This is a genomic window from Acidovorax sp. sic0104, assembly GCF_019219095.1.
Lineage (GTDB): Bacteria > Pseudomonadota > Gammaproteobacteria > Burkholderiales > Burkholderiaceae_C > Acidovorax.
This window is the reverse complement of record NZ_JAHUWH010000002.1, coordinates 1-115343: the sequence shown is the minus strand read 5'-3', so window position 1 is coordinate 115343 and position 115343 is coordinate 1. Positions and strand designations below refer to the sequence as shown.

The 115343-nt window shown below is 65.0% G+C and carries 87 protein-coding genes and 2 pseudogenes (1 of these 89 running past the window's edge); 43 read left to right on the top strand and 46 right to left on the bottom strand.

Features of this window, described 5'->3' with window-relative positions; all coding sequences use genetic code 11:
• From KW835_RS04680 to KW835_RS04640, 9 genes are all read left to right on the top strand, one after another.
• Positions 1-1244, top strand: the 3' portion of a protein-coding gene (locus tag KW835_RS04680; protein WP_218381146.1) for a hypothetical protein. 148 nt of this gene lie to the left of the window's left edge; 1244 of the gene's 1392 nt are visible here — the last part of the coding sequence; the start codon falls outside the window, past its left edge; its stop codon occupies positions 1242-1244.
• Positions 1245-1337: 93 nt separating this feature from the next.
• Positions 1338-2186, top strand: coding sequence for a class I SAM-dependent methyltransferase (locus tag KW835_RS04675; RefSeq protein ID WP_218381145.1), 849 nt, complete (start codon positions 1338-1340; stop codon positions 2184-2186).
• Positions 2187-2228: 42 nt separating this feature from the next.
• On the top strand, positions 2229-5048 hold the full coding sequence (locus KW835_RS04670; RefSeq protein ID WP_218381144.1) for a glycosyltransferase: 2820 nt from the start codon (positions 2229-2231) through the stop codon (positions 5046-5048).
• 9 nt (positions 5049-5057) lie between these two features.
• Positions 5058-6068 (top strand): class I SAM-dependent methyltransferase, encoded by a 1011-nt coding sequence (locus KW835_RS04665; RefSeq protein WP_218381143.1) that lies wholly within the window; start codon positions 5058-5060, stop codon positions 6066-6068.
• A gap of 171 nt (positions 6069-6239) precedes the next feature.
• Positions 6240-7616, top strand: coding sequence for a tetratricopeptide repeat protein (locus KW835_RS04660; RefSeq protein ID WP_218381142.1), 1377 nt, complete (start codon positions 6240-6242; stop codon positions 7614-7616).
• A gap of 10 nt (positions 7617-7626) precedes the next feature.
• The gene (locus tag KW835_RS04655; protein ID WP_218381141.1) at positions 7627-8493 is read left to right on the top strand and encodes a FecR domain-containing protein; all 867 of its coding nucleotides are present in this window, start codon (positions 7627-7629) and stop codon (positions 8491-8493) included.
• A 24-nt stretch (positions 8494-8517) separates the two neighbouring features.
• A complete protein-coding gene (locus tag KW835_RS04650) occupies positions 8518-9543 on the top strand; it encodes a glycosyltransferase (RefSeq protein WP_218381140.1) in 1026 nt (341 codons plus the stop codon).
• A gap of 5 nt (positions 9544-9548) precedes the next feature.
• Positions 9549-14726, top strand: a complete 5178-nt coding sequence (locus KW835_RS04645) for a glycosyltransferase (RefSeq protein WP_218381139.1) — start codon at positions 9549-9551, stop codon at positions 14724-14726.
• Positions 14723-15568, top strand: a complete 846-nt coding sequence (locus tag KW835_RS04640; protein WP_218381138.1) for a class I SAM-dependent methyltransferase — start codon at positions 14723-14725, stop codon at positions 15566-15568. The genes KW835_RS04645 and KW835_RS04640 overlap by 4 nt, the downstream gene beginning before the upstream one ends.
• Here the strand turns inward: KW835_RS04640 and KW835_RS04635 are convergent.
• Genes KW835_RS04635 through KW835_RS04625 form a run of 3 tightly spaced genes read right to left on the bottom strand, consistent with a single transcriptional unit; the run spans position 15516 to position 18527 of the window.
• The gene (locus tag KW835_RS04635) at positions 15516-16469 is read right to left on the bottom strand and encodes a class I SAM-dependent methyltransferase (RefSeq protein ID WP_218381137.1); all 954 of its coding nucleotides are present in this window, start codon (positions 16467-16469) and stop codon (positions 15516-15518) included. The genes KW835_RS04640 and KW835_RS04635 overlap by 53 nt on opposite strands.
• On the bottom strand, positions 16466-18304 hold the full coding sequence (locus tag KW835_RS04630; protein WP_218381136.1) for an HAD family hydrolase: 1839 nt from the start codon (positions 18302-18304) through the stop codon (positions 16466-16468). The genes KW835_RS04635 and KW835_RS04630 overlap by 4 nt, the downstream gene beginning before the upstream one ends.
• Positions 18291-18527: an acyl carrier protein gene (locus KW835_RS04625; protein WP_218381135.1), complete on the bottom strand. Its 237-nt coding sequence runs from the start codon at positions 18525-18527 to the stop codon at positions 18291-18293. The genes KW835_RS04630 and KW835_RS04625 overlap by 14 nt, the downstream gene beginning before the upstream one ends.
• A 109-nt stretch (positions 18528-18636) precedes the next feature.
• Between KW835_RS04625 and KW835_RS04620 the strand changes: the two genes are divergently transcribed.
• Positions 18637-19395, top strand: a complete 759-nt coding sequence (locus KW835_RS04620) for a TylF/MycF/NovP-related O-methyltransferase (RefSeq protein ID WP_218381134.1) — start codon at positions 18637-18639, stop codon at positions 19393-19395.
• Between the two features lie 25 nt (positions 19396-19420).
• On the opposite strand, the gene KW835_RS04615 is transcribed toward KW835_RS04620, so the two are convergent.
• The 3 genes from KW835_RS04615 to KW835_RS04605 all read right to left on the bottom strand — a co-directional run bounded on the left by KW835_RS04615 (position 19421) and on the right by KW835_RS04605 (position 22784).
• Positions 19421-20326 (bottom strand): WcbI family polysaccharide biosynthesis putative acetyltransferase, encoded by a 906-nt coding sequence (locus KW835_RS04615; protein WP_218381133.1) that lies wholly within the window; start codon positions 20324-20326, stop codon positions 19421-19423.
• A gap of 11 nt (positions 20327-20337) precedes the next feature.
• Positions 20338-21762 (bottom strand): mannose-1-phosphate guanylyltransferase/mannose-6-phosphate isomerase, encoded by a 1425-nt coding sequence (locus KW835_RS04610; RefSeq protein WP_218381132.1) that lies wholly within the window; start codon positions 21760-21762, stop codon positions 20338-20340.
• 287 nt (positions 21763-22049) lie between these two features.
• Positions 22050-22784 (bottom strand): LuxR family transcriptional regulator, encoded by a 735-nt coding sequence (locus tag KW835_RS04605; protein WP_218381131.1) that lies wholly within the window; start codon positions 22782-22784, stop codon positions 22050-22052.
• Positions 22785-22826: 42 nt separating this feature from the next.
• On the opposite strand from KW835_RS04605, the gene KW835_RS04600 reads away from it, so the two are divergent.
• The gene (locus KW835_RS04600) at positions 22827-23204 is read left to right on the top strand and encodes a DUF4902 domain-containing protein (protein ID WP_218381130.1); all 378 of its coding nucleotides are present in this window, start codon (positions 22827-22829) and stop codon (positions 23202-23204) included.
• On the opposite strand, the gene KW835_RS04595 is transcribed toward KW835_RS04600, so the two are convergent.
• A complete protein-coding gene (locus tag KW835_RS04595) occupies positions 23182-23775 on the bottom strand; it encodes an acyl-homoserine-lactone synthase (protein ID WP_218381129.1) in 594 nt (197 codons plus the stop codon). The two genes, KW835_RS04600 and KW835_RS04595, sit on opposite strands and share 23 nt — an antisense overlap.
• A 308-nt stretch (positions 23776-24083) precedes the next feature.
• Here KW835_RS04595 and KW835_RS04590 point away from each other — a divergent pair, with 308 nt between their 5' ends.
• The gene (locus KW835_RS04590) at positions 24084-24695 is read left to right on the top strand and encodes a hypothetical protein (protein WP_218381128.1); all 612 of its coding nucleotides are present in this window, start codon (positions 24084-24086) and stop codon (positions 24693-24695) included.
• Between the two features lie 149 nt (positions 24696-24844).
• On the opposite strand, the gene KW835_RS04585 is transcribed toward KW835_RS04590, so the two are convergent.
• Positions 24845-25717: an MBL fold metallo-hydrolase gene (locus KW835_RS04585; protein WP_218381127.1), complete on the bottom strand. Its 873-nt coding sequence runs from the start codon at positions 25715-25717 to the stop codon at positions 24845-24847.
• Positions 25718-25845: 128 nt separating this feature from the next.
• Between KW835_RS04585 and KW835_RS04580 the strand changes: the two genes are divergently transcribed.
• From KW835_RS04580 to KW835_RS04565, 4 genes are all read left to right on the top strand, one after another.
• Positions 25846-26187, top strand: coding sequence for a helix-turn-helix transcriptional regulator (locus tag KW835_RS04580; RefSeq protein ID WP_218381126.1), 342 nt, complete (start codon positions 25846-25848; stop codon positions 26185-26187).
• Positions 26177-26608, top strand: a complete 432-nt coding sequence (locus KW835_RS04575; RefSeq protein WP_218381125.1) for a YeeE/YedE family protein — start codon at positions 26177-26179, stop codon at positions 26606-26608. Before KW835_RS04580 ends, KW835_RS04575 begins: the two co-directional genes overlap by 11 nt.
• Before the next feature lie 18 nt (positions 26609-26626).
• A complete protein-coding gene (locus KW835_RS04570) occupies positions 26627-27088 on the top strand; it encodes a YeeE/YedE family protein (protein WP_218381124.1) in 462 nt (153 codons plus the stop codon).
• 414 nt (positions 27089-27502) lie between these two features.
• Positions 27503-29095 carry a histidine kinase famiy protein gene (locus KW835_RS04565; RefSeq protein ID WP_370633579.1) on the top strand — a complete coding sequence of 531 codons (1593 nt, stop codon included), beginning with the start codon at positions 27503-27505 and terminating at the stop codon, positions 29093-29095.
• A 345-nt stretch (positions 29096-29440) separates the two neighbouring features.
• On the opposite strand, the gene bioB is transcribed toward KW835_RS04565, so the two are convergent.
• The 10 genes and pseudogenes from bioB to scpA all read right to left on the bottom strand — a co-directional run bounded on the left by bioB (position 29441) and on the right by scpA (position 40920).
• Positions 29441-30523: a biotin synthase BioB gene (bioB, locus tag KW835_RS04560; protein ID WP_218381122.1), complete on the bottom strand. Its 1083-nt coding sequence runs from the start codon at positions 30521-30523 to the stop codon at positions 29441-29443.
• Positions 30524-30956: 433 nt separating this feature from the next.
• Complete coding sequence (locus KW835_RS04555; RefSeq protein ID WP_218381121.1) at positions 30957-31328, bottom strand: hypothetical protein; 372 nt, start codon at positions 31326-31328, stop codon at positions 30957-30959.
• Between the two features lie 44 nt (positions 31329-31372).
• The gene (locus KW835_RS04550; RefSeq protein WP_218381120.1) at positions 31373-31846 is read right to left on the bottom strand and encodes a VOC family protein; all 474 of its coding nucleotides are present in this window, start codon (positions 31844-31846) and stop codon (positions 31373-31375) included.
• Positions 31847-31924: 78 nt separating this feature from the next.
• Positions 31925-32704, bottom strand: a complete 780-nt coding sequence (locus tag KW835_RS04545) for a YdcF family protein (protein ID WP_255593281.1) — start codon at positions 32702-32704, stop codon at positions 31925-31927.
• Positions 32705-32789: 85 nt separating this feature from the next.
• On the bottom strand, positions 32790-34838 hold the full coding sequence (locus tag KW835_RS04540; RefSeq protein ID WP_218381119.1) for an acetyl/propionyl/methylcrotonyl-CoA carboxylase subunit alpha: 2049 nt from the start codon (positions 34836-34838) through the stop codon (positions 32790-32792).
• A gap of 21 nt (positions 34839-34859) precedes the next feature.
• Positions 34860-35321, bottom strand: a complete 462-nt coding sequence (locus KW835_RS04535) for a PH domain-containing protein (protein WP_218381118.1) — start codon at positions 35319-35321, stop codon at positions 34860-34862.
• A gap of 22 nt (positions 35322-35343) precedes the next feature.
• Positions 35344-36876, bottom strand: coding sequence for an acyl-CoA carboxylase subunit beta (locus tag KW835_RS04530; protein ID WP_218381117.1), 1533 nt, complete (start codon positions 36874-36876; stop codon positions 35344-35346).
• 52 nt (positions 36877-36928) lie between these two features.
• Positions 36929-38020 carry a methylmalonyl Co-A mutase-associated GTPase MeaB gene (meaB, locus tag KW835_RS04525; RefSeq protein WP_218381520.1) on the bottom strand — a complete coding sequence of 364 codons (1092 nt, stop codon included), beginning with the start codon at positions 38018-38020 and terminating at the stop codon, positions 36929-36931.
• A gap of 174 nt (positions 38021-38194) precedes the next feature.
• Positions 38195-38356, bottom strand: a pseudogene (locus KW835_RS26770) (GIY-YIG nuclease family protein); the annotation flags it as partial.
• 377 nt (positions 38357-38733) lie between these two features.
• Positions 38734-40920: a methylmalonyl-CoA mutase gene (gene scpA, locus KW835_RS04515; protein ID WP_218381116.1), complete on the bottom strand. Its 2187-nt coding sequence runs from the start codon at positions 40918-40920 to the stop codon at positions 38734-38736.
• Positions 40921-41062: 142 nt separating this feature from the next.
• Here scpA and KW835_RS04510 point away from each other — a divergent pair, with 142 nt between their 5' ends.
• Entirely contained in the window at positions 41063-41698 is a 636-nt protein-coding gene (locus tag KW835_RS04510; RefSeq protein ID WP_218381115.1) for a GntR family transcriptional regulator, read from the top strand.
• 73 nt (positions 41699-41771) lie between these two features.
• On the opposite strand, the gene KW835_RS04505 is transcribed toward KW835_RS04510, so the two are convergent.
• Positions 41772-42935, bottom strand: a complete 1164-nt coding sequence (locus KW835_RS04505; RefSeq protein ID WP_218381114.1) for a GGDEF domain-containing protein — start codon at positions 42933-42935, stop codon at positions 41772-41774.
• Between the two features lie 379 nt (positions 42936-43314).
• Here KW835_RS04505 and KW835_RS04500 point away from each other — a divergent pair, with 379 nt between their 5' ends.
• On the top strand, positions 43315-45174 hold the full coding sequence (locus tag KW835_RS04500; protein WP_218381113.1) for a long-chain fatty acid--CoA ligase: 1860 nt from the start codon (positions 43315-43317) through the stop codon (positions 45172-45174).
• On the opposite strand, the gene KW835_RS04495 is transcribed toward KW835_RS04500, so the two are convergent.
• Positions 45171-46130: a GSU2403 family nucleotidyltransferase fold protein gene (locus KW835_RS04495; RefSeq protein ID WP_056412230.1), complete on the bottom strand. Its 960-nt coding sequence runs from the start codon at positions 46128-46130 to the stop codon at positions 45171-45173. The two genes, KW835_RS04500 and KW835_RS04495, sit on opposite strands and share 4 nt — an antisense overlap.
• 56 nt (positions 46131-46186) lie before the next feature.
• The gene (locus tag KW835_RS04490; protein WP_218381112.1) at positions 46187-47323 is read right to left on the bottom strand and encodes a saccharopine dehydrogenase family protein; all 1137 of its coding nucleotides are present in this window, start codon (positions 47321-47323) and stop codon (positions 46187-46189) included.
• A 138-nt stretch (positions 47324-47461) separates the two neighbouring features.
• Here KW835_RS04490 and KW835_RS04485 point away from each other — a divergent pair, with 138 nt between their 5' ends.
• A complete protein-coding gene (locus KW835_RS04485; RefSeq protein ID WP_255593280.1) occupies positions 47462-47950 on the top strand; it encodes an Lrp/AsnC family transcriptional regulator in 489 nt (162 codons plus the stop codon).
• 70 nt (positions 47951-48020) lie between these two features.
• On the opposite strand, the gene KW835_RS04480 is transcribed toward KW835_RS04485, so the two are convergent.
• Positions 48021-48608 carry a lysophospholipid acyltransferase family protein gene (locus KW835_RS04480; protein WP_218381111.1) on the bottom strand — a complete coding sequence of 196 codons (588 nt, stop codon included), beginning with the start codon at positions 48606-48608 and terminating at the stop codon, positions 48021-48023.
• 413 nt (positions 48609-49021) lie between these two features.
• On the opposite strand from KW835_RS04480, the gene dusA reads away from it, so the two are divergent.
• The 7 genes from dusA to rsxB all read left to right on the top strand — a co-directional run bounded on the left by dusA (position 49022) and on the right by rsxB (position 57819).
• A complete protein-coding gene (gene dusA / locus KW835_RS04475) occupies positions 49022-50005 on the top strand; it encodes a tRNA dihydrouridine(20/20a) synthase DusA (protein WP_370633589.1) in 984 nt (327 codons plus the stop codon).
• A 194-nt stretch (positions 50006-50199) separates the two neighbouring features.
• Entirely contained in the window at positions 50200-50580 is a 381-nt protein-coding gene (locus KW835_RS04470) for a GNAT family N-acetyltransferase (RefSeq protein ID WP_218381110.1), read from the top strand.
• A gap of 340 nt (positions 50581-50920) precedes the next feature.
• Complete coding sequence (locus tag KW835_RS04465; protein WP_218381109.1) at positions 50921-52543, top strand: methyl-accepting chemotaxis protein; 1623 nt, start codon at positions 50921-50923, stop codon at positions 52541-52543.
• 206 nt (positions 52544-52749) lie between these two features.
• Positions 52750-54066 (top strand): ABC transporter substrate-binding protein, encoded by a 1317-nt coding sequence (locus KW835_RS04460; RefSeq protein WP_218381108.1) that lies wholly within the window; start codon positions 52750-52752, stop codon positions 54064-54066.
• Between the two features lie 133 nt (positions 54067-54199).
• On the top strand, positions 54200-55303 hold the full coding sequence (locus tag KW835_RS04455) for a GTP pyrophosphokinase family protein (protein WP_218381107.1): 1104 nt from the start codon (positions 54200-54202) through the stop codon (positions 55301-55303).
• 207 nt (positions 55304-55510) lie between these two features.
• Positions 55511-57121, top strand: a complete 1611-nt coding sequence (locus KW835_RS04450; protein ID WP_218381106.1) for a polyhydroxyalkanoate depolymerase — start codon at positions 55511-55513, stop codon at positions 57119-57121.
• Entirely contained in the window at positions 57118-57819 is a 702-nt protein-coding gene (gene rsxB / locus KW835_RS04445; protein WP_218381105.1) for an electron transport complex subunit RsxB, read from the top strand. Before KW835_RS04450 ends, rsxB begins: the two co-directional genes overlap by 4 nt.
• A 71-nt stretch (positions 57820-57890) precedes the next feature.
• Here rsxB and KW835_RS04440 read toward each other — a convergent pair whose 3' ends face one another.
• Entirely contained in the window at positions 57891-59381 is a 1491-nt protein-coding gene (locus KW835_RS04440) for a methyl-accepting chemotaxis protein (RefSeq protein WP_218381104.1), read from the bottom strand.
• Between the two features lie 151 nt (positions 59382-59532).
• On the opposite strand from KW835_RS04440, the gene dapC reads away from it, so the two are divergent.
• From dapC to KW835_RS04395, 9 genes are all read left to right on the top strand, one after another.
• Positions 59533-60738, top strand: a complete 1206-nt coding sequence (gene dapC / locus KW835_RS04435) for a succinyldiaminopimelate transaminase (RefSeq protein ID WP_218381103.1) — start codon at positions 59533-59535, stop codon at positions 60736-60738.
• A gap of 54 nt (positions 60739-60792) precedes the next feature.
• Positions 60793-61626, top strand: a complete 834-nt coding sequence (dapD, locus tag KW835_RS04430; protein ID WP_218381102.1) for a 2,3,4,5-tetrahydropyridine-2,6-dicarboxylate N-succinyltransferase — start codon at positions 60793-60795, stop codon at positions 61624-61626.
• An 83-nt stretch (positions 61627-61709) separates the two neighbouring features.
• A complete protein-coding gene (locus tag KW835_RS04425) occupies positions 61710-62873 on the top strand; it encodes a PilT/PilU family type 4a pilus ATPase (RefSeq protein WP_218381101.1) in 1164 nt (387 codons plus the stop codon).
• A gap of 21 nt (positions 62874-62894) precedes the next feature.
• Positions 62895-64103 carry a succinyl-diaminopimelate desuccinylase gene (dapE, locus tag KW835_RS04420; RefSeq protein WP_218381100.1) on the top strand — a complete coding sequence of 403 codons (1209 nt, stop codon included), beginning with the start codon at positions 62895-62897 and terminating at the stop codon, positions 64101-64103.
• The gene (prmB, locus tag KW835_RS04415) at positions 64100-65056 is read left to right on the top strand and encodes a 50S ribosomal protein L3 N(5)-glutamine methyltransferase (protein WP_218381099.1); all 957 of its coding nucleotides are present in this window, start codon (positions 64100-64102) and stop codon (positions 65054-65056) included. The genes dapE and prmB overlap by 4 nt, the downstream gene beginning before the upstream one ends.
• Positions 65053-66054 carry a glycosyltransferase gene (locus KW835_RS04410; RefSeq protein ID WP_218381098.1) on the top strand — a complete coding sequence of 334 codons (1002 nt, stop codon included), beginning with the start codon at positions 65053-65055 and terminating at the stop codon, positions 66052-66054. The genes prmB and KW835_RS04410 overlap by 4 nt, the downstream gene beginning before the upstream one ends.
• Positions 66055-66056: 2 nt before the next feature.
• The gene (locus tag KW835_RS04405; protein WP_218381097.1) at positions 66057-66413 is read left to right on the top strand and encodes a 4-amino-4-deoxy-L-arabinose-phospho-UDP flippase; all 357 of its coding nucleotides are present in this window, start codon (positions 66057-66059) and stop codon (positions 66411-66413) included.
• Positions 66414-66476: 63 nt separating this feature from the next.
• On the top strand, positions 66477-67871 hold the full coding sequence (locus KW835_RS04400) for a DUF2142 domain-containing protein (RefSeq protein ID WP_218381096.1): 1395 nt from the start codon (positions 66477-66479) through the stop codon (positions 67869-67871).
• Positions 67872-68015: 144 nt separating this feature from the next.
• Positions 68016-70085: an ABC-F family ATP-binding cassette domain-containing protein gene (locus KW835_RS04395; protein ID WP_218381095.1), complete on the top strand. Its 2070-nt coding sequence runs from the start codon at positions 68016-68018 to the stop codon at positions 70083-70085.
• 535 nt (positions 70086-70620) lie between these two features.
• On the opposite strand, the gene phbB is transcribed toward KW835_RS04395, so the two are convergent.
• The 3 genes from phbB to KW835_RS04380 form a co-directional block, all read right to left on the bottom strand.
• Positions 70621-71358 carry an acetoacetyl-CoA reductase gene (gene phbB / locus KW835_RS04390; protein ID WP_218381094.1) on the bottom strand — a complete coding sequence of 246 codons (738 nt, stop codon included), beginning with the start codon at positions 71356-71358 and terminating at the stop codon, positions 70621-70623.
• Positions 71359-71604: 246 nt separating this feature from the next.
• Entirely contained in the window at positions 71605-72783 is a 1179-nt protein-coding gene (locus KW835_RS04385) for an acetyl-CoA C-acetyltransferase (protein ID WP_218381093.1), read from the bottom strand.
• A 109-nt stretch (positions 72784-72892) separates the two neighbouring features.
• Positions 72893-74593 carry an alpha/beta hydrolase gene (locus tag KW835_RS04380; RefSeq protein WP_218381092.1) on the bottom strand — a complete coding sequence of 567 codons (1701 nt, stop codon included), beginning with the start codon at positions 74591-74593 and terminating at the stop codon, positions 72893-72895.
• Between the two features lie 145 nt (positions 74594-74738).
• On the opposite strand from KW835_RS04380, the gene KW835_RS04375 reads away from it, so the two are divergent.
• On the top strand, positions 74739-75107 hold the full coding sequence (locus KW835_RS04375) for a hypothetical protein (RefSeq protein ID WP_218381091.1): 369 nt from the start codon (positions 74739-74741) through the stop codon (positions 75105-75107).
• Here KW835_RS04375 and pgeF read toward each other — a convergent pair.
• From pgeF to KW835_RS04360, 3 genes are all read right to left on the bottom strand, one after another.
• On the bottom strand, positions 75027-75887 hold the full coding sequence (gene pgeF, locus KW835_RS04370) for a peptidoglycan editing factor PgeF (RefSeq protein WP_218381090.1): 861 nt from the start codon (positions 75885-75887) through the stop codon (positions 75027-75029). The genes KW835_RS04375 and pgeF overlap by 81 nt on opposite strands.
• A complete protein-coding gene (gene maiA, locus KW835_RS04365) occupies positions 75884-76552 on the bottom strand; it encodes a maleylacetoacetate isomerase (RefSeq protein WP_218381089.1) in 669 nt (222 codons plus the stop codon). The genes pgeF and maiA overlap by 4 nt, the downstream gene beginning before the upstream one ends.
• Before the next feature lie 72 nt (positions 76553-76624).
• Positions 76625-77080: a MarR family winged helix-turn-helix transcriptional regulator gene (locus KW835_RS04360; protein WP_218381088.1), complete on the bottom strand. Its 456-nt coding sequence runs from the start codon at positions 77078-77080 to the stop codon at positions 76625-76627.
• A 109-nt stretch (positions 77081-77189) separates the two neighbouring features.
• Here KW835_RS04360 and KW835_RS04355 point away from each other — a divergent pair, with 109 nt between their 5' ends.
• Positions 77190-77885 (top strand): fumarylacetoacetate hydrolase family protein, encoded by a 696-nt coding sequence (locus KW835_RS04355; RefSeq protein ID WP_218381087.1) that lies wholly within the window; start codon positions 77190-77192, stop codon positions 77883-77885.
• Between the two features lie 143 nt (positions 77886-78028).
• On the top strand, positions 78029-78580 hold the full coding sequence (locus tag KW835_RS04350) for an NUDIX hydrolase (RefSeq protein WP_218381086.1): 552 nt from the start codon (positions 78029-78031) through the stop codon (positions 78578-78580).
• 32 nt (positions 78581-78612) lie between these two features.
• Here the strand turns inward: KW835_RS04350 and KW835_RS04345 are convergent, their stop codons facing one another.
• The 10 genes from KW835_RS04345 to KW835_RS04300 all read right to left on the bottom strand — a co-directional run bounded on the left by KW835_RS04345 (position 78613) and on the right by KW835_RS04300 (position 98859).
• Complete coding sequence (locus KW835_RS04345) at positions 78613-79746, bottom strand: two-component system response regulator (RefSeq protein ID WP_218381085.1); 1134 nt, start codon at positions 79744-79746, stop codon at positions 78613-78615.
• Positions 79743-82868 carry a response regulator gene (locus KW835_RS04340; RefSeq protein ID WP_218381084.1) on the bottom strand — a complete coding sequence of 1042 codons (3126 nt, stop codon included), beginning with the start codon at positions 82866-82868 and terminating at the stop codon, positions 79743-79745. Before KW835_RS04340 ends, KW835_RS04345 begins: the two co-directional genes overlap by 4 nt.
• Positions 82869-82922: 54 nt before the next feature.
• Positions 82923-83633 (bottom strand): ABC transporter substrate-binding protein, encoded by a 711-nt coding sequence (locus KW835_RS04335; protein ID WP_218381083.1) that lies wholly within the window; start codon positions 83631-83633, stop codon positions 82923-82925.
• A 237-nt stretch (positions 83634-83870) separates the two neighbouring features.
• Positions 83871-86144, bottom strand: coding sequence for a transglycosylase domain-containing protein (locus KW835_RS04330; RefSeq protein ID WP_218381082.1), 2274 nt, complete (start codon positions 86142-86144; stop codon positions 83871-83873).
• Between the two features lie 27 nt (positions 86145-86171).
• Positions 86172-88277 (bottom strand): NAD-dependent DNA ligase LigA, encoded by a 2106-nt coding sequence (ligA, locus tag KW835_RS04325; RefSeq protein WP_218381081.1) that lies wholly within the window; start codon positions 88275-88277, stop codon positions 86172-86174.
• The gene (locus KW835_RS04320; RefSeq protein WP_218381080.1) at positions 88270-88824 is read right to left on the bottom strand and encodes a hypothetical protein; all 555 of its coding nucleotides are present in this window, start codon (positions 88822-88824) and stop codon (positions 88270-88272) included. The genes ligA and KW835_RS04320 overlap by 8 nt, the downstream gene beginning before the upstream one ends.
• Before the next feature lie 10 nt (positions 88825-88834).
• On the bottom strand, positions 88835-89980 hold the full coding sequence (locus KW835_RS04315) for a cell division protein FtsZ (RefSeq protein WP_218381079.1): 1146 nt from the start codon (positions 89978-89980) through the stop codon (positions 88835-88837).
• A 138-nt stretch (positions 89981-90118) separates the two neighbouring features.
• A complete protein-coding gene (smc, locus tag KW835_RS04310; protein ID WP_218381078.1) occupies positions 90119-93643 on the bottom strand; it encodes a chromosome segregation protein SMC in 3525 nt (1174 codons plus the stop codon).
• Between the two features lie 326 nt (positions 93644-93969).
• Complete coding sequence (locus KW835_RS04305) at positions 93970-97125, bottom strand: EAL domain-containing protein (protein ID WP_218381077.1); 3156 nt, start codon at positions 97123-97125, stop codon at positions 93970-93972.
• A gap of 246 nt (positions 97126-97371) precedes the next feature.
• Complete coding sequence (locus KW835_RS04300; RefSeq protein ID WP_218381076.1) at positions 97372-98859, bottom strand: short-chain fatty acyl-CoA regulator family protein; 1488 nt, start codon at positions 98857-98859, stop codon at positions 97372-97374.
• 112 nt (positions 98860-98971) lie between these two features.
• Here KW835_RS04300 and KW835_RS04295 point away from each other — a divergent pair, with 112 nt between their 5' ends.
• Together KW835_RS04295 and prpC are read left to right on the top strand one after the other, a co-directional pair.
• On the top strand, positions 98972-99367 hold the full coding sequence (locus tag KW835_RS04295; protein WP_218381075.1) for an acyl-CoA thioesterase: 396 nt from the start codon (positions 98972-98974) through the stop codon (positions 99365-99367).
• Positions 99364-100527: a 2-methylcitrate synthase gene (gene prpC, locus KW835_RS04290; protein WP_218381074.1), complete on the top strand. Its 1164-nt coding sequence runs from the start codon at positions 99364-99366 to the stop codon at positions 100525-100527. Before KW835_RS04295 ends, prpC begins: the two co-directional genes overlap by 4 nt.
• Positions 100528-100556: 29 nt before the next feature.
• Here prpC and KW835_RS04285 read toward each other — a convergent pair whose 3' ends face one another.
• Positions 100557-100997, bottom strand: a complete 441-nt coding sequence (locus tag KW835_RS04285) for an acetyltransferase (RefSeq protein ID WP_218381073.1) — start codon at positions 100995-100997, stop codon at positions 100557-100559.
• A 65-nt stretch (positions 100998-101062) separates the two neighbouring features.
• Here KW835_RS04285 and acnD point away from each other — a divergent pair, with 65 nt between their 5' ends.
• The 3 genes from acnD to KW835_RS04270 all read left to right on the top strand — a co-directional run bounded on the left by acnD (position 101063) and on the right by KW835_RS04270 (position 106019).
• A complete protein-coding gene (gene acnD / locus KW835_RS04280) occupies positions 101063-103750 on the top strand; it encodes a Fe/S-dependent 2-methylisocitrate dehydratase AcnD (RefSeq protein ID WP_218381072.1) in 2688 nt (895 codons plus the stop codon).
• Between the two features lie 184 nt (positions 103751-103934).
• On the top strand, positions 103935-105146 hold the full coding sequence (gene prpF, locus KW835_RS04275) for a 2-methylaconitate cis-trans isomerase PrpF (protein ID WP_218381071.1): 1212 nt from the start codon (positions 103935-103937) through the stop codon (positions 105144-105146).
• Between the two features lie 9 nt (positions 105147-105155).
• Positions 105156-106019 carry an oxaloacetate decarboxylase gene (locus KW835_RS04270; protein ID WP_218381070.1) on the top strand — a complete coding sequence of 288 codons (864 nt, stop codon included), beginning with the start codon at positions 105156-105158 and terminating at the stop codon, positions 106017-106019.
• Between the two features lie 147 nt (positions 106020-106166).
• Here KW835_RS04270 and KW835_RS04265 read toward each other — a convergent pair whose 3' ends face one another.
• The 6 genes and pseudogenes from KW835_RS04265 to KW835_RS04240 all read right to left on the bottom strand — a co-directional run.
• Complete coding sequence (locus tag KW835_RS04265) at positions 106167-107381, bottom strand: HlyD family type I secretion periplasmic adaptor subunit (protein WP_218381069.1); 1215 nt, start codon at positions 107379-107381, stop codon at positions 106167-106169.
• A gap of 14 nt (positions 107382-107395) precedes the next feature.
• Complete coding sequence (locus KW835_RS04260) at positions 107396-109174, bottom strand: ATP-binding cassette domain-containing protein (RefSeq protein ID WP_370633577.1); 1779 nt, start codon at positions 109172-109174, stop codon at positions 107396-107398.
• 471 nt (positions 109175-109645) lie between these two features.
• On the bottom strand, positions 109646-110881 hold the full coding sequence (locus KW835_RS04255; RefSeq protein ID WP_218381067.1) for a TolC family protein: 1236 nt from the start codon (positions 110879-110881) through the stop codon (positions 109646-109648).
• Positions 110882-111062: 181 nt separating this feature from the next.
• Positions 111063-114362 carry an Ig-like domain-containing protein gene (locus KW835_RS04250; protein WP_218381066.1) on the bottom strand — a complete coding sequence of 1100 codons (3300 nt, stop codon included), beginning with the start codon at positions 114360-114362 and terminating at the stop codon, positions 111063-111065.
• A 153-nt stretch (positions 114363-114515) separates the two neighbouring features.
• Positions 114516-114749: a hypothetical protein gene (locus KW835_RS04245; protein WP_218381065.1), complete on the bottom strand. Its 234-nt coding sequence runs from the start codon at positions 114747-114749 to the stop codon at positions 114516-114518.
• 462 nt (positions 114750-115211) lie between these two features.
• Positions 115212-115343, bottom strand: a pseudogene (locus KW835_RS04240) (IS481 family transposase); the annotation flags it as partial.

Genomic DNA, 115343 nt, shown 5'->3' with positions numbered 1-115343 from the left:
TCCAGCTCATCGTGCAGTACGCGCACGCCCTGCAGCCGCAGCAACTGCTGGACTTCGCCAGCTTTGGCCGGTTCCTGAGCCGCAACGTCTACTGGCACTACGGCATCAAGTTCTTTGCCCTGCACGCGCCGCTGTTCTTCCTGCTGAACCTGTTCTTCATCTGCGCCACCAGCCTGCTGGTCTACCGGGTAATGTTGCGCCAGTACGGCACATTCCCCGCCGTCGTGGCGGGGTTGGTGTATTTCTGCCTTCCCGGCACGGTCGAAGCCTACGCCTGGCTGTCGAACTCGCAGCACCTGCTGGGGCACTTGTTCGTCCTGGTTTTCGTGTATCTGTTCACCGCCCGCGAAGAAGACCGCCATGGCCGCCGGTGGGTTCCTGCGTTGCTGTTGCTGCTGGTCCTGTTGCTAGGGCTGCTGTCCAACGTGCTGGTGGGCATGGTGCTCAGCCTGCCGCTGTGGATGCTGGTTGCCGACCGGCGCTACCGAAGGAACCCGTGGAACCTCGGGGTGGCTGCGGCGGGCATGGCCCTGTTTCTGTACTTCTACGTGAACCTGGCGCAGCACCAGACCGGCGCCTACGCGACCTCGTTCTCCTTTGGCACGTTCTGGCAGAACGCCACGTTCTACTTCAAGGGCGATGTGGGTGCGGCGCTGTGGATGGGGGTGGTGGCGCTGGGCGCCGCGTGGTCGTGGTTCAGGGGCAGGCTGCTCACGGCCTGGTTCTTCCTCGCGTCCGCCGCGTTCATGCTGCCCTTTGCCTTTCTGGTGCACCAGCGCTACGGGAGCTACTCGGTGCTGTCTCACCTGTTCGTGGTGCTGGCGTGCTGGTGCCTGGTCTGCGATGGCTGCGATGTGCCGGGTGGTGCGCGGCCAAAGTGGGTGTCGTACGTGGGAGCGGCTGTCCTGTTGCTGGTGCTGGGCCAGTCGCTGGGGCTGCCATTGCGGCATTTTGGTCAGTATCCGCATGGCAGGACAGTGCGGGAACAGGTGGAGCAACTGCGCCTGTTCGATGCAAGGAATCCGGCGGTCAAGAGCTATTGCTTTCGCAGCGACAAGCCCGCCGTCAACACCACGGGGGTCAAGGTGTGGGATATCCCGGCCGAATGGTGGCAGGTCGGCTTCGGCGCTGCCTTCTCGCTGTTCGTGAATGGGCAGAAGACCTACGAGCTGGTGTCGGCGACCTCCCGCTGCGACGCTACTTTCACTTTCATCGATCAGAGGCTCGAACGTGTGGCTGAATGAAGAGCCTTCCAGGCCAAGCACCTGCGTGCAACCGCTCGCGCACCTGGGCAGCCAACTGCGCCTGCTGCGGCCGTGGTGCCCACGAAAGCAAGCATGAGAGTGTGGCGTTTGCGATCCCTGCAGGAGTACCTGGCCCATGCAGCCCGGACCCATGCCGATGCCGAGCGCGATGCGCAGGCCCTCGCGCGCCTGGTGCCACCGGGCGATCCACGGCCGTTCACCGTGCCCGGGTATTCCTATCCCGCAGGTGCGATGGTGGAGTTTCTGGTGGACTACCAGTACAGCGCCACACCGGGCCAGATCAACTGGCGCGAACGCCTGGTGTGTCCGGTGACGGGGCTGAACAACCGCATGCGGGCCTGCATCCACCTGTTCGACATGGAGATGGGGGTCTATGCTGACAGCCGTATCTACCTCACGGAGCAGGTCACCCCGACGTACCAGATGTTCCGGCAGCGCCATTGCGGTGTCGTTGGCAGCGAATATCTGGGGCCCGGTGCGGAGCGGGGGGGCACGCGCGCAGACGGTGTCCGCCACGAAGACCTGCGCCAGTTGAGCTTTGCCGACGCCAGCCTGGACGCCATCGTGTCCCTGGATGTGCTGGAGCACATACCCGACTACCTGCAGGCCTTGCGCGAGTGCCGCCGTTGCCTTTGCGACGGTGGAAAGCTCATGTGGTCCGTGCCGTTCCTGCCCCATGAGCAGGCGAGCCTGCACCGCGCCACGGTGGATGCTGCGGGCACCATCACCCATCATCTGGCACCCGAGTACCACGGCGACCCTCTGGGCGGCGACGGGGTGCTGTGCTACACCCATTTCGGCTGGGACATGCTGGAGCAGGCGAGGGCGGCAGGATTCCAGGATGCCTACGCCTTGGCCTACAGGGCGCCTGCGTTCGGTTACCTGGGAGATGCTGCCCTGGTTTTCTTTGCCGTGGCCTGAGCCTGCAGCCCTGAGCACCGATCCCATATATCTTTGGCAACCATGACCTCAACGACTTCTACCGACACACACAACCTGCAGGCGGCAGCGGCATACGAAGGTTTTATCGACACTGTCGGCCCCTCCACGATCACAGGCTGGGCTTTGGATGCCTGCGCTCCCGCGCGTCGTCTGGTGGTGGAGGTGTTGTGCGACGGCGCACCGGTGGCGCAGGCCAGGGCCGACCAGTTCCGAGCCGATCTGGCGCAGGCCGGCAAGTCGGACGGCGGCTGTGCGTTCAGCCTGCCTGTGCCGCTGGCCTTGCTGGACGGCCGTGTGCACGAGGTGGCGGTGCGTATCCACGGCGGCGGCCCGGTACTGCCTGCGAAGATCTCCACCTTCAGTGCCGAGCCCTTGATGGCGGAAGGCGCGGTGCAGCTCGATGGCGGCGCCCTGGTGGGCGCGGTACGTTTTGCTGGGTCGCCGTCAGGGGAGGACGCCACCCTGTGGGTGCGGGATGTGGCCACGCAGACCGTGGTCGCACAGGGGCAGGGGCAGGCCGATGCGGGTGATGCCGCATTGCTGCGCTTTCGCATCGCGTTGCCTGCGCCGCTGTTCGATGGCCGGCCCCATGCCTTCACGGTGCATCGCGCGAGAGACGGGGCGCTGGTGCAGTGCGCCGCCGTCGTCATGCCCCATGTCGCCACGCCCGAGCATGCGCTGCTCGCGAATGTCCGCCACACCGACGCTCCGCGCCTGGCGGCATTGGCAGGTTACCGGTACGACGCGCTGGCCCGCCAGGTGGCGCGGATCGGCCGGGATCCGCAGGGTGCTCGGGCGCTGGCCCAGCTCGGCGCAGTCCACGCGCGAGTTTGCAAGGGGCCCGATGCCGCCGAGAACAACTATGCCGGCCTGGAGTTTCCGACGCACCCGCAGCCCAGAGTCTCGGTCGTCATTCCGGCCTGCAACCAGTTCCACCTGACCTACCACTGCCTGGCCGCGCTGCTGCTGGCTCCCCATGCCACGCCGTTCGAGGTCATCGTGGTGGACGATGGCTCCAGTGACCGCACGCAGGACATCGCACAGCTGGTGTCCGGCATCACCTGCATCCGGCACGAGACGCCGCAGGGCTTCGTGCACGCCTGCAACCGGGGGGCGATGCAAGCCAGGGGCGAGTATGTGGTGCTGCTGAACAACGACACCGAAGTCACGCCCGACTGGCTGGACGAGCTGCTCTGGCCTTTCGAGAACTTCGAGCGCGTGGGACTCACCGGGGCCCAGCTGCTGTTCCCGGACGGCCGGCTGCAGGAGGCCGGCGGCATTGTGTGGAGTTCGGCCAATCCGGCCAACTACGGCCGGGGCGGCAACCCGTATGAGCCCCGCTACAGCTATGCGCGCCAGGCCGACTACCTCTCTGGAGCATGCCTGATGGTGCCCGCCGCGCTGTGGAGGAGCCTGGGCGGGCTCGATGCTGCCTATGCGCCCGCCTACTTCGAAGACACGGATCTGGCATTCCGCGTGCGTGAGCGTGGCTACAGGACGGTGTATGCACCGTTGTCCCGCGTGGTGCACTTCGAGGGCGGCAGCAATGGGACCGATCTGTCTCTGGGCGTCAAGCAGTACCAGGAGGTCAACCGTCCCAGATTCCGGCACAAGTGGATCGAGGCCTGCGCGGGCCATGGCAGGGAAGGTATGGACATCGACTGGGTGAAAGACCGTGGCGTGCCGCTGCGGGCGCTGGTGATCGATGTGCAGACGCCCACGCCGGACCGGGACGCTGGCAGCTATGCCGCGATACAGGAAATGCGGCTGCTCCAGGCCCTGGGTTTCAAGTGCACCTTTGTGCCTCAGGACCTCCAATGGGCGGGCCGCTACACGCAGGACCTACAGCGCATGGGGGTGGAATGCCTGCACGCGCCCTATGTGTCGTCCATCGCCCAGATGCTGGGCGAGCGTGGCGGCGAGTTCGATCTTGTCTACATCACCCGCTATCACGTGGCACAGGCGCAATTGGCCTGCGTGCGGGAGTTCGCTCCCCGGGCCAAGGTGGTGCTGATGAATGCCGACCTGCACTTCCTGCGCGAACTGCGGGGCGCGCTGGCGGCCGGGGATGCCAAGGCGCTGGAAAGCGCGAAGCTGACCCGCAGCGAGGAACTGGCCGTGATGTCCGACGTGGACCTGGTCCTGACCTACACCGCGGTGGAGGAGGCGGTGATCCAGTCGCACAACCTGGATGTCACGGTAGTGGGCCGCTGCCCGTGGGTGAGCCCAGTCGCAGATGCCGTGGCACCCTTTGCCGGGCGCGCCGGGATTGCCTTCCTGGGTGGCTTCGGCCACCCTCCGAATCAGGAGGCGGTCGAGTGGTTCCTGCAGAACGTATGGGCCTCGCTGCGTGCCGAGCTGCCCGACGTGCAGTTGCACATCTACGGCAGCAATGCACCGCCCGGCCTGGCCGCACTGGTGGCGCGGCACGAGGGCGTCATTCTGCAGGGCTGGGTGCCGCGGGTCGCCACCGCGTATGCGGCGCACCGCGTCTTCATCGCGCCGCTGCAGTCGGGGGCCGGCATCAAGGGCAAGGTCATTGGCGCGCTGGCCCATGGCGTGCCCAGCGTGCTGTCGCCGCTGGCGGCCGAGGGCATCTCGGTGGCCGACGGCATCGACGCCTTGCTGGCCGGCACGCCGACGCAATGGGTCGAGGCCGTTTCCCGCATCTACCGCGACGACGCCGCATGGAGGGCGATGTCCGCACGCGCCCAGGTTTTCGTGCGGGCCCGCCATGGTTTTGCACAAGGCGTGCAACAGATGCAGGACGCGCTGCAGCGGGCCGGCATCTTCAGCCACCCCACGGATACCGTGCTGGTGGCGCGCGACCCGCTGGTGTAGGGGCTGAACATGGACATCAGCTACGCAGCCCTGGTGGAGCAGCTGTACCGGGCATTTCTCGGCCGCGAACCTGAGCCCGGAGCCGTGCCAACCTGGGTCGGCCACCTGGAGACGGGCATGGATGTCGCCAGCCTGGTGCGGACCTTCCTGGCGAGCGAAGAGTTTCTCCAGCGCGAGAAGGCATCCACCCGGGGGTTGTTTGTGCCTCCGGGCCACTTCTACAGCCCCCTGGTGGACACGGCTGCGGTGGCGCATCTGTTCGGCCCCGACGCCCCTCGCGCGGCCCCGTGCGCGATCACGGTTGATGCCGGCGTGCACCTGGCCACCTGGGAGCGCCTGTTGCCCTACCTGCAGTCGCAGCCTTTCAGCGACGAGAAGGATCCGCACCTGCGCTACTTCTTCAACAACCCGGCCTTTGCCCATGCGGACGGCGCCATCCTGCATGCCATGCTGCGCGCCAGCCGCCCGCGCAGGCTGGTGGAGGTCGGCTCCGGCTACTCATCGGCCTGCGCGATCGACACCATAGACCTCTGCCTGGGCGGCGAGGTGGATGTCACTTTCATCGAGCCTTACCCGCAACTGCTTCAGGAACTGCTGGGGCCTCAGCGCCTGGCGCGCTGTACGGTGCTGCCCCATGGGGTGCAGTTCACGGATGCGTCCGTCTTCACGTCCCTGGAGGCGGGGGACATCCTGTTCATCGACTCCACGCACGTGATGAAGACCGGCAGCGATGTCTGCCACGAGCTGTTCGAGGTTCTGCCCTCCCTGAAGCCGGGTGTGCTGGTGCACCTGCACGACATGTTCTGGCCTTTCGAGTACCCCGCCGGGTGGGTGTTGCAAGAGAACCGGTCATGGAACGAGCTCTACGGCTTGCGCGCCTTTCTCATGTACAACAGCGCGTTTCGTATCGAGTTCTTCAACGACTACTTTTTCCAGAACTTCCGCTCAGAGATCGAAGCAGGGTGCCCCACCATGCTGAAGAACTCCGGCGGCAGCCTTTGGTTGCGCAAACTGTCTTGACCCATGGCCGGGCGCGCGCCTGGTCCTGCCAAGTGCGAATGGAGCGTCGTGCATGGCTGGATACATCTGTCTGTGTTGTACAGGCCGTGAAAAAGTTTGAGCAGCCTTCCCATTCGCTTATAGTCCAAGCACAGTCAAAAATGGTTGCAAATTAATACAAAGGGCGGACGCATGCAGAAATTGACCGGAAGCAAGACGCTTGTGCCTCTCCTGGCGGGCGCCGCCGGTTTTCTGATCAGCGCTGGAGCGTCCGCGCAGGGCACGGGTGTCGTGTCGATGGAGCGGCAGACGGACGAGGCCTTCCGGCGGGTGTTGCAGCAGCCACAGGATTTGTCTGGCTGGTCCCGGTATGCGCAGTTGCTGGTAGAGGCCGGCAACTACGAAGGCGGCATCGCGGCGCTTGAGCGCCTGCTGCTGGAGCCCAACGCCAGCCCCGACCTGCGGCTGGACATCGCCACGCTTTACTACCGCCAGGGCTCTTATGCCATGGCCGAGTCGATGCTCAGCACCGCGCTGGCGGACAGCCGGCTGCAGGGAGACAGGCGCAAGCTGGCCGAGTCATTGCTCGCCGACGTTCAAAAGCGTGCACAGCGCAGCCAGCTCCAAGGGGTGTTCACGCTGGGAGTACGCCACCAGACCAACCCCTCCTACCGCAGCGATGCATCGCAGGTTCTTTCGGCCGGTGTGCTCGGCCCCCTGGCCGACACCCAACGTCCGCGCGGAGACACCGACATCAATCTCGGATTGCGTGTCAACCATCTCTACGATCTGGAGCGGCAGAATTCGGCCGCCATTGTGACCAACTTTGGCGCTTATCTGGCGGACTACCGCTCCGCTTCGGGTAGCCACCTTGTGGCTGGTGAAAACAAGCCCTACGACCTGCAAGTGCTGGATCTGAATACCGGCCTGCAGTTCAGGCCGGCGCCGGCCTCGGGCTCCAGCCTGACTCTGCGCCCGCACGTCATACTGTCCAACGTGGTTGCAAAGAACCACCAGTACCTGCGCAACCACGGCCTGGGTATTGACATGAACTGGCGCCCGAACGAGCGCACCCTGTACGAATTCACGGTGGACGGTGTGCGCCGCGATTTCGCGGTTCGGGCCGACGTGGCCAATGCCAACGAACTGGACGGTCACCTCTACTCGCTGCGCGCTCGCGTGAGTCGCGAACTGGCACCCGGCCGGGTGCTGGTGGGTGAATACATCCTGCGGCGCGCCACGGCAGACCGGGACATCCATGCATCGGATTCGCACGAGATACGGGCCATCTACGCCATGACCTATGCCAGCCCGCTGGCCCAGGGAAGCCATTGGACCACCGCTGTGTGGATGGGCGCCCTGAACCGTCGCTACGATGCCCCCGACCTGGCCGTGGGCCCCCAGGCCCACAAGGATCGCGAGTGGCGCCTGGGCGTGAACCAGACCATCCCGGTCGCGCCGCTGTGGTCGGTGCTGCTGTCGGCCGAATACGCACGCAACCAGGCCAACTTGCCCAACTACCGTTACAAGAACACATCGGTTTCCGCCACCGTGGTACGCAGCTTCTGAGGAAAAAGACATGTCCCCGCCGATTCAAAAAGACTGGTGGCTTGCAGCCGCACTGACAGGGGCTGCGCTGCCCGCCGCGATGGGCCAGGTGCCTACGGCCGCAGAGAGCCGGCCGACAGCAGGCATTGTCACGTCGGTGTCGCAAGGGGCTTCCGCCACTGACGGCAGCACGCCCATCTACATCGACAACGCCAGCGGCCAGCGCCTGACGACCGGGCCTGACCAGACGATGCACGTGCTGTTCTCGGACCAGTCCGCGCTCACCATAGGGCCCAATTCCAGCGTGGTGATTTCGGAGTATCGCTACGACACCGCCACCCGTGATGGAGTTCTGGTCGTGGATCTGAACCAAGGGGTCGTGCGCGTGGTCGGCGGCTTCATCAGCAAACAGAACGAAACCGTAGTTCGGGCACCCGGTGTTGGGAGCTTTGGCATCCGTGGCGGCATCACCACCGCAGAGCGTGGAGGAGGCACCGCCCGCGCTGTCTTCCTGTTCGGCCAGTCGATGCGAGCCTCTGGCGAGGACGGCCAGCAGACCCAGACCGTCACACGCCAGGGCTTCGGTGTCTCAATCCAAGACAATCAGGTTTCCAGCCCGCAGCTCTTTTCCTCCACCGACCTCACGGCCATGATGGGAAGACTCGGAGCGCAGTCGAACAGTGGCTCGCAGGGCTCGCCAAACCCATCGCCGGCTCCCTCCGGGCAGCTCATCTCCACTGGCAATTCCGGCGGCGGCACAGGAGGTGGGTCACCCGGTAGTACGTTGGCCAACGACCGCCTGAGGAATGTGAACGACACGGGCCCGGGGAGCGCCAATACCTCGTCGGACCCCCTACGCAACATCCTGGGCACCAGCCAGACCCCTGTCCAGTCCTGAGCGCTGCGAGCGTCCATCGCCGCGATGCGTGTACTTTTCGTTTCGGATTATCCGCACCTGCCTTCGATCAAGGGAGGGCTGCAGACCACTACCCATGACCTGTGCCATGCTATCGGCGTGGCCGGGGCAACGGCGGCTGTGCTCTGTGGACAGGTGGAAGGTGCGGCGGGCACGATCGCGCCCTCGGTCAGCGACACTTCGCTCGGTTACCTGTGCATGCGTGCGCCGGCACCGCTGGAGGCGCTGCCACTGGTGGCTGCAGCATGGCAGCCCGATACGATCGTGGTGCAAAGTGGCATGTCGCTGACCCGCATGGTGCTTGCCAGCCTGGATACCGGGCGGCCAACGGTCGTTTACCTGCACAACGTGGAATCCCATCAGCTCGGGGGCAGGCTGGTGCCCGATCCACGGCTGTTGTACTTGGCCAATTCGCACTTCACAGCGCAGCGCTGGCGTGCGCTGGCAGGTTTGCAGTGTGCAGTCATCCCACCCGTGGTGCAGGCCGATAGCTACCTCGCAGGTGCCAGCGGCGACAAGGTACTGTTCGTCAATCCGGTCCCCATCAAGGGGGTGGAGCTGATGTTCGCGTTGGCCGCGCATTGCCCGGACATCCCTTTCCTTGTAGTGGAGAGCTGGAACATCGAACCCGTGTGGCGCGACTGGTGCCGCAGGCGTGCACAGTCACTGGGCAACATCGAATGGCTGGAGCCGGTGGACGACATGCGGCCCGTCTATGCCCGGTCACGGTTGCTGCTCATGCCTTCAGTCTGGGAGGAGTCCTTTGGCCGCACGTCCGTGGAAGCGCAGCTCAATGGCATGCCGGTGCTGGCGAGCGACCGGGGCGCGCTGCCGGAGATCGTCGGACGCGCGGGGACGGTGCTGGACCCCCACGCGCCCGTGGAGCGATGGGCGGATGCCTTGCGCAGCCTGCTGGCCGCGCATGAGGATGTGAGTGCCGTGGCCCGCCGGCAGGGTCTGGGCCACGCGGCCGCCACGCCGCTGATCGTTGGGCAACTGCTGGGCCTGCTGGCGGGGCATGCGGCGCGTTGACGCCCATGGATGAGCCAACGGCCGCACCAGCGGACACAGAGCGGGCCTGGAGCCTTTTTGCAGCGGGAGCGTTGACCGAAGCCATCGCTGCGGCGCGTGCGGTGGTGGCGGTTCATGCCGACGACTGGAGCGCAACCGCAGCGCTGGGCTTTTTTCTCTTCAAGGCAGGCGAGTTGGCGCAAGCGCGCGAGGTTCTGCTGCCCGCGCGCGAGCGGGCCCCGCATTTCGCGCCGCTGCACTGGTACAGCGGCTACGTGCTGGAGCAGGCCGGTGAGCGCGAGGCTGCGGCGCTGGCCTTTGAGCAGGCCTGCACAGTCAACCCCCTGTTGCACGAGGCAGCCTTTGCCCTCGCATGGGTGCTGCATGGCCTGGGCCACGACGCGCAGGCGCTCGCGCGCGCCCGCCAGGCGCTGGCGGCAGAGCGCACGCCGCCCCGCCTGCAGCAGGTCGCCTGGCTGCTGCAGCACCAGGGCCACGTACAGGAGGCCACGGGCCTGTGGCGCGAGGCCATCGGCACGCTGGCGCATGACGCGCCCCAGCAGCCCGTGATGCACTTGCACCTCGTGCAGTGCCTGTCCAGGGCTGGCCACACCAGCACCGCGCACGCAGAGCTGCGTGCCGCCCGGCTTTCGTGGCCTGAAGACGCGCTGCTGTTTGCCGAGGAGCTGGCCTACCACCGCACGCGCGGCGACCTGTCCGCCGCCTCGCACATTGCACGCGAATGGCTGCGCCTTCAGCCCGGAGAGGCCAGCGACTGGCACGTTCTGGGCGTTCTGTTGCAGGAGATGGGCGACCTGGAGGGCGCGGATGCCGCTTTTCTGGAAGTGCAGCAGCGCGACCTTGGCAACACCGATGCTCTGGTGCGCCGCGCGCAGATCCAGTACGGGTGGAAGCACCACGAAGGGGCGCGCTGGCTGCTGGGTCTGGCGCTGGAGCGCGAACCGCGCCACCCGGCCGCCCTGGGCCTGCTAGCGCAGGCCTTGCTGGAGGAGGGTGACCACGCTGCAGTGCGCCGCCTCCTGGTGCCCGTGCTGCGTGGCCTGCAGGCGCAGCACGGCGACCTGTGGCGACTTCTAGCGCTCTCACATGCGCGGGCGGGCCGGCGGCGGCGTGCCGCCAGCCTGCTGCGCCACGTCACAGCCCAGCTGCCGGACAACATCGAGGCCTGGCGCAGCCAGGGGTGGCTGGCTCTGGAGCGTGGCGACACGGACGAAGCGGTGGCTGCCGCGCAGGCGCTGCTCAGCCTCGTGCCCGACGATGTGGCGGCACAGGTGCAGGCCAGCTTCATATTCCTCTCGGCCGGACTGGTGGGCGACGCCCAGCGGTGGGCAGAGCACGCGGCGGCCCACGCGCCCTCGCTGGCCGAGGCGTGGCGGGCGCTATCGCATGTGCGCCTGCACCAGCGCCGCGCTGGCGAAGCGCAGGCGGCCATCGAAGAGGCCCTGCGACTGGCCCCTGACAATGTGGATTGCCTGCGCCAGTGGGGCGCCGTCAATTTGGCCTTGCACCGCAACGGGCAGGCGCAGCTTGTGCTGCTGCGTGCCTTGGAGATCGCACCGGACGACCCAGCCCTGTACCTGGAACTGGCCCAGGTCCAGGCTGCGGCAGGCCAGCTGGACGATGCAGTGCAAAGCATGGACGCATTGCTGGCGCAACGCCCCGGCTGGTTTCCCGCGCTGCTGGCGCGTGCTCGCTACCTGGTCGAAGCGGGCCATGGACAAGCCCTGGCGGCGTGCGAGCAGTTGCTGCGCAGCGACCGGTACTCGGCCCAGGCCGTGCGCGTCGTGCTGCGCCTGATTGCACTGGGCGAAGACGCGGGCCGCCGATTGCTGCTGCTGATCCCTGCCGATCTGCTGCGGGACCAGTGGCAGGCGGCGCTCGCGCAGGCCGTGCATACGCAAGGGCAGGCATGCCTGCACCGGCTTGCCCGCGTGGCCTGCGAGGAACTGGACCCTGACCCCTGGCTGCAAGCCGCCGCACTGTATGCCGCGTCGCTGTCAGCGCATTCCGATCCGGCCACACTGGCCCGGCAGGCACGCGACGCATACCGTGGGCTCAAGCTGCGCAGCGGCACTGCGGGCCTTCCCATGCCGCAAAGGCCTGCAGCTGCAGACGGCAGGCCGCGCATTGCCTATATCGCAGGGCAGTTGCACGATGCTCTGTTGGCGCCGGTGCTGGCTGCGCATGACCCGGGCCGTGCCCAGGTTTTCGTCTACACCAACCACCCCGTGCGCAATCTGCCTGCATACATTCACGTGCAGCCGCTGGAGCCGCAGACCCTGGCCGCCTCCTGTGCGGCCAACAGGATCGACGTGGTGATCGACACCGGGGGCCTGCACCCCGTGGAGGCGCAGTTCGAGGTGCTCAGGGCCTGTGCGCAGCGCATCGCGCCGGTGCAGGTGGCCTGGCTGGGCGGCTGGGGTTCGGCGGGCGGCCTGTTCGATGCGCTGCTGGCCGATGCCGTGTCTGTGCCGCTGGCACATACCGTGCACCACGCCGAGGAAGTGGCCCGCCTGGAAGGGGGGCAGTGGTGCTGGGCGCCGCCCGCCGCAGCTCCCGAGCCAGGACCGCCGCCGCTGCTGGCCGCCAAGGGGGCCACCTTCGGTGTCACGTCGCGCAGCCTCAGGCTGGATGCCGACTGCCTGGACACATTCGCGCGCGTGGTTGCGGCCGTGCCTGGGTCCGCCATCCGTTTCATCGGGGAGATCGCGGGCGACTGGCCGCTGCGCCGCGATGTGCTGCGGCGCATGCGTGCCGTGGGCGTCACGCCCGACCGGGTGTTCTTCGACCCCTTCGTCCCCCACGCCGAATACCTGCTCTGGTGCAGGCGTATCGATGTGGTGCTCGACAGTTTTCCCGGCAATGGCGGCCTGAGTCTGCTGGATCCGCTGTGGATGGGCGTGCCCGTAGTGACCTTGGCCGGCGGCTGGGCAGGTGCCCGGCAAGGTGCCTCGCTGCTGCATGCGCTGGGCCTGGAGGAATGGGTTGCCGAAACCAGGGAGGCATTCGTCGGCCGGGCGGCCGCACTGGCGCACGACGTGCAGGGCCTGGCGCGCCTGCGTGCCGGACTGCGCGCGCGCGTGGCGGCATCGCCTCTTGTGGATGGACGCCGCGTGGCCGCCCAGATCGAGGCGCTGTGCCGGCGCTGGGCGCGCGAGGCGAGCAGCGAAGGAGCTGCGCCCCACGCCAAGGACCGCCTGCGCGAGCACGCGCGGCGCATGCTGGGCCAGTGGCTGCAGCAGCCCCGCACCATTGATCTGCCCGCGCCCGACGGACCGCCGGAGCTGTCGGTCATCGTGGTGCTCTACAACCAGGCCGGGCTTTCGCTGCGCACGTTGCAGGCTCTGGCGGACCAGCAAGGCGTGCGCTTCGAGACCGTCGTGGTGGACAATGCGTCGAGCGACCACACGCCTCAACTGCTGGAGCGCCTGAGGGGTGCGCAGATACTGCGCAATGCCGGGAACCTGGGCTTTTTGCGCGCTGCACGGCAGGGCGCCCAGGCCGCCCGGGGCCGCTACCTGGCCTTCCTCAACAGCGACGCCATCTTGCAGGAGGGTGCATTGCATGAGACTCTGCGCCTCATGCGAGCCAACCCTGGCATCGGCGCGCTGGGTGCGCGCGTGGTGCTCACCACAGGGGGCCTGCAGGAGGCCGGCAACCTTCTGTTCGACGACGGCTCGGCCGGCGGCATCGGCCGAGGCGAAGACGCCTTCCACCACGGAGCGCTGGCAGCGCGCGACACCGACTACGTGTCCGGGGTCTTCCTGGTCACGCCAGCACCGGTGTGGCGCATGCTCGATGGCTTCGACGAAGCCTTTGCCCCGGCCTACTACGAGGACACCGACTACTGCCTGCGTGTGTGGCAGGCGGGGCTGCGGGTGGTTTACGCCCCGTCGGTGCTGCTGGAGCACCTGGAATGGGGTAGTGCCACCGGCAGCAGCGCCACGGAGTTGATGGAGCGCAACCGCCAGTTGTTCAGCGAGCGCCACCAGTGGCTGCTGCGCCATCGGCCGCGCCCCGGTGCGCTGCCGCTCGCGGGGGACCGGTGGCGCTCGCCCGACGATGAACCCCGGCGGCCGCGTGTGCTGTTCATCGACAACGAGGTGCCTTACAGCTACAAGGGCGGCGGCTTGCCACGCGCGCGCTGGATGCTGCACGCGCTGGACGGCTGGCCTGTGACCCTCTTTCCACTGTGGGTCCAGCACGACCATGTTCATCGGGTGTATGACTCCCTGCCCGCGAGCGTGGAGGTGGCCCTGGGCCACCACTTCGAGGGCCTTGAAGCCTTCCTGGAGCAGCGCAGGGGCCTGTACGACGTGATGCTGGTGAGCCGCCCGCCCAATCTGGAGCGGCTGCAGCCCCTGCGCCAGAGGCGCCCGGACCTGTTCTATGGCATGAGCCTGGTGTACGACGCCGAGGCCCTGTTTGCGCTGCGGGAGATTGCCATGGCGGGTGTGCAGGGCAGGCCCCTGTCATCCCAGGCACAGCGCGAGCGCCTGGCCCGCGAGATGGCGCTGGCCGATGGCGCGAGCGATGTGCTGGTGGTGTCGCAGCGGGACGCACGCCACTTTGAGGCGGCGGGCCACCGCACCCATGTGCTCAGCCATGGAATTGCGCTGCGCCGCGAGGCTCCGGGCCCGGGGCCTCGCACGGGCCTGCTGTTCGTGGGCGCGCTGCACCCTGACACCCCCAACGAAGACGGTCTGCTGTGGTTCATCCAGGAGGTCATGCCGCTGCTGCACGCGCGCCTGGGTAGAGCGCCCGTGCTCTCGGTGGTGGGTGTGTGCCTGTCTGCCCGCGTGGCTGCGCTTGCAGGCGAGAATGTACGCATACTCGGTCCGCAGGCGGCGCTGGAGCCGCATTACGACGCCGCACGCGTGTTCATCGCGCCTGTGCGTTTTGCGGGCGGGGTGCCGGCCAAGGTGATCGAGGCTGCAGCCGCAGGCATTCCCGTGGTGGCGTCTGCGCTGCTGGTGCGGCAGCTGGAGTGGCGCGACGGCACGGACGTGCTGGGCGCTCGCGACGCACGCACGTTTGCGCAGGCGGTGGCTCGCCTGTGCCTGGACGACGCCGCATGGCAGCGGCAGCAACACGCGGCGTGGCAGCAGTGCGCGCTGCGCTACGACCCCGAGGTGTTTGCCAGCACCCTGCGCAGAGTGCTGGAAAGCGCCGCATCGACATGAAATTGCCCCGGCTGCAGCGGCCCGCGTTGATCGAGTCATCCCTGCGCCTGCGGCGCGCTGACCGAGCGGGAGCGCGCGAGGTCCTGGAGCAGGTGCTTGCGCTGGACCCCGACCTGGCCCACGTGCATGTGGCTCTGGCGCGGCTGCGCTGGCCCGGCCCGGATTTCCACACCGTGCTGGGCTGGCTGCACGAGCTGCTGCAGCCCGCGCTGTATCTGGAAATCGGTGTGGAGCGCGGGCTCTCGCTGGCCCTGGCCCGGCCGCCCACCCGGGCCGTGGGGGTGGACCCCGCGCCCCTGGGCGATCCGCTGGCCCGCTGCCGCGTTCCGGTGCAGGTCTACACCATGCCCAGCGGCCAATTCCTGAGGGCGCCGCCAGAGGGATGCGCACTGCACGGGAACGGGTTCAACATGGCTTTTATCGATGGCGACCACCGCTTCGAGACGGTCCTCGACGACTTCATTGCGCTGGAACGCTGGGCTGCGCCTGGCGCGCTGGCGGTGCTGCACGACACCCTCCCGCTGAACACGCTCACTTCCGATAGCACGCGCAGCACGAGCTTCTACAGTGGCGATGGCTGGAAGCTCGTGCCCTGCCTGCGGGCGCTGCGGCCAGGGTTGCGCGTGGTGACCTTGCCGGTGTCTCCAACCGGTCTCACTCTGGTGGCCGGACTCGATCCCACCTCGCGGACGCTGTCTGCACGGCGCCAGGACATTCTGGACAGTTATGCCCAGGTGGATGCTGGCCGGGCAATCGAGCGCCCGCAGGCGGTGATGGGGCCGCTGGGCGTCAACAGGCGGGAGTGGGTTGCGGACTGGCTGCGTGCGGTCGGCGTGCAATGACGCTGCAGAAATGCTGCTCCAGCAGGCCCTGGCGGTGCAGGTCGTCTTCGGCGGCGATCAGCGCCCGCACCCAGCGGGCACCTTCAGGTGACTGGAAATTCTGGGCGATGTGGGCCAGCAGCACGTGCAGCAGGCTGCCTCCATAGGGCCGCTTCGCGATGACATCGAAGTGCGTTCCCAGCAAGGGCAGGATGTGCGATGAGGCGGCAGCTTCGCTCGGGTCGACCGCCAGGACCTCTGCCACCGTGGGTGCCTGGAACTCGCGCCGCACGAAGCCGGAGCGCGTGGTCCGCAGCCGCTCGGGCAGCATGCCAGCCAGCGAACGCACCTGCTCCATGTGCGCCTCGGAAAACTGGAAATAGTCCGGCCCCACATACTCATCCAGGAAGAACCAGCCGCCGGGGCGCAGCAACGCGTGCACCGCGCAGTACAGCTGCTCCAGGTGGCTGCAGTGGTGCACGCTGGACCATGCCAGAACGGCATCGAAGCTGCCCGGCAGGAACGGAGCGTTGCCCACGGGCAGCTGGTTCATGTCAGCCTGTACGTAGGTGATGCCAGCAATGCCCTCGGACAGCTGGCGGGCTCGCTCAAGCACGCGGGGGGAGAGGTCCATGGCAACCACCGTGTGGGCCAACCCGCGGCCGCGCACGCCGCGCTCCAGCCAGCCATCGCCGCAGCCCAGCACGAGGGCGCGCTGGAAGGGCCGATCTCCCGCCTGATCCGCGTGCCGGCCCAGCCAGTCCAGGGCATCCACCGTATCGTCGCCGCTCACCTGGCGGTTGTTGCGAGTCCGCAGAGCGTCCAGGTGGAGCCAGTGCAGGCCCTCGGCCGTCCAGGCCTGCTCGTCGCCCCAGGCGGCGTCGAGCTTGGCGATGAGCTGCGGGTCGGCGAGAGTGCTCATGGCAGTTGCCTGTGGGTGATGGAACAGGCCAGGTCGTCCAGCGGCAGGGTCGGGTCGCGGTGCCACAGCCGCCCGACAGAGTCCGACGGCTTGAAGCCCAGACGGGGGTAGAGATCGGCTACCACCCCGTTGCGGGCCGTTGCAATGTACTCGCCTTGGATGGCGCTGGCCCCCGTGGCGCGCGCGATGCGCACCAGCTCCGCGAACATGAAGGCCTCGGCCGTGCGGCCGAACACACGGCAGCTCAGCAGCCAACTGTCGATGCGCAGGACACCCTGTTCGCGCACCGCCACCAGCGAGGATACGAGGCCATGGTCGGCAAACCGGTCGTCGAGGTGCAGGGCCAGCACCAGCCGGGTGGGGTCCTCCAGCGCCAGGGCGAGCTGCGGCTGGCTGAAGCGCCGCCCCGTGAGATTGAACTGGTTGGTCTTGAGCTCCATTTGCGCCAGGCGGGGCAGGTCGGCCGGCCCTGCGGGCACTGCACTTGCCGTCATCTGCAGGCCGGCCAGGTAAGCGGCCATGTCAACGGACTGCTCCAGCGCCTGTTGCGCCTGATTGCGGGCTGCATAGGCCTGGGTGCGTCCCGTATCCTCGGAGGTTGTGTGCTGCAGATCGAACCAATGGCCAGCTTCCAGGCGGGCGATGAATTGTGCAGGGTCGGTGCCAATATCCACCACGCTGACCTCTGGCAGTGCCTGCATCACCAGAGCGCGCTCGGCGGGGTTGTCGTCCACGAACACCATGGCGTCCAGGCCGAGGTTCAGCTCGGCGGCCACTCGGCGCAGGTTGCGGGCCTTGTCATGCCAGTTGCATACGAAAGCCGCGAAATCACCGCGGTGCAACGCGGCGCAGGGGTGCGCAAAGCCTGCGGCTGCAATCTCCTCGTCGTTCTTGCTGCACACCGCAAGCACCACGCCCCGCGCAGCGAGCTGCGCCAGGTGCTGCTGCCACGCTGCGAATGCCTCGCCTCTGCCGCCATGACCAGGGCCCAGTGCGATGCCGTCCAGCCCGTCATCGCCGATGGTGCCACCCCACAGCGTATCGTCCAGGTCCAAGACCAGGAGCTTTTTAACGCGCCCCGAGACCAAGCGCCAGGCGCCCCGAAACCAGGGCAGGTAGTCAGGCAGAAAGCGTGGGTCGAAACTGATGCGCCCCGCGTACCAGAAGCGGGGAGACGACCAAGCCTCCAGGCCCAGCTGCGTCGCAAGGCTGTCGGCCTCGATCCAGGTGACGCGGCCCGCACTGGCCTGCAGCAGTGCTGCATTGAGTGCATCAACGCGTCGGTTGACCGAAGTTGGGTCGCGCCTTTGAGCCACCCCGCCGGGCTGGTGCGGTGCGGGTACCAGCAGATGCTGGATGATGTGGCAGCCGCGCGCGAGCAAGGCGTCCCAGATCCGGGCGTAGCGCTGGACCTGCTCTTGCACTTGCTCTTGCAAATCCTTGTCGGCCATCTGCGTGCTGCTGCCAGCTGGCAGAGGGGGCGTGGCCGTGCGCCAGTCTGGCACCAGCAGTACCGTGTCGGGGCGAAAGGCATGCAAGGCAGAGTTCGGCTCCAGGCACTGCTGCTGCATTTCTTCGTACGGAACGGCATGGACTTGCGCCAGCTCACCCTCCTGCGCCACTGCGCAGATCACTGCCTGCGCCAGCAACTGAACGCTGCAATCCCCTGCAATGGCAATGCGCCGCACGGGGGCGCCGGTGGGCTCGGACTGCTGCCGTGCCGCTTCCAGTTGCGCCAACGATGTCAGCGCCGCCGCGCAGGATGACAGATCGGGGAGGGTGGGGCGGGGCGCAGCAAGCCGCTCGCGCAGACGAGCAAAATCAGCGGGATGCATGGCGGGCGAGCACTTCGCGCACTGCCCGTACGGTGGTCAGCCGTTCCATTTCGCTGTTGTCCAGAGTCACCCCGTGGTTGATCTCGATCATGCTGGCCATCATGACGGTCTTGAGGCTGTCCCAGGCTGGAACCGTGTCGGTGCCGTCATCTTCGCGCAGTTGCGAGGGATCGACCTGCAGTACCGAAGCAATGAAGACGAGCACCTCTGGAAGGGGCGCCAAGGAAGCTTGGGGGGCAGGGGAGGTGGGGTTTTCTGGCAAGATGCGCGGCTTCGTGCGCCCCTGGGGGCGTGCGGACCAGTTTAAACCAAAACCACGGAGGTTCCCTCGCTTGGAAGCCGCCAGCCTGTACCTCGATCTGCTCAAGAAAAGCCTGACGGACACGCTCGTGCGGACCGAGCCCGACGTGGGCGCGGGCCGTGCGCGCTTCGTACTGGATTTCATCAACCACTACATCCGCGGCAGCGCTGTCACGATGCTGCCGCGCGTACGCCTCGACCAGTTGCAGGCCTGCATCGAAGACGTACTCCGCCGGGGGGTGCCGGGCGATCTGCTGGAGGCGGGAGTCTGGCGCGGAGGGGCTGCGATTCTGATGCGGGCCGTGCTCAAAGTGCACGGTGTGACCGACCGAAGCGTCTGGGCCGCCGACTCGTTCGAGGGGCTGCCCGAGCCCGATGCGGCCCGCTTCCCCAAGGAAGCTGCTGCCTTCCATGGCCCGGTCATGCGCGATGCCTACCAGCGCCTGGCCGTGGGTCTGGAGGCCGTGCGGGCGAACTTCAGCACCTATGGTCTGCTGGACGAGCAGGTGCGCTTTCTTCCGGGCTGGTTCAAGGACACGCTGCCGCAAGCGCCCATCGGCCACCTGGCCGTGCTGCGCCTGGACGGCGACTACTACGAATCCACGCGCGACTGCCTGGTGAACCTGTACGACCGGCTGTCCCCCGGCGGCTATCTCATTGTGGATGACTATGGCGAGGACGAATGGACAGACTGCCGGGCCGCCGTGGACGGCTTCCGCGCCGAGCGCGGCATTACCGAGCCCATGGTGCAGGTGGACAGCCGCTGCTGGTACTGGCAGCGCAGCAACTGAGGCTGTCGGCCCCCGCCCGACCGGCTCACCAGTCGGTGTCGTGGTCGATGTAGCGCTGGATGTACTCGAAGAAAGTCCAGTTCTGGGACTCCCAGCGGTAGGTCATGTCAATCTGCCAGAAGTCCAGCTGCAAAGCCTCGGCCACGAGCGGATGGATCGGCAACTGGTGCGCTCCCAGCCCACCATGGTCATGCAGCCCCGCCAAGCAGGCTTGTGCGCGCTGCGCGCTTCCGCCCACAAAGCGGCGGATGGCCTGAGCCACCTTCTCGATCAGTACATACATACCGGTCCCACTGACGTGTCCGTTGGTCCAGAACAGATGCTCGCGTCGGAAGGTGGACTCGACATAGTCTGCCAGTTTCACATCGCAGTGCCGGTCGTAGCCGCGCATTCGTTGCAGGTCGCGCTGCAGCCGCACCTGCATGTTCGGTAGCTTGCGCGCTGAAAGATCCATGTAGGCTGCAACGGCCAACGGGCCCTGCAGTCCTGCCCGGGCCAGCTCCAGCCCGATCATGTCACCCAGCGGATACCGCCCCCAGGGGTGGGCGGGGTCGGGCATGCCGGGGCGCGTCTCCACGCATTCGAAGGGCCACAGGCATGGCAGGAAAAAGCTCGGGAACGTCACCACCGGCACCCCGGCCGGCAGCCGCTGCCGCAGCGCAACCAGAACGGGGTAGTCGGCTCGCTCTTCGTGCTGCTGTATCAACAGCGCCAGGTTCTGCAGCCATGCATCCGGCACCACAGGCATCTCCATGCCAGGGGGTACATGGTTGAGCACGCACACGAAGCGGAAGTCTTCGTGCAGGTCATCCAGAGCGGCCAGACCCTGGGCCACGGAGGGTGCCTGGCAGTTGCCGTAAACGAGCACGGTTCGTGCGTCTGGGCTTTGGCTGCCGTAGACCAAAGGGTAGGGGGGGGCTGCCTGCTCCATGGTCTTGGGCGCTATTCGTCGAACCGTACGATGTCGTCTTCACCGAGATAGCTGCCGGACTGCACCTCGATGAGTTGCAGAGGGATGCTGCCCGGGTTCTCCAACTGGTGCTTCTGGCCCAGGGGCACGAACGCCGACTGATTTTCGGCCAGCAGGCGCTTGACGCCGTCCATGGTGACCAGTGCGGTGCCGCTGACCACCACCCAATGCTCGGCGCGATGGTGATGCATCTGCAGCGAAAGCTTCTTGCCCGGGTTGACCATGATGCGCTTGACCTGGAAGCGTTCCCCGCGATCGGTCGATTCGTACCAGCCCCAGGGGCGGTGCACCCGGATCTGCTGCACCAGTTCGGTTCTCCCTGCCGCTCGCAACTGCTCGACCACTGCACGAATGTCCTGGGAGTCCTCTTTGTTCATCACCAGTACGGCGTCCGCCGTTTCTACGACCGCCACGTTGTCCATCCCGATCACCGACACCAGCCGGTGCTCGGCGCGGACATAGCTGTTGCGGGTCCCGTGCAACATCACATCCCCCGAGACGCTGTTGTTGTTGGCGTCCTTGGGCGATGCCTGCCACAGGGCTTCCCAACTGCCGACATCACTCCAGGGGAAGGCCGCAGGCACCACGGCAGCCATCGACGTGGACTGCATGACCGCATAGTCGATGGAAATCGCAGGACACGCCCGAAATGCTTCCGCCTGCGGTCGGACAAAGCCCATGTCCTCGCTGCGGCCCAGCCAAGCCGCGGTCACTGCGGCGAACACATCCGGACGGTGGGCCTGCAACTCATCCAGGAACGCCTGAGCCTTGAAGAGAAAGATGCCGCTGTTCCACAGGTATCCACCGTCGTCCAGCAGGCGGCGCGCAAGGATGGAGTCGGGTTTTTCTACAAAGCTGCTGACATGGAAAACTTGTGGTTCCTCGGGCAGTGACGCACCCTTCAGGATGTAGCCGTACCCTGTTTCGGGCGCCGATGGCGCAATGCCAAAGGTACATAACCAGCCTTTTTGAGCGGCGCACTGGGCGGTGGCCACGGCGGCTGCGAACGCAGCGTGGTCGCCCAGTAGATGGTCCGCAGGCAACACGAGCATCAAGGCATGGGGATTGCTCTGGGCGAGATGCAGCGCAGCGAGGGCTATCGCCGGTGCCGTATTGCGTCCCTCGGGCTCCAGGTACACACACGCGGGTGCACAGCCTGCCCGTGACAGTTGGTCCATCACCTGAAATCGATGCTCCTCCCCTGTGATCACCACCGCAGGCTGGGCGCCGGGCAGTGCTGCAGCCCTGCGAGCAGTAGCCTGCAAAAGAGTGTCGTCGCCGGCAAGGGCTTGAAGCTGTTTCGGGTGCTGCATCCTTGACAAGGGCCACAGACGCGTACCGCTACCGCCCGACAGAATTACCGGCTGAACAACATGGGCTGGAGCAAGCGAGGGCATTGGCGTGGAGAACGTCGAGTGAATTCGAGTCTGAGCATACTTTGTCCGCACCAGCGCCTGAGCGTGCACCTCGCGATTGGCTCAAGTCATCATTGCTATATACGATGTATATTATGTTAAATGCCAAATTCGGAAACTGAGGCCAAAGAACACTTTCGCCTATTGCTTCATCTTGATGCAGCTGGGCAACACCTGTCCTAGCAAAATTGATAGCCCTCCCATTCCTGATGGTGGCTTGTCGGGACCGCATGCGTAAAGTGGTCGGGATGATTCCAACCGGAAAAAAGCTACATCAGCAGTCCCAGTCGAAACGCGACGGCAATCGCCTGGCTGCGGTTTTTCACGTCAAGCTTCTCCATCACGTTCTTGACGTGAAAAACGACCGTGGGTTCGGCGATCGACATGATCTGGCCAATCTCGGCGGATGTCTTTCCGAGCGCGACCCAATGCAAGCACTGAGACTCCTGCGCAGAAATCTGCGGCTTCGCACCGAGCGCGGCCTCGCTTGCAATCAGGCCCCGATGCGCAAAATGGGCGCAACTGGCAAGCACCTTTCCAAACGCGAGCATTTGGGCCTCCTCCCGGGGGTCTTGTATGGGCTTGTCCCGAGCCAGGCTGATCATGCTTTTGACTCCACGCGCTTCGTGCACCGGCAAGCTCAGCCCATATCCCAGGCCGTGGCCACGTGCTTCCTCGAAAAAGTCCAGCGTTCCCGACTGCGCGAAAAAATCCTCGGACCAAACCACCACATCGGTGGAGGTGCGGCAATGCTGGACCGTGGGGTCCAGGCCCGCATACTGCCGCTCGGCGTACAGGCGCTGCCATCCGCCGGGATAGCCGCTGGCGATCTTGTAGACGGGCGCACCGTTGTCGTCGAACCATTGCGTACCGACCAAAAACCTTTCAAAACCCATGTCGCGTGTGATTGCCTCCATACTGGCAAAAAACTCTTGATCCGTAGACGCGTCGAAGATCTTCGACAAAGCCTCTATGGAAACGGGCCCTGAAGCGCCTGTCGACATTCGATACTCCAGCTCGCAGTTGGTAACAACTCCATGATAGGCGTGAGCAGAAAAAATAACGACTACTATGTGCGTATACCTGCACAGGCCCTCAACCTCCTGGGCCTGACGCACCATTCCACCGAGATCACGTGCTCCCGCGCACGCAGCGGTTTCACGCAATGGGTGGCTTCGCATCCCGATGCGCTCTTGGTCGTGAGCTGGGACTGGATCCGGCTGGACGATGGCGCCATCCTGCACCCCTGCCCGCGGGTCGTCCTCTCCAATCTCATGCTGCTGAACGACGATGCCCTGGACCTGGGCTGCGGCCTCACAGAACTTGCACTGTTGCGGTTGGTCGACCGGCTCGACTGGAAGCCTGCGGTCTTCAGGACTTGCGACCGCTTTGTGCGCGGCCTCAGTGAGCCAACCGCGCGTTGATGGCCGAGAGAGTGATGTGATCGACCTCGACCATCAGCGCCACAGCCGAGGCCACGCCTATGCGGATCGACGGGCCCATCCTGTGGACATGAAGGCCCTGGTGTCTGAGCATCCTTTCCATGACGGGCGTGGTCACCGTCACGTAGCGGTTGATTCCGTTTTCCAGTGCGAACTGAAACGACTGGCGCATCAGAGCCATCGGCATTTCTCCGAAGGTCGCGTTCGCGGTCCCTACGCGGTCAGTCGCGACGGCAAATCGGCTGAGCTCCCAGCAATCGTCACTGGCGGGAGCCGGCTGCCCGTGAAGCAGCTGCGGAAAGCTGTCTTTGAGCATGTACGGACCGGTGGTTGGCAAGAGCCGCCAGCACGCATCGACAGAACCGGCTGGATGCTTGGCCAGCACGTAGGCCACACCGGGCAGTTCATCGAACTCATCGTGTTCCATGCCGTCCCGAGATTTCACGTCCCATCCCAGTCTTTCGTGAAAGACCGAATATCTCAGGCGGAACATGGCTCGCAGGTCGCTTTGGTCGATCTGGGCAGCTGTAGAGATTTGGAAGTGGTAGGTCATCTGGCTTTGCGAAGTAAGGGGGCAAGAGCCATTGAACCGAGCCGAGAAGCGGACAGAAACTGTCAGAAGAGGTAGCTTGCGCGCGCTTTCAAGTTGATGCTGCAAGGGGTGCCGCCCAAACCCGGAGCCGGCTTGGGCGTTGTGCTTTTTTCCGGTTTTCCGCAAGCGCGCCAGGTCGCATTGACGCTGGAACCTGAGCGGCACGCGCTCGCAGCCGAGCACCTACACTGCGTGCATGAATGCGTGCAGGACTGAACAGCCCTGCATGAAGCCACATGCCCGATATCGACATACCACCCTTCTTGACCATGCGCTTCACCGCCCTGCCCTCCAGCACCCGATTGCCCCGCCTCTTTGGCCTCTTTGCGTCGATGGCCGCAGCGGCCCTGCTATTCACGGCGCAGCCCGTCGTCGCGCAGGCGGCCCCTCCAATCACCTACAGCAAAGACGGCGTGAGCTTTGATCACCCACCTGGCTGGAAAGTCGCCGACGATGTGGTGGCACAAGACGAAACGCGTTTGCGCAGCATCGACATCGAGGGCCCTGACGAATCCATCGTGACCTTCATGTTCAGCCCCTTCCTCGCGGGCCAGGACATCCAGAAATTCGCCGCCACCGCCGCTCGCAACCGTGAAGATGCGGCGCGGTCGAATACCGCGCAGCAGCTCCGGATGGGCGCGGTCACCGAGTCGCCCATTGCCCGCGAAGTGGCCGGCAAGGAAAGCAAGGGTGTTTCACAGCGGTTCGTGGTGAGCCTGCTGGGGCAAGACCTGCCGCACGAGGCGCGCTTTTTCAAAGCAGCGCTGGCGGGCACGACAGTGATCGTGATGACGCAGGTGGCCTCTGAGCACGCCAGCGCGGTAGAGCCTGGATTTGTGATGACGCTCGGTTCCTTGCGCTACAGCCCTGGCAAGCGATGAACCGAATAGCGCTGGCAAAAAAAGGGAGCGCCCGGGTGGCCTGAAGCTCATCCACCGCCACGACAGCGCCAGCAACCGCGGGCGCAGCCTGCAGCTTCTCGCTATCGAGTCGCTGTGTCGCGGGTGTACTGGATCTCGGAAATTGGCGCTCAAAGCGCGTTGAGCGGTATGCGCAGGTAGGCCACGCCGTTGTCATCCTTGGGCGGCATATGGCCTGCGCGGATATTGATCTGCACTGACGGCATGATCAGCGCCGGCATCTCCAGCGTGGCGTCACGGCGACTGCGCATGGCGGCGAATTCATCCTCGCGCACGCCGTCGTGAACGTGAATGTTGTTGGCTCGCTGTTCGGCCACCGTGGTCTCCCAGGCGGGCTCTCGGCCCTCGGGCGGGTAATCGTGGCACATAAACAGGCGCGTTTCCGACGGCAGGGCCAGCAGCCGTTGAATGGACTGGTACAGCGTCCGCGCATTGCCACCGGGGAAGTCGCAGCGCGCCGTGCCCACATCGGGCATGAACAAGGTGTCGCCCACGAACACGGTGTTTCCCACCTGGTAGGCCATGCAGGCTGGAGTATGGCCCGGCACTGCCAGGGCTCGCGCCTGCAGGTCGCCGATGCGAAACGCCTCGCCATCGGCGAAGAGATGATCGAACTGCGTGCCGTCCGTAGGAAAACCCGGCTCAAGGTGAAAGATGCCTTTGAAGACCTTTTGCACCTGGGTGATGGCAGCACCGATGGCGATCTGGCCACCCAGCACTTCGCGCAGGTAGTGCGCGGCCGTGAGGTGGTCTGCATGGGCATGTGTTTCCAGTATCCACTGTACGCTGAGCTGCTGTTCCTGCACAAAATCAACCACCTTCCCGGCCGAACCAGTGCGCGTGCGGCCCGCCTTGGGGTCGTAGTCGAGCACCGGGTCGACGATGGCGCAATGCCCGCCCGCGCGGTCGAAGACCACGTACGAAACCGTCCAGGTAACGGGGTCGAAGAAGGCCTGAATTTGGGGCTGTATGGGGTTTTGCATGGGGTGTCGGTGCGCATTCAATTGCGACATTTATAGTTTATTGACGAATATTATGTTTGTCAATAAACTATTGATCAAGGCTCAAGGCATTCAGTCGCTCATTCACAACCACTTTCAATGGAGTTCCCATGCAAGCTGAAACCACGACCCCCATGGACTTGGAAAGTTTGCGTCGTTCGGCTGACAGCGCTTGCCGGCTGATGAAAGCGCTGTCCAACCCCGACCGGCTGCTGCTGCTGTGCCAGCTCAGCGAAGGAGAAAAGCGCGTGGGCGAGCTGGAAGCGTTGGTGGGTGTCGCTCAGCCCACGCTGTCGCAGCAGCTCGGTGTACTGCGCGATGAGGGGCTGGTGACCACTCGCCGCGATGGCAAGCACATCCACTACCGCATCTCCAGCGCTCAGGCGCTGGCCGTCATGCGGACCCTGTTTGAACAATTCTGTGCACCCAAGGAGGCACCGCATGCAGATTGATTGGGACCATTTCACCCCCTGGGCTGCCCTCGCGGGCGGCATTGTGCTTGGCTTGGCGGCAGCCGCCTTCGTGCTGCTGCATGGCCGCATCCTGGGCATCAGCGGCATTCTGGGCGGGCTGCTGCGACCACGGAGCGAGGACGTGGCATGGCGCGTCGCCTTCTTGCTGGGCATGTTGGCATCGCCCCTGCTGTACCGTCTGGCAGCGGGCGCCAGCGAGGTGCGCATCGACGCCAGCTGGGGCCTGGTGGCGCTGGCCGGGCTTTTGGTGGGCGTGGGCACACGCTATGGCTCGGGATGCACCAGCGGCCACGGAGTGTGCGGCCTGTCGCGCCTGTCGCCGCGTTCGCTGGTGGCCACACTGGCCTTCATGAGCGCCGGCTTTGCCATCGTCTATCTCGTCCGCCACGTGCTGGCCTGAACCCAGGAGAACCGAACCATGAAGCTCCAGCGTATTTCCGAATTCGGCATCGGCCTGGTCTTTGGCCTGGGCCTCGTCATCTCGGGCATGACCGACCCCGGCAAGGTGCTTGGTTTTCTTGATCTGGCCGGCCAGTGGGACCCCTCGCTTGCCTTCGTGATGGGCGGCGCCATCCTGGTGGGAACGGTGGCTTTCGCGGTGGCACGCAAGCGCAACACCAGTGTGTTGGGAGGCGCCATGCAACTGCCCACCACACGTCACATCGATCGGCGCCTGGTGCTGGGTAGCCTGCTTTTCGGCCTGGGCTGGGGCATTGCGGGCTTTTGCCCCGGGCCGGCGATCGTCTCGCTGGGCACCGGCGAGCCCAAGGCCGTGGTCTTCGTGCTCGCCATGCTGGCAGGCATGGGTGTCTTCGAGTGGATGGAGGGACGTCGGGCAACCCAATCTGCGCGGCTTCTAAACCAGGTCGCAAAGCCATGACGATTGCCAGCGCATAGCGTCTACGTGCGCAAGGCTGGCCTGCTTTACGGCTGGGGCCTCAGGCAGTTGCTGTTGCTGGCCCCGGTGATGGCCTTTTTGACACACCCTCTGGCGGGTGTTGTTGGGTCGCTGGCTGCGGCTACGGCGCTCATTCAGTTCGACCATTGCTGCTAAAGCGAGCGCGGAAGTTGGGCGAGGCACTGGCGACGGAACCTCGGTGCGAAAGCATCGCGTTATCGCCCCATCTGCAGGGCCCGGCGCCGGGGGGCAGCAGTGCGTGTGGCCGATGCACAACGCGTAAAGGTTTTGTGGCGCTTGTCCTGCATGCATCGCCCATGTCGTTCGGTCTAATGCCGCATGAGCTCTGAACCCGAAAAGCCTCCTATCACCGGATCCATCGCACCCGAGGTGTCGGTGCTGGGCTCCAACGTGACAACGATATCCGACCATTCCAGCGATATCTTCTTCACAGCCATAGAAACCACGCGCATGCCCATGCTCGTGACAGACCCTCGCCAGCCGGACAATCCCATCGTGTTTGCCAACCGCGCATTCCTGTCGATGAGCGGCTATTCGCGCGAGGAAATCCTGGGGTCCAACTGCCGGTTTCTGCAGGGGCCTGCGACCGACAGAGCGACTGTCGCCTCGGTCCGGCAAGCCATCTCAGAGCGGACGGAGATCACCACGGAAATTCTCAACTACCGCAAGGACGGCACCTCCTTCTGGAATGCTTTGTACATCTCGCCCGTGTACAACCATGACCGGGAGCTCGTGTACTTCTTTGCTTCGCAGCTGGATGTAAGCCGCCGCCGCGATGCGGAGCAGGCACTGGCGCAGGCGCAAAAAATGGAGGCCCTCGGCCAACTGACCGGTGGCATCTCGCATGACTTCAACAACCTCCTGCAGGTGATTTCCGGCCACCTTGAAATCCTCAAGCGCCGCGTCAAGGCGGGCAACGGTGACGAGGCTGTTCTGGACAGTGCAGACAGCGCGGTGGCCGCGGTGAAAAAAGCGTCCACCCTCACCCAGCAACTGCTTGCGTTCGCGCGCAAGCAGCGGCTGGAGGGGCGTCCCATCAACCTGAACGCAGCAGCGCAGAACATCCGGAATCTGATCAAGGACACGGTGGACGCGGGCATCACGCTCGATATGGATCTCTCACCGGACCTCGCCAACTGCCAGGTCGATCCCACGCAACTGGAGCTGGCGCTCCTCAACATCATTACCAATGCGCGAGACGCCATGCCACAAGGAGGCACGGTGATCGTGTCCACCGCCAATGTTCACGTGACTGGCGCCGACGTGACGGCCTACGGTGGCCTGCGGCCTGGCCAATATGTTTCGATCTCCATCACGGACTCGGGGGAAGGCATCCCTCCCGAACTCATCAAGCAGGTCGTAAACCCATTTTTCACCACCAAGCCCGAGGGCAAGGGCACTGGGCTGGGGTTGTCCATGGTGTATGGCTTTGCCAAACAGTCCGGAGGCACCGTCAACCTCTACTCCGAAGTGGGTGTTGGCACGACCGTGCGCCTGTACTTTCCGGCGACCACGCAGCCGCCCAGCCAGCGCGACAGCTCCGACGACGAGGTTTCGGAACATGGCGGAAGCGAATTGATCCTCGTGGTGGATGACCGCCGCGAGGTGGCCGACCTGGCGGGCGCCATGCTGGAGAGCCTGGGCTACAGCGTCCGCATTGAGACGGATGCGGCGACCGCGCTCGCCTGGATCGGCGAGTCCGGAGGCGGCAACCGGCCCGACATGGTGTTCTCCGACGTTCTCATGCCTGGGGGAATGAACGGGTTCATGCTGGCACGAGAGCTGCGAAGCCGCCATCCGGGCATCGCCATCCTGCTGACCACCGGCTACGCCGGTGACGGCAGCATGGTGGACGATGTGGAGGGGGTAGAGTTCGACATTCTCAAAAAACCATACGGCATGAAGGACTTGGCCCGGCGCGTGCGGCTGGCCTTGGACGCGCGCCCGGGTCGCTCGCGGCATGGCTGATGAGGCACAGGGCGCAACCCCGCGCACGTGGAAAGACCCGGCGTCTGCATGCCTGCGCGGCGATTGGCGATTCGACCCGGCCCTGCGCCTTGGATCATTTCCAGCGGCCGCGGTAGCCGTGATGGCTGGAGCAACAATGGTTCACAGATTGGCGGGAACAGAGTAGCTGCCCCACGAACGGACGTCCGGCGGGGATCATTCCGCCGCTCCATTCCTGGCTGCCGGGCATGACACGCGGATGCCCATGGGGGCGACCACTCCGAGGTCATCTGTCGCTACTGCCGCATCCTGCATAGGGGCCGTTGCAGCGGATGGCCGGGCGCTGGAGGCCCGCATCCTCTGGTATCAACGGCCAGCCAGTTCGGAACAGGCGGTTGGTGGGCTGTCGTCGTGCACGGGCGCGGAAGCTTGCGTACGGTGGCCGTTCAGGCCCAGCTTGGCCAGCAACTGCACGTCGGCCTCGACGTCCGGGTTGCCGGTCACCAGCAGCTTGTCCCCATAGAAAATGGAGTTGGCGCCTGCCAGGAAGCACAGCGCCTGCACTGCCTCGCCCATCTGCTGGCGACCCGCCGACAACCGCACCCTGGCCTTGGGCATGGTGATGCGGGCGACAGCGATCACCCGCACGAAGTCCAGTGGGTCGATGGGCTCGCTATCGGCCAGCGGCGTGCCTGGCACACGCACCAGGCTGTTGATGGGCACGGACTCCGGGTAAGGATCGAGGTTGGCCAGCTGGGCGATCAGCCCCGCGCGGTGCACGGGGGCCTCGCCCATGCCCACAATGCCGCCGCAGCACACGCTGATGCCGGCACCGCGCACGTGCTCAAGGGTGTCCAGCCGGTCCTGGTATGCGCGGGTGCTGACCACGTCGGTGTAGTACTCGGGCGCCGTGTCCAGGTTGTGGTTGTAGTAGTCGAGGCCGGCATCCTTCAGGGCGCGGGCCTGGTGAGCCTCCAGCATGCCCAGGGTCGCGCAGGTCTGCAGGCCCAGGTCCTTCACGGCGGTGATCAGAGCGCCCACCTTCTCGATGTCGCGGTCCTTGGGAGCGCGCCAGGCTGCGCCCATGCAAAAACGCGTGGCGCCCGCGTCCTTGGCCGCCTGCGCCGCACGCACCACTTCGTCGACCTCCATCAGCTTCTGGGCTTTCACGCCAGTGTCGAACTCGGCGGCCTGCGGGCAGTAGCCGCAGTTCTCGGGGCAGCCGCCGGTCTTGACCGACAGCAGCGTGGCCAGTTCGACATCGCCCGCAGGCCAGTGCTGGCGGTGCACGGTCTGGGCTTCGAACAGCAGATCCATCAACGGCTTGTCGAGCAACGCCTGGATGGCCTGCACCGACCAGGGGCCTTGGGCGACGGCAGCGGGAGCACGCCGATGCACCTGCACGGTGACCTGGGACTGCGTGGGAGCGGTGACGAGGGTGGACGACATGGGCAAGTTTCCTTTCGGGGCGCCTGCGGCGGACCTGGAACGCACGGGGCATTTGATCAGGGCGCAGCCGCAGAGGTGGACCAGGCCGCGGGCTCCCTGCAGGAGGCCGGCGGCGGCGAATGAGTGCGGATTCTGGGGGGGAAAAAGGTGCCTTTGAGTGCTCCAGGGTCACAAAAAGTGCCAACAAAAACGCTGCGCCAACGGCTGCCAATTTGCGTGTCTGTTTCGATGCAGAAGACCGCGCATTCGGGGCATTTGGCGGACTTTCGACGTGCTGGCTTGGACGCATGCACGCCACTGCATCCAACGTGCCGGCATTTGCCGCCAACTGCGGCGCAGACGCTGGCAGGGCCCGTTGAAATTGGACGAAGTTATGGTCGTTCCATCGCCGAAGGATCGGGGGCCTGGCGGTGCCGTACCCTTGCCGCACCAGTCAGCGTCCGAGCAGCGCCTCCAGCGCTTGCCGGATCGCCTGTGGCTTGTCGCCGGGGCGCTCAAACGCGCTGCAGCTGTCCGCGTAGGGCGTCTCCGAGACGTTCGCTCCCACGCGGGCGTAGGCTTTTTCGCAGTCGCAGCGCAACTGCGCCAGGGTCTGGCGAGTGGCCAGGCGTTTCACGCTGGCAACCCAGCAGCTGTCCGCGCAGCCGCAGGAGCGGTACTCCAGCACTTCGCCGGCGCCGTGCCAATCGAGCGTGTAGCTACCGGCACCGCCCCCCGCAGCACACCACCCTGCCCCGCATGCGATGACCACGGCGGCGAGAGCACGCGCCCCCCGAAAACTCCGGGCCGCCAGGGCGGTTGCCATGCGGGCGGACATTCCAGGTGCCATGTTCGGCTCGTTCCAACCCATCAACCCAGAGCGGCGATCACATCGGCCGGGGCCTGGACCAGTTCGATCAACACGCCTTCGCCGGCAATGGGAAATTCGTCATTGCTCTTGGGATGCAAAAAGGTGATGTCATAACCCGCAGCCCCCTTGCGGATCCCGCCGGGCGCAAACCGTACGCCCTGGGTGGTGAGCCATTCCACGGCCTTGGGCAGATCGTCGATCCACAGGCCGATGTGGTTGAGCGGCGTGGCGTGCACGGCGGGTTTCTTGTCGATATCGAGCGGCTGCATGATGTCCACCTCGACCTTGTAGGGGCCCTGCCCCATGGCCAGGATGTCTTCGTCCACGTTCTCTCGCTCGCTCCGGAAGGTGCCTGTCTGGGTGAGGCCGAGCATGTCCACCCACAGGGTCTTCATGCGATTCTTGTCGGTCCCTCCAATGGCGACCTGCTGGATGCCAAGGACTTTGAAGGGGCGAAGGTGGGAGGTGTTCATGGCAATGGTCCGGTGCAAGAAAAGGAATGTCGTCGTCGATGTCGTCGTCAAGAAATGCGCGGGTGGCTCGCGCAGGCCTCACACCTCGCCCAGCGCCCAGCTGCTCGCAAACGCGAAGTACTCGCGCAGCCAGGCGTTGTAGCGCAGGTACAGCGGCGTGGATGCCGCCGCGGTGAAGGCCTGGGTGTAGCCGATGCGGCGCGCGATGCGCAGCGCGCGCACGGTGTGGAAGTCGCTCGTCACCACCGCGACGGGGGCGCCGAGACCCAGGCCCTGGGCTTCGAGCAGCGGCAGGCTGTAGCGCAGGTTCAGCTCGGTGCTGGTGCTGCGCTCTTCCTGCAGGATGCGCTCGGCCGGCAGGCCTTGTGCCCGCAGATAGTCGCCCATCACCTGGCCTTCGCTCAAGGTTTCCCCAAAGTCCACGCCGCCGGATACGAGCACCCACGCGCCGGGGTGCTGCTCTGCCAGCTCGCGCCCCTTGTCCAGCCGGGCCCGCAGCGCGGGTGACGGCTTGCCGTGGGGCGTGCCGCTGCCCAGCACGATGATGGCCGCTGGCGCCACAATGCCGCCGGCCTCGCTGTGCAGCGCACGGCTTTGCTGCAGGATCACGCCCCAGAACACCGCCACACTGGCCAGCCACAGGCCCAGCGCCACCCAGCCGGCGCGCCAGGCCCGCTGGCGCCAGGGTGCCTTCGCCATCCAGTGCTTTACGGGGTGCCACCGCCAGGCCAGAAGGCCCAGCGCAAAGCCCAGCGCCGCTGGCACGGTCACCCCCATGCTGAACAGGCCCATCGCCATGAGCGCGAGCCCGTCGGCCAGGAGGATGGGGGCCGTGACGGCGCACGCGACGCGTGCCATCGGCCAAGGGCGCTGGGGGACCGGGTGGCCGGGCCGCACGCCCCTTTGCGCCATTGCCGCTGCGTTCGCGGTCACAGCGATCAGGTCACTGGAACTCAAGGATGACCTGGTCCACCGCCAGCGATTCACCCTTGCCAGCCATCACCTTGCCCACCACGCCATCCTGCGCGGCGAACAGGATGTTCTCCATCTTCATGGCTTCGATGACCGCCAGCTTCTCGCCCGCCTGCACCTTCTGGCCAGGCTGCACGGCCACGTCAACCAGCAGCCCGGGCATCGGCGACAGCAGGAAGCGGGACAGGTCCGGCGGCGCCTTGAAAGGCATCAACCGGTGCAGGCGCGCGCCCAGCGGCGACAGCACGACGGCTTCGATCTGCGTGCCGTTGTGCGCAATGCGCAGGGCCAGCGGGTTCTTGCCCGCGCCCCGCTCCACCTGCGCGGTAAAGCCCACGCCGTTGCACTGGCCCTGCACGCGGATCTGCCCCAGCGTAGCGGCGCTACTGATTTGATAGCTATTGCCGCCCACCGCTACAACGCTGGAGCCGGATTTGTCCTGAAAATCGGTCACCGACACGGCATGGTGTTCGTTCTCACCCCCTGCGCCCAGCGTGACCACCACGAACTGCTCGCCGACCTTGACCTCATGCCCCGCCAACTGCCCGCTGATGCCCGAGGCACGCGCGCGGTAGCGGCGGTTCATGAACGCGGCCAGCGCCACCAGGAACAGCGGGTCTTCGTGCGGCACGTCTTCGGCATGGAAGCCCTTGCCATAGTGCTCGGCGATGAAGCCCGTGTTGAACTCGCCGGTCACGAATTTCGGGTGGGCCAGCAAGGCTGCCTGAAAGGGAATGTTGCTGCTGATGCCGCGGATCACGAAGCCGTTGAGCGCCGCGCGCATCTTGGCGATGGCGTGGTTGCGGTCGGTGCCGTGCACGATGAGCTTGGCGATCATCGAGTCGTAGTACATGGGGATCTCGCCACCCTCGTACACGCCCGTATCCACCCGCACACCGAGCTTCTTGTCCGTGTCGCCCTGGAACATGGTTTCCTCGGGCGGCTGAAAGCGCACCAGGCGGCCGGTGGAAGGCAAAAAGTTGCGGAACGGGTCCTCGGCATTGATGCGGCACTCGATGGCCCAGCCGTCGCGCTTCACGTCGGCTTGCGTGAGCGGCAGCTTTTCGCCAGCGGCCACGCGGATCATCAGCTCCACCAGGTCCAGGCCGGTGATGCATTCGGTCACCGGGTGCTCTACCTGCAGGCGGGTGTTCATCTCGAGGAAGTAGAAGTCCTGGTCTTTGCCGACGACGAACTCCACCGTGCCGGCGCTCTGGTACTTCACCGCCTTGGCCAGTGCCACGGCCTGCTCGCCCATGGCTTTGCGCGTGGCGTCGCTGATGAAGGGCGACGGCGCCTCTTCGATCACCTTCTGGTGGCGGCGCTGGATGGAGCATTCGCGCTCGTTCAGATAGATCACATTGCCGTGGCTGTCACCCAGCACCTGGATCTCGATGTGGCGCGGCTCCTGCACGAACTTCTCGATGAAGATCCGGTCGTCGCCAAAGCTGTTGCGCGCCTCGTTCTGGCAGCTCGCAAAGCCCTCGAACGCTTCCTTGTCGTTGTAGGCCACGCGCAGGCCCTTGCCGCCACCGCCGGCCGACGCCTTGATCATCACGGGATAGCCGATGCCCTTGGCGATCTCCACCGCCTGATCAGGGCCGGAGATCGCGTCGTTGTATCCGGGGATGGTGTTGACCTTGGCCTCGTTCGCCAGCTTCTTGGACGCGATCTTGTCGCCCATGGCCGCGATGGAATGCGCCTTGGGGCCGATGAAGGCGATGCCCTCGTCCTCGCAGCGCTTGGCGAAGGCTTCGTTTTCCGACAGGAAGCCGTAGCCGGGGTGGATGGCCTGCGCGCCAGTCTGCTTGGCGGCCGCAATGATCTTGTCGGCCAGCAGATACGACTCGCGGCTGGGCGCGGCGCCAATGTGAACGGCCTCGTCGGCCAGCTTGACGTGGCGGGCTTCCTTGTCGGCGTCGGAGTAGACGGCGACGGTGGCGATGCCCATCTTTTTTGCCGTCTCAATAACGCGGCACGCGATCTCGCCGCGGTTGGCGATCAGGATTTTGGTGAACATGACGAGTTCCTCAAAAGAAATTCAAAAACCAGTAGTCAGTAAAGAGGGGCAGCGCTCGCGCAGCGTATCCACAAAACGCTGCTTCTCGCGCGGCGACACCAGGATGCTGCGCCCCTGGCCATACCGGATGCGCAGACGGTCCAGCGACAAGGCGGGCGAAGACCGCCAGCTGCGAGCAGGCAGCACCTCGTGCACTTGGCCGAGCGCAATGCGCCAGCGAAAGGGGCCGCTGCGAACCAGCAGTTCATCGGCGGTCACGGTGTAGTTGGTGTCCAGCAGCAGCCACAGGGGCAGCAGCAGGGTCAGGGCAAACACCACGGCGATCAGGGCCATCATCGTCTTGTCTTGCAGCACACCGGCATCGAGCGCAAACGGCACCGCAGTCAGCGCCACGGAACTGATGGCGAACAGTCCTGCCAGCGGACCGATGGCAAACAGCCAGGAGTCCACCCGGGAGGTGAAAAACGCGCGGGGCGCAGACATTGTGTGTTGAGTCGAAGGCTGCTTACAGCGGGATGTTCCCGTGCTTGCGCCACGGGTTTTCCAGCTTCTTGTCGCGCAGCATCACCAGCGAACGGCAGATGCGCTTGCGCGTCTCGTGCGGCAGGATCACATCGTCGATGAAGCCCCGGGCACCGGCCACGAACGGGTTGGCGAAGCGCTCCTTGTATTCCGATTCGCGGGCGGCGAGCTTGACGGGGTCGTTCTTGTCTTCGCGGAAGATGATTTCCACCGCGCCCTTGGCACCCATCACCGCGATCTCGGCGTTGGGCCAGGCCAGGTTCACGTCGCCGCGCAGGTGCTTGCTGCTCATCACGTCGTATGCGCCGCCGTACGCCTTGCGGGTGATGACGGTGATCTTGGGCACCGTGCACTCGGCATATGCGTACAGCAGCTTGGCGCCGTGCTTGATGATGCCGCCGTACTCCTGGCTGGTGCCGGGCATGAAGCCGGGCACGTCGACGAAGGTGACCACGGGGATGTTGAAAGCATCGCAAAAGCGCACGAAGCGCGCGGCCTTGATGCTCGACTTGATGTCCAGGCAGCCTGCCAGCACCAGCGGCTGGTTGGCCACGATGCCCACGGTCTGCCCTTCCATGCGGGCCAGGCCGATGACGATGTTCTTGGCGTAGTCGGGCTGCAGTTCGAAGAAGTCGCCGTCGTCCACCACCTTGGTGATCAGCTCCTTCATGTCGTAGGGCTTGTTGGGGTTCTCCGGAACCAGGGTGTCCAGGCTCAGGTCCATGCGGTCGGCCGGGTCGTTGCTCGGGCGCACGGGCGGCTTTTCGCGGTTGTTCAGCGGCAGGTAGTTGTACAGGCGGCGCAGCATCATCAGCGCCTCCACGTCATTCTCGAAGGCCATGTCGGCCACGCCGCTCTTGGTGGTGTGGGTGCTGGCGCCGCCCAGTTCCTCGGCCGTGACTTCCTCGTGCGTCACGGTCTTGACCACCTCGGGGCCGGTGACAAACATGTAAGAGCTGTCCTTGACCATGAAGATGAAGTCCGTCATGGCCGGCGAATACACGGCGCCGCCCGCGCAAGGGCCCATGATCATGCTGATCTGCGGGATCACGCCGCTGGCCAGCACGTTCTTCTGGAAAACATCGGCATAGCCGCCCAGGCTGGCCACGCCCTCCTGGATGCGCGCGCCGCCGGAGTCGTTCAGGCCGATGACCGGCGCACCCACCTTCATGGCCTGGTCCATCACCTTGCAGATCTTCTCGGCGTGGGTTTCAGACAGCGCACCGCCGAACACCGTGAAGTCCTGGCTGAAGACGAACGCCAGGCGCCCGTTGATCATGCCGTAGCCTGTGACCACGCCGTCACCCGGGATCTTGTTGGCTTCCATGCCAAAGTCGGTGCAGCGGTGCTCGACGAACATGTCCCATTCTTCGAAGGTGCCGTCGTCCATCAGCAGCTCGATGCGCTCGCGCGCCGTGAGCTTGCCCTTGGCGTGCTGCGCATCAATGCGCTTTTGCCCGCCACCCAGTCGCGCCTGGGCGCGCTTTTTCTCCAGTTGATCCAGGATGTCTTGCATGGTCGTCCTTTGGTGAAATTTCGGTGAAATGGTCAGAGAAGCTGTTTGCTACTTATTTGATAGCTGTCGGCGCTTGCCAGGATTGCGCAATCAGCAGATTTCTTGCCGCAGTGGACGCAGCAATGCGCCCTGCAGCCACGTCGGCCTGCATCTGGGGGAGCAGCTCCTTGACGGCCGGGTGCTGGCGAAACGCGAGCTTGAGGCCCGCGTCGATGCGCTCCCACATCCAGGCCAGCGCCTGCTTCTCGCGGCGCAGGGCCAGGCGGCCGTTGGTGGTCTGTGTTTCGCGAAACAGGGTCACGGCGGACCAGAATGCGTCCACGCCCTGCCCCAGCAGCGCGCTGATCTGCAGTACACGCGGCTGCCATAGCGCACCGTGCGTAGCGTGGTCAGGGTTGCCGTGCATGCCGAGCAGGCGCAGGCTGGAGGTGATCTGCGCCTCGGCCCGCGTGGCGGCGTTCTTGTCGATGTCGGCCTTGTTGATGACCACCAGGTCGGCAATTTCCATCACGCCCTTCTTGATCGCTTGCAGGTCGTCGCCCGCATTGGGCAGCTGCATCAGCACGAACATGTCCGTCATGCCGGCCACGGCGATCTCGCTCTGGCCCACGCCCACGGTCTCGACGATGACGATGTCGTAGCCTGCAGCCTCGCACACCAGCATGGCCTCGCGGGTCTTCTCTGCCACGCCGCCCAGCGTGCCGCTCGAGGGACTGGGGCGGATGTAGGCCTTGTCGTGCACCGACAGGTGCTCCATGCGCGTCTTGTCGCCCAGGATGGAGCCGCCCGAGACGGTGCTGGACGGGTCTATGGTGAGCACCGCCACGCGGTGGCCCTGGCTGATGAGGTACAGGCCCAGCGATTCGATGAAGGTGGACTTGCCCACGCCCGGCACGCCGCTGATGCCCAAGCGGAAGGCCTTGCCGGTGTGCGGGAGCAGTGCGGTGAGCAGCCCGTCCGCCTGCGCGCGATGGTCCGCACGGGTGGATTCGAGCAGCGTGATGGCTTTGGACATGGCGCGGCGCTGGATAGGGCCGGCAGGGCCGATCACGCTCTGCAGCAGGGAAGGTGAGACTTTGCGCAGGCCTTCGACAGGCTCAGGCTGAACGGGTGGGGGGGTGCGGGCTCCCACGGCGAAAGGCATGCCTCCCTCCATCCGTTCGGGCTGAGCTTGTCGAAGCCTTGGCGATCCAGCAGTTTTGCCCAGCGACTGCGCCAATTTCTGAACGAGGTGCCAATCGCCGGCCATCAATGCTTCCTTCTTGGCCCGGGACCAGCCTTTGATTTGCTGCTCGAAAGCGATCGCTGCCTCACGGGTCTCAAACTCGCCATGCCACAGAAGCTCCACAGGCTTTCGCAGCGACGTGTAGCCAATGTCTCCATCGGCGTGCTGCTGCATGCGCAGAACAATATCGTCGGTGTGGCCGACGTAATAGGAGCCGTCAGCACAACGCAGGATGTAAACGTAGAAGGGGCGCATTCTTCAGCCGTTATTAGGGGCAGGCATTCGCTCCACCCCAGACCGTTCAGCCTGAGCCTGTCGAAGGCCGTCACCGGCTTGCGCCCTGGCTTCGACAAGCTCAGCCCGAACGGGCGGGAGTCCGATTCGGCCAAGGTTCCGCACGGCTCGTTGGACCCCAGACCGTTCAGCCTGAGCCTGTCGAAGGCCGTCACCGGCTTGCGCCCTGGCTTCGACAAGCTCAGCCCGAACGGGCGGGAGTCCGATTCGGCCAAGGTTCCGCACGGCTCGTTGGACCCCAGACCGTTCAGCCTGAGCCTGTCGAAGGCCGTCACCGGCTTGCGCCCTGGCTTCGACAGGCTCAGCCCGAACGGATCGGGGGGAAGCGAACAACTCGATCACGCCGCCACGGCCTTGCGAATCTGCTCGAGCACATCCTTCGCACTCGCCGGAATCGGCGTGCCTGGCCCGTACACGCCCTTCACGCCCGCCTCGTACAGGAAGTCGTAATCCTGCGCCGGGATCACCCCGCCCACGAACACGATGATGTCGTCGGCGCCCTGGTCCTTGAGCGACTGGATGATGGCGGGCACCAGTGTCTTGTGGCCGGCTGCCAGCGTGCTCACGCCCACGGCGTGCACGTCGTTTTCGATGGCCTGGCGCGCGCACTCCTCGGGCGTCTGGAACAGCGGGCCCATGTCCACGTCGAAGCCCAGGTCGGCAAACGCCGTCGCCACCACCTTGGCGCCACGGTCGTGGCCGTCCTGGCCCAGCTTGGCGATCATCACGCGGGGGCGGCGGCCCTCGGTGTCGGCAAACTCGTTGATCTCGGTCTTGAGTTTGTCCCAGCCTTCGGCCGAGTCATAGGCAGCTGCGTACACACCGGTCACCTTTTGCGTGTCGGCGCGGTGGCGCCCGAAGACTTTTTCGAGCGCATCGCTCACCTCGCCCACTGTGGCGCGCAGGCGCACGGCCTTGATGGAGAGGTCCAGCAGATTGCCTTCGCCACTCTCTGCTGCAGAAGTGAGAGCATCCAGCGCTTGCTGGACAAGCGTTGCGTCGCGTTTTGACCTGATGTTCTTCAGGCGCTCGATCTGCCCGTCGCGCACCTTGACGTTGTCGATCTGCAGAATGTCGACCGGGTCTTCCTTGGCCAGCTTGTACTTGTTGACGCCCACGATCACGTCCTTGCCGCTGTCGATGCGCGCCTGTTTCTCGGCGGCGGCGGCCTCGATCTTGAGCTTGGCCCAGCCGCTGTCCACGGCCTGGGTCATGCCGCCCATGGCCTCGACCTCTTCGATGATCTTCCAGGCGGCATCCATCATGTCCTGGGTGAGCTTTTCCATCATGTAGCTGCCCGCCCAGGGGTCGATCACGTTGGTGATGTGCGTCTCTTCCTGGATGATGAGCTGGGTGTTGCGCGCAATGCGGGCCGAAAACTCGGTGGGCAGCGCAATGGCTTCGTCGAGCGCGTTGGTGTGCAGGCTCTGCGTGCCGCCGAACACCGCGGCCATGGCCTCGATGGTGGTGCGCACCACGTTGTTGTACGGATCCTGCTCGGTGAGAGACCAGCCGGACGTCTGGCAATGGGTGCGCAGCATGAGGCTCTTGGGGTTCTTGGCGCCGGTCTCCTTCATGATGCGGCACCACAGCAGGCGGGCCGCGCGCATCTTGGCGACTTCGAGATAGAAGTTCATGCCGATGGCCCAGAAGAAGGAGAGGCGCCCGGCGAAGTCGTCCACGTCCAGGCCCGAGGCCATGGCGGTCTTCACGTATTCCTTGCCGTCTGCCAGGGTGAAGGCCAGCTCCAGCGCCTGATTCGCTCCGGCTTCCTGCATGTGGTAGCCCGAGATCGAGATCGAGTTGAACTTGGGCATGTTCTTGGCCGTGTAGCCGATGATGTCGCCGATGATGCGCATCGAAGGCTTGGGCGGGTAGATGTAGGTGTTGCGCACCATGAACTCTTTCAGAATGTCGTTCTGAATCGTCCCGGAGAGCTTGTCCTGGCTCACGCCCTGCTCTTCCGCCGCCACCACGTAGCCCGCCAGAACCGGCAGCACGGCGCCGTTCATGGTCATGGAGACGCTGACCTTGTCGAGCGGGATCTGGTCGAACAGGATCTTCATGTCCTCGACCGAATCAATCGCCACCCCGGCCTTGCCCACGTCGCCGGTCACGCGCGGGTGGTCGCTGTCGTAGCCGCGGTGGGTGGCCAGGTCGAACGCAACGCTCACCCCCTGCGCGCCCGCCGCCAGGGCCTTGCGGTAGAACGCATTCGACTCCTCGGCGGTGGAAAAGCCTGCGTACTGGCGGATGGTCCAGGGGCGCACGGCGTACATGGTGGCTTGCGGGCCGCGCAGGTAGGGCTCGAAACCCGGCAGCGTGTTGGCGTACGGCAGCCCTGCCGTGTCCTCGGCGGTGTACAGCGGCTTGACGGTGATGCCGTCGGGTGTGACCCAGTTGAGGGCATTCACATCGCCACCGGGGGCCGACTTGGCTGCGGCCTTGGCCCAGGCCTCCAGGGACGCCGGAGCGAATTCGGGCAACGACGGTGCGGGCGATGCGTTGGTGGGCGTGTCACTCATGGCGAAGTGGTCTCCGAAGATGGCGTTGGGCTTGGGGGCGATGGACGTTCAGCAGCGCGGGGCGCTTGCCCCGATGTGGCGCCGAGTTTACATCATTCATAATTATTGATTCAAAATATTCTTCAGGCCTTACAATCCATCGATGTCCGCTGTCACCCTCACGCCCCGCGCCCTGTACGAAGAAGTAGCTGAGCAATTGCGCCAGCGCATCTTCCGCCGCGAGCTGGAGCCCGGCAGCTGGATCGACGAGCTCAAGATCGCCGAGGAGTTCGGCATCAGCCGCACGCCCCTGCGCGAGGCGCTGAAGGTGCTGGCCGCCGAAGGCCTGGTCACGATGAAGGTGCGCCGTGGCGCCTATGTGACCGAGATGAGCGAGAAGGACCTGCGCGACGTGTACCACCTGCTGAGCCTGCTGGAGAGCGATGCCGCAGGGGTGGTGGCCGCCACGGCCAACGCCGCGCAGATGCAGGCCCTGCAAGACCTGCACGCAGAACTCGAATCCGCAGCGACCGAGCGTGAACGTTTTTTTGCCGTGAACGAACGCTTTCACATGCTGCTGCTGGAATTGGCAGACAACCGCTGGCGCAGCCAGATGGTGGCCGACCTGCGCAAGGTGATGAAGCTCAACCGCCACAACTCACTGTTCAAGCAGGGCCGCATCGAGGACTCGCTGAACGAGCACCGCGCCATCCTCGCGGCCATGGTGGCCCGCGATGCCAAGGCGACGATGAAGGCCATGCAGGCGCACTTCGCGCATGGCCTCGAAGCCGCGACCTGAATCCGCACCCTCGCTTCCCTGCCACGTCACCACGCTCCGCCGGTGCCTTGGCACACGCCTGATCCACGGTGGATCAGACCGCGATTTCCACACGGTTGCGCCCTGTGGCCTTGGCGATGTAGAGCGCTTCGTCCGCGCGCCGCAGCAGGTCGCTGAAGCTGCGCTCCCCCTCGCCCGCCGCTGCCACACCCATCGAAATGGTCATGGCGATCGACGCGCCGCCCACGTGCAGCGGCTCGCGGGCCACCAGCGCGCGCAGGCGCTCGCCGGCAGTCAGGGCCGCTGCGGCGTCCAGGCCATCCCACAGCACCACAAACTCCTCTCCACCGTGGCGCGCCGCCAGGTCGCTGCCCCGGCACGCAGCACGCAAATGCTCGGCCACATGGCGCAGCGCAACGTCTCCCACCTCGTGGCCATGGCGGTCGTTGATGGCCTTGAAGTGGTCGATATCGATCACTGCCAAAGCCAGGTTGCGCCCGCGTTGGTGCAGCCGCTCGGCAAACCGCCGCTCTCCCACCGTGATCAGCGTGCGCCGGTTGGGCAGGCCGGTAAGGTAGTCGGTGGACGCCGCCAGCTCCCACTGCCGGCCGATGCGTTCCGAACACATGAGCAAGAAGGCCGTGGTGCCCACCACCGGCAGCAGCGCAGTGATCATGGGGCTGGCGATGTTGATCCACGCGCCCTCGCCCGTGATGTCGAAAGACGGACTGATGCCGCGCGCCAGCAGGTACGCAGCCCGGAACACCATGAACCCCGCCACCAGCGCGAACAGGCTGGCCACCACCCTGCGGCTGTGCGCGCCCTCGGAAGATTTTTGCGACACCAACTGCACAAAGCTGGCCAGCAGCAGAAAGGTGCTGCAGGCAGACAGAATGAGCACGCGCATGCGGGTGTCGGGCTGCAGCACTGCGAACCACAGGATGCCCAGCACCCCGGTCAAGGCCGGCAAGAAAAGCCAGCGCGGGTCGGGCAGGCCGTAGAACTGTCGCAATGCGCGCAGGTAGCCCGTGCAGCCCAGCATGACCAGCCCGTTGGCCAAGGGCGACGCCACGCCCAGCGGCAGCTGGTACTGAAATGCATACAGTACCGAGCTGCCCGCCAGCAGCAGCGTGGCGGTGCGCCAGCTTTCGGTGCACGGCCGCAAAGCCACGGGGAAATCCTTGCGCATGAGGCCCAACACCCACCCATTGGCCAGCATCATCAGCGTGGCAACAATGAAGATGGTGACGGGATCCATGGTGAAACAGGCGTGATGGTGTTTGCGGTGTGACAAATGGCAAGCGGCGCGTCGGACCGGCAAGGCCCCGCCCGCTGAGCGCGCGCCGACGGTGGGGCATTGTGGCTGACACCGGCCCGCGCCACCACGGCAGCACACGCGCGCACCGGGCCAAGGGCGGGCGGCGCCCCGTGCCAAGGCGCGCTTCGGCGGTTGTGAGGGCACGCCGTGCGGCACTTGCGCCGGGCCGCCAAGCCGATCATTCCGGGAATCGGAACGCACCATTTGCAACACAAGAGCGATGGGCGGGCGCGTTTTGGCCCAGCGCGGTCGGTATGATCCCGCGGGTTTTCACCGAGGCGGTGCGCCTTCGGCGCGCACGGCCTTCACCGCAGGTTCCATGGCTCCCATTCCTTCCGATATCGCCAGCGTCCAGACGCTGCCGCAGCTCCTGGCCTACCGCGCCGCACGCACGCCCGATGCCCCGGCCTACCGGGCCTTCGACAGCACCGCCCAGGCATGGAGCAGCCTCTCCTGGTCAGAGACCTCGCGGCGCGTGGAGCAGTGGGCGCTGGCCCTGGCGGCCATGCAGTTGCCCCAGGCCGCGCGCGTGGCCATCCTGCTGCCCAACGGCCTGAACGCCATGTGCGCGGACCAGTCCACACTGGCCACGGGCGCAGTGCCCGTACCGCTGCATGCCATCGACAATCCCGGCAGCATCGCCTACATCCTGGCGGACTGCGAAGCCTCCATGCTGATCGTGGGCCAGGCGGAACAGTGGGCCAAGGTGCAGGCCGTCGGCACGCCCTTTCCTGCTTTGCGCGCCGTGGTCATTGCCGATGACGATGCCTCGGCCATCGCGGCCCTGCCATCCGTCGAAGACGGTCCCATCGTCGGGTCGCTGGCGCAGTGGCTGGCGGGTGCGCAGCATGTCGCCACACCGGCCGTGGTCACGCCGCCCGCAGAGGACGACCTGGCCGCCATCGTCTACACCTCCGGCACCACCGGCAAGCCCAAGGGCGTGATGCTGACCCACCGCAACGTGGTGAGCGACGTGAAGGCCGTGCTCGAGCGCATCGCACCCACGGTGGACGACGTGTTTCTATCGTTCCTGCCGCTGTCGCACACCTTCGAACGCACGGGCGGCTACTACCTGCCGATTGCCGCAGGCAGCTGCGTGGCCTACTCGCGGTCGGTGGCGCTGCTGGGCGAAGACCTCAAGACGGTGCGACCCACCGTGCTGGTGTCGGTGCCGCGCATCTACGAACGCATCCACGGCAAGCTGTTGGAAAAGCTGTCGCTCACGCCCTGGAAGATGCAGCTGTATGAGGCCGCCCAGCACAAGGGCTGGACGCAGTTTTGCGCCGCGCAGTCCCTGCCCGCGCCGGCGGCCGACGATGGCAAGGCTGCCGGCTGGATGGCCGCCCTGCCCTGGCCGCTGCTGCACATGCTGGTGGCCAAGCCGCTGCTCGCACAGTTCGGCGGGCGCGTCCGTGTGGCCGTGAGCGGCGGCGCGCCGCTGTCACCCACCATCGCCAAGTGCTTCCTGGGCCTGGGCCTTCCGCTTGTCCAGGGCTACGGCATGACCGAGACCGCGCCGGTGGTGTCGGTGAACTCGCTGGACGACAACGACCCGGCCTGCGTGGGCAAGGCCCTGCCGGGTGTGGAGGTGCGCATCGGCGACAACCGCGAGCTGCAGGTGCGCGGCCCCATCGTGATGAAGGGCTACTGGAAGCGCCCCGAGGACACCGCCCGGATCCTGGGCAACGACGGCTGGCTGGGCACGGGCGACCAGGCAGACATCGTGGGCGGGCGCATCTACATCAAGGGGCGCATCAAGGAGATCATCGTCACCTCCACCGGCGAAAAAGTGCCACCCGGTGACCTGGAACTGGCCCTGCTGGCCGACCCACTGCTGGAGCAGGCCTTCGCGGTGGGCGAGAACCGCCCGTTCATCGCTTGCGTGGCGGTGCTCAATGCGGGCGAATGGCAGCGGCTGGCGGCGGACCTGGGCCTGTCAGCGCAAGATGCCGACAGCCTGAACCACCCGAGCGTGCACCGCGCGGTGCTGGCCCGCATCGAGAAGAACACCGCCAGCTTTGCCCGCTACGCCGTGCCGCGCGCCGTGCACTGCACGCTGGAGCCGTGGACGATCGAAAACACCTTCATGACACCCACGCTCAAGCTCAAGCGCACCAACCTGATGGCGCATTTTGCGCAGGCGATTGACGGGATGTACCAGAAGCCGGGTGGGCGCTAGCCTGCAGCGCCGGCCTGCCATTGCGGCAGGTATTGCGCCACCATCGCCTCCACCACTTCGGCCTGCAGGGCATCGCGTCGGCGCTTGAGCGGGTCGCGATCGCCCTGCCCGCTCATCCATCGCTTGAAACGCGCGAATGCCAGGGGATGCAAGGTGTTCATGCGGGCCATGGCTCCGCTGGAAGCAACCACCACCGCGCTGAACGGCGGCGCGTCCATCAGCACATGGGCCTTGCGGGCCTGGGTCACCCAGAAGTCGTCTTCATCGTCGCTCATGCGGATGGGGTGCGGATCTTCTCCCTGCTGTTCACGCCGCAAGATATCCACTTCAAAGCCGTCCTGGTTGACGGCGGTGTATTTGTCCAGGTCCTTGAGGCGAAAGGTTTTGTCCACCTTTCGGAGCAGGCCGATCATCGAACTGTCCACGCGCGCCAGGGCGGTCGCAAAGTGCAGTCGCCTGCGCACATCCCACAGCAGATCTATGTCTCGGGTCGCCACTGCATCGTCCTCGACGACCACGCCGGCAGTCGCTTCGTAGGCATACAGGGCGTGGGTTCCCACCACCCGAAAGAACTCGCTCAGCCCCGATGAAGCCATGCGGTCGAGTACCTTGACCACGATAGGGTCCACGCGGCCCACCCGCAGAGCGCGATTCATGCGCTCGTGCTCCTTGCGCTTTTCTGCCAGCGCGGTCAGGCGGTCTTGCGCCAGCTGTTTGCGCTCCAGAAAGCGGGCATAGGCGCGCTCTGTCTCGGGTGTTTTGGGCCCCAGGCTTTTTTCCGCGCCCTTGGGGCTGGTTCGCACCAGATAGACAGCCTCCGGAGCCGCTGGCGGCCCCTTGTGCCAGTACATGCCGCCACGCACTTGCGATGCTTCACGCTCGGCCTCTTCCCAGGCTTCGAACACGGAAACCGCATCGATGTACTGACGGGCGACGTTAGGACGGATTTCGCGCATTCGGTATAAATTTCAAAAACACAAAAATATACCGAATTTCCAATTAAATCAATATTTTATTGATGATTCAATTCGGCAGAAACTGCTGAAGGGCGCATCAAAAGCCCGCCTTCGGCATACGCCATCCCGAACCGATTCGCCAAGAAATCCCCCAGCCGCACCGCCTCCTGCCCCACAAACCCGCGCTGCGGCAGCCGCTCCTGCGCCACCAGATCCAGCGCCGTGCAAATGCCCGCGGCGGTAGTGAGCTGGATCGCGCTCAACCTGTGCCCCGCCACCTCCGTGCCCACGATGCGGGCCGAATACGAGTCCTGGACCAGCCGCCCGCCGCGCGTGCCTGCCGCCGTGGCAAAGACGACGATCACATCCTGGTCGGTGGTGGGCACCGCCGTCTCCAGGATGTCTTTCAGCAGGTCTCGCCGCTCGCGCAGGCGCAGGTCGTTCAGCAGCAGCTTCAGGATGGCGCAGTGGCCGGGGTAGCGGATGGACTGGTAGTCCACCTGGCGCGCCTTGCCCGCCAGCGTTTCGGTCAGCGTACCCAGCCCCCCCGAGGTGTTGAAGGCCTCGTATTCGACGCCATCCAGCGCAAAAGTCTCGAGCCCCTCCAGCGCCGGCACGCTGGTGCGCAGGCCGTCCACAATGGCTTCGCAGGGGTTGCAGTACTCGTTGATCAAGCCTTCGGTGCTCCAGGTCAGGTTGTAGCGCAGGGCGCCTTGCGGATAGCGCGGCAGCGCCCCGACGCGCATGCGCAGTGTGTGCAGGGCGTCAAAGCGGCGGGCCAGATCGTTGCCCACGATGCCGATGAATCCCGGCGCCAGGCCGCATTGGGGCATGAGTACGCTGTGCCGCGTGGCCCCCAGGGCGCGAATGGCCCGCGTGCTGGCCACGTCTTCGGTCAGGTCAAAGTAGTGAACGCCTGCCGCAGCGCAGAGCGTGGCCACGGGAACTGCCCTGTGAAACGGCAGTGCATTGAGCACCGCAAAACGCCCGCTGATGGCGGCTTGCAGGCTGGCGTCGTCACCCACAAGGCGGGTGGCCACGCCCAGGGCCGCCACCTTTGACAAGGGGCCGGGGTCGCGGTCGACCACCAGCAGGTCGTAGTCGCCAGTCTGCTGCAGCAAGAGCGCGATGGCAAAGCCGATGTGCCCTGCACCTAGGATGGTGACGGCGTGTCGGGTGGAAATGGCGGTCATGGCGATGCTCCTTGGATGTGCTGACGGCCAGGCCGCAGCGGTGGTGACAGATGCCTTGATGCTAGGCACAGGCACTGTCAATGTGTAGCTACCAGAGCGTCGAAAAATAGATTTCGTTTCGTCATACCGGCGAATATCATGGCCACTATGACTTTTCATGAATCACAACCCGCCACCCTGCCCACGCTGGACGCCACCGACCGCCAGTTGCTGAGTCTGCTGCAGGCCAATGCCCGCGAAGGCACAGCGCAGCTCGCTCGCAAGCTGGGGCTGGCGCGCACCACGGTGGTGGCGCGCATTGCGCGGCTGGAGCGGTCGGGTGTGGTGGCCGGCTACGGCGTGCGGCTGGGAGCGCGGCTGGACGCCACCACCGTACGGGCCTGGTGCAGCATCAGCGTGCTGCCCAAGGCCGCGCCCGCCGTGTTGCGGTCGCTGGAGTCCATGGCCGAAGTCGAAGAGGTGTCGGCTGTGAGCGGTGCATTCGACTACCTGGTGTTCTTGCGCTGCACAAGCCACGAGCAGCTCGACGCCCTGCTCGACCGCGTGGGCCAGCTTGACGGAGTGCACCAGACGCAGACCAGCATCGTGCTCAGCCGCAAGATCGACCGGCGCAGCGTAGGTACTTGACTATGGTTTTGATAGCTTGGACCGCTTGCAGGTCGAGCGACTGGGCCGGTTTTTATCTCAATTTTCTGGCTCAAGCCTCGAACTGCGTCGGATTTTTGCCCCGTATGGGGGCATAGAAAGCCTTGATGCTCGCCATGTCGCGTTCCACATCGCCCGTGGGCTGGAACACCGGCCCCAGGCCGCCCACCTTGCGGCCGTAGTCCACAAAGGCCAGCACGATGGGCACGCCGGCCTGCTGGGCGATGTAGTAAAAGCCTGTCTTCCAATGCCGCGTCTTGCCACGCGTGCCCTCGGGCGGCACGATGAGTTGCATGGGCCCGTCGGCATCCCGCATGGCCTGGGCCGAGCTTGCCACCAGGTTGTTTGCCTGACCGCGATTCACCGGGATACCGCCCAGCCAGCGCATCACGCCACCAAACGGCGCCCTGAACAGGCTCTGCTTGCCCATCCAGTACACCCGCAGGCGCAGCGAAAACGCCAGCATCAGCGTGTACGGCAGGTCCCAGTTGCTGGTGTGTGGAGCGGCGATCAGCACGCTTTTGGCGGCGTGGGCTGGCAGCGATCCCTCCACGGTCCAGCCCGTCAGGCGCAGGGTGGCGCGAGACAGGGCGCGCAGCAAGGTGTTGACAACCGGCGTGTCGAAAATCGTGTGGTGCATGGGGAAACAGCAGCAGGCGGGCCTGCAGGAAAGCGGCGGCAATGGCGCCCGCGCAGGTCACCCTGTGGGGATGGGCGCGGCGCCGCGAGTATCGCCGACACAGCCTTGGCCCTGCCTTGCGGCAGGACAAGGCTTGTACCGATCCAGACGATTGCGCGGGCGTTTACTATTTTTTTGATAGCTACTTGCGCTTTCTGGTCAAGCGTTGGAGCCCATTTTTACCTATCCCCCAGGCTGGCGCAGCCCCTGGGCGAGTGGGATAATCGTGCGCTCCTGCACTGCAGCCTCGTGCGGGCCCCACCCGGGCGCGCCGCTGCAGCCGCCCTTGTGGCCCCCTGTGGCCCCGTTGCCCTTCTTTCTTTCCTGCCGTGGAATCTCCCGCTTTGAGCCCCTGGCGCATGTCCGTCGCGCCCATGATGGATTGGACCGACCGGCATTGCCGTTACTTTCACCGGCTGCTGACGCGCCAGACCCTGCTGTACACCGAAATGGTGAACGCGGGAGCCATCATCCACGGCGGTACGGAGCGGCATCTGCGCTTCAACGCCGAAGAGCATCCCGTGGCCCTGCAACTGGGCGGCAACGAGCCCGACAGGCTGGCCCACGCCGCGCGGCTGGGCGAGCAATGGGGCTATGACGAAATCAACCTCAACTGCGGCTGCCCGAGTGACAGGGTGCAGCGCGGCGCGTTCGGTGCCAGCCTGATGAAGTCGCCCCAATTGGTGGCTGACTGTGTGAAGGCCATGAAGGACGTGGTGACCGTGCCTGTCACCGTCAAGCACCGCATCGGCATCGACAAGGTGGAGGACTACGGCTTCGTGCGCGACTTCATCGGCACGGTGGCCGAGGCAGGCTGCACGGTGTTCATCGTGCACGCCCGCAACGCCTGGCTGCAAGGCCTCTCCCCCAAGGAAAACCGCGACATCCCGCCGCTGCGCTACGAGGTGGTGCACCAGCTCAAGGCCGAGTTTGCGCAGTTCACCATCGCCATCAACGGCGGTATCCAGACTGACGATGTGGTGCTGCAGCAACTCGAGCACCTGGACGGCGTGATGATCGGCCGCGAGGCATACCACAACCCCTGGTGGATGGCCCGCTGGGACCAGCTCTACTACGGCGGGGCCCCCTGCCCCCTGACCCGCGAAGAGGTGGAGCTGGCCATGGTCGACTACATGGAACGCGAAGCGGCCGAGCATGGCACACCCTGGCCGCACATCGCACGCCACATGCTGGGCCTGCGCCACAGCCTGCCCGGCGCACGCATCTGGCGCCAGGTGTGGAGCAACCACCTGCTCAAGGACCGGCCGGCCCGCGAGGTCCACGCCCTGGCCAGGGCGTCATATGCATCTGCCGCGCCCGAGGCTGACATTCCACCGCCCGCACGGGCCGCAGCCTGAGCCTAGCGAAACCTGCGGTGCAGCATGGCAGCCCGCAGCGCCCACGCCGAACCAACGGCAGTCCCAGCACAGGGCTTTCTGCGCCTGCCCGTGCTGGAGGAGGCAGCGCAGTTCACCGCACAGGCCGTGCAAGCCGCGCACTGCACAGCCCTTGGACTTGTGCGCCAACGGATCACTCAGACTTCTCGGACTTCATGGAGCCCCTGGAGCACGAGCGAAATCACAGTTTCCTGGTGTGCCGACGGAGTCCTCCGGCGTGTGATGAAGAAATTGCAGGCGTAATCAACATTGCGCAAGTGGTCATAGGTGCTTTTTGCAGTGGATGCCTGGGCTACTACGTCTTTGCGGATTACGAACGGCAGGGGCTCATGCGCGCGGGCTTGGCACAGGCGCGGGAACATGCGTTCAACACGCTCGGGTTGCATCGCCTGGAAGCCAATATCCCGCCGGGCAACGTCGCATCCATCGCACTCTTTCGCTCTTGCGGTGTCTCCTGGGAAGGGTTCTCGCCACGGTACCTCCGTATCCAGGGCGAATGGCGCGACCATGAGCGCTGGGCCTGTCTGGCTGATTGACCGCGCTGCAGAGCCGAGGCGATCGAACGCGCGCCGGCCCGGCGCTTGGCTTCGGCATGTACGTGCGCGCGGGAGCCAGGAGTCAGTGGGGCATGTTGCTGCCAAGGGCCCAATCAGCACAACGTCCTTACGCAAGACGTCAAACTAGTTGTCCCCACGGTTTGCGTCCATCGCAAACGCCCTGTGGCTTGCCAGAAAGCGCTGTCAAGCCGGTCAGCTAGGGCAAACCCCCAGCGTGGAACGTCTTGACTTTCGTATCATTAATTAAATTAATTAACAAAAGTCAAGTGGGCTGTGTCACGCACGGGACAGCCCTTTCGTTCGCCGTCCAGGGTACCCCATGCCTATCGAGTCCCGCAGCCTCTCTTCTCGCCAGTCCATCGGTTCGATGCTGACGCTCGCCCTCTTGATACTGGTCGTTGTTTTCTCGGCTTCGGCCACGCGCTCCGTCACAGCCCTGGTTTCCAGCAATGAATCGCTTGACCGCGTCGCTCGCGAGATTTCCTTGAGGCAGGATATCTCCGACTCCGTGAATCACACCCGCACCGCCCGTGTGTGGTTGGTACAGGCCTCCGTCTACAGCTCGTACGGCATGTTCAAGGAGGCCGAACAGGCGCTGGAGATTGCGCAAGCCAAGCTGGCGGATTCGGAAAGCGCTTTTGCGCGCTACCAGGACACGTCCAAAAGCACGGTCGAAAGGCCCCTCGCAGAGACAGCGCAAGAGCGGTACACCGTGTACATGAGCGAAGGCCTGCGCCCCCTCGTCACCGCACTCCAGGCGGGCAAACCCCAGGCCTATATCAATACCCTGCGAAACAAGACACCGTCTCTCGACGCCGAATTTGAAAAAGCGGTGGGAGCGCTGATCGCCTACCGCACAAACCAGGCCCAGCAAGTCCAGGCGAACATACAAGACGACTTCGAGCAGAGCCTGGTCTGGCTCGGGGTGCTGGCTGCATTGTTTGCGGCCGCCTGCGTCATCCTGTGGCGTTGCGCGCAAAGCTGGCTCGTGAGGCCTTTGTGCGCCATGGCCGGAGAGATCGAGACAGTCGCAGCCAACGATCTCTCTGCATCGCCACAGCCGATTCAGCCCCATTCGCCCCGCGAAATCGCCCAAGTCCAGTCCACGCTGGTGCGCATGCGAAGCCAGTTGTGCAGCACGGTCGGCGCCATTCGGCAAGCCGCATACGCGGTACAGGCGGCCAGCCATGCGATTGCAACTGGCAACGGCTACCTGTCAGATCGCACGGAGCAGCAAACCCAGCACCTGCAGGCCACCTCCGCGGCGATACACCACATGACGCGAAGTCTCAGCCAGTCGGCAGAAACCGCCATGCACGTTGCCAGCGCCGCGCAAAGTGCGGCCGGGGTTGCGACGGAAGGTGGAACGAAGGCAAAACAGGCGCGCGAGGCGATGGATGCCATCCAGACATCCAGCCAGAAGATCGGCGAGATCACGGCCGTCATCGATGCCATTGCGTTCCAGACCAACATCCTGGCCCTCAACGCCGCCATCGAGGCGGCACAAGCTGGCGCGCATGGCAAAGGGTTTGCAGTGGTGGCGAGCGAAGTACGCACCTTGGCGCAACGCTGTGCGAGTGCGGCAAAGGAGATCAAGCATCTGATCGAAGACTCCATGGTTTGTGTGGATCGTGGTGCCAACCATGTGCACGAAGCCGGTGCCACGATGAACCGCGTGCTGCAACAGGTCACCTCCGCCGCAAGTCTCGCCGGGGAAATCCATGCGGCGATGGACGAACAGGCGCGCGATGCGGAGCACACGCGGATAGCTCTGGAAAAACTCAACCAGATCACTCGGCAGAACGCTGAACTGGTGGAACACAGCACCCACGCCGCGCTGGGCCTGGACCAACAGGCAGATGCCCTGGCCGGAGCCGTGAACTCCTTTCGTCTTCCGGATGAGCTCGTCGCCGCGAGACCTCCAGCGTTGGCACCCCCTTGACCACCTTGGCAGGCGGCCCCTCCGCCCGCCCAGAAGGCTGACGTCTTTGGGCGTCGGCGGGGCCTTCGGGCACCACGGACCCAGCGCAGTCTTCTGCCGCTGTGGCGACACACCCTTTCCCTCGCCCACCGCGCGACGCTCTGGACAGCCCGTTCTCGCGCGGCGTTTGCGGCACGCCACACCCACCACCTTACCGAGACAACCATATGCACAAATCAAAGCGCGTTCATCCGTTTTCCGCGTGGGCCCCACGTCTGCGCCGCACCTGCGCTGCACTGGGTGTCGCCCTGCTGGCGTGCCTTCCGATGGCCCACGCCGAGGTCGTGGAACTGCTGCATTGGTGGAGCTCCGAAGGGGAGACCAGGGCTGTTCAGTCTTTGGTTCCGCAGATGGCCAGGCAGGGCCTGGAGTTGAAGATGCCGCCCGTGCCGGGGGGCGCACAGGCCCTCGACAGGGTGCTGCGCGACCGTATTGCTTCCCGAAGTGCACCCGACGCGGTACAGATGAAGGCCACCGACCTGGCTGCCTGGGGCGCGCAGGGAGCATTGGCATCGCTGGATACGGTCGCCAAACAGGAAGGGTGGGACTACAAGATTCCAAGGCAGATAGCCGCCCAGGTTCAATACAAGGGCTCCTACGTGGCGGTGCCGGTCAACGTTCATCGCGTCAATTCGCTCTACATCAACCGCTCCCTGCTTCAACAGGTTCAAGGCCGTGCGCCGCAAACCTGGGGACAGTTCTTCCACCTCGCTGAGCGCCTTCAGAAGGCTGGGATCACTCCTTTGGCCCATGGAAACCAGCCTTGGCAAAACCTCACCCTGTTCGAGACGGTGGCGCTTGGCGCGGGCGGCGCCGACTTCTATCTCAAGGCGCTCGTTCAACAGGATCCATCGGTGATCGCAGGGCCTGTCATGCAGCAGGTCATGCAGACCTTCATCGCGCTCAAGCCCCTGACAGGCCACACCGGCGCAGCAGATCGCCAGGAATGGAATGTCGCCTCGGAGCGGGTCATCAAAGGCAAGGCCGCGATGCAAATCATGGGGGACTGGGCCAAGGGCGAATTCATCGCCGCGCAAAGAGTTCCGGACAAGGACTTCCTGTGCGTGCCCACCCCGGGGGGCTTGAGCAGTTACATCTATGTGGTCGACAGTCTCGCCATGTTCCGCAAGGGCGGCAGCCCCCAGGCAACCGCCGGGCAGTCCGCATTGGCTCGCACGGTGATGGGCATGGAGTTTCAGGCAAAGTTCAACCAGGCCAAGGGTTCCATCCCCATCACGCCCGGCGTGGACATGTCTGGTTTTGACAGCTGCTCTCAGGAATCGAGTGCATTTTTCTTGGCGGCACGTCTTGCCAAAACCCTGGTTCCATCCATCGCTCACCGGATGGCCCTGCCTGGCCCGCAGCACAAGGCACTGGAAGCACTGGTGGATCGCCTCTGGAACGATCCATCGTTCACACCTGCACAGGCTCAGCTTTCCTGGACGGCGGAGGCAAAAATCGCTGGCGCCGCAGAGAAGCGGTGACACTGCAGGACACCCCCACACAGACCTGCACAACGCGCTGCGGCCATGGCAAGCCGCTATGCTCTGCACAGACCATCCCCACATCGACGGCACCAGCCCCGCAAACCCACCATCCCACACACTCAAGAACGGTATGCCATCGCTTGATTTCGACCTGGAGGAATCCGCCTTCCGCGCGTTCTATGCGCAGCAATCCACCTCGCTCGAGGACGCGTGCACGGCACTGACCGCCATGGTGGCGGCCACAGTGGCGCAGGCTGGCGGGGTGGATATCGCCAAGGTCGAGGGGCGCGTGAAGGATGTCGACGAGTGCATCCGCAAGTTCGTGCGCAAGTACCGCCCGGCCCTCGAGGAGAGCAACACCGCTTACGACATCGAGAGCTACATCACCGATCTGATCGGCGTGCGGGTGGTGTGCCTGTACGAGGACGAGTTGGAGAAAATCGCCCAGATCATGCGTGCGCGCTTCGCGGTGATCGATGTCACCGACAAGGTGAGCGCGGTGGAGAGCACCGAGGCATCGTTTGGCTACAAAGGCCTGCACCTGGACTTGCGACTGAGCGCTGCCGAGCGCGCCCTGCCCGAACATGCCGCTTACGCGCACCGCCCCTTCGAGCTGCAGGTGCGCACCATCATCCAGGACTCCTGGAGCGTGCTCGACCACCGCATCAAGTACAAGAAATCCATTCCCGGACAGCTCAAGCGTCGCATCAATGTACTGGCGGCGCTGTTCGAGCTGGCAGACCGTGAATTCCTGCAGATCCGCGACGCCACGGCGGCCGAGTTGCTGCAGGCGCCGGACGAAACCGCCGAACCCGTGCCCGACGCAACCACTGACGGCGACAACGGCGACGGCTCACAGCCGACCCCGAGAGCGGCTTCGGCCAGCAGCGAACTCAATGCCTTCACCTTTTTGAAGATCGCCACGCATTTCTTCAAGGACTTTGAGTTCGAGCCATCCAAGGTCGACAGCTTTGTGGACGACATCCAGGTGTGGTCGCCCGGCATGACCCGCGCCCGCTTCAATGCACTGATGCGCGAGACGGTGGGCGTGATCAAGCGCTACAAGCAGCATTTCGAGGAGCAGAACCCTCAAGCGAGTTTCAATCCTTACACCGTGATCCGGCACTGCCTCTATCTCAGCAACAAGGCAGCTTTCCGCCCCGCACTGCGCAACTCCGCGCGGGAGTCGTTCGAGGCGTGGCTGCTGGAGCACGGCGAGCCCAGACCGCACTGAATGCCGGGCAAAAACAACCTTAAAGCCCCTTGGGAAAATCGGTGATAGCTATCAAATAAGTAGCGTGCACACCCCTGCACCTGCCACTGAAGAGGGAGCCGGGTGACCCACGTCATGTCGCAAAGGCGACTTGGCACTGGTGGTTTTCCTCCATGCGCTTGTTACCAAGTGCTGCTATATTGCACTGCAACATAACGGAGTTTCCCCATGCTGTACCACATCTACGAGACACAACGCTCTCTGATGGAGCCTTTCACTGATTTCGCTCAAGCAGCTGCGAAGCTTTTCAGCAACCCCATGTCCCCCTTCAGCGAGAGCCCGCTGGCGCAGCGGATGTCAGCCGGCTACGAGCTGCTGTACCGTCTGGGCAAGGACTACGAAAAGCCCGCCTTCGGCATTCATTCCGTGGATGTGAATGGCGTGGGCGTGGCGGTGCACGAACGCATCGAGGTGGACAAGCCGTTTTGCGAGCTGCGCCGCTTCAAGCGCTTCTCGGACGACCCCGCCACCCTGGCCAAGCTCAAGGCCCAGCCTGTGGTGCTGATCGTTGCCCCGCTTTCGGGCCACTACGCCACGCTGCTGCGCGACACGGTGCGCACCATGCTCAAGGACCACAAGGTCTACATCACCGATTGGAAAAATGCCCGCCTGGTCCCGTTGTCCGACGGCGAATTCCACCTGGACGACTACGTGAACTACGTGCAGGATTTCATCCGCCACCTGCAGGGCATCTATGGCAACTGCCACGTGATCAGCGTCTGCCAGCCCACCGTGCCGGTGCTAGCGGCCGTGTCCCTGATGGCCAGCCGCGGCGAGACCACCCCGTTGACCATGACCATGATGGGCGGCCCCATCGACGCGCGCAAGTCGCCCACCGCCGTGAACAACCTGGCCACGAACCGCAGCTACGAATGGTTCGAGAACAACGTGATCTACCGCGTGCCCGACAACTTCCCTGGCGCGGGCCGGCGCGTGTACCCCGGGTTCCTGCAGTACACGGGCTTCGTGGCCATGAATCCCGACCGCCATGCATCGAGCCACTATGACTACTTCAAGGACCTGATCAAGGGCGACGACGCCAGTGTCGAGGCCCACCGCAAGTTCTACGACGAATACAACGCCGTGCTCGACATGGACGCGGACTACTACCTCGAAACGATCGAGACGGTTTTCCAGGACTACAAGCTGGTGCACGGGACCTGGGATGTGCGTTCACCCGACGGCAAGATCGAGCGCGTGCGCCCGCAGGACATCAAGACCACGGCGCTGTTCACGGTGGAAGGAGAGCTGGACGACATCTCCGGCTCCGGCCAGACCGAGGCGGCGCACGGCCTGTGCAGCGGCATCGTGCACAAGGAGCAGCGCCACCTGGAAGCCAAGGGCGCAGGCCACTATGGCATCTTCAGCGGCCGCCGCTGGCGCGAGGTGGTGTACCCGCAGGTGCGCTCGTTCATCCATGGCCACGACAAGCCGCAGAAGAAGGCGGCCGCTCCGATGACCGACACGCCGGACGACAATCCGCCCCGCCAGTTGGTTGCCAAGTCCGCTGGCGCCGCCAAGGGTGCGGCGCCCAAGGCTGCGGCCGCCAAAACGGTCGCCCCCAAGGCGACGGCCAAGGCCCCCGTCAAGACAGCCGCCTCGGCTGCGCCGGCGGTATCCACCCGTTGGGTGACGCCTCCTTCGGCCACCCGAGGCGGCAAGGCCACCGGCGCTGCGGCCCCCGCAGCGGCTGACTCCGATGCGAGCACCCCTGCCAAGACCTCGGTCACGGCCGCGGCCACGCCCCGCACCCGCCGCAGCGCGGCGCGCAAGGCTTGAGCAGCACGCCCCAGACCACGCCATCCCCGCCCGCAGCCACTTCCGCGCTGGCGGCGCGGATTGACGCAGCCCTGCCCCAGACGCAGTGCACGCGCTGCGGCTACCCGGACTGCGCGGCCTACGCGCACGCCATCGCAGCAGGCGCCGCGGCCATCAACCAGTGCCCGCCGGGGGGCGCCGAGGGTATTGCACGGCTGGCCGAGATCACGGGGCAGCCTGTGGTGCCGTTGAGCGCCGAACATGGGCTCGAAACCCCCCGTGCGGTGGCATTCATCGATGAGTCCTGGTGCATTGGCTGCACGCTGTGCATCAAGGCCTGCCCGACCGATGCCATCATCGGCAGCCACAAGAAGATGCACACGGTCGTTGAGCCCTATTGCACGGGCTGCGAACTGTGCATCCCGGTGTGCCCCGTCGATTGCATTCAGCTGGAAAACGTGAGCGGCGCGGCTACCGGCTGGGCCGCATGGTCTGCACCGTTGGCGCACCAGGCGCGACAACGCTATCTGGCGCACCGCGAGCGCCTGCCGCTGGACGCGGTAGTGGATGAGGACGACGCCGCTGGCGCCCCAGTCCCAATTTCCGCAGCAGGTGCTACTGTGACAGGCGGCGGTGACACAGCTCAGGCCGCGCGGCAGGCCGCCATCGCTGCCGCCATGGAACGCGCCCGCCAACGCCGGCTGCAAGGACCGCGCTGACCTGGCAGTTGCCACCCTCCAGCGATTTTCCCTTGTGCGCCAACAATTGACCTGGCCTGCGACCGGCCAGCTCAGCGAGCCGCCAGGGTCTTGTACACGCCGCAGCCCAGGTACAGCTCACCCACGCGGCTCACATACGACATCTTGGTCTGCACCGCGCCCGAGGCGGGGTTGACGATGTCGTACTCCACCCAGCCAGGAGTGCGGTCGGCCTGCGCGATGATGTCGCTCACGAGCCGGTCGCCTGCAATGCCGGGAATGTCCTGCACCCGCGTGCCGACCTTCGCAGGGTTGCCTCCGAAGGCGCGGTATGTTCCCCCTGCGTCGAGCGCGAACACATACATGTCGCGGTCGTGGTAGGGCTGGCTCTTGTCGGTGATGCTGCGCAGGAACTGTTCGAGCGATGTGTTCTTGTGCAAGGCCACCGCCCGGTTCACCAGCGCCACGGCCTCTTCGGCAGTACCCTGCTGCAGCCTGAACGCCGACACGGCGCGCGACAGGGTGGATGCGCGGCTTTCCAGCGCCTCGGCCTGCTGGACGGCGTGGCCCACCATCTGGGCGTTGTGCTGAGTGATCTGGTCGAGCTGCTGCACAGCGGCACTGACCTCGCGCAGGCCCGTGCTCTGCTCGGTGCTTGAGCCCGATATCTCGGTCATGCTGGCCGCCACGCTCCTGATACCGCCTGCCATCTCCGCAATACCCTCACCAGCGGAGCGAATCAATCCCGCGCTCGTTTCCACCTGGCTCACCGATGCTCCGATCAGCTCGCGGATCTCGCGCGCGGCATCGCCGGAGCGCTTGGCCAGGGTGCGTACTTCGGCGGCCACCACGGCAAAGCCCCGGCCCTGTTCGCCAGCGCGGGCCGCTTCGACCGCTGCATTGAGCGCGAGGATGTTGGTCTGGAAGGCGATGCTGTCGATGACGCCGATGATCTCGGTCATGCGGCGCGCGCCCTGCTGAATGGCTTCGACCGATTGGACCGCGCGGTCCATGGCCTGCGCCCCTTGGTCGGCCGCCTGGCGTACCTGGGCTGCTCGCGTGTCGGCGCTTTGCGCTGTCTGCGCATTGTTCTGCACGGCCGACGACAGCTGCTCCACGCTGGCGGCTGTCTCCTCCAGGTTCGCGGCCTGCTGCTCGGTGCGGTCTGCCAGCGACCGATTGCCTTCAGCCAGGCTTTGCCCTGCATGGGCCACCAACGCCGCGTTGCTCCGAATGTCCGCCACCATCGACGACAGCGTGATCACCATGCGGTCAAGCGACTGTGCCATTTCCGCGACCTCGTCCCTGCCATGGCTTGCACCGGCCCGTGCGCACAAGTCGCCGCCGCGCGTGCGATCAATGGCCTGCGCGAGTGTGTTGAGGTCCGCAGACAAACTGGCGTAAAGCGCGACCAGCGCATACAGCACCACGGCGGCCGCCAGCGCCAGCAGCCACCATGGCATGCCAGCCACCGCGCAGGCCAGCGCCAACGCCACGAGCACCCCCAGGGTCAGCAGCTTTCCTGGCAAACGCCACCTGCGCATCCACCAAAGTCCCGGCCTCAGCGGCACAAATGCGGGCATCTTGTCTCCTCTTATCGTTCTGGTCAGTGCGCGAAATCCTAGGGGGGCGCACTTACGGTGAATTGACAGGAGACGCTGCTGCGGGTTTGCACCGATGCATGCACCTGGCACTTGGACAGTGGGTGGCACCCATCGCCCATAATGGCGCCCCATGAATCCCCTGCTTTCCCAACTACAGCCCTACCCGTTCGAGCGGTTGCGGCAGCTCTTTGCCGGGGTCACGCCCCCCGCCAGCTACAGCCCCATCAGCCTGGGCATGGGGGAGCCGCGCCATCCTACCCCGCAGTTCATCAAGGATGCACTCAGTAACAACCTCAATGGCCTGGCCAGCTACCCGGCCACTGCGGGGGATGTGAAGCTGCGCGAAGCGTTCACCCATTGGATTGAGCAGCGCTACGCGCTCAAGGTGGACCCTGCCACGCAGGTGCTGCCGGTCAACGGATCGCGCGAAGCGCTGTTCGCGTTTGCGCAGACGGTCATCGACCCCTCCAAGGGCCAGGCTCTGGTGGTTTGCCCCAACCCGTTCTATCAAATCTATGAAGGTGCCGCGCTGCTGGCGGGCGCCCAGCCTTACTATGCCGCCAGCGACCCGGCGCGCAACTTCGCCGTCAACTGGGATGCCGTGCCTGAAGCCGTGTGGGAGCAGACGCAGCTGCTTTTCGTGTGCTCGCCGGGCAACCCGACGGGCGCGGTGATGCCCTTGACCGAGTGGCGAAAGCTGTTCGAGCTGAGCGACCGCTACGGCTTCGTGATCGCCTCTGACGAGTGCTACAGCGAAATCTACTTCCGCGACGAGCCGCCCCTGGGCGGTCTGCAGGCCGCCCGGCAGCTGGGCCGCGGTGATTTCCGCAACTTGATCTCGTTCACCAGCCTGTCCAAGCGCAGCAACGTGCCGGGCATGCGCAGCGGCTTCGTGGCGGGCGACGCCGCACTGATCAAGGCCTTCCTGCTGTACCGCACCTACCACGGCAGTGCCATGAGCCCCATCGTTCAGGCTGCCAGCATTGCCGCATGGAGCGACGAGCAGCATGTGGTGGAAAACCGCGCGCGTTATCGCAAGAAGTTCGCGCAAGTCACGCCCCTGCTGGCGGGCGTGATGGAGGTGGCCCTGCCCGACGCCGGCTTCTACCTGTGGGCCAAGGTGCCCGAGGTCCTCGGAATGACCGACGCCGAGTTCGCGCGGGCCCTTTTGGCTCAATACAATGTCACGGTGCTACCTGGCAGCTATCTGGCCCGCGAGGCCCAGGGCAGCAATCCCGGCGCACAGCGCGTGCGCATGGCCCTGGTCGCCGAAACCGACGAATGCGTGGAAGCCGCGCTGCGCATCGTGCAATTCATCCAATCCCGTACTGCCTGATCCGATTCCTGATCCACAGACGACCGAACGACTCCTAGACAGACCGACGACACCATGACCCAACAACTGCAAACCCTCATCGACAACGCCTGGGACAACCGCGCCAGCCTCTCGCCCTCCGCCGCACCCAAGGAAATCCAGGACGCTGTCGAGCACGTCATCGCCGAGCTGAACAACGGCTCGCTGCGCGTGGCCACCCGTGAAGGCGTGGGCCAATGGACCGTGCACCAGTGGATCAAAAAGGCCGTGCTGCTGTCGTTCCGCCTGAAGGACAACGAACTCGTGAAGGCTGGCGACCTGGGCTTCTACGACAAGGTGCAAACCAAGTTCGCCCACCTCTCCGAAGACGAGATGAAGGCCACCGGCGTGCGCGTCGTCCCCCCTGCCGTCGCCCGCCGCGGCAGCTTCATCGCCAAGGGCGCGATCCTCATGCCCTCCTATGTGAACATCGGCGCCTACGTGGGTGAAGGCACCATGGTCGACACCTGGGCCACTGTCGGTTCGTGCGCGCAGATCGGCGCCAACGTGCACCTGTCGGGTGGCGTGGGCATCGGCGGCGTGCTGGAGCCTCTGCAGGCCGGCCCCACCATCATCGAAGACAACTGCTTCATCGGCGCGCGCTCCGAGGTCGTCGAAGGCGTGGTGGTGGAGGAGCACTCCGTGCTGGGCATGGGCGTGTATCTGGGCCAGAGCACCCCTATCTTCAACCGCGCCACCGGCGAGATCAGCTACGGCCGCGTGCCATCGGGCTCGGTCGTCGTGAGTGGCAACCTGCCCAAGACGGCCGCCAACGGCGCGCCCTACAGCATGTACGCAGCCATCATCGTCAAGCAGGTGGATGCCCAGACCCGCTCCAAGACCAGCATCAACGACCTGCTGCGCGACTGACACTTGAGCGGTTGACCGGACCACGCGCGAGCCGCACGATCAGCGCCACCACACGACAAAGACGACAACCAGAGGGACACACCATGAGCACGATGGAACGGATTCTTCGCCTGATGGCAGAGAAAAAGGCCTCCGACGTCTACCTGTCGGCCAATGCGCCGGCGCTGATCAAGATCAACGGCGAGTGCGTGCCGATCAACAACCAGATCCTGCCCGCCGAAGCGCCACGCAACCTGCTATCCGAAGTGGTCCCTCCGGACCGCATCGAAGAGCTGGAAGAAACCGGCGAGCTCAACATGGGCGTGCCGCTCAGCGGCGTGGGGCGCTTTCGGATCAGCGCGATGCGCCAGCGCGGCAGCTACGCGGTGGTCATCCGCTTCATCTCGCAGCACATCCCCGAATTCGACTCGCTCGGCCTGCCGCCTGTGATGCGCGAGCTCATCATGGACAAACGCGGCCTCATCCTCATGGTGGGTGCCACGGGCTCGGGCAAGAGCACCTCGCTGGCGTCGATGATCGACACTCGCAACGAGGTGCTCACCGGCCACATCCTCACCATCGAGGACCCGGTCGAATACCAGTTCCGCAACAAGAAATCCATCGTGAACCAGCGTGAAATCGGCAGCGACACCCAGTCGCTGCAGACCGCGCTGAAGAACGCGCTGCGCCAGGCACCCGACGTGATCCTGATCGGCGAGATCCGCGACCGCGAGACCATGTCCGCCGCCATTGCCTATGCGCAGTCGGGCCACCTGTGCCTGGCCACGCTGCACGGCAACAACAGCTACCACGCGCTCAACCGCATCCTGAGCTTCTACCCTGTGGAAGTGCGCCCCACCATGCTGGGCGACCTGGCCTCCGCCCTCAGGGCCGTGATTTCGCAGCGCCTGGTGCGAAAGGTGGACGGCTCCCGCGTGCCGGCCGTGGAGGTCATGCTCAACTCCAAGCTCGTGTCCGAACTGATCGAAAAGGGAGATTTCTCCGGAGTGAAGGAAGCCATGGAAAAGTCCATGGCCGAAGGTTCCCAGACGTTCGAGGAAGCCCTGGCACAGCTCATCATGGACGCCAAGATCGACCGCAAGGAAGGCCTGGCCTACGCCGACTCGCCCACCAACCTGATGTGGCGCCTGCAAAACGACTTCTCCCTGGCGGCCAACGCGGCCAAGGCCCAGAAGGAAGCGCGCGATGCGCCGGACGACCAGCCGTCCTTCACCGAAATCGTGCTGGACGTCAAACCCGCCGCCTGACCGCCACTTACCCTGCCCCCGATGTCCCGCACACTGCACCTCGCTGAACAGCTCATTTCCCTGCCCTCCATCACTCCCGAAGACGCGGGGTGCCTGGATGTACTGACGGCCCGCCTGGCCCCCCTGGGTTTCGTGTGCGAACGCCTGGACAGCGGTCCGGCCGAGTTCCGCGTCAGCAATTTGTGGGCGAAAAGGCCTGTTACGCCCAGTGTTCAAGCGCAAGCAGCTATCAAAACCATAGTATTCGCCGGGCACACCGACGTGGTTCCCACCGGGCCGCTGACGCAGTGGAGCAGCGATCCCTTCGTACCCACACACCGCGACGGCAAACTCTTTGGCCGTGGCGCCAGCGACATGAAGACCTCGATCTCGGCCTTCGTGGTGGCGGTTGAGGAATTTCTCGCCGCGACGCCCGAGCCGCTGATAGAGCTCGCATTCTTGTTGACCAGCGACGAAGAAGGTCCATCGGTGGACGGCACCAAGGTGGTGGTCGAGCGGCTGCATGCGCGCGGCGAGACCCTGCACTACTGCATCGTCGGCGAGCCCACCTCGGTGGAGCGCACGGGCGACATGATCAAGAACGGGCGGCGTGGCACACTCTCTGGCAAGCTGACCGTGCGCGGCATCCAGGGCCACATTGCGTACCCCCAACTGGCGCGCAATCCCATCCACCAGGCGCTGCCTGCGCTCGCCGAACTCGCATCGACCACGTGGGACCAGGGCAACGCCTTCTTCCCGCCTACCAGCTGGCAGATCAGCAACATGCACGGTGGCACCGGCGCCACCAATGTGATCCCGGGGGAGGTGGTGGTCGACTTCAACTTCCGTTTTTCCACCGAATCCACGTCCGAAAGCCTGCAGCAGCGCGTGCATGCGACGCTGGACCGCCATGGGCTGGAATACGACCTGCGCTGGACGTTGGGCGGTCAGCCCTTCCTCACCACACCCGGCGAGCTGGTCAATGCCGTGCAGCAGGCCATCAGGGCCGAGACCGGCCTCACCACCGAACTGTCCACCACGGGCGGCACCAGCGACGGCCGATTCATCGCAAAAGTCTGCCCCCAGGTGATTGAACTAGGCCCGCCCAACGCCACCATCCACAAGATCGACGAGCACATCGTCGTGGCCGACATCGAACCGCTGAAAAACATCTACCGCCGCACGCTCGAAAACCTGCATGCACAGGCCGTGGCTTCGAGCAGCGGTACGGTCGGGGCGGTGCGCGCATGACCAGGGGCAGCGGCGGGGCCTCGTCCGAGAGTGGTGCGCGTGTGTCCGGCTCCACCGTTGGAGAGCTGGTCGAATCCGGCAGCCAGCTGCTGACTGCAGCCAGTGTTGCATTTGGCCACGGCACCACGAATTCCCACGACGAAGCCGCCTGGCTCGTGCTGTGGCGCCTTGGCATGCCGCTTGGCACCGATCTGTCGGACGCGCCCGGCTCCGCCCGCAATCAGCCCGTCACACCGGACGAATCCGCGCGGGTGGCAGCGCTTTTCGAGGAGCGCATCCGCTCGCGCAAGCCGGCAGCGTACCTCACGCAAGAGGCATGGCTGCAAGGCGTTCCCTTCTACGTGGACGAACGCGCGATCGTGCCGCGCAGCTTCATTGCCGAGCTGCTCGCAGACGGCAGCGTGGACGATTTCCTGAGCGACAACACCCGCCGCGTACTGGATTTGTGCACCGGCAACGGCAGCCTGGCCGTGTTGGCGGCGATGGCCTGGCCCGAAGTGCAGGTGACGGGTGCCGACATATCCCCCGACGCCCTGGCAGTAGCCCGCATCAACGTGGACCGGCACGGCCTGCAGGAGCGCATCGCGCTGCAACTGTCCGATGGCCTTGGTGCCCTGCCCGGGCCGTGGGACCTGATCCTGTGCAACCCTCCGTACGTCAATGCGGCCAGCATGCAGGCCCTGCCCGACGAGTACCGCGCCGAGCCGGAACTCGCCCTGGCCGGCGGTGACGATGGCATGGACTTCGTGCGCCAGCTGTTTGCGGCTGCACCCTCCTGCATGAGCGAAGAGGCCGTGATCATCCTGGAGATCGGCAACGAGCGCGCTCACTTCGAAGCCGCGTTCCCCGATCTGCCGGTCTTCTGGCTCCCTACGAGCGCAGGGGAAGACCAAGTGCTGCTGGTAAGCGCAACAGCATTGCACAACAGATCCGGCGCCCTGAAAAACCTATGAGTCCACCTGTTTCCATCGCTGTTGTTATCCCCTGCTTTCGAGTTCGGCGCCACATCCTCGGCGTCATCCGCCAGATTGGCCCCGAGGTGGCCGCCATTTACGTGGTGGACGACTGTTGTCCGGAAGAATCCGGGCGCCACGTATCGCAGGAATGCACCGACCCGCGGGTGAAGGTTGTTTTTCACTCCGTGAACCAAGGGGTCGGCGGCGCGGTAATGAGTGGCTACCAGAGCGCCATCGCCGACGGGCACGACATTCTCGTCAAGGTGGACGGCGATGGCCAAATGGACCCTGGCCTGCTGCCCACCTTTGTGAGCCCCCTGATCGCTGGCGAGGCCGACTACGCCAAGGGCAACCGCTTCTACCACCTGGACGAAATCCACAACATGCCGGCCATCCGCCTGTTCGGAAACGCGGTGTTGTCGTTCATGAGCAAGCTGTCAACGGGTTACTGGAGCATTTTTGACCCGACCAATGGATACACCGCAATTCACGCCCGCGTGGCAAGCCATCTGCCCACAGAGAAGATCAGCAAGCGCTATTTTTTCGAAACCGACATGCTGTTCAGACTGAACACGCTGCGCGCCATCGTTGTCGACGTTCCGATGGACGCGGTATATGGCGACGAAGAAAGCAACCTGAAGATAACGAAGATATTGCCGGAATTTCTGGGCAAGCATCTGCGCAACACCTTCAAGCGGATTTTCTACAACTATTATTTGCGCGACATGTCGGTCGCTTCGCTGCAACTGCCAGCCGGCATTGTGCTGATGGGCTTTGGGGTGGTGTACGGCATCCTTCACTGGGTGCAGTCGTCTGCTGCGAATGTACCCTCCCCCGCCGGCACGGTGATGCTTGCGGCGCTGCCGGTGCTTGCCGGGCTGCACCTGCTGCTGGCGTTCATTGCCAGCGACGTGGCCAATCAGCCGCAGCGCCCCATCCATAAGCTGCTGCACCTTCGCAGTAGAAAACCCCTTCCCCACGCGCAAGAACTATAAGCATGATCACAACCATCCACCTCCTGGCGATCCTGTGCGTCTTGGGAATCGCTGCGGGGCAGATTCTCTTCAAATACAGTGCGCTGGCCATCAACCAGGCCGGAAGCATGTTTGCCATCCAGCCCTTGTTGTACCTTGCCGCGACGATGGCGCTGTACGGAGTCACATCCATAGGTTGGGTGCTGATCCTGCGGCATGCCGAGCTTGGGAAGGTCTATCCCATCATGGCACTTGCTTTCGTCTTTGTTCCAATTGCAAGCCATTTCTTGTTCGGCGAGAGATTTTCGCCCGGTTATTTTGCTGGCGCGACCATGATCGCCGCCGGCATTGTGATGATTTTTTACACATCTGCTTCCTGACCAGCAGGCGTGGGCGGCGACTGCGAATAACTGGCAGCAAAGAAAAAAATAAAAACGAAGACCATGAGACTCACCCAGCAGCGCATAAAATTCGCATTCCTGATTCTTATTGCCATTGTCATCGCCGCCGGAATAACGCGCCTCATTCCGCCTGTGCAGTCGCCGGACGAAAACGTCCACCTCCTGCGCGCCGACATGATCTCGCACGGGCAGTTGCTCCTGCAACCCGGCGCATCGGGCAAGGGTCGTGAAGGTGGTCTCGCCGACGCCAATTTCATCAGATTCTCTGAAGCCATGTTGTGGATTTCGGGAAAGGGCGCCAATAAGGACATCGCATCGGAATTATGGGATCGGGCAGGTGATGTGAAATGGGCCCACAAGGACTCCTTCTACAACGCAGCAGGCACGGGATATTACCTGCCCGTGATTTATATTCCCCATGCCCTGGGTTTGTTCACGTCTCGTAAACTTGATTTGAGCATGGAGGCGAGCTATGAGCTGACCAGAACACTGGTGGTTGCCACTTCACTCACGCTCATGGTCCTGGCGTTGTCGATGTATACGCCGAACGTGCTCTCGCTGATGCTGCTGGCCACCCCCATGGCCCTTTTTCAGTTCAGCTCTCCGACCATCGACGGGCTTTGTGCGGCGATGGCCATTTTGGTCATTGGGCTGTGGTTCAGTGTCTCAGCGTCTGAGAGGTACCTCTCAGGCAATGGGCTCGCTTTCAAAGAGGTTGCGCTCTACGGCCTTATCATCGTGCTGTGCACAGCGCGTACCAACCTGCTACCCATATTGCTGATCCCTCTTGTGCTTGCCATCAGCCGGCCGTCCCGCCCACGGATTGCCACAGTCGCTCTGGTATATATGTTTACCTTTGCGTGGATCGCCTTCGCAGTCAGCACCACCCATGACAGCCGTGTGGTGCGCGAACATTCGACGTCCAGCATTTTGATCAGCTATTTGAGCAGCCCTCTCGAATTCATTGATCTACTGGCCTCCACAATCGGCGACAATGAAATACGGCGTTTTTATCGGGATTCCTATTTTGGAATATTGGGATGGCTCGACACCCCAATACCGCGCCATGCAGTAAGAATACTGTATGCAGCAGCCATCGTGAGCGCAGTGGTGCTGGTCATCGTCACCCCATGGCGGCGTGCAGCACCCCGGCGGGCGATGCTCCTGTTCATGGGGCTTTCGAGCACATTCCTGATTTTTCTGGCCTTGGCCATCACATGGACGAACTATCCTGCCGACAGGATATCGGGTATTCAGGGTCGGTATTTTCTTGTTCCGACGCTTTTCATCGCGGCAGCGCTGGGCAAGACTGAAGCCGGCGTTCGGACGTTGCGGCCTGTAGAAATTCTGGCATTTTGTGCATTTCTGGGATATTCGCTGTATTTGCTCGCGACCACCCTGATGGCCCAGTACAAGCTGAGCAGCCAATACTTTTAGTGTTTGCGCATACAATCCTCCCCACCTCAGAGAAGCTTTCTGGCGGTTCACTCCAGCTGAACCCCTAGTGTGCGACGAATACTCGCAGCATTGCGCGACCCCGCGCGACCCTGGTGTGCGTCCTCGCATGTGCACCCAACCAACATGATCCAACTAAAGAACGTCACCCTGCGACGCGGGGCCAAAGTCGTGCTCGACAGCGTGTCGGCCACCATCAACCCCGGAGAGAGCGTCGGGCTTGTGGGGCGCAACGGCGCCGGCAAATCCAGCCTGTTCGCCCTGCTCAGCGGCAAGCTGCATGAAGACGGCGGCGATTTTCACGTTCCCAGCAGCTGGCGGATGGCCGAGGTCGCGCAGAACATGCCCGAGACCGACCAGTCGGCCACGGAATTCGTGCTGGAAGGCGACACACGCCTCGCAGAAGTCCAGCAACAGTTGCTCGACGCCGAGGCCAGCGACGACGGAATGGCCATTGCCCACGCCTATTCGGACCTGCATGACGCCGGTGCGCACGATGCGGTCGCACGCGCGCAGGCGCTGATCCTGGGCCTGGGCTTTCGCGTCAGCGAGCTCGAGAACCCCGTCAACAGCTTCTCCGGCGGCTGGCGCATGCGCCTGCAACTGGCGCGCGCCCTGATGTGCCCCAGCGACCTGCTTTTGCTGGACGAACCCACCAACCACTTGGACCTGGACGCCCTGGTCTGGCTCGAAGCCTGGCTCAAGCGCTACGCGGGCACGATGATCGTGATCAGCCATGACCGCGAGTTCCTGGACGCCATCACGAACGTCACTTTGCAGATCCAGACGGGTCAGCTCAACCGCTACGGCGGCAACTACAGCAAGTTCGAAGAACTGCGTGCGCAGCAACTCGAACTGCAGCAAGCCAGCTTTGCCAAGCAGCAGGAGAAGATGGCCCACCTGCAAAAGTTCATTGACCGCTTCAAGGCCAAGGCCAGCAAGGCCAAGCAGGCGCAAAGTCGCGTCAAGCAACTGGACCGCATGGAGAAGATTGCACCTGTGCTGGCCGAGGCCGACTTCACCTTCGAGTTCAAGGAGCCTGCCAACCTGCCCAACCCGATGCTCGCCATCAGCGATGCGTCGTTCGGCTACATGGACGACGAAGGCGTGCCCACCACCATCCTCTCGGGCGTGAACCGCTCGGTATTGGCGGGCCAGCGGATCGGCATCTTGGGTGCCAACGGCCAGGGCAAGTCGACGCTGGTGAAGACCATCGCGCGCACCATGAAGGCGCTGGGCGGCAGCGTGACCGAGGGCAAGGGACTGAACATCGGCTACTTTGCGCAGCAAGAGCTCGATGTGCTGCGCCCTGCGGAGAATCCGCTGGAACACATGATCCGCCTGGCCAAGGAGCTGGGTCCCGACCTTAAACAACCGAGCCGCGAACAGGATCTGCGCAGCTACCTGGGCACGTTCAACTTCACGGGCGACATGGTCAAGCAGGCTGTGGGCACGATGAGCGGTGGCGAAAAAGCCCGACTGGTGCTGGCGATGATCGTCTGGCAACGCCCCAACCTGCTTCTGCTGGACGAGCCTACCAACCACCTGGATCTGGCAACCCGCGAGGCCTTGGCCATGGCGCTCAACGACTTCGACGGCACCGTCATGCTGGTCAGCCACGACCGCGCGCTGCTGCGCTCGGTGTGCGAAGACTTCTGGATGGTGGGCCGAGGCGTCGTGGGCCCCTTCGACGGCGACCTGGACGACTACCAGCGCTACCTGCTCGACGAATCCCGCCGCCTGCGCGAAGAGGCTCGCCTGGCCGATCAGGCCCAGAACTCGGCCACGCGCTCCAGTACCCCGCCTGCAGATGCCCCGACACCCGCTCCCGCGGCTGCGGCGACACCAGTGCAGGCTCCGCTGGCAGAAAGGACCCTGCTGCCATCTGCGCCAGTTGCGGCGGCGCCCCGGGACAGCCGGGAGCAGCGCAAGCTGGACGCACAGGCTCGCCAGCAGCAGGCGGAGAAGACCCGCCCCCTGAAGAAAGAACTCGAAGCCATCGACAAGCGCCTTGCTGCGTTGTCAATCGAGCGGGCCGCCCTGGAGCAAAAACTGACGGAATCACTGCCTCCCTCGGACATTGCCGAATGCGGCAAGCGCCTCAAGGCAGGAAACGACGAGACGGCCCGCCTGGAAGAGCGTTGGTTGGAAATTTCGTCCGAGCTCGAAGAAATTCAGGCATCCGCCGCGGCTTAAGATGTAAAACCCTGTAAATTTGCCAGTATGGTTTTGAAGTAGTGCGCTTGCCAGCAATGCGTTTGAAGCTATCAATTTTGTAGCAAATTGAAATGTAAAAAACACGGCCCCAGCGGTTGCATTTTTTTGCGAAAAGCTGTCAACCCATCCCATTTGGTCCGCGTTGTTGGTACATCACAGGAGTTTTCCAGCATGAATACCACCGCAATCTTGTCCGCTTGGCCCGAAGACGAACGCGACCGCAAGCGCGCTCCCACACGCTTCTGATAGATAGCGCAACGTTCTTCATCCAGAATCCTGGTCCACCGGATTCCCACCGATGCAAGCCTTGGGTTTTGACCGCAGACCGTGCCAACGTACAGGTGCGTCATTCCCTCTGGCTCCAAGCAGGAGGCACTACTGATTTCAGCCATGCTCAAAGCAGGCGACTCTCTGAATGCCAACCGCCCACAAAAAACCCCGCATTGCGGGGTTTTTGCTTTTCTGAGGCAAGGCAAATGGAAATACCAGTGTCCACGCCCCATGTCCACGCGGCTCAACCCATGTGCAGGCCGCCATTGACAGAGAAGTCCGCGCCGGTGGCATAGCCGCCCTCTTCGGACGCCAGCCAGGCGATGATGGAGGCGATTTCGCTGGGCTCGCCCAGGCGCTTGACGGGTACGGTGGCAACGATCTTTTCCAGCACGTCAGGGCGGATGGCCTTGACCATGTCAGTGCCGATGTAACCAGGGCTCACGGTGTTCACCGTCACGCCCTTGGTAGCGAGTTCCTGGGCCAGGGCCATGGAGAAACCGTGCATGCCGGCCTTGGCTGCAGAGTAGTTGGTCTGGCCTGCCTGGCCTTTTTCCCCGTTGACCGAGCTGATGTTGATGATCCGGCCCCAGCCCTTCTCGACCATGTCCGCCACCACCTGCTTGGTAACGTTGAACATGCTGTTGAGGTTGGTTTCGATCACGGCGTCCCAGTCTTCGCGCGACATCTTCAGGAACATGCGGTCGCGGGTAATGCCGGCGTTGTTCACCAGCACGTCGATCGTGCCGTGTTCAGCCTTGGTCTTTCCGAATGCCTCGACAGTGGAGTCCCAGTCGCCCACATTGCCGACCGATGCGTAGAAAGTAAAGCCCTGGGCCTTTTGTTCGGCCAGCCATTTGGCATGGTCTCGGGTAGGACCGCAGCCTGCGATGACCTTGAAGCCCTCCTTGTGCAGGCGTTGGCAGATGGCGGTGCCGATGCCGCCCATGCCGCCGGTGACGTATGCAACTTTCTGGGTCATGTGATTTCTCCTTGTTGATTGGATGAAGCGCTCACCGCCACTCTAACCAAGAAATCAGACGCCGCCGTGAAGGAAAACACTGAAGCCCTTTCGTTTTTGACGTATTGGCATCCGCGGTGCCTGCGGCGGCACAGTGCCTGTCTCGGATCACTGTTCTGGTGCACCGCGGAGAAAGCAAAAAGCCGCGCTGTTGCGCGGCTTTTCGAAGCAGCCCCGGACAAGGGGCCAACAGTACCCAAGGAAAGATCAGCGTTCCAGTGCGAGCGACACGCCCATGCCACCACCAATGCACAGGGCGGCCAGGCCCTTCTTGGCGTCGCGGCGTTGCATCTCATGCAGCAGCGTGACAAGAATCCGGCAGCCAGACGCGCCGATGGGGTGGCCGATGGCGATGGCGCCACCATTCACATTGACCTTGGCGGGGTCGATGGCCAGTTCCTTGTTCACGGCACAGGCCTGCGCAGCAAAGGCTTCGTTGAGCTCGAACAGATCCACGTCGGCTGCGTTCCAGCCGGCGCGCTGCAGGGCCTTGCGCGATGCAGGCACCGGGCCCATGCCCATGGTGGCGGGGTCCAGCCCGCTGGTGCCGAAGGCGGCGATGCGGGCCAGGGGCTTGAGGCCCAGGGCGGCCGCCTTCTTGGCGCTCATCACCACCACGGCAGCCGCGCCATCGTTCAGGCCAGAGGCGTTGCCGGCGGTCACGCTGCCGGCCTTGTCGAAGGCGGGTCGCAGGCCGGCCAGGGCTTCTGCATTGGTCTTGCGATTGAGGTATTCGTCAGCGTTGAAGAGGATGGGATCGCCCTTCTTTTGCGCCAGGCTCACGCCCACGATCTCATCGACGAACTTCCCGGCGTCCTGCGCCGCAGCTGCTTTTTGCTGGCTTGCGAGGGCCAATGCGTCCTGCATTTCGCGGGTGATGCCGTATTGCTTGGCGACGTTCTCCGCCGTGATGCCCATGTGGTATTGGTTGTAGACGTCCCATAGGCCGTCGACGATCATGGTGTCGACCAGCTTCCAATCGCCCATGCGCAGGCCTTCGCGCGATCCGGGCAGGACGTGGGGGGCCAGGCTCATGCTTTCCTGCCCGCCTGCCACGACGATCTCGCTGTCGCCCCAGGCGACGGCCTGGGCGGCCAGCATCACGGCCTTCAGGCCCGAGCCACACACGGCGTTGATGGTCAGGGCCGGCGTTTCCTTGGCCACACCGGCCTTGATGGACGCCTGACGGGCGGCGTTCTGCCCGACGCCCGCCGTCAGCACCTGGCCCATGATGACTTCGCCGATCTGGTCGGACGACAGGCCCGCACGCGTGATGGCTTCACGGATCACGATGGAACCCAATTCGGTTGCGGGGGTCTTGGCCAATGCACCACCAAACTTGCCCACGGCAGTGCGGGTGGCCGAAACGATGACGATGTCTTCCATGGAATGTCCTTGTGGTTGGAGGTTGTAGCTTGGCAATTCTCGCTGCGCTTTAGATCAGTGGTTTTGCGTATCCGTGGCGAGGCCGTGGTGTGGCAGAGGACGATGCGGCTCACGCCTTTTGCTTGACGTAGCGGCCCGGCGCGGGCTCGATGGCCTTGAACTTCACTCCCTTGCCATAGGCCTTGGGGGCAGCGATCTGCTTGCCTGCGTGGCCCTTGAGCCAGCCAGACCAGTCGGTCCACCAGCTGCCGGGGTGCTCAGCGGCACCGTCGAGCCACTGATCAAGCGTGGCTGGGAACTTGCCGTCAGCGCGTATCCAGTGACTGCGCTTGCCCTTGGCCGGTGGGTTGATCACGCCGGCGATGTGGCCCGAGGCGCCCATCACGAAGCGCTTCTTGCCTGGCAGCACCTGGGTGGACGCATAGGCTGCGGTGGCCGGCACGATATGGTCTTCGCGGGAGCCGTAGATGTACACGGGAAGGTCCAGGCCCGCCAGGTCCATCTTCTCGCCGCACACCGTGAGCTTGCCCGGCTTGACGAGGTTGTTCTCCAGGTAGAAATTGCGCAGGTACCACGCATAGAACGGCCCAGGCAGGTTGGTGCTGTCGCTGTTCCAGTAGAGCAGGTCGAATGGCGGCGGGGTCTCGCCCTTGAGGTAGTTGCCCACCACGTAGTTCCACACCAGGTCGTTGGGGCGCAGGAAGCTGAAGGTCGATGCCAGGTCCTGCCCCTTCATCAGTCCGCCCTGGCCCATCTGCATTTCGCGGAACTTCACGAAGCCTTCATCGATGAACACATCAAGGATGCCGGTGTCCGAAAAATCGATCAAGGTGGTGAGGAAGGTGGCGCTGGCCACAGGCTCGTCGCCGCGCGCGGCCAGCACGGCCAGCGCGTTGGAGAGGATGGTGCCGCCCACGCAAAAACCCAGTGCATTGATCTGCTCGGCACCGGTGATGTTCTGCACTACGTCGATGGCGGCCATGGCGCCGTCTTCGACGTAGTCGTCCCATGCTTTGTGGGCCAGGGTGTCGTCGGGGTTGCGCCAGCTCACGACGAACGTGCGGTGGCCCTGCTCCACCGCATAGCGGATGAGCGAGTTCTCAGGCTGCAGGTCCAGGATGTAGAACTTGTTGATGCACGGCGGCACCAGCAGGAACGGACGCTCATACACTTTGGGCGTGAGCGGCTTGTATTCGAGCAGCTGGAATAGTTCGTTCTCGAACACCACCGCGCCTTCGGTGGTGGCCACGTTACGGCCGACTTCGAACAGGCTTTCGTCCGTCATCGAGACATGGCCCTGCGTGATGTCGTGCAGCAGGTTCTGCATACCCTTCGCAATACTCTCTCCCTTGGTGTCGATGGCCTTCTTCTGCGCCTCGGCGTTGAAGGCAAGGAAGTTGCTCGGCGCCATGGCCGCCATCCATTGCTCTACACCGAAGCGGATGCGCGCCCTGGTCTTCTCGTCGGATTCCACTGCATCGGCAAGGCCCATGAGGGTGCGCGCATTGAGCAGATACGCCGCCGCGGAGAAAGCGGCCACCGGATTGCTGGCCCAGCCTTCGCCGGAAAAACGCCGGTCCTTGACCTCGGGCGTGCCCTGCAGGCCCTGGGCCCACAGCTGCTTGGCCTCCTCGAGGTACTGCTGCTGCAGCGCCTGCAGCTTGGCAGGAGAAAACTGGAGCTGCGGGGCGGACGGCGCGGATGCGCCAAGATCCATTTTCTGGAACGACTGGAGTGCCTGCGACCAGCTTTGCCCGAAAATCTGCTGGAACTGCTGAGCGCTCTCGGCCCAGATTGATTCAGAATTCATGCTCTTTCCTCGGTGGTTCGTCGTTCGCAGCGGCTGGGCTTTGTCCCTCGGCTTCATTGTTGCCCACCGGCTTGTGCAAGGCAACGGCTTCACACCATCTGAAACGTGTTCCTTTACCCAACCGCTTGTTCAATACGCACAACCAATGTACCTGATCGTCATCGTCTGGACCTACGTCACCCTCATGATGGCCGTGGCCGAAGCCACCAGCCCGGTCGGCACCGTGCTGGGCGCCATCATCACCTTCGTGCTGTATGGCGTATTGCCGATGGGCATCCTCGTTTACATCCTCGGGACGCCGTCGCGCAAACACAAGATCAAGGCCCGTGAGGCGGCCGAGCAGGCCGAGTACGACGCGCAGCAGGCACCGGAAAACGTGCGCCCCTCGGATGAAGGCATTGTCAGCGGCGACAACGAAGCGCCGCCATTGGCCTCAGTCGCGCCAGATGCAGGCGGCGAAGCGCCCGGAGCTGCCGAGCACGCCACTGTCGCGCCGGTGCGAAAAGAACCGTGAGGAATCGGTCACGGTGCACCAGGACGCGCTGCTGTCATTGCCATAGATGGCGTCAACGCCCAAGGCCTGCAGCCTCAGGCGGGCCAGGCCAGCCAGGTCGCACAGGTACTTGCCCGGCGAGACATGGCTCGGCGTGAAGCACGCCTGAGCAGCGACCGACACATCGCAAAACGCCGCGCGCACCTCGGCACCCACTTCGAAGGCGCGAGGGCCGATGCACGGCCCCAGCCATGCCAGTGTGCCAGACGCAGCCGTGCGTTCACTGGGCTCGGCCGCCGCAGCGGCAGTCGGCACAAGGCTGGCGAACCGCGCAAAGACCGTCTCCAGCACCCCCTGCCCGCCTACCCCGGCCAGCCCGCGCCAACCGGCATGTGCGGCAGCCACCACGGTGCCTGACCGGTGGGCCAGCAGTACCGGCATGCAATCGGCCACCATGATCGTGCAGGCCACGCCCGGTGCCGAGGCTACGCAGGCGTCGGCATCCACGCCATCGGGCGTAAGGCTGTCCAGATGCACCACGCCGTCGCCGTGCACCTGGTTCAGAAAGACGGGACGCGCGTCGGCCGAGACGGCTTGCAGTCGCGCCTGAAGCCGCTGACGATTGGCCCGCACAGCGGCGGGGTCGTCGCCCACGTGGGCGCCCAGGTTCAGGCTGTCGTAGGGGGACACGCTCACGCCCCCCCTGCGGGTGGAGCACAGCGCGTGCACCCCCGCGGGTATGGGCCAATCGGGGAGCAGCCACTCGGCGGCGGGTGCCACGGCGAGACTGTTGGCCGTCAAGCTTCGTGGTCCGGGCAGGCCGAGGGCTGGGCCTTCTGGAACGCTGGCAGCGCCATGCAGGCGCCGTGCACGGCCATGGTGAGCGGCAGGCCGTCAAGATTCACCTTGAACCGCTGGGCGTTGAAGATCTGCGGCACCAGACAGCAGTCGGCGAGCGTGGGGGTGTCGCCCCAGCACAGCACCGATGCTGACAGGCCCCTGTCCGCGCGCTCCCGCGCCAGCAGCACCAATTGGCGCTCCACGGCCTCCAGTCCGCGGCGTGCCCAATGGTGGTACCAGGCATTCTTGGCGTCGTCGTCCACCTTGAGCTCGCGCACCAGATACTTGAGCACGCGCAGGTTGTTGATGGGGTGAATCTCGCAAGCCACCATCTGCGCCAGCGCGCGCACACGGGCACGGGCCAGTGCATCGCCAGGCAGCAATGCCGGTGTCGGATGGGTTTCTTCCAGGTATTCGATGATCGCCATCGATTGCGACAGCGCTGCGCCGTCATCGGTGATCAGCGTGGGCACCAGGGCATCGGCCACGCGGATGGTGTAGTCGGGGTGCTGGTGCTCGCCCTTGACCAGATGCACGGGCAGATAGTCGTAGTCCAGACCCTTGATCGCCAGCGCGATGCGCACGCGGAAGGAGGCAGAAGAACGGAAGTAGTTGTAGAGCTGCATGCGGGAATTTTGCCTTTGCTTTGCTTAGATGCGGCGCGCCGCGCGCCACGGTTCCCGGGCGGGTTGGGAGCCTCAGGCGCCGGAGGCACCCGCAGGGTCCTGGTGGCGGTAGACCACCTTGGTGAGCATCTCCATGAGGTCGCTGCGCTCCTGCGCATCGAGCGGGGCCATCAGGCGTTCCTGCACCCGCTGCGCCGCGTCGCGCATCTGCAAGGCCGCGACCTCGCCTTCGGGCGTGATCCACAGCAGCTTGCGTCGGCGGTCGCGCGTGTCGGGTTCGCGGCGGATCCAGCCGCGCTTTTCCAGCCTGCCAATGACCGACCCCGAGGTGGCTGCATCGAACGCGACGCGCGATGCCAGCGTGACCTGGTCTTCACCCGGCTGGGCCAGCAACTCGTGCAGGATGGCGAACTGCACAGGCGTTACATCAAACCCCGCCGTCTCTTCCATGAAAAGCGCCACGGTGCGCTGGTGGGCACGGCGCACCAGGTGCCCTGGCGTGTTGTGGAAATCGAAGCTCTTTGCCATGGGCGCGAGTGTAGCGTCAGAGCGCGCGCGCCCCGCAGCCATGGCACACTGCCACCTCTGGAGTGCCTCGGGCCCCTTCAAGACAGACAGCAATACAAGAAAGGCAGACATGAGCTACGTGTTTTCTCCCGCTCCGGTGGCCAGCGTGCCCGTGGTGGGCAGCGGCGACCGTTTTCCCGTCCACCGCATCTACTGCGTGGGCCGCAACTACGAAGAGCATGCCAAGGAGATGGGCTTTACCGGCCGCGAGCCGCCCTTCTTCTTCATGAAGCCGGCCGACGCCATCGTGGTGGTGAACGCGGGCGAGACCGGCCAGCTGCCCTACCCCAGCCTTACCGCCAACCTGCACCACGAGATCGAGCTCGTTGTCGCCATCGGCAAGGGCGGCAAGAACATCGCGGCGGCCGACGCGCTATCCCACATCTACGGCTACGCCGTGGGCCTGGACATGACGCGGCGCGATCTGCAGAACGACATGAAGAAGCAAGGCCGGCCGTGGTGCATCGGCAAGGGCTTCGACGCGAGCGCCCCCATTGGCCCCATCACCCCGGCCGCGCACGCGGGCAACGTGGCCAACGCCGGCATCTGGCTGCAGGTCAATGGAGCCGACAGGCAGCGCAGCACCGTCGCACAACTGATCTGGAATATCGCCGAGACCATCGAGCACCTCTCCGCCGCCTGGGAACTGCAGCCTGGCGACCTTATCTACACCGGCACCCCCGAAGGCGTCGGCGCGGTCGTGCGTGGCGATGTGCTGGAAGGTGGTGTCGAAGGCCTGGGTACGCTGCGCCTGAACGTGGCGTGACACCCCACCTTGCGTGCGCTGCACCGACTTGTGCGGCAGCGCACGCGGCCCGCTCGCGCGCAGTGCCCGCTACACTATGCTTTTCATAGCTGCCTGCGCATGCTGAATAAGCGTTAGCGGCCCATTTGAACCCAATTCAACGCATGACCTTCCGCAGCCCCATCCAACACTGCCGCGCTTGCGGCACCGCCGTGGTCTACCGCCTGCCGGACGATGGCGACACCAAGCAGCGTGCTGTGTGCCCTGCCTGCAATACCGTGCACTACGAAAACCCGCTCAACGTGGTGGGCACGGTGCCGGCCATGCCCGATGGTCGCGTGCTGCTGTGCAAGCGCAACATCGAGCCGCGCTGGGGCAAATGGACGCTGCCGGCCGGCTTCATGGAGCTGGACGAAACCACGGCCCAGGGTGCAGCGCGTGAAACGGACGAGGAAGCCGGCGCCCAGATCGAGATGGGCCCTCTGTTCAGCCTGCTCAACGTGCCGCGCGTGGGCCAGGTGCATCTGTTCTACCGTGCCACGCTGCTCAGCGACCGGTTCAACCCCGGCCATGAAACCATCGAGGCAAAGCTGTTTGCCGAAGAGGAGGTCCCCTGGGACGAGCTGGCTTTTCGTACCGTGAAGGAAACGCTGGCAGCCTACTTTGCGGACCGCAGGGCGGGCGGGTTTGGGCTGCACTGCATCGATATCGAGTAGCCCAGCGGCTGCGCGCGCCGCTGCGCCTTCGCTCAGCCAGGATCAAGCTGAGATGGTCCTCCTTCGGGTTCATCGGCAAACGCCCGGGCAATGGCCTGGAACTCGGCCTCCCTGGCCAGAAATGCGTCCACCAGGGCCGGGTCGAAGTGGCTTCCCCGGCCTGCCGCCACAATGCCCACCGCCTCCTCATGCGTCATGGCGTCCTTGTACACGCGCCGGGTGATCAAGGCGTCGTATACATCGGCCACCGCCATCAATCGGGCTGACAAGGGGATCGCATCTCCTGACAGACCCTGCGGATAGCCGCTGCCGTCCCACTTTTCCTGGTGCGAATAGGCGATCTCCTTGGCTATGCGCAAGAAAGGCACGGTCTTGCCCAGGCGATGCTCGGCCATGGCAATCGCATCGCGCCCCATGGTGGTGTGGGTCTTCATGATTTCAAACTCTTCCGGCGTCAGCCTGCCGGGCTTGAGCAGGATGGCGTCGGAAATGCCTACCTTTCCCACATCGTGCAATGGCGCGCTCTTGTAGAGCCATTCGATGGTCTGTTCATCCAGGTGCGGCGCGTAGACGGGGTGGCGGCGCAATTCGGTGGCCAGAAGGCGGACATAGCGCTGGGTGCGCAGCAGGTGGTTGCCGGTGTCGTTGTCGCGCGCCTCGGCCAGCGACGCCAGGGCCAGCACGGTCACGTCCCGCACGTCACGCACCTCCTGCGTGCGGCGCTCCACCTCCTCCTCGAGATAGCTGGATTTATCGCGCAGAAAATCCGACGCCCCCTTGAGGGTGAGATGCGTGTGCACACGCGCAAGCAGCAGTGGTGGCACGACAGGCTTGGCAATGTAGTCGACTGCGCCCAGCGAGAAGCCCAACGCCTCGTTGTCCATATCGTGCCGCGAGGTCAGGAAGATCACCGGGATGTCGCGCGTGCGCGCATCGGCCTTGAGCCTGCGGCAGACCTCGTAGCCATCGGGCTGCGGCATCACCACGTCCAGCAAGATGAGGTCAGGCGGTGTCGCCTGGGCAATCTGCAGCGCGCGGTCGCCGCTGGGCGCCACCCGCACCTTGTAGCGGTGGGTCAGCAGTTCGCTGATGAGTTGCAGGTTTTGCGGGGTGTCGTCCACCACCAGCACCGAAGGTCGCGCGGCGGAGGGGGTCGATTCGTTCATGTCGATGCTCCTGATTCAGCCTGTGCACCACCCGTGGCCGCATCCAGCACCCGCAGCGCAGCCGGGAAGTCGAAATCGCGCAAGCGGGCTTCAAAGTCCTCGAACTGCCCGCCCATCAAGGCCTGCAGATCTCCAGCCCTGCGCTCCAGCAAACGCCTTGCGCGCGGATCGTCCTGCGCCAGCCAGGCCCTGAGCAACCCAACCGTGCGCTCCAGCCGCAAGGGACTGCGCAGGCCCCCGTGGGGCGTTGGCGCAGACACCGGCAGCACCGCCCGCAGTTGAGTCACCAGCGACTGCAGTTCGCGGGACAGCAGCTCCTGGCTGCTCCATAGCGCATTCCCCCCGTGGGCCGATTGCTCCACGGCGCTGGCGTGACACCGCAGTGCGTCGGCGCCGATTAGCGCCGCCAGTCCCTTGAGGGTGTGGGCCAGACGCTCGGCCAGGGGCCAGTCGCCGCCACGCAGGGCCTCGGACAACTGATCGGCGGAGCTCTCCTGGGTGGCGATGAATTCCCGCAGGGTCGCGATGTAGCGCGCAGGGCGATCCAGTGCGTGGCGCAGGCCGCTGCGCGTGTTCAGGCCCGGGACGCAAAGCAATGGCTGCACCAGGGGGTGTTTTGTCGGGTCCACCGGCTCACCGTCAGAGGCCACAGGCGATTGCTCGGCCTGCTGCGCATCCCCTGCCACCAAAAAACGCCGCAACACGCGCCACAGGCTGGCGGGCTCGATGGGCTTGGCAACGAAGTCGTCCATGCCGGCTGCCTGGCAGCGAGCGCGGTCGTCGGCCAGTGCGTTGGCGGTCATGGCGACAATCGGCAAGCTCGCCAGCGCCGGCTGGGATCGCAGACGCCGGGTTGCTTGCAGCCCATCCATCTCGGGCATCTGCATGTCCATCAGCACCAGGTCATAGTGCTGGCGCTGGGCCATCTCCAGCCCCACGCGGCCATTGCCTGCGACATCCACCGAGACACCCGCCTCGGCCAGCAGCTCTGCGGCGACCTGCTGATTCAGTGGATTGTCCTCCACCAACAGCACGCGCCGCCCTTCCAGGCCGATCGGCGCGCCCTGGGGTGCCTCGCGCTCGGTCTCCGGCTGCGTGTCCTGGGCGGGCACGGTCGCATCGTCCGACAGGGGCTCGCCTGCCAGCAGGCGAACCAGGGTGTCGAACAACAATGACGCACCTACAGGCTTGAGCAACACCTCGCGCCTTGCCAACGGGTGCTGCTCCTGTTGCAGCCATTCTTCGCGCCCATGGGCCGTGATGAGCACTCCACGAGGCGGTTTGCTCAGCCCCAGCCCCTTCATGCGCTCGAGCGTTTGGAGGCCGTCCAGGCCCGGCATCTGCCAGTCCACCAGCGCCACGTCAAAGGCCTGCTGCCGGCGGTCGGCCTGCGCCACAGCAGACAGCGCCGCCACGCCAGAGGCCACAGCCTCCGCACGAAAACCCATTTGCTCCAACATGTGCAGCAGCACGGTGCGGGCACTGTCGTTGTCGTCCACCACCAGCACCCTCCGCCCCAGGAGGTCGGCGCTTTTCGGTGGCTGCGGTCGCTGCGATGCAGCCACGCCAAGGCTCACGGTCGCCCAGAACGTGGCGCCTGCGCCGGGCTTGCTTTCAACGCCGACCTCGCCCCCCATCAGGTCGACCAGCTTGCGCGTGATCGCCAGCCCCAGCCCTGTGCCGCCGAACTGGCGGGTCGTGGACGAATCGGCCTGCTCGAAGCTGCGGAACATGCGCTCCTGCTGTTCAGGCGCAAGACCCACTCCGGTGTCTCGCACCAGGAAGCGCAGCAGCACTTTCTGGTCGTTGCGCGCCTGAACGCGCACCATCACGCAGACCTCGCCATGCTCGGTGAACTTGATGGCATTGTTGGTGTAGTTGATCAGCACCTGCCCCAGCCGCAGCGGGTCACCGATCAACCAGGGCGGGACATCCGGCGCCACGTCGTAGATCATCTCCAGGCCTTTGTCGCTGGCGCGCTGTCCGAGGAGCCCCGCCAGATTGTTGAGCAGCGCATCGAGTTCGAATTCGACATGCTCCACCGTCATCTTGCCGGCCTCGATCTTGGAAAAATCCAGGATGTCATTGATGACGCCCAGCAAGTGCTGGCCGGAGCGCTGGATCTTTTCGAGGTAGTCGCGCTGCCGCGGCGTCAGGTCGGTCTTGAGAGCCAGGTGGCTCATGCCAATGACCGCGTTCATCGGCGTGCGGATCTCATGGCTCATGTTGGCCATGAATTCGCTCTTGGCCTGTGCCGCCTGTTCGGCCTGCAGACTGGCGTCGCGCAGGGCCAGGGTCACGCGAAGCAGGTTTTCGCGCATGACTGCCAGGCGACCCATGACGCTGCCACTTTCCGTGCGTTCGCCCAACTGTATGGGGGTCTCCAGGTCGCCGCTGGAGATGCGGCCAATGGCCTGGTGGACCTCATCGATCGATCCTCCCATGATGCGCTCCAGCCGTGCCACGAAGGTGTTGAAGCTGCGGGCGACGGCCTCGAATTCCTGGCTGTTGCTGCTGGGCAGCCGCAGTGACAGGTCGGCATCGACCGATGCGATGTGCTCCAGCGCATCGCGCACGGCAAACAATGGGCGCAGCACCACCAGGCGCAAGCCGATCAGCAGCACCAACGCCACCAGCACATTGAGCGCCAGCATGACGCCCACCAGGCGCACCAGATCGCGCCGCACATTGTCGCGAATGGCCTGGGTGGTCGCATAGATGCGGACAACACCCAGCGGGTGCCGCGCCTGGCCCTCTTCATAGCGCAGGCGCACGCTGCGTTCGACATCGGCCGGCATCTGCGCCGGGTTCCAGGGCTGGCCCGACGGCCGGATGAGTGCCTGGTAGGTGGACTGCCCCTGCTCATCGAACACCTCGATGCCCAGCACATCCGCCGTCCCGAGCTCCGAATCCACGATGGTGCGCACCAGGTTGTTGTCGAAGCGCCAGAGCGCATCGGGCAGATTGCGTGACAGCCGGGCCACGGCGGCATCCAGCTCGGCATGTAGCTGCCGCAGCTTCTGCGCCCGGCTTTCCATGTAGTTGTAGGCGCCGAAACTGCCCAGCACGACAGACACCACCAGGACCAGCAGCGCAATGAAGCGGTTTTGTATGGAGTTCATCGACCGGCCCCTGCAAGCTGCGTCGGTGCCAAACTGGCAGTTCAGGTAGGAGTTTCAGTAGGGATAGTCAAACCCCGCTCGTTGGTAGATGGCTTTGAAGGTGTCGGACTTGTGGAAGGTTTCCATCTCCTCGTCCCAGATGCGCCGCAGCACCTCGCCACGAGCGGTATCCGCGAAAGCCAGGTACAGCCCCAGGTGCATCACGAATGCCCGTTCGACATCGCGCATGTCCACCCCCCGGGAATTGATGTCATCGGCAATGTCGGACTGCGCACCGATGAAGTAGTCGATGCGGCCCGCCTCGAGCATCTGCAGGGCACTCTGGATCGTGTCTACCTCGACGATCTTCATCGGGACCTTGAGATACCTGTCCAGGCCAAAATCGCGCAGCCAGGCCACGCGCTTGTCGCGCAGGTCGGCAATCCCCCCGAACAGATATCCGGGGCGCTTGCGAAAAAGCGCCTGCTGCACATTGCGGTCGAAATGCCAGCGCGGGTACAGCGCAAAGTCCTTCTCATGCAGGAACGAGGCGACCCAGGCGTCGGCGCGTTTGTCCTTGACCGCCTGCACAGTGCGTGCATAGGGATAGATGGTGATGCGCAACTCTATCTTGCGCCGCGCGTACACGGCACGGATGAGGTCGAAATACAGGCCCGTGCCATCCTTGCGCGTCAGACCATGCCAGGTATCGGAGACCAGGTGGATATCGGCAGGAGGAGTGTCGGCCGCCACGGGCCACGCCAATGAGGATGCAACACCCGCCATGAGTGCCCTTCGGGACCACAACGCCAGACTGTCGCGTTCAACGCAAGCTTTCATGGCAACTCCCCATGCGCCAGCCGGACCGCCGAGCGGCTGACAGCGATCAAGACCGACGGAAAATCGGTGAAGCAGTTGGTTGCAATTGTAGTGAGGCAGGGTCAATGCACAAGGGCCAGAAACCTCGCAAAGTGCACGACTGCTGAACGATTTGGGGGGCCGGCAAGGCCCCCACGGCGAAGATCAGCCGCCCACGCGCTCCTCTGCGGGCACCGGCGGCGCTGTGGACGGGCTCGGGGTGCCGGGCGCGCCCTGCGACGGGTCGCTGCGAAACAGCCCCCGGATCCAGTCACGCATGGTGTCCAGCGAGCTGTCAGGCGCGGGCACGGGGCGTATATCGAACTCGTCCACAAACCGGTCATTGCCGTTGATCACCTTGGTGCGGATCGCCTGTTGCATGAAATCCCCCACCATCGGCAGCGCACTGCGGGCGCCCTGCCCCCAGTGGTCGCTGCGCAGAGTGATACGGCCATCGTTGAAGCCTGCCCAGGCACCCGCCACCACGCGGGCATGCATCAGGATGAACCAGCCATCGGTGTTGTCCTGCGTCGTGCCGGTCTTGCCAGCCACGTCGGCCTGAATGCCATAGCGCGATCGGATGGCCGCGCCCGTGCCCCGGTCGATCCCGCCGCGCATGGTGTTGCGCAGCGTCTGCGCGGCACGGCCGTCGAACACCGTCTCGGGCACGGGCTTGGCGAAGGTCTCGAGCACCTTGCCGTGGCGGTCCTCGATGCTGGTGATCATCACCGGCTCCACGTAGCGGCCCAGGTTCACGATGCTGCTGTAGGCCGAGATCATTTCCTTGAGCGTCACCGGGCTCGTGCCCAGCGCGAGCGAAGGAACCTCCTCCAGCGGCGACTGCCGCACACCCAGTGCCCGCGCCACCTCGGCCACGCGGGCCGGCCCCACCTGCTGCATGACCTGCGCGGTGATGGTGTTCTTGGAGAATGCCAGGCCGTCAGCCAGGCTCATGGGCTGGTCGCTCGGCGGGCCGCCGTCGGTCGGGCGCCACACGCGGCCGTTGCCAAGCGGAATCTCCACCGCCGCATCCATCAGCATGTCTGTAGGCTGTGCGCCCTGGGCGAAAGCCGCGCCGTACACGAACGGCTTGAAGGTGGAGCCGGGCTGGCGCCGCGCCGCCTGCACATGGTCGAACGGATCCTGCCCGAAATCGCGGCTGCCGACCCAGGCCAGCACATGGCCCGTGACCGGGTCCTGCGCCAGAAAACCAGCCTGCACGCGCGTCTTCTCGGCGCGCAGCTTCTGCAGGAAGGCTTCATCCGCCAGCAGCGCCTTGAGCACGTCCTCGGGCGCCTCGCCCTTGTCCACGGCACCGCGGTACTCGGCGCTCTCGCGAACCAGTGCCTGCACGAGCTCGTTGTTCGCCCCCCAGCCATCGCGCCGGCCCCAGGCGGCGTCGGCCACCGTTTGCAGCTGCTTGCCCTGGCGGGCCACGGCCTGGTTGGCAAAATTCTGCAGCCGAGAGTCGATGGTGGTGCGGATCACCAGGCCATCGGCGTACAGGTTGTAGCCATGGCTGTCCGCCCAGTCGATGAGCTGCTTGCGCAGCTGCATCGCAAAGTGCGGCGCCGGGCCCATGACCTCGGTCTGGCGCTCGAAGTTCACGCGCAGCGGGCGCTTTTGCAGGTCGTCGAACTGCGCCTGCTCGAGCTTGCCGCGCTTGACCATCTGCGACAGCACGGTGTTGCGCCGCGCCTGGGCGCGCTCGGGGTTGAGCACCGGGTTGTAGTAGGCCGTGCCCTTGAGCATGCCGATCAGCGTGGCGCTTTCCAGCACACTGAGCTTGTCGGCCGACTTGTCGAAATACGTGCGGGCCGCCATCTCGATGCCGAACGCGTTGTACAGGAACGGTACGGTGTTGAGGTACGTCTCCAGCACCTCGTCCTTGCTGTACGAGGCCTCGATCTTCACCGCCGTGATGGCCTCCTTGAGCTTGCGCGTGAGGGCCTGCGGAAACACCCGTGAACGGCCGATCTCGTCCGGGAATAGATTGCGCGCCAGCTGCTGCGTGATGGTGGAGCCGCCCTGCGGGTCCCCCCGCAGCGTATGCACCACCGACGACGCGGTGCGCCGCCAGTCGAGCCCGAAGTGGCTGTAGAAGCGGTGATCCTCGGTGGCGATCAGCGCGTCCACCACATGCGGCGAGATCTTGTCGAGCTCCACCCACTCCCGGTTGGCCCAGCGGTACTCGGCCAGCAGCTTGCCGTCCACCGACATGAGCTGCGCGGGCAGCTCGCTCTTGGCCTTGCGGATGTCGCTGATGGACGGCGTGAACGGAATCAGCGCCAGCGTGTACACCAGCACCGCCGCGGGCACCGACAGCGCACCCCAGAACAGTGCCAGGCGCAGCGGCCGGGGCATCCAGGCGAACAGGCCCGCCAGCCAGCGGAAGAACGCCGCGGCGCGGTCCTTGAAGGAAAGCAGCAAAGTGCGCATCAAAAACTCGAAAAAATGAAAAGCGCCTCAGGCGCCAGGGCCGGACAGCAGTGCCAGCATGCCGGCTTCGTCCAGCACCGGCACGCCCAGCTCTTCGGCCTTGGCCAGCTTGCTGCCCGCCTCTTCGCCAGCCACGACGTAGCTCGTCTTCTTGCTCACGGAGCCCGAGACCTTGGCACCTGCGGCCTCCAGCATGTCCTTGGCCTCGTCACGGCTCAGGGTGGGCAGCGTGCCCGTGAGCACGATGGTCTTGCCGGCCAGCACCTGCGGTGCCTTGTCGGCACGGGCCGATTCGGACCAGGTCACGCCGCAGGCGCGCAGTTGTTCGACCACTTCGCGGTTGTGCGGCTGCTGAAAGAAGGTGTGCACGCTCTGCGCGACGATGGGCCCCACGTCGGGCACCTCCAGCAGTTGCTCCACCGTGGCGGCGGTGTCCTGCGTTGCGCCCATCAACGCATCCAGCGTGCCGAAGTGCTTGGCCAGGTCTTTGGCGGTGGATTCGCCCACCTGGCGGATGCCCAGGCCGAACAGGAAGCGCGCCAGAGTGGTTTGCTTGGATTTTTCGAGCGCTGACAGCACGTTCTGCGCAGACTTCTCGGCCATCCGCTCCAGCGCCACCAGGGACGACAGGCCCAGGCGGTACAGGTCGGGCAGCGTGCGGATGACGTTGGACTCGACCAACTGGTCCACCAGCTTGTCCCCCAGGCCCTCGATGTCCATCGCGCGGCGGGCGGCGAAGTGCAAAATGGCTTCCTTGCGCTGCGCGGCGCAGAACAGGCCGCCAGTGCAGCGGTGGTTGGCCTCGCCCTTCACCCGCACCACATCGCTGCCGCACACCGGGCAGGTCTTGGGCATGTGGAAGTTGGGCACATAGCCAACCCGGTTGCCTGGCATCACGCCCACCACTTCGGGGATCACGTCGCCGGCGCGCCGCACGATGACGGTGTCGCCCACGCGCACACCCTTCTTGCGGATCTCGAACAGGTTGTGCAGCGTGGCGTTGGTGACGGTCACGCCGCCCACGAACACCGGCGCCAGGCGCGCCACGGGCGTGATCTTGCCCGTGCGGCCCACCTGCACGTCGATGCCTTCCACCTTGGTGGCCATCTCCTGCGCAGGGTATTTGTGCGCCACGGCCCAGCGCGGCTCGCGCGTCTTGAAGCCCAGGTCGCGCTGCAGCTGCAGGGAGTTGACCTTGTACACCACCCCGTCGATGTCGTAGGGCAGCGCATCGCGGCTGGCGCCGACCTGCTGGTGATATGCTACTAATTCAGTAGCACCTGTCGCAATCTGGACCTGCGCTGCGACCGGAAAACCCCAGGATTTGAGCGTCTGCAGGAGCTCGAAATGCGTGCGGAACACCAGCCCGCCCTCCGCGGCCGGGGTGATGGCGCCCAGGCCGTAGGCAAAAAAGCTCAAGGGACGCTGCAGCGTGATGTTCGAATCCAGCTGCCGCACCGCGCCCGCCGCCGCGTTGCGCGGGTTCACAAACGTCTTGCCGCCCTGCTCCCGCTGGCGCTCGTTGAGCGCATCGAAGTCGGCGCGGCGCATGTAGACCTCGCCGCGCACTTCCAGCAGTGGCGGTACGCCGTCGGGCAGGGTCAGCGGGATCTGGCGGATGGTGCGGATGTTGTGGGTCACGTCCTCGCCCACCTCGCCATCGCCGCGCGTGGCGGCCTGCACCAGACGGCCTTTTTCGTAGCGCAGGTTCATGGCCAGGCCGTCGAACTTGGGCTCGGCCACGTACTCGATGGCCGGGTCGGCGTCCGACAGGCCCAGCTCACGCCGCACGCGGGCATCGAAGGCCTGGGCGCCCGTGGCCTCGGTGTCGGTTTCGGTGTGGATGCTCAGCATCGGCACCGCATGGCGCACCGGCGTCAGGCCCTCCATCACCGCCCCGATCACGCGCTGCGTGGGCGAGTCGGAGGTGATGAGGTCGGGGTGCTCGGCCTCCAGCGCCTGCAGTTCGCGAAAGACCCGGTCGTACTCGGCATCGGGCACGGTGGGCTCGTCCAGCACGTAGTACTGGTGCGCCCAGCGTTGCAGCTGGTCGCGCAGCGCTTTGGTTTTGATAGCTGCCTGCGCTGGGCTGGTCTGCGCTGCGGCGGAAAAAAGTTGGGATTGTTCAGTCATGTTGAAGGCACATGCCACTGCGCTCGAAGTGCCTTTGATAAAACGCCATATACCTCGTATTCACCTGAAGGCAAGTCATCTGGGAGTATTTCAATCGCACCTTTTTGTCTGACCACTGTCCGACTCCAGTGAAAGTATGAAATTCCACTTGCGCTTTCGTTGTCCGGAGTGGTTTGCCGATGACGAACTCCGGGGATGGGCCCAATTCCCGCTCCAGGATCATGAGCGGATAGTGTTTTGACAGCTGCTCAATAGCACATTGCCAACTGGCCAACTCGAACTGCACGGGCTGCTGAGTTCCTGGGCGTACACCCTCTCTTTTCAAAAGCCGCTCCTGAAACTCATCAGTGGCAGTCCGCTTGACCTCGGTGATGTCTGACCTGCGCAGAATCATCAATCCGTCGATCTGAAAATCATAGACGTACTCCAGCGCGAGCAAGTCATCGGAGATACCGACCAAAAATCCCTGAATACCATAGTCGTCGACATCCCGTCGTCGAATGGAAACAAGGCTTTTAGCTTGGCAACACGCTGTCAGCGATTGCATGTCCAAAGAATTAGCTGAACAGCCTGCGCGCCAGCACCGACCCCGCCGACAGGTCGCGCCCGTCGAGCTGGTCGTACAGCAGCTCCAGGTCGGCCGTGATCGGGTCCATGGCCATCGCGGGCAGCGGGTGGCCGTTCTGGTCGCACAGCACGCCGTCCATGGCGTCGCACAGCGCCTTGGCCACCTCGCGCAGGCGGGCGAAGGGTTGCTCGGAGCGGTGCACCTGGGCGACGTCCAGGCTCAGGGTGATGTCGCGGATGGCGGACTGGTCCGGGTCGTCGGCCAGTGCGGCGGCGGTGTCATAGCCCAGGGTGAGCAGCGGCGGCAGGCCTGCAGCACTGGTGGCGGGCAGCACCAGGCGGCCGGGCATGGCACCGGCCACGAAGCCCAGGCGGCCGGCGTTCTGCTGCACGTAGCCAGGGCTCCAGGCAGCCTGGCGCGCGCGCAGCATGAAGGCCAGTTGCGCATCGTGGTCGCTGGCGAACTGGTCCAGCTCACGGGCGCGGGCCACTTCCTGCAGCATGTCGGGGAAGTCGGGCGCAGCGTTGATGGCATCGGCAAACGCCTGTACCTTGACCACGAACTCCGAGAACTCGATCTCGTTGAGCGCGCCCATGCGGTTGGCCAGTTGAACGCCGGCCTGGAAGGCCTGGTAGCGCTGGCCGGGCGCGGGGGTTTCCCACTGCTGGGTGGCTTCGTTCAGGCCTTCTATGGCGAACGGCTTGCTGCCGGCGCGCCGCGTGGGGGGTAAGGCGGCCAGGGCGGCGTCGCCCGAGACGACATGTTCAGGCTGCAGCGGCGCGATCACGTCGATCAGCGGGTCGAGCCCAGGGCGGCGCTCCACCGAGAACGACGGCACCGGCATCTGCAGCGCTTCGGTGGGGTCCACCGCATGCTCGGCCGACGGGTCGGTGCCCCGGTCCAGCGCCTGCAGCTCCCCGGGTGTCAGCTCCGCCGGTGCGCCCCCCTCAAAGCCCGGCTCCTGGCGCAGCGCGGGCTCGGCCAGGCGGTCCACGGGCCCGGCGCCGCCGCGTTCGGTCTCCTGCGGCACGGCACGCTTGGGTGCGTTGCGGCGCGACGTCCAGGTGTTGTAGGCCACGATACCCGCCAGCAGCAGGCCGCCGATGATCGCCAGACTCAGTTGCAATGTGCTCATAAGAAAAAGAGTTTTTCGGCTATCCAGCCACGCCGCAAACTGGCGCTGTCCATGCCAGCGCCACCGTGGATCCGGCTTTGCCGGTCCACCGGAGGCGTCCCCCATGAGGGGAGAAGGCGCGAAGCGACTCAGGGGGGATCATGCATCCACCATGGAAAGGGCCGATTCCATGTCCACCGCCACGATGCGCGAGACGCCCTGCTCCTGCATGGTCACGCCGATGAGCTGCTCGGCCATCTCCATCGCGATCTTGTTGTGGCTGATGAACAGGAACTGCGTGCCCTTGGACATGCTGGACACCAGCTTGGCGTAGCGCTCGGTGTTGGCATCGTCCAGCGGCGCGTCCACCTCGTCCAGCAGGCAGAACGGCGCAGGGTTGAGCTGGAATATGGCGAACACCAGCGCGATGGCGGTGAGCGCTTTTTCCCCGCCCGACAGCAGGTGGATGGTCTGGTTCTTCTTGCCCGGCGGCTGCGCCATCACCTGCACGCCGGAGTCGAGGATTTCGTCGCCCGTGATGATGAGCTTGGCCTGTCCGCCGCCGAAAAGCTCGGGGAACATGCGGCCGAAATGGCCGTTCACGGTCTCGAAGGTGCCCGACAGCAGCTGGCGGGTTTCGCCGTCGATCTTGCGGATCGCGTCTTCCAGCGTGTTCATGGCCTCGGTCAGATCGGCCGTCTGCGCATCGAGGAAGACCTTGCGCTCACTCGCCAGCTTGAGTTCGTCCAAAGCTGCCAGGTTGACCGCGCCCAGCGCGGCGATCTCGCGGTGCAGGCGGTCGATCTCGCCCTGCAGTCCGGACACGCGCACGTTGCCGTCCGCGATGGACTGCGCGACGGCCTCCAGGTCGGCCTGGGCATCGGTCAGCAGCGTGGTGTACTGCTCCAGGCCCAGGCGTGCGGCCTGCTCCTTGAGCTGGAATTCGGTGATGCGGGCGCGCAGCGGGTCCAGGGCCCGTTCCAGCTGCATGCGGCGCTCGTCGCTGGCACGCAGCTTGGTGGTGAGGTCGTCGTATTCGCTGCGCTGGGCGGAGAGCGCCTTCTCGCGCTCCATCTTCACATCCAGGGCCTGCTGCAGTCCGCCTTGCGCGGCGGCGTCGGACAGGCGGGCCAGCTCGTCGCGGGCGCGCTGCTGCTCGTCGGCCAGCGCGGTGGCCTGCTGGGTGGCGGTCTCGATGGAACGATTGAGTTCGCCGCGGCGCGCCTCCAGGCTGCGCCGAGAGAACGTGGCCTCCTGGGCCTGGCGCTCCAGCGCGCGCTGTTGTTCGCGGCAGGCGGCCAGCTTGCGCTCGGCCTCGATGACGCCGTCGCCCAGCTGGGCTTCGCGCTCCTGGCTGTCGGCCAGTTGCATGTCCAGCTCTTCAAATCGCGCTTCGGCGGACACCCGGCGCTCTTGCAGGTCGGCCAGCTGCGCCTCCACCTCGGCCAGGTCGGCGTCGATCTGCTGACTGCGGGCCCGCATCTGCTCTGCCAGCTGTGTGAGGCGCAGGGTCTCCACCTGCAGCTCATGGGCGCGCCCCTGGGTTTCGGTGGCCTCGCGGCGCGCAGCCACCAGGCGCTGGGAGGCGTCGGCATACGCGGCTTCGGCACGGACCAGTGCCGTGCGCGACTCCTCGGCGATCAAGGCCTGTGCGCGCAGCTCTTTCTCCAGGTGTTCGATCTCCTGTGCGCGGGCCAGCAGGCCGGACTGCTCGGAGTCCTGCGCATAGAAGCTCACGCTGTGGCTGCTCACGGCATGGCCGGTGGGCACGAAGACAACTTCGCCGGGCTGCAGGCTGGAGCGGCGGTTCAGGGCCTCGTCCAGCGTGCTGGCTGTGTAGCAGCCCTGCAGCCAGTCGGTGAGCACGGCGCGCAGGCCCGCGTCGTTCAGCCGCAGCAAATCCGACAGGCGGGCATGCTGCGAAGGCGCATCGGGCTGGCCAGCCGCCGGAGCGCTGTAGAAAGCCAGCCGAGCGGGCGGCGCATCGGTGCCGCCCGATCCGAGAAAGCCGCGCACCATGTCCAGCCGCCCCACTTCGAGCGCGGAAAGGCGCTCGCGCAGCGCGGCCTCCAGCGCGTTTTCCCAGCCCTTTTCGATGTGGATGCGGCTCCACAGGCCCTGCAAACCCTCGAGGCCGTGCTTGGCGAGCCAGGGGCGCAGCTTGCCGTCGGTCTTGACCTTTTCCTGCAGCGCCTTCAGGGCCTCCATGCGGGCCGACAGCTCGGCCTGGCGAGCGCTTTCGGCATTGACGGCCTGCTGGCGCGCGCGGCGGTCGTCGTCGAGCTGGGGCACGGACTCTTGCAGCTCGTGCAGACGGGCTTCCGTGGTTTCTGCAATCTCCTGGGCTTCTTCCAGTTGCTCGCGCAGATTGGCAAGGCGCGCCTCGTCCGGCGCGGCCAGCGCGTTACGGTCGGTGCGCAGCCGCTCGAAGCGGCTGTCGAGCTGCCGGCTTTGTTCGTCGATGCTGCGCTGTTCTGCGGCCAGCACGCCGATCTGCTGCTGCACCTGCACCACGCTGCCGCGCTGCTCGCTGGCGCGACTCTGGGCCTGGCGCAGGGCGTCTTCCAGGTCGGGCAGCTGCATCGCCTGCTCTTCGACCTGGGCGGCCAGCATCTCGGCGCGCTCTTCGGCATCCACACCGGCACCGGCCAGGTTTTCGAGCTCGATGTCGGCCTCTTCCTTGCGCGACTGCCACTGCGCGATCTGCTCGGCCAGCGTGACCAGGCGCTGCTCCACACGCTGGCGGCCTTCGACCACGTAGCGGATCTCGGCTTCGAGCTTGCCCACTTCGGCCGTTGCCTCGTACAGCCGGCCCTGCGCCTGGTTGACCTGGTCGCCGGCCGCGTAGTGGGCCTGGCGGATGGTTTCGAGGTCGGACTCCACCGCGCGCAGGTCGGCCATGCGCGATTCGAGGTCGTTCACGGCCTGCAAGCCATCGAGGCGCACCTTGGCCTGGTCGGCCTCGGCATCGGCGCGCTTCAAGAACCACAGCTGGTGCTGCTTGAGCGTCGCATCGGCCTGCAACGTGTTGTATTTGGCCGCCACCTCGGCCTGCTTTTCGAGCTTTTCGAGGTTGGCATTCAGTTCGCGCAGGATGTCTTCGACCCGGGTGAGGTTCTCGCGCGTGTCCGACAGGCGGTTTTCGGTTTCGCGGCGGCGCTCCTTGTATTTGGAGACGCCCGCGGCTTCTTCGAGGAACAAGCGCAGTTCTTCGGGACGCGACTCGATGATGCGGCTGATGGTGCCCTGCCCGATGATGGCGTAGGCCCGCGGGCCCAGGCCCGTGCCCAGGAACACGTCCTGCACATCGCGGCGGCGCACGGGCTGGTTGTTCAGGTAGTAGCTGCTGGTACCGTCGCGCGTGAGCACGCGGCGCACGGCCACTTCACCGTACTGGCCCCATTGGCCGCCGGCGCGGTGGTCGGAGTTGTCGAACACCAGTTCCACGCTGGCGCGGCTGGCTTGCTTGCGGGTGGTGGTGCCGCTGAAGATCACGTCCTGCATGGACTCGCCGCGCAGCTCGCTGGCCTTGCTTTCACCCAGCACCCAGCGCACTGCGTCCATGATGTTGGACTTGCCGCAGCCGTTCGGACCCACCACGCCCACCAGTTGGCCTGGCAGCATGAAGTTGGTGGGTTCAGCGAACGATTTGAAACCGGAAAGCTTGATGGAGGTAAGGCGCACGGATCAGAAGACGGGCAATGGAGCGGGACTGGGGCGGGACTTCAATGCAATGGGCAAAGTGGCGCCGGACGTGCGATCCGGGCAGGGAACGCGCTGGCTGCGGCTAGGCGGGAATGATACCGCGCCGCCTGGTACTCCCTGCCCGGTGCGGCACCCCGAAACGCAGTCCGCGCCTCCCGCCGAGAACTATTTGACAAAAATCGGCTTCACCGCTGTCTGGATAAGCGGTAGCAGCTATCAATTTTGAATCAATGCGCTGGACCACCTGCCCCGGCCTGCAGCAGCGTCTGGCCGGTGTGCGCACCACGGCCGGGCAGATGGTCCGGTCACGCGTGCTGGAAGTCGGCGGCATTGGTGCTGCGCACCAGCGCTTCGAACTCGGCCACCGGCACTGGCGGGCTGAACAGATAGCCCTGCCAGGCGTGGCATTGGTGGCGCTCCAGGAATTCGCGCTGCGCCTCCGTCTCCACCCCTTCGGCGATCACGCGCAAGCCCAGGCTCGTGCCCAGGGCGACCACGGTGCGGGCAATCGCCGCATCGTTGGGGTCGGTCAGCACGTCGCGCACAAAGCTCTGGTCGATCTTGAGCTGGTCCAGCGGCAATCGCTTGAGGTAAGCCAGCGAAGAATAGCCGGTGCCGAAGTCGTCCAGCGAGAAGCCCAGCCCATAGCCCTTGAGCAGCCCCATCTTCTCGATGGTGTCCTCCACGTCCTGCAGCAGCAGGCCTTCGGTCATCTCCAGCTTGAGCTGGTGCCCCGGAGCACCCGAGCTGGCCAACGCCTCCAGCACCTGGGCCACGAAGTTGCCCTGATGGAACTGGCGCGGGCTGACGTTCACGGCCAGGCTCAGGGCGGCCAGCTCAGGGTGCTCCGCCCACGCCGCCAGGCGGTTGCAGGCCATTCTCAGCACCCATTCCCCCAGCGGCAGGATCAGGCCCGTCTCCTCGGCCAGTGGAATGAAGTGCGCGGGCGAAACGAAGCCGTCGCGCGGATGCCGCCAGCGCAGCAGCACTTCGGCACCGGTGATGCGCCCCCGGTCGATCTGCGGCTGGTAGTACAGCTCGAACTGGCCGAGGGCCAGGCCGATGCGCATGTCGCGCTCCAGGGCGGCGCGGGCGCTCACGGCGGCCTGCATCTGGGGGTCGTAGTAGCGCAGCGTGTCGCGGCCCGCGCTCTTGGCCTGGTAGAGCGCGAGATCGGCACGCTTGAGCAGTTCGTCCACGGTCTCGCGCATGCCGCTGAAGACCGTGACCCCCATGCTCAGCGAACTGTGGTGCGCTGTGCCGTGCAGCATGTAGGGGGCACGCAGCGCGGCCAGGATGCGCTGGCCCACCTCTTCGCTGCGCGCGGCGGCTTCTTCGGGGTTGTCGCCAAGATCTTCCAGCACGACCACGAATTCGTCGCCCCCCTGGCGGGCGACGGTGTCGTCCTCGTGCACGCACGCGCGCAGGCGCTGCGCAACCTGCAGCAGCAGGTGGTCGCCGCTGTCGTGGCCCCGGGTTTCATTGAGTGTCTTGAAGTTGTCCAGATCCAGCAGCATGAGCGCGCCGCTGCGCTGGTGGCGCGTACTGGCGGCAAGCGCCTGCTGCAGCCGGTCCATGAGCAGGCGGCGGTTGGGCAGGCTGGTCAGCGGGTCGTAGTAGGCCAGGTTGTTGATCTCTTCCTCGGCGGCCTTGCGCTGGCTCAGGTCCTGCATGGTGACCAGGTGCCCGGCCTCCACCTGCACGCCAGAAACCTCCACCGGACGCCTTGTGCCGTCGCGGCAGGTGATGAGGTACTCGGCACCTGGGATGACTCCGTCCGCAGCGGCCGCGCGCGACACCGCTGCACGCCAAGTGCCGCGCACCGCGTCACGCTCGGCGACGTTGGGAAAGGCCCGCTGCCACCAGGTGTCACCGTCAGGCACCTCTGCCTCGGTGTAGCCGCAGATCTCGACGTACCGCCGGTTGCGAAAGCTGATGCGGCCGTCGGGCTGCACCAGGCACAGGCCCATCGGAAGGCGCTCCAGGATTCCACGCAGCCGCTGTTCGTTGGTGCGAAGCGTGTCTTCCATGCGTTTGCGCGAGGTGATGTCCTGCACCACCGCGATGTGGTGGTCGGGAGTGGCGCCCGGCGACCACATCGGGGAGACCGTGAGATCGGCCCACACCACATGCCCCTCCTTGTGCAGGTAGCGCTTCTCCAGCCGGTACTCAGGGATCTCGGCCGCCTTGAGCCGCTCGAGCTGCCGCACGTCCTCCGCCAGATCGCCCGGGTGGGTGATGGCCTGGAAATTCAAGGTGAGCATTTCCTCCACGGTGTAGCCCACGATGTCCGCGTAGCGCTGGTTGATGCGCAGAAAGCGCCCGGTGGCGCTGTCCAGCATGGCCACCCCCACGCTGGCCTGATTGAACAGCGCACGAAAGCGCTCCTCGCTCTCACGCCGCGCATCGTCAGACGCCTTCGCCCGCACCAGGGCCAGAGTGCGCTGACGCACCAGCAAGCCCACGGTGGACGCGAGCAGCAAGGACACCAGGATCCCGCCCGCCCCGGCCAGAATGGGCAGCCGGGCTTCTGATGCCGACAGGAACGACCGCGTGGGACGGAAGGTGAGGCGCCAGCGCCTGTCGTGCACCAGCAGATCCCGCACGAACGGCTGCGAGTCGGGCAGTGCCGCAGACGACTGCAGCAGCAGAGGCCGCACCGTGGCGTCGGTGGAGCCCGCGCGCACCGAGCCGTGGTCGGCCATCGAGATGGCGATGCCGTTGAGCAAACCCTGGCTGCCCAGGGCCTGCACCAGGTCGTATACCCGGATGGTGGAGGCCACCGCCCCCAGGAAGCGTGGCTCGGGGGCGCCGGCCGTGTAGTCGAAGACAGGCACCCGGATGACGAAGCCCTGGCGGTGGATCTCTTCCTGCAGCAGATCGAAGGGCGCCGACGCCACCGTGTGCCCGCTGTCGCGGCTGTACTGCATGGCCGCGAGGTTCGTGGGCTGCGCGCTGATGTCAAGGCCCAGCACGCTTTCATTGCCCACCATCGGCCACAGGTACTCCGCCACGAAGTACTCGGCGCGCTCACCGGGGGGGCGGATGGCGAAGTCGGGGTAGCCGGTGGCAGAAATGGAGGTGTCGGCCCGCACCCGCGCTTCGTACGCGGCGCGTTCGGAGCCCGGTACCCACCGGGTGAACGACAGGTTTCGCACGCCCGGGTAACGCTGGCCGACATCCAGGTCGCTGGCGGCGCGCTCGAACTCTGCCCGGGTGAGCCGGGGGTTGGCTGTGAAAAGCCCGCGCAGTCCGTTGACCACTTCGGTGTGCCCGTCGATGCGCTGCCCCAGTGCATCGGCGAACGAGCGCGCTTCCTGCATGAACCGCGCCTGCCCCACTTGGGCCACCGCCTGCGCCTGTTGCCAGGCCAGCCACAGGCTCAACGCGATGCCCAGTGCAGCGACACCCACCCCGGACAGCCAATGCCGGTAACTGCCTTTTGAGGTGGAGGAAGACATGGCGTGAAGTACGGTGCAGGCAGTGTGCGGCGAAGTGTCTCAAGGGCCCGATCGGCAGCTACTGGCGCAGGATAGCTGCAATCACCCAGCCATTGGCGCTCCGCGCGCCATAACAACTGGTTACCGCTCATTATTGAAATAAAAGTACTGCCACCGCAACACCGCCGTGCGCAATCCGCTATCAATAGATGAGCAGTGCGCGGCAAACCAGCATGGCGGGCAAAAGACCCAGGCGCATGCGTCGGGCTACCCGGCCGCCGGGGCCGCCGCCACGGGGTACGGCGCGAAGCGGCTGCGGTTCTCGTTCACATCCAGCGCCCGGCCGATGGGTGGGAAGGCGCGCTGCGGGCACGCAGGCCGCTCGCACACCTTGCAGCCCATGCCTATCGGCACCGCCCCGTCGGGGTTGGCCAGATCCAGTCCTTGCGAATACACGAGCTGCGGCGCATGGCGCACGTCACAGCCCAGCGCCACCGAGAATTCCTTGCCCGGAGACCCCCAGCCGCCCCCGCCCCGCGACACGGTGCGCGCCACCCACAGGTAGGCCCGCCCGTCCGGCATGCGTGCCAGCTGCGGCACGATGCGGCCCGGCTGCGCGAAGGCCTCGTACACGTTCCACAGCGGGCAGGTCCCGCCGATCTTGGAGAAGTGGAAATGCGTGGCCGACTGGCGCTTGCTGATGTTGCCCGCCCGGTCCACCCGGATAAAGAAGAACGGCACACCGCGCGCGCTGGGCCGCTGCAGGGTGGACAGCCGGTGGCACACCGTCTCGAAGCCCACGCCGAACTGGTGGCCCAGGCGGTCGATGTCATAGCGCACCGCCTCGGCCGCGCGCAAGAAGGCGGCATACGGCAGCACCAGCGCCCCCGCGAAGTAGTTGGCCAGGCCGATGCGCGCCAGGGCCCGGGCCTGCCCGCTGGACAGCCCTGCTCCGTCGGCCAGCCGCCCCAGCAGGGGGCTCACCTCCAGGAAGGCCAGTTGCGTGGCCATCTGGAACGCTCGCTGGCCGGGCTCCAGCCCTGCCGCCAGCTGCAGCACGCCCGAATCCGCATCGAACACGCGCTGCGCCTGGCCCGGCAGGTCCACCACGCTCACCACCCGCACACCGTGGGCCTGGGCCAGCCGCTGCGCCAGCGCCTCGTCGGCCTGGCCCGGCTTCAGGGACCACTGCGCCGCAAACAGCTCGGCTGCGTCGTCCAGATCGGCGATGTGGTTCTGGCGGGCGAAGAAGAAGTCGCGCACTTCCTCGTAGGCCATGGGGGCGTGGGCGCCCGGCAGCCGGGGCGCCGCGCCGCGCTCGTCGCCCAGTCCCCACTGGGTGTTCTGGGTGCTCAGCGCCTCCAGCCGCTCCAGCGCCTGGCGGTGGCGCTGGTGCAGCGCCAGCAGCGTGCGGGCCACGGCGGGCATGCCAGCCGCCAGCTCGCGGATCTCGGCCAGCGACACGGCATCGCCCTCCCCGCCCACATCGGCACCCACGCCGGCAGGCAGGTCGGCCAGCGCCTCGCGCAGCCCGGTGATCAGACGCGCCTCGTCATCGTCGGAGAAGCGCTGCACGTCCACGCCGAACACCGCATTGATCTTGAGCAGCACCGGCACCGTCAGCGGCCGCTGGTTCTGCTCCAACTGGTTGAGGTAGCTGGCTGACAGGTCCAGCGCGCGCGCCAGCGCCACCTGGGTCATGCCACGCTCTTCGCGCAGGCGGCGCAGACGCACGCCCATGAAGGTTTTTTTCATCGATCGGCCTCGCCGTGAATTTGCAAACTTCGCAAATTGCAGCCGCTTCATTCGCAAACATTTGCCAATTCAGCCCTTCTGCAGGGCAGCTATTGTGCGTAGATTGCGAACCATGACAACCCCCAACGGCACCCTCGAGCTCACAGAAATCATCTTTCCCGAGCATGCCAACCATTACGGCACCCTGTTCGGCGGCAACGCGCTGCACCTCATGGCCAAAGCGGCGTTTCTGGCCGCGCGCGGCGCCGCGCAGCGTGATGTGGTGATGGCGGGCGTGACGGATGTGTGCTTTCTGGCCCCGGTGCCCGTGGGCCATGTGCTCACGCTGCGCGCCTGTGTCAGCCGCATCGGCCGCAGCTCGCTCACCGTGTGTGTGACAGGCCTGGCCACCACGCCGGGATCACCGCCCGATGAGGTGCTGAAGGGGATTTTTGAAATGGTGGCCGTGGATGCCAAGGGACGCCCCGCTGCCATCACCACCGCCTACGTTCATCAGGAGACCGCATGACTACAACCACCACCGCAGACACCCCAGGCTTCAAACCCAAGAAATCCGTCGCGCTGTCGGGCGTGACAGCCGGCAACACCGCCCTGTGCACGGTGGGCCGCACGGGCAACGACCTGCACTACCGGGGGTACGACATCCTTGACATGGCAGAGGTCTGCGAGTTCGAGGAGATCGCTCACCTGCTGGTCCACGGCAAGCTGCCCACGCGCGCCGAGCTGAAGGCCTACAAGGCGCGGCTGAAGGCCCTGCGCGGCCTGCCGGCCAGCGTGAAGGAGGCGCTGGAGAAATTGCCCGCCAGCAGCCACCCCATGGACGTGATGCGCACCGGCGTCTCGGCCCTGGGCTGCGTGCTGCCCGAGAAGGACGATCACAACACCCCCGGCGCGCGCGACATTGCCGACCGTCTGTTGGCATCGCTCGGCTCCATGCTGCTGTACTGGTATCACTGGAGCACCCAGGGCAAGCGCATCGACGTCGAGACGGATGACGACTCCATCGGCGCGCACTTCCTGCACCTGCTGCACGGCACACGGCCCGGCGCGGCGTGGGAGCGCGCCATGCATACCTCGCTCAACCTGTACGCCGAGCACGAGTTCAACGCGTCCACGTTCACCGCCCGCGTGGTGGCGGGCACAGGCAGTGACGTGTATTCATGCATCACCGGCGCCATCGGCGCGCTGCGCGGCCCCAAGCACGGCGGAGCGAACGAGGTGGCGTTCGAAATCCAGAAACGCTATGACAGCCCGGGCGAGGCCGAGGCCGACATCCGCCGGCGCGTGGAGGCCAGGGAGGTCGTGATCGGCTTCGGCCACCCGGTCTACACCGTGAGCGACCCGCGCAACGTGGTCATCAAGGGCGTGGCCCGCTCGCTGTCAGAGCAAGCGGGCAGCACCAAGATGTTCGACATTGCCGAGCGGCTCGAAGCGGTGATGTGGGAGGCCAAGAAGATGTTTCCCAACCTCGACTGGTTCAGCGCCGTGAGCTACCACATGATGGGGGTTCCCACCGCCATGTTCACGCCGCTTTTCGTCATCGCGCGCACCAGCGGCTGGGCGGCGCACATCATCGAGCAGCGCGCCGACAACAAGATCATTCGGCCCAGTGCGCACTACACGGGGCCCGACGACCAGATCTTCGTGCCCATTGGGGAGCGGCGGTGAGACGACCTGCTGCGCCCGGCCTGGCCCGCTCAGTCCGTCTGCCGCAAATGCAGCAGCGGGTACGGCCGCCCCTGCCCGTCGCGCGGCGAGCGGCCTACCTGCACGAAGCCCATGCGCTCGTAGAAGCCCACGGCCTGGGGGTTCTGCTCGTTCACATCCACGCAGAGAGGTGTTCCCGCCAACTGCCGGGCATGGGCGAGCAATGCCCGCCCCAGGCCCTGTCCGCGCGCCGTGTCGTGGATGAACAGCGTGTCCACCTGGCTGCCTGTGAGCCCGAGGAACCCCAGCGGCACGCCCTGCGCGCCGCACGCCACCCACAGCGGCGCATGCGGCAGGTAGTCGTTGGCCACCTGCGCTTCGATCTGCGCGAAGTCATCGGCGCAGAGAAAGCCGTGCGTGGCCAGCACAGCGCTGCGCCAGACATCAAGCAGCGCAGGGGTATCGTCGGGCAGGGCTGGGCGGATCTGCATTGAACACAACCACATAGAAAGAAAAGGGCGCGGATATTAACCGAACGCCCGCCCTCACAAATCCCATGAACACTCTCTTTCGCCGCCCCTTGCCCGGCACCCCGCTGGACTACTTCGACGCCCGCTCGGCCGTCGATGCCCTGCAACCCGGCGCCTGGGACACCCTGCCCTACACCTCGCGCGTGCATGCCGAGAACATCGTGCGCCGGGCCGACCCCGCCATCGTGGACGACTGTCTGCGCCAGTTGATCCATCGCAAGCGCGAGCGCGACTTTCCTTGGTTCCCGGCACGGGTCGTGTGCCACGACATCCTGGGCCAGACTGCCCTGGTGGACCTGGCCGGCCTGCGCGACGCCATCGCCGCCGCCGGGGGCTACCCCGCCCAGGTGAACCCCGTGGTGCCGGTGCAGCTGATCGTGGACCATTCTCTGGCCGTGGAGTGCGGCGGGTCCGACCCGGACGCGTTCGCAAAGAACCGCGCCATCGAGGACCGCCGCAACGAAGACCGCTTCCACTTCATCGAGTGGACGAGAAAGGCGTTTGCCAACGTGGATGTGATCCCGGCGGGCAACGGCATCATGCACCAGATCAACCTGGAGAAGATGTCGCCCGTGGTCCATGCCGACGACGGCATCGCCTACCCCGACACTTGCGTGGGCACCGATAGCCACACGCCACACGTGAACGCCCTGGGCGTGATCGCCATCGGCGTGGGCGGACTGGAGGCCGAGAACGTGATGCTGGGACGCGCATCGTGGATGCGGCTGCCCGAGGTCGTGGGCGTCGAGCTCACGGGCCGGCGCCAGAACGGCATCACCGCCACCGACGTGGTACTCGCGCTGACCGAATTCCTGCGCCGAGCCAAGGTGGTGGGCGCCTATCTGGAGTTTCACGGCGACGGCGCCGCCATGCTTACCATCGGCGACCGCGCGACCATCTCGAACATGGCGCCAGAGTACGGCGCGACGGCCGCTCTGTTCAGCATCGACGGCCAGACCCTGGACTACCTCGCGCTGACGGGCCGCACCGCCAGCCAGCTGCGCCTGGTCGAAACCTATGCCAAGGCCGCCGGGCTGTGGTCCGAGACCCTCAAGGGCGTGGTCTACAAGCGCAACCTGAGCTTCGACCTTTCCAGCGTCGTGCGCAACATCGCCGGCCCCTCCAACCCGCACGCCCGCGTGGCCACGGCAGACCTGGCGGCCAGGGGCATCGCCCGGCCCTGGACCATGCCCACCGAAGAGGTGGGCACGTTGCCCGAGGGCGCGGTGATCATCGCCGCCATCACGAGCTGCACCAACACATCCAACCCGCGCAACGTGATCGCGGCAGCGCTGCTGGCGCGCAACGCACGCCGGCTGGGCCTGGCCCGCAAGCCCTGGGTGAAGTCGTCACTGGCCCCCGGCTCCAGGGCCGTGGAGCTGTACTTGCAGGAAGCAGGCCTGCTGCCCGACCTGGAGGCCCTCGGGTTCGGCATCGTCGCTTTCGCCTGCACCACCTGCAATGGCATGTCCGGCGCACTCGACCCCGCCATAGAGCAGGAGATCATCGACCGAGGCCTGTACGTGGCCGCCGTGCTCTCGGGCAACCGCAACTTCGACGGCCGCATCCACCCCCATGCCAGCCAGGCGTTCCTGGCCTCGCCACCGCTGGTGGTGGCCTATGCGCTGGCCGGCACCGTGCGCTTCGATATCGAAAACGATGTGCTCGCGGTGGTGGACGGCCGGGAGATCCGCTTGAAGGACATCTGGCCGAGCGATGCAGAGATCGACGCCGTGGTGACGGCCGCTGTCAAGCCGGAGCAGTACCGCGCCGTCTACGAGCCCATGTTCGCCATCCGCGCCGACCACGGCGATGCGGCAAGCCCTCAGTACGGCTGGCGGCCCCAGTCCACCTACATCCGCCGCCCGCCCTACTGGGACACCGAAGGCGTCGGCGCGCTGGCCGCCAGCCCGCGCACCCTTGAGGGCATGCGCCCACTGGCCATCCTGCCGGACAACATCACCACCGACCACCTCTCGCCATCCAACGCCATCCAGATGAACAGCGCGGCCGGCGAGTATCTGCACCGGATGGGCGTTCAGGAGGAGGACTTCAACTCCTACGCCACGCACCGGGGCGACCACCTGACCGCCATGCGCGCCACCTTCGCCAACCCCACGCTCCGGAACGAGATGGTGCGCAACCCGGACGGCAGCGTGAAACCCGGCTCGCTGGCCCGCGTGGAGCCGGAGGGCCAGGTCATGCGCATGTGGGAAGCCATGGAGACCTACCTGGACCGCCGCCAGCCCTTGATCATCATCGCCGGAGCCGACTACGGTCAGGGCTCCTCGCGCGACTGGGCCGCCAAGGGCGTGCGCCTGGCGGGGGTGGAGGTGGTGGTGGCCGAAGGCTTCGAGCGCATACATCGCACCAACCTGATCGGGATGGGGGTGTTGCCGCTGGAGTTCGAGCCCGGAACGAACCGGCACACGCTGGGGCTGGATGGGACTGAGACCTATGCCGTGGACGGCGAAGTGGCGCCGCGTGCAAACCTTGGGCTGCGCGTCTGCCGCAGAAATGGCGAGGTGATGGCTGTGACAGTCATCTGCCGTGTGGACACTGCCGAGGAGGTTTCGGTCTATGAAGCCGGTGGCGTGCTCCAGAGGTTCGCGCAGGATTTTCTGGCGCAGGGTGGGGGCGGTGCGACGGCCCCCTCTCCCCAACCCCTCTCCCGCGAGGGGAGAGGGGCTGCCCCTGGCAACTCTCGGTGGTAGTTGTCGGAGCAGCCATCACATCAACAGGAAGCCATCTAGCATCCACAGACCCGCACTGTCACTGCCCACGATTCTCCCATCTCCCCTCGCGGGAGAAGGGCCGGGGGAGAGGGGCGTCACCACGACCACCAAGCGTCAATCCATCCCCCTAACCCCGCCCACCCAGAATGAAAAAAGCCATGCCATGACACCCCATCCACCCCAAATCAAAATCCCTGCCACCTACATGCGCGGCGGCACCAGCAAAGGCATCTTCTTTCGGCTGGATGACCTGCCCGCACCCGCCCAGCAACCCGGTGCCGTCCGCGATGCCATCCTGCTGCGCGTGGTGGGCAGCCCGGACCCCTACGGCAAGCAGATCGACGGCCTGGGCAACGCATCGTCCAGCACCAGCAAGGCTGTGATCCTGTCGCGCAGTACACGGCCCGGGCACGACGTGGACTACCTCTTCGGCCAGGTATCCATCTCCCAGCCCTTCGTGGACTGGAGCGGCAACTGCGGCAATCTCTCGGCGGCCGTGGGGCCCTGCGCCATCCACATGGGGCTGATCGATGCGGCGCGCATCCCGCGCGACGGCAGCCTCGCCGTGCGCATCTGGCAAGCCAACATCCGCAAGACCATCGTGGCGCATGTGCCGATCACGAATGGGCAGGTGCAGGAAATCGGAGATTTCGAGCTCGACGGCGTGACCTTCGCGGCCGCCGAGGTGCCGCTGGAATTCATGGACCCCGCCGACGATGCACAAGGCGCAGGAGGCGCGGGTGCGATGTTCCCCACCGGCAGCGTGGTGGATACGCTGGAGGTGCCCGGCGTCGGCACCTTCGCCGCCACGCTGATCAATGCAGGCATTCCGACCATTTTCCTGAGCGCCCAGGAGCTGGGCTACAACGGCACCGAGCTGCAGGACGCAATCAACGGCGACGCGGCAGCGCTGGCGCGCTTTGAAGCCATCCGCGCGCACGGCGCCCTGCGGATGGGCTTGATCCGAGAGCTGGCGGATGCTGCCACCCTGCAGCACACGCCCAAGATCGCGTTCGTGGCACCGCCCGCCAGCTATACCGCCGCGAGCGGCAAGCACATCGACGCCACCGACGTAGACCTGCTGGTGCGCGCGCTCTCCATGGGCAAGCTGCACCACGCGATGATGGGCACGGCGGCCGTGGCCATCGGCACGGCCGCCGCCATCCCCGGCACGCTGGTCCACCTGGCCGCAGGCGGCGGTGCACGCAACGCCGTGCCGGGATCCGTGTGTTTTGGCCACCCCTCGGGCACCTTGCGCGTGGGCGCCGAAGCCGCGCACGTCCGCGGCCAATGGACGGTGACCAAGGCGCTCATGAGCCGCAGCGCACGCATCCTCATGGAAGGCTGTGTTCGCATCCCCGCCGACTGTTTTTGAACCACCCGCATGAATACCAAACAACAACTCAAGGCCCTGGCCGAAGCCCGCCGGGGTGTCATCGTGCCCGGCGCATTCAACGCCCTCTCCGCCCGCGTGGTGGCAGATCTGGGGTTCGAGGCGCTCTATGTCACCGGCGCCGGCGTCACCAATATGTGGTTCGGCCTGCCTGACCAGGCGTTCATGGGCCTCACCGACATTGCCGATCACACGGCCCGGATCCGCGATGCCGTGGAGCTGCCGCTCATCGTCGATGCCGATACGGGCTTCGGCAACGCTCTCAACACCTACCATGCCGTGCGCACGCTCGAGCGCGCGGGTGCCGACTGCATCCAGCTAGAGGACCAGGTATCGCCCAAGCGATGCGGGCATTTCCACGGCAAGGACGTGATTCCCACCGCGGAGATGCTGGGCAAGATCAAGGCCGCCGTGGACGCACGCCGGGACGCGGACACTCTCATCCTGGCCCGCACCGATGCGTGCGCCACGCAAGGCTTTGAGGTCGCCGTGGAACGCGCGCAACGCTTTCAGGAAGCGGGGGCCGACATTCTGTTTGTGGAGGCCGTGACGACCGCCGAGGAGATCCGCACCCTGCCCCGCCGCCTGGCGGCCAGGCCGCAGCTCATGAACATGGTGATCGGCGGCAAGACCCCCATCTTCAGCGCCGACGAGCTGGCCACCCTGGGCTATGGTCTGGTGCTGTATGCCAACGCCGCGCTGCAGGGCGCCGTGGCAGGCATGCAGAAGGTGCTGACGGTACTGCGCGACGAGCGCCGCGTGCTCGAAGACCCAGCCCTCGTGGCGCCTTTTGCCGAACGCCAGCGCCTGGTTTGCAAGCCGCAATGGGACGCGCTGGAAAGAAAGTATGAATGAAAATCGCCTTCAGCGCTTGCGCCCATTGCGCCGATAGCTACTCTATTCATAGCAAAATTACAAAACAGCCCGCACCTGCCATGCGCCAGGGCTGCCCGCCATGGCCGGGATCGACCCAACAGCCGGGCAGCAGCTGGGCAACGCGGCTCACCGCTCGCCCATCGACTGCGACAGCGTCTTGGTAATCGGCTTGGTCAGGTAGCTCAGCACGGTCCGCTCCATTGCCTTGATGTCGACGGAGGCGGTCATGCCCGGCCTGATCTTGACATCGCCTCCCTTGCTGAATTCCTTGCCACGGATGCGGATCTGCACGCGGTAGTACGGCTCGATTTTGCCCTGGCGGTTTTCTTCGAGGGTGTCGGGACTGACATAGAAAACCTCGCCTTTCATGGTGCCGAAAATCGAGTAGTCGTACGCGTCGAGCTTGACGCTGGCTGTCTGCCCGACCTCCACGAAGGCGATGTCGGACGTGCTGATCTTCGCCTCCACGATCAGGTCTTCGCCCGTGGGCACGATCTCCATGACGACGTCTCCGGGCTTTGCCACGGCGCCGACAGTGGTCAGCTGGATGTTCTTGACCTGGCCTGCCAGCGGCGCCGTCAGCTCGGTATGTTCCAGCACCTGCTTGCGATCGCGCACTTGCTCGACCTGCGTGTTCAGGTCTTCCTGCGCCTTGGTCATCTCCGCCTGCGCATCCTGGAAGAACTTGTTGCGCTTGTTGGCGATCTGCGCCTGGATCTCGGCAACCATGCGCTTGAGCCTCAACACGTCCGCCAGGCTCACGTCGCCCGTGGCCACGAGCTTCTGGTTCATGTCCAGCTCCTGTTTTGCCAGGTCCATGGCAGCGCGCAGCGACGCCACGTCTTCGTCGATTGCCTGCTTGCGCCTCTCGTAGAGGGCCCGCTGGTTGCGCACATACTCCGGGTAGGCCATGAGTTCAGCCTCGAAGACCAGCGGCTCACCGTACACCTCGGCGCGCAGGCGCACCAGCGCTGCGCGCAGAGCGGCCAGCTTGGACTGAGAATCGTCCACAGCCGCCTCTGCGCGCGCCTTTTCCAGAGTCACCAGCAATTGGCCCGCCGTCACCTCATCCCCCTCGCGCACATGCAGGCGCGTCACAACCCCCAGGTCCACGGACTGTATGACCTGCGTGCGCGCACTGGCGATCACCTGTGCCTGCGCGCGCGTCACCTGATCTATCTTGGAAAACGCCGCCCAGGTCACCAGGGCAATGATGCCGATCATCGCCACCCTCAGGGTGTGGCGAGCGCGGCGCGGCGGTATGGTCAAATCATCGACACCGATGTCCGCGGCGTCCAGGTAGGGTGCGGCCTCGCCACGGGAGGGGGGCACAGTGTTCATCATCGGATCTTTTTTCATGCGCGCATGGCATCCACGTCCTGCGCATCCACATCGGGCTGTGACGGCGCTTCCGGAATCTTCTTGAGCCGCGCCAGCACGGCGTCACGCGGTCCATCCATCACCATCTTGTTGCCAGACACCACGATGACCCGGTCCACCAGAGGCAGCACGCTGGGTTTGTGGGTGACCACGATCAAGGTCTTGTCCGCGCCGACCTCTTCGGCCAGCACAGTGAGGCAGCGTTTTTCCTGCGCCGAATCCATGTTGGCGGTGGGCTCGTCGAGCAACAGCACCCGGGGGCGCGTGAGCAGCAGCCGGGTGAAGGCGACCAGTTGCCGCTGGCCGCCGGACAGCCCTTTTCCACCTTCGTGGATCGGCAGATCCAGGCCGCGTGGATGACCCGCAACCAGATGGACCAGGCCCGAGCGCTTCAAGGCTTCCTGCATGACGTCGTCGCCCGGGTCGGGCAAGCCGATGAGCAGGTTCTCGCGCAGGGTTCCCTGGAAAAGGCGGTGCTCCTGCTGCAGATAACCGATGTGCTGGCTGACCACCTGCGGATTTACCTGTGCCAGATCCAGGCTGTCGATCAGCACCCTGCCCGCCGTGGGCCGGTACAGACCGGCCAGGAGCTTGAGCAGCGAAGACTTGCCCGATCCGATAGGCCCGATCACCGCCACCTTCTCCCCAGCGTGGATGACGAGGTTCTGCAGCGACACGGCCGCAGGGCCCTGGCCGTACGCGAATGCGACATCCTGAAGGACGTAGTGGCCTCGCAGGGACTGGGGCAACAGGGGACGCGGCACGCCGTGGTTGTCGGTCTGCAGCGCATACAGCGCTTCCAGCGAGCGGGTCGCGGCTCTCGCGTGGGCATGCTGGACGATCAGGCTTGGCAAGGCCACCAGCGGCGCCATGATGCGACCGCCGATGATGGAGCAGGCAATCAGGGCCCCCATGGTCATGCCGCCATTGATGATGACCCAGGAGCCAAGCATCACAATGCCCACGTAGCTGAGCTGCTGAAGCATGGCCGCCAGGTAGCCTGCGCCTTCGCTCACATGGCGCATGTCAGCGTCCTGCCGGACGGTATCGCGGTTCACCTCGATCCAGCGGGAGAGAAACTTCCAGCCGCCAACGCCGGCCTTGATGGTCTCGGCCCCCTCCACGGCTTCGACCAGAAGACCGGTCTTGCGGCTCGCCGCAGCCAAGCCCTGGTTTGCCAGCGCGGTCACGCGCCGGTGCCTGGCCATGCCAACCGCCAATGCCAACAAGCCGCACACCAGAGGCACCAACGCAATGAGCGGGTGTCCGATCACCATCAACACGGCCAGGAACAGCAGCGCCATCGGGAAGTCCACCAGTGCGAACAGTGTGCTGCCCGTGTAGAAACCGCGCACTTGCTCGTACCCTCGGATCTGCCCGGCCAGGCTGCCGACCGAACTGGGCAACTGGTCAATCCGCACGCTGAGCAGGCGCTGGAAGATATCCCGGGACAACCGGCTGTCCAGGCCCGCAGTGATCGAGTCCATGACCCTGGAACGCGCGAACTTCATCGCTGTCTCCAACACGATAGCCAGCAATACGCCCGCGCCCAGAATGACCAGGGTGTACTCGCTGCGGGTGGGAATCACCCTGTCGTACACCTGCATGGAAAACAGTGAGATCGCCAACGCCAGCAATCCCATGAACACCGACGCCAGGGCCGCTTCCGTCAGCACGCCCCGGTAGCCACGCAATGCGGCCCTGAGCACGCCCGCGAACGAGCCAGTCTGCGCCCCGGCGTTGCGCTGGCGCATGGCAAGCAGCGCGATTTCGCTCAGCGACGCCTCCTCCACAGGCCGGGTGCCATCGGCAAACTCCACCACCCACCGCTGCTGCGGGTCCCGGTCGACCACAACCCCCCATCCATCGCTTCGGGTTCTGCAAAGGAGCGGCAGCATCACGCGGTCGGGGTGGTCCAGAGCCACCGGCGGGTTGACATCCATGCTGCTGCATACCGCCGTGACCCCCTGCAGGGATCGCACACGCGGATGCCGCTGTACGGCAGATCGCAGGCGCATGGCGTTGATGCTTACGCCCTGCAACTGGGCTAGTCGTTCCAGGGCCGAAACCAGGGATCGCTCGATATGGTCGCTGTGGTGGTTCATCGCAAAGGCCCCATGCCGCCGGCATGCATGTCGCTCAACGCGCTCGCTGCCGGCAGTCCAAGAATAAAAGGGCAGCAGCACTGCTTGCGGCGCTGCTGGGCATGTGGGAAAACGACACGGTCAGGGCGTGCTCTGCTGCCAATCGAGCTCACCCCGAACCACTTGGAGCCGGTAGGCCCCCGCGAGCACCGCTGCACGCGCGTCTACAAGGGAAAGCCGGTTGTCGCTGCCCTCGCGCACGGTGTTGAGAACTTCTTGCCAGCTGCGCTTGCCCGCGACGAAAAGCCTTTCGTTGGAGCCGAGCACCTGCACGGACGACTCCACCGCCGTGGTCAGGGCGTCGACGCGCATCTGTGCGCTGTTCATGTTCTCCAGATCGGTCCGCATGAGCTCGTTGAGCTCGCGCTGGGCCGTTTCTGCAGCGAACGCCTGGCCCTGCGCGCGCTCGGACGCTGCCCGGCTGAGCGCCAGTGACGAAAGGCCCGCGCCCGGCTGAAAGCGCACACCAACAAATACGCTGCGCTCGCCTGGCACGACGGCACCACCAGCGCGGTACTGCGCCTTCAGGTACACCTCCGGACCCAGGGCTGCCCGTTGCACGTCGGCCTGGTACTGCACGACCCTCGCCCTCTCACGGGCCTTGCGCACTGAGGGATGGCGTTCAATGGCGTCGTCTATCCCCTGGCCCAGCGCATGCCGGGTGTCCGAAGCGGAACTTGCCAATGCGTCCAGCGGCTGCTCCGCGTCCCATGCGGTTTCGCTCACAGGCTCGCTTCCCACCAATTGGCGCAGGCGATTGCGGGCCAGAGAGCGCGCCGTGCGTGTCTGCTGCATGTCCACCCGCGCCTGGAACGTGCGCCATTCGAGCAATGTGAATTCAATCTGCGGCGACACTTGCGCCTCCACACGACGGCGCATGAGCGCCTTGTAGCGATCAAGCTGGTTGATGGTGCGGGTGGTCTCCAGAATGCGCTCGTCCGCCTGCACCATCGCTACCCAGGAGTCCACCACCCGCAATGCGAGCTGGTACTGGACCTCCGACTTCTGTGCCTGCTGCAGAGCCTCCTGCGCACGCGCCATGTCCCGCTGCGCGTCCAGACGACCGCCTGTCCACAACGGCTGCTCCAGGCTCAGCTGGGTGGAAGGCCGAGATGTATTGGAAGAGGTCTGCGCGGCCAATGTAGGAAAGCGCTGCCAGTCCGCAGCGGACACTTCCTCCTTGGCCGCACGCACGAACGCGGACTCCATGCGCACCGACGGATGCGATTCCACCGTCTGCCGGATCAAGCCCAGCAGTACCGGCGAAACGGCTGGCTGCGCCAACGCGGCCCCACCCACCTGCAGGCACAAGGCCACGCCCAAACCTCTCACGCCGCGCAATGCGAATACCGTGGTCGTCCCCGATGCTGCTTTAGCCTTTTTCACTCAACCCTCGCTGGCGCCCACAGCATGCGCTGCAGGCAATCTGTCCACAACTCCACCATCCCTGGCTGGCCGGCCACGGCCTTGCAGGCCCGTGGCTTCGGTCAGAAAGGCATCAGATGACCTGATGCAACGTGGCGTTGTTGTCCACCAGCAGATGCGCCCCCGCGTTGCTCCACACCGCGTAGGTGTGGTTGTCCACAGTGGCCGTCGCACCGGTGTTGGTCCAGTTCGCGTCGTCCAGGCGCACGACGTCGTTGCTGTCGGCGGTGGTGTCGTCGGTGGTCGCGCCCTTGGCGATGCTGCCCGTCACGCTGCCTGCGTTGTCGCTCACGCCGGTGATGGCTGGCGCTGCAGGGGCATCGCCCAACAGCTTGAAGTTCCAGCCATTGCTGGCCGGGCCTTCGTTGCCGGCCGCATCCACGGGGCGTGCCGTCAGGTTGTGGTCGCCGCTGGCCAGCGGCGTGGTGGGCTCAAAGCTCCAGCTGCCGTTGGTCACCGTGGCGCTGCCCAGCAGCACTGCGCCGTCATAGACGTTGACCTTGGCAACGTCGGCGCTGGCGCCCGAGCCCTTGAAGGTGGGGCGTGCATCGTCGGTCACGCTGCCGCGAGCTACTTCGCCCTTGATGGCGCCTACGTCGTCCAGAAGGGTCAAGGTGCCTTCGCTGCCCGGCTGCGGGGCAGAAAAATCCACCACCAAATTGAGCGGATCGCTCGGTGCGCTGGTGTTCCCCGCAGGATCCGTCGCGGTCGCGGTTATGGCATGCGCGCCGGCACTCAAAGGCTGAGCCAGCGCAAAGCTCCAAGTGCCGTTGGCTTGCACCATCACGCGGCCGAGCAAGCTGCTGCCGTCATACACGCTGATGAGGTCGCCAGGAGCACCTGCACCGCTCAAAATGGGGGTTGTGTCATCGGTGGTGCCACCATTTGCAACCGTTCCCAGGACAGTCCCTTGGTCGTCTGTAGCGACGATTGGACTTGGCTTGGCCGGGGCCGTGGTGTCCAGCAGGATTGCGTATGCACTTGTCTCCGGGCTCGCCTGTCCCGCGGAGTCGAAGGCCTTGGCCGTCAACAGCTTGGTGCCGTCGCCTGTCAGCGCTGTGCTGGTCACTGTCCAGCTGCCATCGGCCGCCACGGTGGTAGAGCCCACCTCGACGCCATCGGCATACAGTTTGATCGTGCTGCCCGCTGTTCCCGTGCCGTTCACGGTAGGAGTCGGGTCATCGGTCGGTGCGCCTTTGGCAATGTTGCCGGTGACGCCGCCAAGGTTGTCGCTCACGCCGGCGATCACCGGCATGGTCGGTGCGTCGCCCTGGACCTTGAATGTCCAGGCCTTGCCAGCCTGACCCTCGACGCCGGCAGCATTTACCGGCCGCGCAGTCAGACTGTGGTCGCCAATTGCGAGTGGGGTCGTCAGTTCGTAGCTCCACTCACCATTGCTGTTGAGGTTGGCCGTGCCCAGCAAGGTATTGGCGTCATACACGTTGACCTTGACCACGTCGGGACCCGCGCCGATGCCACTGAAAGTGGGCCTGGTGTCATCAGTGACGCCGCCCAAGGCAATCAACCCCTGTATGGCACCGACATCGTCCATTAGGGACAGAGTACCTTCGCTGCCGGGCTGTGGCCCACCGCCCATGATCGTGAGGCTCAGCGCCGGGCTGTTGCCGCTCTCATTTCCGGCCGCGTCGGTCAGCGTGTAGCTGAGGCTGCGAGCGCCATCGGCCAGGGCGCTTAGGGGGGTCAGCGTGCCAGTGATCGGGTCGTACGAGGCCGCCACCTGAACACCATCCACATACAGCTTGGGTGTGTCCGATAGGTTGACTCCCACCAAGACGCCTGGCTTATTGTCGTCGGTCGTGGGCGCCGTGCTGTTTGCGCTCTGAACCAGGCCTACGTCGTCCTTGTATCCAGCAGGCGCTGCCAAAGGGGTAGCCGGGGGGACAGTGTCGACCAACAGTACCAGGGCGTCACTTTGTTCGCTCACGCCGCCCGAATCATTGGACTGAGTGAAAGTCAGACGGTGGTTGCCTTCGGGAAGAGGTGCCGTGGGGGTCAGCGTGCCTGTCAGGGGGTTGTAGATGGCTGGCACTTCCAGTCCGTCCACATACAAACGAGGGTCGATCAAATCCCGTCCCACATTCAGCCCTGGCGTGGCGTCGTTGGTCGCAAACGCTGTGCTCTGCGTGTTGAGAACGGGGGCGGCGTTGTCGTCGTAGCTGCTGGGTGCGGAAGGCTTTGACACACCGGTGGTGATCACAGTGATCGAGGTGGGATCGCTTTGTGCGCTTTCGTTGCCCGCAGCATCGCTGACCGTGTAGGTGAGCTGGTGTGCCCCATCCGACAAGGCGATGCCAGGGGTCAGGGTACCCATGGCCGCGTCATAGGTAGCAGCCACGAGCACGCCATCAACGTAAAGTTTGGGTTGGGTGTGACCTGAGCCGATGTTCAGCCCAGGAGTGTTGTCGTCGGTCGTTGCGGCAGTGCTGCTCGCGTTTTGCACCGCCCCGACGTTGTCGTTATAGCCTGTGGCTGGAGCTGGCTTGGCCGGTGCCGTGACATCCACTGTCAGCATCAGCGGGGCGCTTTGCTCGCTATAGACGCCGTCACTGTTGGCATGGGTGTACGTCAGGCTGTAGGCGCCTTCAGCCAGTGGCGTGTCCGGGGTGAGCGTACCCGTCTTCGGATCGTAGGTCGCAGCCACTTCCTTGCCGTTGACGTAGAGCTTGGGATTGAGCAGGCCAGTGCCGATGTTCAGCCCTGGCGTGGTGTCGTTGGTGGCGGCCGCAGCGCTGCGGGCATTGATGACGGGTGCGGCGTTGTCGTTGTAGCTCGTTGGGGCGATGGGCTTGTGGGGTGCGGGCGCCGGGGCTGGTACGGGTGCGGGCGAGCCCGGATCCTGCGCGGCGATGGCGGCGGTGGAAAGCACAGCCCCACCCGCCAACCACATTGGCAGTGCAGCGAATCCCCCAACTACGCCAAAAGCAGTCGCAGGCTCAGCCAGCACCTGTATCACCGGTTCACCGCCATCCATCAGGAACGGCAAGGACTGGTCGAAGCTGTCCGACTGAGCGACGTAGTCATAGACTTCGCCATCTTTTCCGTAGCCCACCAGCTTGGCGCCTTCCTGCTCATAGAAGCCCTCGATCACGAGATCGGAACTGCCGGAGCTATCTTCTAGAAAATCCACCTGGAGATCCGAACCCACCCGGCGGACCTTGACGATTTCTGGAGCCCACTTGGAATCAGCCTGCAACAGTTCGATGGTGGCGCCGCCTTTGGCACTGATCCTCGCCGGATTGCCTTGACCAGGCGTCACTACCGTCTTGATCCCGGCCGACCTGTCGACAACACCTGCTTTGGATGTCGCCGACTTATCGATGGTCACCACGGATGCATGGATTTCAGCAGTCATTTAATTCCTCGTATTTTCTATACTAAAAGCTCTGATTCACTTACTACGGACCAAGCCGGTCGTTCAGATGAATTGATTGCAGACATTAATTTGACAAACAGCAACCCACCCGCAAGTCAACGAGACATGTAGTAAGTGCGGGGGTGCGCAAGCTCATGCAAAGATGCGTTGCTGAGGCGTCTGATGCCCAACGCCGATCAACAAAGTTTTCTGCGCCATGGTGGATGTTAGAGATTCATCTTCATTCTTTGTCAAGCCAATTGATGATTGATCACTATCGAAAACTCTGGCATTTTTAAATAGCGCCGGCATGACTGATGGCCAGACATATAAATGCCGAACACGAATACCGCACCCCGCAGCCGTTGCCATCATGGTGCCTGACATGCTTGCGCACCTGGGGGTCATTCAATGCCGTGAGTCCCTTAGCAGCACTTATCCGAGAGAGGCAAAGCGACTCGCCCACCTTTTCCCGACTTAATCCCACCACGCTTGCTGCAGATAATTTTTCGACGTTTGGGAAGCACTTGAACGCCGACGCATCAACAGCTGCCGCATGTCACCATGGGTCGAATAGCTGTTATTTGCAAAAGCGCACCAGTGGTGTGAAATTTTTGTTGTAATATTTCGATAAATAGCGCAGCAACGTGAAACCAAGTTCACCAGAATGTTCACCCATAACTTGAGTGAGCATTTACCACACGGCGGGCAGCACCCCAGGGTCATTGAACAAGAAATTGAATTATGTTGGCTACCTGGATATGAACATTTCGAAACCAAATCACTTGCCAAATGATCTGCCGTTTGCAACCTTTTAAACAGGCAATCTGCTCAATGCAAAATATTCGACTAACTGTCACATCCCGGACGATCATATGGCCGCTTGTGAAACAGATCCGGGTGCTCTTGGTACCACTCTTTCATGGCCTGCATTGGCGTACTACTCTTGAGCGCTGACTGTGGCAACTGGTGGTTGTACAA

What these genes read in the sequence shown, in the direction of transcription:
- KW835_RS04615 (WP_218381133.1), bottom strand. Translation starts at nt 20,326, where the DNA reads ATGGAGCAGGCAGCCCCCCCCTACCCTTTGGTCTACGGCAGCCAAAGC.
- KW835_RS04590 (WP_218381128.1), top strand. Translation starts at nt 24,084, where the DNA reads ATGCGCTTCACCGCCCTGCCCTCCAGCACCCGATTGCCCCGCCTCTTT.
- dusA (WP_370633589.1), top strand. Translation starts at nt 49,022, where the DNA reads ATGATGGATTGGACCGACCGGCATTGCCGTTACTTTCACCGGCTGCTG.
- KW835_RS04360 (WP_218381088.1), bottom strand. Translation starts at nt 77,080, where the DNA reads ATGGCAAAGAGCTTCGATTTCCACAACACGCCAGGGCACCTGGTGCGC.
- KW835_RS04545 (WP_255593281.1), bottom strand. Translation starts at nt 32,704, where the DNA reads ATGGCACGCGTCGCGTGCGCCGTCACGGCCCCCATCCTCCTGGCCGAC.
- KW835_RS04455 (WP_218381107.1), top strand. Translation starts at nt 54,200, where the DNA reads ATGCCATCGCTTGATTTCGACCTGGAGGAATCCGCCTTCCGCGCGTTC.
- phbB (WP_218381094.1), bottom strand. Translation starts at nt 71,358, where the DNA reads ATGACCCAGAAAGTTGCATACGTCACCGGCGGCATGGGCGGCATCGGC.
- KW835_RS04265 (WP_218381069.1), bottom strand. Translation starts at nt 107,381, where the DNA reads ATGAACACTGTGCCCCCCTCCCGTGGCGAGGCCGCACCCTACCTGGAC.
- KW835_RS04260 (WP_370633577.1), bottom strand. Translation starts at nt 109,174, where the DNA reads ATGCGCCAGCGCAACGCCGGGGCGCAGACTGGCTCGTTCGCGGGCGTG.
- KW835_RS04270 (WP_218381070.1), top strand. Translation starts at nt 105,156, where the DNA reads ATGAATACCAAACAACAACTCAAGGCCCTGGCCGAAGCCCGCCGGGGT.
- KW835_RS04510 (WP_218381115.1), top strand. Translation starts at nt 41,063, where the DNA reads ATGTCCGCTGTCACCCTCACGCCCCGCGCCCTGTACGAAGAAGTAGCT.
- KW835_RS04440 (WP_218381104.1), bottom strand. Translation starts at nt 59,381, where the DNA reads ATGCCCGCATTTGTGCCGCTGAGGCCGGGACTTTGGTGGATGCGCAGG.
- KW835_RS04495 (WP_056412230.1), bottom strand. Translation starts at nt 46,130, where the DNA reads ATGCGCGAAATCCGTCCTAACGTCGCCCGTCAGTACATCGATGCGGTT.
- KW835_RS04465 (WP_218381109.1), top strand. Translation starts at nt 50,921, where the DNA reads ATGCCTATCGAGTCCCGCAGCCTCTCTTCTCGCCAGTCCATCGGTTCG.
- KW835_RS04490 (WP_218381112.1), bottom strand. Translation starts at nt 47,323, where the DNA reads ATGACCGCCATTTCCACCCGACACGCCGTCACCATCCTAGGTGCAGGG.
- KW835_RS04335 (WP_218381083.1), bottom strand. Translation starts at nt 83,633, where the DNA reads ATGGCGGGTGTTGCATCCTCATTGGCGTGGCCCGTGGCGGCCGACACT.
- KW835_RS04610 (WP_218381132.1), bottom strand. Translation starts at nt 21,762, where the DNA reads ATGCCCTCGCTTGCTCCAGCCCATGTTGTTCAGCCGGTAATTCTGTCG.
- KW835_RS04380 (WP_218381092.1), bottom strand. Translation starts at nt 74,593, where the DNA reads ATGAATTCTGAATCAATCTGGGCCGAGAGCGCTCAGCAGTTCCAGCAG.
- KW835_RS04245 (WP_218381065.1), bottom strand. Translation starts at nt 114,749, where the DNA reads ATGTCAGGCACCATGATGGCAACGGCTGCGGGGTGCGGTATTCGTGTT.
- KW835_RS04295 (WP_218381075.1), top strand. Translation starts at nt 98,972, where the DNA reads ATGACAACCCCCAACGGCACCCTCGAGCTCACAGAAATCATCTTTCCC.
- KW835_RS04665 (WP_218381143.1), top strand. Translation starts at nt 5,058, where the DNA reads ATGGACATCAGCTACGCAGCCCTGGTGGAGCAGCTGTACCGGGCATTT.
- KW835_RS04645 (WP_218381139.1), top strand. Translation starts at nt 9,549, where the DNA reads ATGGATGAGCCAACGGCCGCACCAGCGGACACAGAGCGGGCCTGGAGC.
- KW835_RS04595 (WP_218381129.1), bottom strand. Translation starts at nt 23,775, where the DNA reads ATGACCTACCACTTCCAAATCTCTACAGCTGCCCAGATCGACCAAAGC.
- KW835_RS04660 (WP_218381142.1), top strand. Translation starts at nt 6,240, where the DNA reads ATGCAGAAATTGACCGGAAGCAAGACGCTTGTGCCTCTCCTGGCGGGC.
- KW835_RS04460 (WP_218381108.1), top strand. Translation starts at nt 52,750, where the DNA reads ATGCACAAATCAAAGCGCGTTCATCCGTTTTCCGCGTGGGCCCCACGT.
- KW835_RS04480 (WP_218381111.1), bottom strand. Translation starts at nt 48,608, where the DNA reads ATGCACCACACGATTTTCGACACGCCGGTTGTCAACACCTTGCTGCGC.
- dapC (WP_218381103.1), top strand. Translation starts at nt 59,533, where the DNA reads ATGAATCCCCTGCTTTCCCAACTACAGCCCTACCCGTTCGAGCGGTTG.
- KW835_RS04450 (WP_218381106.1), top strand. Translation starts at nt 55,511, where the DNA reads ATGCTGTACCACATCTACGAGACACAACGCTCTCTGATGGAGCCTTTC.
- ligA (WP_218381081.1), bottom strand. Translation starts at nt 88,277, where the DNA reads ATGACTGAACAATCCCAACTTTTTTCCGCCGCAGCGCAGACCAGCCCA.
- KW835_RS04530 (WP_218381117.1), bottom strand. Translation starts at nt 36,876, where the DNA reads ATGCAAGACATCCTGGATCAACTGGAGAAAAAGCGCGCCCAGGCGCGA.
- KW835_RS04535 (WP_218381118.1), bottom strand. Translation starts at nt 35,321, where the DNA reads ATGTCTGCGCCCCGCGCGTTTTTCACCTCCCGGGTGGACTCCTGGCTG.
- KW835_RS04250 (WP_218381066.1), bottom strand. Translation starts at nt 114,362, where the DNA reads ATGACTGCTGAAATCCATGCATCCGTGGTGACCATCGATAAGTCGGCG.
- KW835_RS04505 (WP_218381114.1), bottom strand. Translation starts at nt 42,935, where the DNA reads ATGGATCCCGTCACCATCTTCATTGTTGCCACGCTGATGATGCTGGCC.
- KW835_RS04650 (WP_218381140.1), top strand. Translation starts at nt 8,518, where the DNA reads ATGCGTGTACTTTTCGTTTCGGATTATCCGCACCTGCCTTCGATCAAG.
- KW835_RS04605 (WP_218381131.1), bottom strand. Translation starts at nt 22,784, where the DNA reads ATGTCGACAGGCGCTTCAGGGCCCGTTTCCATAGAGGCTTTGTCGAAG.
- KW835_RS04330 (WP_218381082.1), bottom strand. Translation starts at nt 86,144, where the DNA reads ATGCGCACTTTGCTGCTTTCCTTCAAGGACCGCGCCGCGGCGTTCTTC.
- prmB (WP_218381099.1), top strand. Translation starts at nt 64,100, where the DNA reads ATGACCAGGGGCAGCGGCGGGGCCTCGTCCGAGAGTGGTGCGCGTGTG.
- KW835_RS04405 (WP_218381097.1), top strand. Translation starts at nt 66,057, where the DNA reads ATGATCACAACCATCCACCTCCTGGCGATCCTGTGCGTCTTGGGAATC.
- KW835_RS04580 (WP_218381126.1), top strand. Translation starts at nt 25,846, where the DNA reads ATGCAAGCTGAAACCACGACCCCCATGGACTTGGAAAGTTTGCGTCGT.
- KW835_RS04675 (WP_218381145.1), top strand. Translation starts at nt 1,338, where the DNA reads ATGAGAGTGTGGCGTTTGCGATCCCTGCAGGAGTACCTGGCCCATGCA.
- KW835_RS04400 (WP_218381096.1), top strand. Translation starts at nt 66,477, where the DNA reads ATGAGACTCACCCAGCAGCGCATAAAATTCGCATTCCTGATTCTTATT.
- KW835_RS04555 (WP_218381121.1), bottom strand. Translation starts at nt 31,328, where the DNA reads ATGGCAACCGCCCTGGCGGCCCGGAGTTTTCGGGGGGCGCGTGCTCTC.
- KW835_RS04550 (WP_218381120.1), bottom strand. Translation starts at nt 31,846, where the DNA reads ATGAACACCTCCCACCTTCGCCCCTTCAAAGTCCTTGGCATCCAGCAG.
- KW835_RS04385 (WP_218381093.1), bottom strand. Translation starts at nt 72,783, where the DNA reads ATGGAAGACATCGTCATCGTTTCGGCCACCCGCACTGCCGTGGGCAAG.
- KW835_RS04485 (WP_255593280.1), top strand. Translation starts at nt 47,462, where the DNA reads ATGGCCACTATGACTTTTCATGAATCACAACCCGCCACCCTGCCCACG.
- KW835_RS04320 (WP_218381080.1), bottom strand. Translation starts at nt 88,824, where the DNA reads ATGCAATCGCTGACAGCGTGTTGCCAAGCTAAAAGCCTTGTTTCCATT.
- dapE (WP_218381100.1), top strand. Translation starts at nt 62,895, where the DNA reads ATGTCCCGCACACTGCACCTCGCTGAACAGCTCATTTCCCTGCCCTCC.
- KW835_RS04635 (WP_218381137.1), bottom strand. Translation starts at nt 16,469, where the DNA reads ATGAGCACTCTCGCCGACCCGCAGCTCATCGCCAAGCTCGACGCCGCC.
- KW835_RS04395 (WP_218381095.1), top strand. Translation starts at nt 68,016, where the DNA reads ATGATCCAACTAAAGAACGTCACCCTGCGACGCGGGGCCAAAGTCGTG.
- KW835_RS04355 (WP_218381087.1), top strand. Translation starts at nt 77,190, where the DNA reads ATGAGCTACGTGTTTTCTCCCGCTCCGGTGGCCAGCGTGCCCGTGGTG.
- KW835_RS04500 (WP_218381113.1), top strand. Translation starts at nt 43,315, where the DNA reads ATGGCTCCCATTCCTTCCGATATCGCCAGCGTCCAGACGCTGCCGCAG.
- KW835_RS04285 (WP_218381073.1), bottom strand. Translation starts at nt 100,997, where the DNA reads ATGCAGATCCGCCCAGCCCTGCCCGACGATACCCCTGCGCTGCTTGAT.
- KW835_RS04340 (WP_218381084.1), bottom strand. Translation starts at nt 82,868, where the DNA reads ATGAACTCCATACAAAACCGCTTCATTGCGCTGCTGGTCCTGGTGGTG.
- meaB (WP_218381520.1), bottom strand. Translation starts at nt 38,020, where the DNA reads ATGCCTTTCGCCGTGGGAGCCCGCACCCCCCCACCCGTTCAGCCTGAG.
- KW835_RS04640 (WP_218381138.1), top strand. Translation starts at nt 14,723, where the DNA reads ATGAAATTGCCCCGGCTGCAGCGGCCCGCGTTGATCGAGTCATCCCTG.
- KW835_RS04305 (WP_218381077.1), bottom strand. Translation starts at nt 97,125, where the DNA reads ATGTCTTCCTCCACCTCAAAAGGCAGTTACCGGCATTGGCTGTCCGGG.
- scpA (WP_218381116.1), bottom strand. Translation starts at nt 40,920, where the DNA reads ATGAGTGACACGCCCACCAACGCATCGCCCGCACCGTCGTTGCCCGAA.
- maiA (WP_218381089.1), bottom strand. Translation starts at nt 76,552, where the DNA reads ATGCAGCTCTACAACTACTTCCGTTCTTCTGCCTCCTTCCGCGTGCGC.
- KW835_RS04655 (WP_218381141.1), top strand. Translation starts at nt 7,627, where the DNA reads ATGTCCCCGCCGATTCAAAAAGACTGGTGGCTTGCAGCCGCACTGACA.
- KW835_RS04585 (WP_218381127.1), bottom strand. Translation starts at nt 25,717, where the DNA reads ATGCAAAACCCCATACAGCCCCAAATTCAGGCCTTCTTCGACCCCGTT.
- KW835_RS04345 (WP_218381085.1), bottom strand. Translation starts at nt 79,746, where the DNA reads ATGAACGAATCGACCCCCTCCGCCGCGCGACCTTCGGTGCTGGTGGTG.
- KW835_RS04375 (WP_218381091.1), top strand. Translation starts at nt 74,739, where the DNA reads ATGTACCTGATCGTCATCGTCTGGACCTACGTCACCCTCATGATGGCC.
- KW835_RS04410 (WP_218381098.1), top strand. Translation starts at nt 65,053, where the DNA reads ATGAGTCCACCTGTTTCCATCGCTGTTGTTATCCCCTGCTTTCGAGTT.
- dapD (WP_218381102.1), top strand. Translation starts at nt 60,793, where the DNA reads ATGACCCAACAACTGCAAACCCTCATCGACAACGCCTGGGACAACCGC.
- KW835_RS04540 (WP_218381119.1), bottom strand. Translation starts at nt 34,838, where the DNA reads ATGTTCACCAAAATCCTGATCGCCAACCGCGGCGAGATCGCGTGCCGC.
- KW835_RS04670 (WP_218381144.1), top strand. Translation starts at nt 2,229, where the DNA reads ATGACCTCAACGACTTCTACCGACACACACAACCTGCAGGCGGCAGCG.
- KW835_RS04300 (WP_218381076.1), bottom strand. Translation starts at nt 98,859, where the DNA reads ATGAAAAAAACCTTCATGGGCGTGCGTCTGCGCCGCCTGCGCGAAGAG.
- KW835_RS04425 (WP_218381101.1), top strand. Translation starts at nt 61,710, where the DNA reads ATGAGCACGATGGAACGGATTCTTCGCCTGATGGCAGAGAAAAAGGCC.
- prpC (WP_218381074.1), top strand. Translation starts at nt 99,364, where the DNA reads ATGACTACAACCACCACCGCAGACACCCCAGGCTTCAAACCCAAGAAA.
- acnD (WP_218381072.1), top strand. Translation starts at nt 101,063, where the DNA reads ATGAACACTCTCTTTCGCCGCCCCTTGCCCGGCACCCCGCTGGACTAC.
- KW835_RS04630 (WP_218381136.1), bottom strand. Translation starts at nt 18,304, where the DNA reads ATGCATCCCGCTGATTTTGCTCGTCTGCGCGAGCGGCTTGCTGCGCCC.
- bioB (WP_218381122.1), bottom strand. Translation starts at nt 30,523, where the DNA reads ATGTCGTCCACCCTCGTCACCGCTCCCACGCAGTCCCAGGTCACCGTG.
- KW835_RS04350 (WP_218381086.1), top strand. Translation starts at nt 78,029, where the DNA reads ATGACCTTCCGCAGCCCCATCCAACACTGCCGCGCTTGCGGCACCGCC.
- prpF (WP_218381071.1), top strand. Translation starts at nt 103,935, where the DNA reads ATGACACCCCATCCACCCCAAATCAAAATCCCTGCCACCTACATGCGC.
- KW835_RS04570 (WP_218381124.1), top strand. Translation starts at nt 26,627, where the DNA reads ATGAAGCTCCAGCGTATTTCCGAATTCGGCATCGGCCTGGTCTTTGGC.
- KW835_RS04315 (WP_218381079.1), bottom strand. Translation starts at nt 89,980, where the DNA reads ATGAGCACATTGCAACTGAGTCTGGCGATCATCGGCGGCCTGCTGCTG.
- KW835_RS04575 (WP_218381125.1), top strand. Translation starts at nt 26,177, where the DNA reads ATGCAGATTGATTGGGACCATTTCACCCCCTGGGCTGCCCTCGCGGGC.
- KW835_RS04470 (WP_218381110.1), top strand. Translation starts at nt 50,200, where the DNA reads ATGGAGCCCCTGGAGCACGAGCGAAATCACAGTTTCCTGGTGTGCCGA.